The 113,426-nt window shown below is 69.0% G+C and carries 108 protein-coding genes, 7 tRNA genes and 1 riboswitch (2 of these 116 running past the window's edge); of the genes, 51 read left to right on the top strand and 64 right to left on the bottom strand.

All coding sequences use genetic code 11. The annotated features are described in order from the left end of the window. A protein-coding gene (locus EV137_RS03795; protein WP_134126568.1) for a helix-turn-helix transcriptional regulator crosses the window boundary here: on the top strand, positions 1–563 show its 3' portion. Its footprint begins 400 nt before the window's first position; only the last 563 of its 963 coding nucleotides appear in the window; its start codon lies beyond the left edge, outside the window; it ends in the stop codon at positions 561–563. Here the strand turns inward: EV137_RS03795 and EV137_RS03800 are convergent. The 3 genes from EV137_RS03800 to pgsA are packed head-to-tail and all read right to left on the bottom strand — an operon-like array spanning position 539 to position 3,169. Further along, on the bottom strand, positions 539–1,636 hold the full coding sequence (locus EV137_RS03800) for a glycosyltransferase family 4 protein (protein WP_134126570.1): 1,098 nt from the start codon (positions 1,634–1,636) through the stop codon (positions 539–541). The genes EV137_RS03795 and EV137_RS03800 overlap by 25 nt on opposite strands. A gap of 10 nt (positions 1,637–1,646) precedes the next feature. Then, the gene (locus tag EV137_RS03805) at positions 1,647–2,516 is read right to left on the bottom strand and encodes a phosphatidylinositol mannoside acyltransferase (protein WP_134126572.1); all 870 of its coding nucleotides are present in this window, start codon (positions 2,514–2,516) and stop codon (positions 1,647–1,649) included. After that, complete coding sequence (gene pgsA, locus EV137_RS03810; protein ID WP_134126574.1) at positions 2,516–3,169, bottom strand: phosphatidylinositol phosphate synthase; 654 nt, start codon at positions 3,167–3,169, stop codon at positions 2,516–2,518. The genes EV137_RS03805 and pgsA overlap by 1 nt, the downstream gene beginning before the upstream one ends. A gap of 108 nt (positions 3,170–3,277) precedes the next feature. Between pgsA and EV137_RS03815 the strand changes: the two genes are divergently transcribed. From EV137_RS03815 to EV137_RS03825, 3 genes are all read left to right on the top strand, one after another. Continuing rightward, positions 3,278–4,240: a hypothetical protein gene (locus EV137_RS03815; RefSeq protein ID WP_238175073.1), complete on the top strand. Its 963-nt coding sequence runs from the start codon at positions 3,278–3,280 to the stop codon at positions 4,238–4,240. Between the two features lie 87 nt (positions 4,241–4,327). Further along, positions 4,328–5,245 (top strand): hypothetical protein, encoded by a 918-nt coding sequence (locus EV137_RS03820; protein WP_134126576.1) that lies wholly within the window; start codon positions 4,328–4,330, stop codon positions 5,243–5,245. Between the two features lie 15 nt (positions 5,246–5,260). After that, positions 5,261–6,181, top strand: a complete 921-nt coding sequence (locus tag EV137_RS03825; protein WP_134126578.1) for a hypothetical protein — start codon at positions 5,261–5,263, stop codon at positions 6,179–6,181. Positions 6,182–6,229: 48 nt separating this feature from the next. On the opposite strand, the gene EV137_RS03830 is transcribed toward EV137_RS03825, so the two are convergent. Together EV137_RS03830 and thrS are read right to left on the bottom strand one after the other, a co-directional pair. Beyond that, complete coding sequence (locus EV137_RS03830; protein ID WP_134009724.1) at positions 6,230–6,799, bottom strand: HIT family protein; 570 nt, start codon at positions 6,797–6,799, stop codon at positions 6,230–6,232. Next, a complete protein-coding gene (gene thrS, locus EV137_RS03835) occupies positions 6,796–8,817 on the bottom strand; it encodes a threonine--tRNA ligase (protein WP_134126580.1) in 2,022 nt (673 codons plus the stop codon). Before thrS ends, EV137_RS03830 begins: the two co-directional genes overlap by 4 nt. A 161-nt stretch (positions 8,818–8,978) precedes the next feature. Between thrS and EV137_RS03840 the strand changes: the two genes are divergently transcribed. The 3 genes from EV137_RS03840 to EV137_RS03850 are packed head-to-tail and all read left to right on the top strand — an operon-like array spanning position 8,979 to position 11,325. Further along, the gene (locus EV137_RS03840) at positions 8,979–9,896 is read left to right on the top strand and encodes an ATP-binding cassette domain-containing protein (protein WP_134126582.1); all 918 of its coding nucleotides are present in this window, start codon (positions 8,979–8,981) and stop codon (positions 9,894–9,896) included. Next, entirely contained in the window at positions 9,893–10,534 is a 642-nt protein-coding gene (locus tag EV137_RS03845) for a DedA family protein (RefSeq protein WP_134009718.1), read from the top strand. The genes EV137_RS03840 and EV137_RS03845 overlap by 4 nt, the downstream gene beginning before the upstream one ends. Beyond that, positions 10,531–11,325: an ABC transporter permease gene (locus EV137_RS03850; protein ID WP_134126584.1), complete on the top strand. Its 795-nt coding sequence runs from the start codon at positions 10,531–10,533 to the stop codon at positions 11,323–11,325. The genes EV137_RS03845 and EV137_RS03850 overlap by 4 nt, the downstream gene beginning before the upstream one ends. 85 nt (positions 11,326–11,410) lie before the next feature. On the opposite strand, the gene EV137_RS03855 is transcribed toward EV137_RS03850, so the two are convergent. From EV137_RS03855 to EV137_RS03870, 4 genes are all read right to left on the bottom strand, one after another. Beyond that, positions 11,411–12,949 carry a MinD/ParA family ATP-binding protein gene (locus tag EV137_RS03855; RefSeq protein WP_134126586.1) on the bottom strand — a complete coding sequence of 513 codons (1,539 nt, stop codon included), beginning with the start codon at positions 12,947–12,949 and terminating at the stop codon, positions 11,411–11,413. 214 nt (positions 12,950–13,163) lie between these two features. Further along, positions 13,164–13,829, bottom strand: a complete 666-nt coding sequence (locus EV137_RS03860) for a response regulator transcription factor (RefSeq protein WP_134126588.1) — start codon at positions 13,827–13,829, stop codon at positions 13,164–13,166. Next, complete coding sequence (locus tag EV137_RS03865; RefSeq protein WP_134126590.1) at positions 13,826–15,382, bottom strand: sensor histidine kinase; 1,557 nt, start codon at positions 15,380–15,382, stop codon at positions 13,826–13,828. Before EV137_RS03865 ends, EV137_RS03860 begins: the two co-directional genes overlap by 4 nt. 47 nt (positions 15,383–15,429) lie before the next feature. Further along, positions 15,430–16,509 carry a GntR family transcriptional regulator gene (locus EV137_RS03870; RefSeq protein WP_134126592.1) on the bottom strand — a complete coding sequence of 360 codons (1,080 nt, stop codon included), beginning with the start codon at positions 16,507–16,509 and terminating at the stop codon, positions 15,430–15,432. Between the two features lie 76 nt (positions 16,510–16,585). Here EV137_RS03870 and EV137_RS03875 point away from each other — a divergent pair, with 76 nt between their 5' ends. Together EV137_RS03875 and EV137_RS03880 are read left to right on the top strand one after the other, a co-directional pair. Further along, entirely contained in the window at positions 16,586–17,302 is a 717-nt protein-coding gene (locus tag EV137_RS03875) for an SDR family NAD(P)-dependent oxidoreductase (protein WP_134126594.1), read from the top strand. A gap of 32 nt (positions 17,303–17,334) precedes the next feature. After that, positions 17,335–18,792, top strand: coding sequence for an ArnT family glycosyltransferase (locus EV137_RS03880; protein WP_134126596.1), 1,458 nt, complete (start codon positions 17,335–17,337; stop codon positions 18,790–18,792). On the opposite strand, the gene EV137_RS03885 is transcribed toward EV137_RS03880, so the two are convergent. The 4 genes from EV137_RS03885 to EV137_RS03900 all read right to left on the bottom strand — a co-directional run bounded on the left by EV137_RS03885 (position 18,786) and on the right by EV137_RS03900 (position 20,471). Next, positions 18,786–19,733: an NADPH:quinone oxidoreductase family protein gene (locus tag EV137_RS03885; protein WP_134129344.1), complete on the bottom strand. Its 948-nt coding sequence runs from the start codon at positions 19,731–19,733 to the stop codon at positions 18,786–18,788. The two genes, EV137_RS03880 and EV137_RS03885, sit on opposite strands and share 7 nt — an antisense overlap. 467 nt (positions 19,734–20,200) lie before the next feature. After that, positions 20,201–20,272, bottom strand: a tRNA-Val gene (locus tag EV137_RS03890). A gap of 23 nt (positions 20,273–20,295) precedes the next feature. Continuing rightward, a tRNA-Cys gene (locus EV137_RS03895) sits at positions 20,296–20,366 on the bottom strand. Between the two features lie 32 nt (positions 20,367–20,398). After that, positions 20,399–20,471: transfer RNA gene (locus EV137_RS03900), tRNA-Gly, on the bottom strand. Between the two features lie 175 nt (positions 20,472–20,646). Between EV137_RS03900 and EV137_RS03905 the strand changes: the two genes are divergently transcribed. Next, complete coding sequence (locus EV137_RS03905) at positions 20,647–21,465, top strand: aminotransferase class IV (RefSeq protein ID WP_134126598.1); 819 nt, start codon at positions 20,647–20,649, stop codon at positions 21,463–21,465. Positions 21,466–21,716: 251 nt separating this feature from the next. Here EV137_RS03905 and EV137_RS03910 read toward each other — a convergent pair whose 3' ends face one another. Further along, entirely contained in the window at positions 21,717–22,277 is a 561-nt protein-coding gene (locus EV137_RS03910) for a CGNR zinc finger domain-containing protein (RefSeq protein ID WP_130438463.1), read from the bottom strand. Positions 22,278–22,404: 127 nt separating this feature from the next. Between EV137_RS03910 and EV137_RS03915 the strand changes: the two genes are divergently transcribed. After that, a tRNA-Val gene (locus EV137_RS03915) sits at positions 22,405–22,476 on the top strand. 485 nt (positions 22,477–22,961) lie between these two features. Here the strand turns inward: EV137_RS03915 and EV137_RS03920 are convergent. Next, positions 22,962–23,927 (bottom strand): aldo/keto reductase, encoded by a 966-nt coding sequence (locus EV137_RS03920; protein ID WP_134126600.1) that lies wholly within the window; start codon positions 23,925–23,927, stop codon positions 22,962–22,964. Positions 23,928–23,989: 62 nt separating this feature from the next. Here EV137_RS03920 and EV137_RS03925 point away from each other — a divergent pair, with 62 nt between their 5' ends. Then, entirely contained in the window at positions 23,990–24,904 is a 915-nt protein-coding gene (locus tag EV137_RS03925) for a tetratricopeptide repeat protein (protein ID WP_134126602.1), read from the top strand. 1 nt (position 24,905) lies between these two features. Here EV137_RS03925 and EV137_RS03930 read toward each other — a convergent pair whose 3' ends face one another. Continuing rightward, positions 24,906–25,346, bottom strand: a complete 441-nt coding sequence (locus tag EV137_RS03930) for a pyridoxamine 5'-phosphate oxidase family protein (protein WP_134009696.1) — start codon at positions 25,344–25,346, stop codon at positions 24,906–24,908. 90 nt (positions 25,347–25,436) lie between these two features. Between EV137_RS03930 and EV137_RS03935 the strand changes: the two genes are divergently transcribed. From EV137_RS03935 to EV137_RS03950, 4 genes are all read left to right on the top strand, one after another. Next, positions 25,437–26,324: a sigma-70 family RNA polymerase sigma factor gene (locus EV137_RS03935; RefSeq protein WP_305000144.1), complete on the top strand. Its 888-nt coding sequence runs from the start codon at positions 25,437–25,439 to the stop codon at positions 26,322–26,324. A gap of 158 nt (positions 26,325–26,482) precedes the next feature. Further along, positions 26,483–26,555, top strand: a tRNA-Gly gene (locus EV137_RS03940). A gap of 49 nt (positions 26,556–26,604) precedes the next feature. Next, positions 26,605–26,675 (top strand) — tRNA-Cys (locus tag EV137_RS03945). A gap of 3 nt (positions 26,676–26,678) precedes the next feature. Continuing rightward, positions 26,679–26,750 (top strand) — tRNA-Val (locus EV137_RS03950). 339 nt (positions 26,751–27,089) lie between these two features. On the opposite strand, the gene EV137_RS03955 is transcribed toward EV137_RS03950, so the two are convergent. The 4 genes from EV137_RS03955 to EV137_RS03970 all read right to left on the bottom strand — a co-directional run bounded on the left by EV137_RS03955 (position 27,090) and on the right by EV137_RS03970 (position 31,342). Then, complete coding sequence (locus EV137_RS03955) at positions 27,090–27,917, bottom strand: EamA family transporter (protein WP_166679769.1); 828 nt, start codon at positions 27,915–27,917, stop codon at positions 27,090–27,092. Between the two features lie 178 nt (positions 27,918–28,095). Beyond that, complete coding sequence (locus EV137_RS03960) at positions 28,096–28,839, bottom strand: SDR family NAD(P)-dependent oxidoreductase (RefSeq protein ID WP_134126606.1); 744 nt, start codon at positions 28,837–28,839, stop codon at positions 28,096–28,098. A 36-nt stretch (positions 28,840–28,875) separates the two neighbouring features. After that, complete coding sequence (rsgA, locus tag EV137_RS03965) at positions 28,876–29,958, bottom strand: ribosome small subunit-dependent GTPase A (protein ID WP_134009692.1); 1,083 nt, start codon at positions 29,956–29,958, stop codon at positions 28,876–28,878. Between the two features lie 154 nt (positions 29,959–30,112). Then, a complete protein-coding gene (locus EV137_RS03970; RefSeq protein WP_134126608.1) occupies positions 30,113–31,342 on the bottom strand; it encodes a YhjD/YihY/BrkB family envelope integrity protein in 1,230 nt (409 codons plus the stop codon). Between the two features lie 18 nt (positions 31,343–31,360). Here EV137_RS03970 and EV137_RS03975 point away from each other — a divergent pair, with 18 nt between their 5' ends. Together EV137_RS03975 and EV137_RS03980 are read left to right on the top strand one after the other, a co-directional pair. Further along, positions 31,361–32,986 (top strand): acyl-CoA dehydrogenase family protein, encoded by a 1,626-nt coding sequence (locus EV137_RS03975; RefSeq protein WP_134126610.1) that lies wholly within the window; start codon positions 31,361–31,363, stop codon positions 32,984–32,986. Beyond that, positions 32,984–33,066: riboswitch (ZMP/ZTP riboswitch) on the top strand. (Overlaps the previous gene by 3 nt.) Before the next feature lie 28 nt (positions 33,067–33,094). Continuing rightward, on the top strand, positions 33,095–34,543 hold the full coding sequence (locus EV137_RS03980; protein ID WP_134126612.1) for a glycine hydroxymethyltransferase: 1,449 nt from the start codon (positions 33,095–33,097) through the stop codon (positions 34,541–34,543). Positions 34,544–34,597: 54 nt separating this feature from the next. On the opposite strand, the gene EV137_RS03985 is transcribed toward EV137_RS03980, so the two are convergent. Beyond that, a complete protein-coding gene (locus tag EV137_RS03985) occupies positions 34,598–36,151 on the bottom strand; it encodes a DHA2 family efflux MFS transporter permease subunit (RefSeq protein ID WP_134126614.1) in 1,554 nt (517 codons plus the stop codon). A 62-nt stretch (positions 36,152–36,213) separates the two neighbouring features. On the opposite strand from EV137_RS03985, the gene EV137_RS03990 reads away from it, so the two are divergent. Next, a complete protein-coding gene (locus tag EV137_RS03990) occupies positions 36,214–36,684 on the top strand; it encodes a GbsR/MarR family transcriptional regulator (RefSeq protein ID WP_134126616.1) in 471 nt (156 codons plus the stop codon). 1,005 nt (positions 36,685–37,689) lie between these two features. On the opposite strand, the gene EV137_RS03995 is transcribed toward EV137_RS03990, so the two are convergent. From EV137_RS03995 to EV137_RS04010, 4 genes are all read right to left on the bottom strand, one after another. Next, positions 37,690–38,955: an amidase gene (locus tag EV137_RS03995; protein WP_134126618.1), complete on the bottom strand. Its 1,266-nt coding sequence runs from the start codon at positions 38,953–38,955 to the stop codon at positions 37,690–37,692. A 116-nt stretch (positions 38,956–39,071) separates the two neighbouring features. Beyond that, a complete protein-coding gene (locus tag EV137_RS04000) occupies positions 39,072–39,674 on the bottom strand; it encodes a hypothetical protein (RefSeq protein WP_134126620.1) in 603 nt (200 codons plus the stop codon). 547 nt (positions 39,675–40,221) lie between these two features. Beyond that, positions 40,222–41,415 carry an MFS transporter gene (locus EV137_RS04005; protein ID WP_134126622.1) on the bottom strand — a complete coding sequence of 398 codons (1,194 nt, stop codon included), beginning with the start codon at positions 41,413–41,415 and terminating at the stop codon, positions 40,222–40,224. Then, a complete protein-coding gene (locus tag EV137_RS04010; protein ID WP_134126624.1) occupies positions 41,412–41,981 on the bottom strand; it encodes an ArsR/SmtB family transcription factor in 570 nt (189 codons plus the stop codon). The genes EV137_RS04005 and EV137_RS04010 overlap by 4 nt, the downstream gene beginning before the upstream one ends. Positions 41,982–42,392: 411 nt before the next feature. Between EV137_RS04010 and EV137_RS04015 the strand changes: the two genes are divergently transcribed. The 7 genes from EV137_RS04015 to EV137_RS04045 all read left to right on the top strand — a co-directional run bounded on the left by EV137_RS04015 (position 42,393) and on the right by EV137_RS04045 (position 49,346). Further along, a complete protein-coding gene (locus EV137_RS04015) occupies positions 42,393–44,081 on the top strand; it encodes a nitrite/sulfite reductase (protein WP_134126626.1) in 1,689 nt (562 codons plus the stop codon). Positions 44,082–44,223: 142 nt separating this feature from the next. Further along, entirely contained in the window at positions 44,224–44,910 is a 687-nt protein-coding gene (locus EV137_RS04020) for a phosphoadenylyl-sulfate reductase (protein ID WP_134009669.1), read from the top strand. Continuing rightward, complete coding sequence (gene cysD / locus EV137_RS04025; protein WP_134126628.1) at positions 44,907–45,821, top strand: sulfate adenylyltransferase subunit CysD; 915 nt, start codon at positions 44,907–44,909, stop codon at positions 45,819–45,821. The genes EV137_RS04020 and cysD overlap by 4 nt, the downstream gene beginning before the upstream one ends. Next, on the top strand, positions 45,821–47,104 hold the full coding sequence (locus tag EV137_RS04030) for a sulfate adenylyltransferase subunit 1 (RefSeq protein WP_134126630.1): 1,284 nt from the start codon (positions 45,821–45,823) through the stop codon (positions 47,102–47,104). Before cysD ends, EV137_RS04030 begins: the two co-directional genes overlap by 1 nt. Next, a complete protein-coding gene (locus tag EV137_RS04035; RefSeq protein ID WP_133788339.1) occupies positions 47,101–47,895 on the top strand; it encodes a sirohydrochlorin chelatase in 795 nt (264 codons plus the stop codon). The genes EV137_RS04030 and EV137_RS04035 overlap by 4 nt, the downstream gene beginning before the upstream one ends. 138 nt (positions 47,896–48,033) lie before the next feature. Continuing rightward, positions 48,034–48,261 carry a ribbon-helix-helix domain-containing protein gene (locus tag EV137_RS04040; RefSeq protein ID WP_134126632.1) on the top strand — a complete coding sequence of 76 codons (228 nt, stop codon included), beginning with the start codon at positions 48,034–48,036 and terminating at the stop codon, positions 48,259–48,261. Further along, entirely contained in the window at positions 48,261–49,346 is a 1,086-nt protein-coding gene (locus tag EV137_RS04045; RefSeq protein ID WP_134126634.1) for a Clp protease N-terminal domain-containing protein, read from the top strand. The genes EV137_RS04040 and EV137_RS04045 overlap by 1 nt, the downstream gene beginning before the upstream one ends. 2 nt (positions 49,347–49,348) lie before the next feature. Here the strand turns inward: EV137_RS04045 and EV137_RS04050 are convergent, their stop codons facing one another. The 3 genes from EV137_RS04050 to zapE are packed head-to-tail and all read right to left on the bottom strand — an operon-like array spanning position 49,349 to position 51,899. Beyond that, complete coding sequence (locus EV137_RS04050; RefSeq protein ID WP_134126636.1) at positions 49,349–49,954, bottom strand: DUF998 domain-containing protein; 606 nt, start codon at positions 49,952–49,954, stop codon at positions 49,349–49,351. 42 nt (positions 49,955–49,996) lie between these two features. Then, positions 49,997–50,866, bottom strand: coding sequence for a polyphosphate kinase 2 family protein (locus EV137_RS04055; protein ID WP_134009658.1), 870 nt, complete (start codon positions 50,864–50,866; stop codon positions 49,997–49,999). A 4-nt stretch (positions 50,867–50,870) separates the two neighbouring features. Then, positions 50,871–51,899 (bottom strand): cell division protein ZapE, encoded by a 1,029-nt coding sequence (gene zapE / locus EV137_RS04060; RefSeq protein WP_134126638.1) that lies wholly within the window; start codon positions 51,897–51,899, stop codon positions 50,871–50,873. A 115-nt stretch (positions 51,900–52,014) separates the two neighbouring features. Between zapE and EV137_RS04065 the strand changes: the two genes are divergently transcribed. Genes EV137_RS04065 through EV137_RS04090 form a run of 6 tightly spaced genes read left to right on the top strand, consistent with a single transcriptional unit; the run spans position 52,015 to position 58,193 of the window. Next, entirely contained in the window at positions 52,015–53,316 is a 1,302-nt protein-coding gene (locus EV137_RS04065) for an ABC transporter substrate-binding protein (RefSeq protein WP_166679770.1), read from the top strand. 4 nt (positions 53,317–53,320) lie between these two features. After that, positions 53,321–54,283, top strand: coding sequence for a carbohydrate ABC transporter permease (locus EV137_RS04070; RefSeq protein ID WP_134126642.1), 963 nt, complete (start codon positions 53,321–53,323; stop codon positions 54,281–54,283). Beyond that, on the top strand, positions 54,280–55,104 hold the full coding sequence (locus EV137_RS04075) for a carbohydrate ABC transporter permease (protein WP_134126644.1): 825 nt from the start codon (positions 54,280–54,282) through the stop codon (positions 55,102–55,104). The genes EV137_RS04070 and EV137_RS04075 overlap by 4 nt, the downstream gene beginning before the upstream one ends. A 10-nt stretch (positions 55,105–55,114) precedes the next feature. Further along, entirely contained in the window at positions 55,115–55,891 is a 777-nt protein-coding gene (locus EV137_RS04080; RefSeq protein ID WP_134126646.1) for a VOC family protein, read from the top strand. Continuing rightward, positions 55,888–56,829 carry an aldo/keto reductase gene (locus EV137_RS04085; protein ID WP_134126648.1) on the top strand — a complete coding sequence of 314 codons (942 nt, stop codon included), beginning with the start codon at positions 55,888–55,890 and terminating at the stop codon, positions 56,827–56,829. The genes EV137_RS04080 and EV137_RS04085 overlap by 4 nt, the downstream gene beginning before the upstream one ends. Beyond that, entirely contained in the window at positions 56,826–58,193 is a 1,368-nt protein-coding gene (locus EV137_RS04090; protein ID WP_134126650.1) for a GH1 family beta-glucosidase, read from the top strand. Before EV137_RS04085 ends, EV137_RS04090 begins: the two co-directional genes overlap by 4 nt. Here the strand turns inward: EV137_RS04090 and EV137_RS04095 are convergent. Next, a complete protein-coding gene (locus EV137_RS04095) occupies positions 58,165–59,376 on the bottom strand; it encodes an ROK family transcriptional regulator (RefSeq protein ID WP_134129348.1) in 1,212 nt (403 codons plus the stop codon). The two genes, EV137_RS04090 and EV137_RS04095, sit on opposite strands and share 29 nt — an antisense overlap. A gap of 100 nt (positions 59,377–59,476) precedes the next feature. Here EV137_RS04095 and EV137_RS04100 point away from each other — a divergent pair, with 100 nt between their 5' ends. After that, positions 59,477–60,451, top strand: coding sequence for a zinc-binding dehydrogenase (locus EV137_RS04100; protein WP_134126652.1), 975 nt, complete (start codon positions 59,477–59,479; stop codon positions 60,449–60,451). 83 nt (positions 60,452–60,534) lie between these two features. On the opposite strand, the gene EV137_RS04105 is transcribed toward EV137_RS04100, so the two are convergent. From EV137_RS04105 to EV137_RS04120, 4 genes are all read right to left on the bottom strand, one after another. Further along, a complete protein-coding gene (locus EV137_RS04105) occupies positions 60,535–60,870 on the bottom strand; it encodes a YnfA family protein (RefSeq protein WP_134126654.1) in 336 nt (111 codons plus the stop codon). After that, positions 60,867–61,277, bottom strand: a complete 411-nt coding sequence (locus tag EV137_RS04110) for a MerR family transcriptional regulator (RefSeq protein ID WP_134009635.1) — start codon at positions 61,275–61,277, stop codon at positions 60,867–60,869. The genes EV137_RS04105 and EV137_RS04110 overlap by 4 nt, the downstream gene beginning before the upstream one ends. Then, the gene (locus EV137_RS04115; protein WP_134126656.1) at positions 61,274–61,588 is read right to left on the bottom strand and encodes a hypothetical protein; all 315 of its coding nucleotides are present in this window, start codon (positions 61,586–61,588) and stop codon (positions 61,274–61,276) included. The genes EV137_RS04110 and EV137_RS04115 overlap by 4 nt, the downstream gene beginning before the upstream one ends. An 81-nt stretch (positions 61,589–61,669) precedes the next feature. After that, the gene (locus EV137_RS04120; protein ID WP_134126658.1) at positions 61,670–62,308 is read right to left on the bottom strand and encodes an FHA domain-containing protein; all 639 of its coding nucleotides are present in this window, start codon (positions 62,306–62,308) and stop codon (positions 61,670–61,672) included. A gap of 96 nt (positions 62,309–62,404) precedes the next feature. Between EV137_RS04120 and EV137_RS04125 the strand changes: the two genes are divergently transcribed. The 4 genes from EV137_RS04125 to EV137_RS04140 all read left to right on the top strand — a co-directional run bounded on the left by EV137_RS04125 (position 62,405) and on the right by EV137_RS04140 (position 65,401). Continuing rightward, positions 62,405–63,481: an ATP-dependent DNA ligase gene (locus EV137_RS04125; RefSeq protein WP_134009629.1), complete on the top strand. Its 1,077-nt coding sequence runs from the start codon at positions 62,405–62,407 to the stop codon at positions 63,479–63,481. Beyond that, positions 63,481–64,236 carry a polyprenyl diphosphate synthase gene (uppS, locus tag EV137_RS04130; RefSeq protein ID WP_134126660.1) on the top strand — a complete coding sequence of 252 codons (756 nt, stop codon included), beginning with the start codon at positions 63,481–63,483 and terminating at the stop codon, positions 64,234–64,236. The genes EV137_RS04125 and uppS overlap by 1 nt, the downstream gene beginning before the upstream one ends. A 64-nt stretch (positions 64,237–64,300) precedes the next feature. Beyond that, complete coding sequence (locus EV137_RS04135) at positions 64,301–64,804, top strand: hypothetical protein (protein ID WP_134009625.1); 504 nt, start codon at positions 64,301–64,303, stop codon at positions 64,802–64,804. Between the two features lie 195 nt (positions 64,805–64,999). Beyond that, positions 65,000–65,401 (top strand): GNAT family N-acetyltransferase, encoded by a 402-nt coding sequence (locus EV137_RS04140; RefSeq protein ID WP_255517785.1) that lies wholly within the window; start codon positions 65,000–65,002, stop codon positions 65,399–65,401. Here EV137_RS04140 and EV137_RS40385 read toward each other — a convergent pair. After that, positions 65,398–65,574: a hypothetical protein gene (locus EV137_RS40385; RefSeq protein WP_166679771.1), complete on the bottom strand. Its 177-nt coding sequence runs from the start codon at positions 65,572–65,574 to the stop codon at positions 65,398–65,400. The two genes, EV137_RS04140 and EV137_RS40385, sit on opposite strands and share 4 nt — an antisense overlap. After that, positions 65,574–67,460, bottom strand: coding sequence for an ABC transporter ATP-binding protein (locus tag EV137_RS04145; protein ID WP_202870809.1), 1,887 nt, complete (start codon positions 67,458–67,460; stop codon positions 65,574–65,576). Before EV137_RS04145 ends, EV137_RS40385 begins: the two co-directional genes overlap by 1 nt. Positions 67,461–67,591: 131 nt before the next feature. On the opposite strand from EV137_RS04145, the gene EV137_RS04150 reads away from it, so the two are divergent. The 3 genes from EV137_RS04150 to EV137_RS04160 are packed head-to-tail and all read left to right on the top strand — an operon-like array spanning position 67,592 to position 68,804. Then, positions 67,592–68,032: an SRPBCC domain-containing protein gene (locus EV137_RS04150; protein ID WP_134126662.1), complete on the top strand. Its 441-nt coding sequence runs from the start codon at positions 67,592–67,594 to the stop codon at positions 68,030–68,032. After that, complete coding sequence (locus tag EV137_RS04155; RefSeq protein WP_238175074.1) at positions 68,029–68,364, top strand: ArsR/SmtB family transcription factor; 336 nt, start codon at positions 68,029–68,031, stop codon at positions 68,362–68,364. The genes EV137_RS04150 and EV137_RS04155 overlap by 4 nt, the downstream gene beginning before the upstream one ends. Continuing rightward, complete coding sequence (locus EV137_RS04160) at positions 68,361–68,804, top strand: SRPBCC family protein (protein WP_134009620.1); 444 nt, start codon at positions 68,361–68,363, stop codon at positions 68,802–68,804. The genes EV137_RS04155 and EV137_RS04160 overlap by 4 nt, the downstream gene beginning before the upstream one ends. Here the strand turns inward: EV137_RS04160 and EV137_RS04165 are convergent. Both EV137_RS04165 and abc-f read right to left on the bottom strand, forming a co-directional pair. Next, positions 68,801–69,571, bottom strand: coding sequence for an enoyl-CoA hydratase/isomerase family protein (locus tag EV137_RS04165; protein WP_134009619.1), 771 nt, complete (start codon positions 69,569–69,571; stop codon positions 68,801–68,803). The genes EV137_RS04160 and EV137_RS04165 overlap by 4 nt on opposite strands. Before the next feature lie 24 nt (positions 69,572–69,595). After that, on the bottom strand, positions 69,596–71,194 hold the full coding sequence (abc-f, locus tag EV137_RS04170) for a ribosomal protection-like ABC-F family protein (RefSeq protein ID WP_134009618.1): 1,599 nt from the start codon (positions 71,192–71,194) through the stop codon (positions 69,596–69,598). 128 nt (positions 71,195–71,322) lie between these two features. On the opposite strand from abc-f, the gene ypfJ reads away from it, so the two are divergent. Further along, positions 71,323–72,225 (top strand): KPN_02809 family neutral zinc metallopeptidase, encoded by a 903-nt coding sequence (gene ypfJ, locus EV137_RS04175; RefSeq protein WP_134126664.1) that lies wholly within the window; start codon positions 71,323–71,325, stop codon positions 72,223–72,225. Positions 72,226–72,326: 101 nt separating this feature from the next. Here ypfJ and EV137_RS04180 read toward each other — a convergent pair whose 3' ends face one another. The 13 genes from EV137_RS04180 to EV137_RS04240 form a co-directional block, all read right to left on the bottom strand. After that, positions 72,327–75,350 (bottom strand): AfsR/SARP family transcriptional regulator, encoded by a 3,024-nt coding sequence (locus tag EV137_RS04180; protein WP_134126666.1) that lies wholly within the window; start codon positions 75,348–75,350, stop codon positions 72,327–72,329. Positions 75,351–75,371: 21 nt separating this feature from the next. Continuing rightward, the gene (locus EV137_RS04185; RefSeq protein WP_134126668.1) at positions 75,372–76,316 is read right to left on the bottom strand and encodes a hypothetical protein; all 945 of its coding nucleotides are present in this window, start codon (positions 76,314–76,316) and stop codon (positions 75,372–75,374) included. Between the two features lie 108 nt (positions 76,317–76,424). Then, the gene (locus EV137_RS04190; protein WP_238175075.1) at positions 76,425–77,069 is read right to left on the bottom strand and encodes a hypothetical protein; all 645 of its coding nucleotides are present in this window, start codon (positions 77,067–77,069) and stop codon (positions 76,425–76,427) included. Between the two features lie 19 nt (positions 77,070–77,088). Next, entirely contained in the window at positions 77,089–77,856 is a 768-nt protein-coding gene (locus EV137_RS04195; protein WP_202870810.1) for a TadE/TadG family type IV pilus assembly protein, read from the bottom strand. Next, a complete protein-coding gene (locus EV137_RS04200) occupies positions 77,843–78,298 on the bottom strand; it encodes a TadE/TadG family type IV pilus assembly protein (protein WP_133788308.1) in 456 nt (151 codons plus the stop codon). The genes EV137_RS04195 and EV137_RS04200 overlap by 14 nt, the downstream gene beginning before the upstream one ends. 8 nt (positions 78,299–78,306) lie before the next feature. Further along, on the bottom strand, positions 78,307–78,738 hold the full coding sequence (locus tag EV137_RS04205; protein WP_134009609.1) for a TadE family protein: 432 nt from the start codon (positions 78,736–78,738) through the stop codon (positions 78,307–78,309). A 10-nt stretch (positions 78,739–78,748) separates the two neighbouring features. Then, positions 78,749–78,967: a hypothetical protein gene (locus EV137_RS04210; RefSeq protein WP_134009607.1), complete on the bottom strand. Its 219-nt coding sequence runs from the start codon at positions 78,965–78,967 to the stop codon at positions 78,749–78,751. A 100-nt stretch (positions 78,968–79,067) separates the two neighbouring features. After that, the gene (locus tag EV137_RS04215) at positions 79,068–79,988 is read right to left on the bottom strand and encodes a type II secretion system F family protein (RefSeq protein WP_134009605.1); all 921 of its coding nucleotides are present in this window, start codon (positions 79,986–79,988) and stop codon (positions 79,068–79,070) included. Next, on the bottom strand, positions 79,985–80,890 hold the full coding sequence (locus EV137_RS04220) for a type II secretion system F family protein (RefSeq protein WP_134126670.1): 906 nt from the start codon (positions 80,888–80,890) through the stop codon (positions 79,985–79,987). Before EV137_RS04220 ends, EV137_RS04215 begins: the two co-directional genes overlap by 4 nt. 4 nt (positions 80,891–80,894) lie before the next feature. Continuing rightward, positions 80,895–82,205: a TadA family conjugal transfer-associated ATPase gene (locus tag EV137_RS04225; RefSeq protein ID WP_134009600.1), complete on the bottom strand. Its 1,311-nt coding sequence runs from the start codon at positions 82,203–82,205 to the stop codon at positions 80,895–80,897. After that, complete coding sequence (locus EV137_RS04230; RefSeq protein ID WP_134009598.1) at positions 82,202–83,002, bottom strand: CpaE/TadZ family protein; 801 nt, start codon at positions 83,000–83,002, stop codon at positions 82,202–82,204. The genes EV137_RS04225 and EV137_RS04230 overlap by 4 nt, the downstream gene beginning before the upstream one ends. Further along, positions 83,002–83,736, bottom strand: coding sequence for a hypothetical protein (locus EV137_RS04235; protein WP_134009596.1), 735 nt, complete (start codon positions 83,734–83,736; stop codon positions 83,002–83,004). Before EV137_RS04235 ends, EV137_RS04230 begins: the two co-directional genes overlap by 1 nt. Before the next feature lie 52 nt (positions 83,737–83,788). Beyond that, positions 83,789–84,250, bottom strand: coding sequence for a hypothetical protein (locus tag EV137_RS04240; protein WP_134126672.1), 462 nt, complete (start codon positions 84,248–84,250; stop codon positions 83,789–83,791). Positions 84,251–84,396: 146 nt separating this feature from the next. Between EV137_RS04240 and EV137_RS04245 the strand changes: the two genes are divergently transcribed. From EV137_RS04245 to EV137_RS04255, 3 genes are read left to right on the top strand one after another with little or no spacing between them, the layout of a single operon-like run. After that, entirely contained in the window at positions 84,397–91,485 is a 7,089-nt protein-coding gene (locus tag EV137_RS04245) for a hypothetical protein (RefSeq protein WP_134126674.1), read from the top strand. Between the two features lie 23 nt (positions 91,486–91,508). Beyond that, positions 91,509–92,069, top strand: coding sequence for a hypothetical protein (locus EV137_RS04250; RefSeq protein ID WP_238175076.1), 561 nt, complete (start codon positions 91,509–91,511; stop codon positions 92,067–92,069). Positions 92,070–92,072: 3 nt separating this feature from the next. After that, positions 92,073–92,648: a hypothetical protein gene (locus tag EV137_RS04255; protein ID WP_134009587.1), complete on the top strand. Its 576-nt coding sequence runs from the start codon at positions 92,073–92,075 to the stop codon at positions 92,646–92,648. A gap of 8 nt (positions 92,649–92,656) precedes the next feature. Here EV137_RS04255 and EV137_RS04260 read toward each other — a convergent pair whose 3' ends face one another. Both EV137_RS04260 and EV137_RS04265 read right to left on the bottom strand, forming a co-directional pair. Further along, the gene (locus tag EV137_RS04260) at positions 92,657–93,277 is read right to left on the bottom strand and encodes an acVLRF1 family peptidyl-tRNA hydrolase (RefSeq protein WP_134009585.1); all 621 of its coding nucleotides are present in this window, start codon (positions 93,275–93,277) and stop codon (positions 92,657–92,659) included. After that, complete coding sequence (locus EV137_RS04265; protein WP_134126676.1) at positions 93,274–93,882, bottom strand: TetR/AcrR family transcriptional regulator; 609 nt, start codon at positions 93,880–93,882, stop codon at positions 93,274–93,276. Before EV137_RS04265 ends, EV137_RS04260 begins: the two co-directional genes overlap by 4 nt. Before the next feature lie 64 nt (positions 93,883–93,946). Here EV137_RS04265 and EV137_RS04270 point away from each other — a divergent pair, with 64 nt between their 5' ends. Next, positions 93,947–94,423 carry a quercetin 2,3-dioxygenase gene (locus EV137_RS04270; protein ID WP_134009581.1) on the top strand — a complete coding sequence of 159 codons (477 nt, stop codon included), beginning with the start codon at positions 93,947–93,949 and terminating at the stop codon, positions 94,421–94,423. 54 nt (positions 94,424–94,477) lie between these two features. Here the strand turns inward: EV137_RS04270 and EV137_RS04275 are convergent, their stop codons facing one another. From EV137_RS04275 to EV137_RS04310, 8 genes are read right to left on the bottom strand one after another with little or no spacing between them, the layout of a single operon-like run. Next, positions 94,478–94,858, bottom strand: a complete 381-nt coding sequence (locus EV137_RS04275) for a metal-sulfur cluster assembly factor (RefSeq protein WP_130386126.1) — start codon at positions 94,856–94,858, stop codon at positions 94,478–94,480. Then, complete coding sequence (gene sufU, locus EV137_RS04280; RefSeq protein WP_134009579.1) at positions 94,851–95,321, bottom strand: Fe-S cluster assembly sulfur transfer protein SufU; 471 nt, start codon at positions 95,319–95,321, stop codon at positions 94,851–94,853. Before sufU ends, EV137_RS04275 begins: the two co-directional genes overlap by 8 nt. A 1-nt stretch (position 95,322) precedes the next feature. Further along, positions 95,323–96,579 carry a cysteine desulfurase gene (locus EV137_RS04285; RefSeq protein ID WP_134126678.1) on the bottom strand — a complete coding sequence of 419 codons (1,257 nt, stop codon included), beginning with the start codon at positions 96,577–96,579 and terminating at the stop codon, positions 95,323–95,325. Next, positions 96,576–97,340 carry a Fe-S cluster assembly ATPase SufC gene (gene sufC, locus EV137_RS04290; protein WP_133788291.1) on the bottom strand — a complete coding sequence of 255 codons (765 nt, stop codon included), beginning with the start codon at positions 97,338–97,340 and terminating at the stop codon, positions 96,576–96,578. Before sufC ends, EV137_RS04285 begins: the two co-directional genes overlap by 4 nt. 23 nt (positions 97,341–97,363) lie before the next feature. Beyond that, on the bottom strand, positions 97,364–97,702 hold the full coding sequence (locus EV137_RS04295; protein WP_131340840.1) for a non-heme iron oxygenase ferredoxin subunit: 339 nt from the start codon (positions 97,700–97,702) through the stop codon (positions 97,364–97,366). Beyond that, positions 97,699–98,901 (bottom strand): Fe-S cluster assembly protein SufD, encoded by a 1,203-nt coding sequence (gene sufD, locus EV137_RS04300; protein ID WP_134126680.1) that lies wholly within the window; start codon positions 98,899–98,901, stop codon positions 97,699–97,701. The genes EV137_RS04295 and sufD overlap by 4 nt, the downstream gene beginning before the upstream one ends. Continuing rightward, the gene (gene sufB, locus EV137_RS04305) at positions 98,901–100,313 is read right to left on the bottom strand and encodes a Fe-S cluster assembly protein SufB (protein ID WP_133788289.1); all 1,413 of its coding nucleotides are present in this window, start codon (positions 100,311–100,313) and stop codon (positions 98,901–98,903) included. The genes sufD and sufB overlap by 1 nt, the downstream gene beginning before the upstream one ends. Then, positions 100,310–101,035 (bottom strand): helix-turn-helix transcriptional regulator, encoded by a 726-nt coding sequence (locus EV137_RS04310; RefSeq protein ID WP_370344346.1) that lies wholly within the window; start codon positions 101,033–101,035, stop codon positions 100,310–100,312. Before EV137_RS04310 ends, sufB begins: the two co-directional genes overlap by 4 nt. Positions 101,036–101,162: 127 nt before the next feature. Here EV137_RS04310 and EV137_RS04315 point away from each other — a divergent pair, with 127 nt between their 5' ends. Genes EV137_RS04315 through EV137_RS04325 form a run of 3 tightly spaced genes read left to right on the top strand, consistent with a single transcriptional unit; the run spans position 101,163 to position 103,613 of the window. Next, positions 101,163–101,885: an ABC transporter ATP-binding protein gene (locus EV137_RS04315; RefSeq protein WP_238175077.1), complete on the top strand. Its 723-nt coding sequence runs from the start codon at positions 101,163–101,165 to the stop codon at positions 101,883–101,885. Beyond that, complete coding sequence (locus EV137_RS04320) at positions 101,882–102,667, top strand: ABC transporter permease (RefSeq protein ID WP_134126682.1); 786 nt, start codon at positions 101,882–101,884, stop codon at positions 102,665–102,667. The genes EV137_RS04315 and EV137_RS04320 overlap by 4 nt, the downstream gene beginning before the upstream one ends. 19 nt (positions 102,668–102,686) lie before the next feature. Then, complete coding sequence (locus tag EV137_RS04325; protein WP_134010349.1) at positions 102,687–103,613, top strand: COX15/CtaA family protein; 927 nt, start codon at positions 102,687–102,689, stop codon at positions 103,611–103,613. Here the strand turns inward: EV137_RS04325 and EV137_RS04330 are convergent. Next, complete coding sequence (locus EV137_RS04330; protein WP_134126684.1) at positions 103,583–104,359, bottom strand: TetR/AcrR family transcriptional regulator; 777 nt, start codon at positions 104,357–104,359, stop codon at positions 103,583–103,585. The genes EV137_RS04325 and EV137_RS04330 overlap by 31 nt on opposite strands. A 110-nt stretch (positions 104,360–104,469) precedes the next feature. Between EV137_RS04330 and EV137_RS04335 the strand changes: the two genes are divergently transcribed. After that, positions 104,470–106,146: a carboxylesterase/lipase family protein gene (locus tag EV137_RS04335; RefSeq protein WP_134129356.1), complete on the top strand. Its 1,677-nt coding sequence runs from the start codon at positions 104,470–104,472 to the stop codon at positions 106,144–106,146. 99 nt (positions 106,147–106,245) lie between these two features. On the opposite strand, the gene EV137_RS04340 is transcribed toward EV137_RS04335, so the two are convergent. Together EV137_RS04340 and EV137_RS04345 are read right to left on the bottom strand one after the other, a co-directional pair. After that, positions 106,246–107,331, bottom strand: coding sequence for a ScyD/ScyE family protein (locus EV137_RS04340; RefSeq protein ID WP_134009569.1), 1,086 nt, complete (start codon positions 107,329–107,331; stop codon positions 106,246–106,248). A gap of 85 nt (positions 107,332–107,416) precedes the next feature. Then, complete coding sequence (locus tag EV137_RS04345; RefSeq protein ID WP_134126686.1) at positions 107,417–109,480, bottom strand: MMPL family transporter; 2,064 nt, start codon at positions 109,478–109,480, stop codon at positions 107,417–107,419. A gap of 119 nt (positions 109,481–109,599) precedes the next feature. Here EV137_RS04345 and EV137_RS04350 point away from each other — a divergent pair, with 119 nt between their 5' ends. Beyond that, positions 109,600–110,538, top strand: a complete 939-nt coding sequence (locus EV137_RS04350; RefSeq protein ID WP_166679772.1) for a LysR family transcriptional regulator — start codon at positions 109,600–109,602, stop codon at positions 110,536–110,538. Positions 110,539–110,560: 22 nt separating this feature from the next. Here the strand turns inward: EV137_RS04350 and EV137_RS04355 are convergent, their stop codons facing one another. Continuing rightward, entirely contained in the window at positions 110,561–111,487 is a 927-nt protein-coding gene (locus EV137_RS04355; RefSeq protein WP_238175321.1) for a heme o synthase, read from the bottom strand. A 299-nt stretch (positions 111,488–111,786) separates the two neighbouring features. Between EV137_RS04355 and tkt the strand changes: the two genes are divergently transcribed. Continuing rightward, positions 111,787–113,426: the 5' portion of a transketolase gene (tkt, locus tag EV137_RS04360; RefSeq protein WP_134126690.1), read on the top strand. The gene runs 547 nt beyond the window's last position; only the first 1,640 of its 2,187 coding nucleotides appear in the window; it begins with the start codon at positions 111,787–111,789; its stop codon lies beyond the right edge, outside the window.

Genomic DNA, 113,426 nt, shown 5'->3' on the forward strand with positions numbered 1-113,426 from the left:
GTCCGCAGGTCGATCCGGAGCTGCTGACGCAGCTGACCGGGCTCTGCCGGGACCGGGAGCAGCTGCGGTTCGACTACCTTGCACATGACGGTTCGGAGTCGCTCCGGCGGGTCGAACCGCACCGGCTGGTCAACTGGGGCCGGCGCTGGTACCTCGTCGCGTTCGACCTGGAGCGCCGAGACTGGCGGACGTTCCGGGTCGATCGGGTGCGGCCGCGGATCCCGACCGGTCCGCGGTTCGCTCCGCGCGAGCTGCCCGAGGACGGTGACGTGGCGGCGTACGTGTCCCGGCGGGTGTCCGCCGCGGCCTGGCGGTACCGGGCGTCCGTGGAGGTCGCCGTACCTGCGCCGGTGCTTGTGGAACAGCTGACGCCTGCCGTCGGAGTCGTCGAGCCGATCGACGAGGAGCGGTGTCTGCTGCGGACAGGGGCCGACAGCGTCCAGAATCTCGCTCTGCATCTCGGCCTGCTCGACGCGGACTTCGTCGTACTCGACGGTCCTCCGGAGCTGACGGCGTACGTGGCGCGGCTGGCCGAGCGCTACCGGCGCGCTACGAGTTCGTAGACCGAGAGCAGGTCTGGCAGCAGGACGGACCAGTCGTACTTCGGTGCGGCGGCCAGTCCGACGGAGCGGAGACGCTCGCGCTCATCGGGTCGACGTAGTAGCCGGAGTGCACGGGCCGCCAGCTCGCCGGCGTTACCGGGCTCGAACAGCTCGCCCAGCTGACCGCCCTCCAGTACGTGCCGGAACGCGGGCAGGTCACTCGCCAGCACCGGTGCACCCGCCGCCATCGCCTCCAGCAACACGATGCCGAAGCTCTCGCCCCCGAGATGCGGGGCGACGTAGACGTCCGAGCCCGCCAGCATGTCCGCCCGAGCCTCGTCGTCGATCGCGCCCAGGAACAGCACGTTGTCTTGATACCGCGACGGCAGCGTCTGGTCGGCTTGCCCTGATCCGGCGACCAGGACCTTCAACCGTGGACGCTCGGCAATCAGCGCCGGTACGGCGTCCAGCAGCACGCCGAGGCCCTTGCGCGGCTCGTCCAACCGGCCCAGGAAGCTGATCGTGCCGTCCTCGCCCATCCATTCAGGGCGCGGGCTGCCCTTGAACCGGGCGGTGTAGAGACCGTTCGGGATCACGACAGCCTCGCCGCCGATGTGCTGGACCATCATCGAGCGCGCGTTCTCGGAGACCGCGATCCGGGCGTCGATCTTCTCCAGCGCCGGCCGGAGCAGGCTGGACGCCACGCTCATCGCCCGGGACCGGACCTGCCAGGTGTGGAAGGTGGCGACGAACGGGCCGTCGGCGGACCACAGCGCGATGATCGACGCGCTCGGCGTGGTCGGCTCGTGGACGTGGACGACGTCGAAGTCCCCGTCGGCGAGCCAGCTCTTCACGCGCGCCGCCGTCCGCGGACCGAACGTCACGCGGGCGACCGACCCGTTGTACGGCACGCCGATGGCCCGTCCGGACGAGACGACGTACGGCGGGATCGCGCTGTCCGAGGACTCGTCGACCGGGGCCAGGACCGACACCTCGTGGCCGAGCGACAGCAGCGCCTCGGCGAGGTCGCGGACGTGGTTCTGCACTCCGCCGGGCGTGCCCAGCGAGTACGGGCAGACCACGCCGATCCTCACGGCTCAATTCTCACCCGTCGAGGAAGATCCGCTGCAGCATGTGCCAATCCTGCGGGTGCTCGGCGATCCCGAGCGCGAAGGCGTCGGCGCAGCGCTGGGTCATCGCCGCCGCGCCCCCCTCGGGATCGACCACGTCGTGGAAGGTGATGACGAGCTCCGGGCCGTCGTAGTGCAGCGTCGCCGGGATCAGCGGTGCGCCGGTCTTCAGACTCAAGGCGGCCGGTCCGGCCGGCATCCGCGACGGCCGGCCGAAGAACGTAACCGGGACACCGCGCTCGGACAGGTCTCGGTCGGCGACCAGGCACACGAATCCCCCGGCCCGCAAACGGTCCGCGAGTACGCCGGTGACGTCGTCGTCACCGCCCGTCAGCGGAAGCACCTCCATGCCGAGCTTCTTCCGGTACGCGATGAAGCGGTCGAACAGCGACTCCGGCTGCAGGCGTTCCGCGACCGTCGACACCGGCATCCCGGTCAGTCCGGCCCAGGCGCCCGCGTGGTCGTAGTTCGCCAGGTGTGGCAGCGCGCAGATCACGCCCTGCCCTGCGGCGTAGGCGTCCCGCAGCACCTTCTCGTTCACCGTCCGGACCCGGCCGACGATCTCCTCGTCGGACCACTCGGGCAGGCGGAACGCCTCCTGCCAGTAGCGCAGGTACGACCGCATCCCGGCGTGCGTGAGCTCGTCGATCTGGGCCTCGCCTGCTTCCGGACGTACGGCGGCCAGGTTGCCGCGCAATCGCCGTACGCCGCGGCCGTTGCGGCAGAACGTGCGGTCCGCGGCGAGCTGGAACAGCCACGTGACCGTCCGCTCGGGCAGGCGTCGTACCAGGGTCCAGGCGAGCGCGAAGGCCAGGTCTACGACCCGGTGCCGGACCCGTTCCATCAGGCCTTGGGGTCCGGCGGCGTGTCGAGGCCCGCGTTGGACGGGTCGGCCAGGACCTGCTTGCGCACCGAGAGCGACCGCTGGACAACGGTGATCGTGCTCGCCGCGGCGACGTACCAGATCACGATCTCCAGCAGGATCGGCAAGTTGAACACGTCGGAGAAGAACGCGAGGACCAGCGTGAACACCAGGCGGTCAGCGCGTTCGGCGAGGCCACCGCTCGCCTTCAGCCCGAGGCTTTCCGCCTTGGCCCGCGCGTACGACGTGACCGCGCCCATCACCAGCGCCCACAGCGTCACGGCCGCCATCAGCGTCGAGTCGCCGGCGTGCGAGTTCGCGTAGAACATCACCAGGCCGCCGTAGACCGCGCCGTCGGCGATCCGGTCCAGCGTCGAGTCGAGGAACGAGCCCCACTTCGACGACGTACCCGACGTCCGGGCCATGTGGCCGTCGATCAGATCCGAGAACACGAAACAGGTGATGACCACCGTGCCGAGCCACAGCTGGCCGCGCGGGAAGAAGATCAGCGCTCCGGCGGACACACCGATGGTGCCCACCAGCGTGACCACGTCGGCGCTCACACCGAGCTTGAGCAGGAGGGTGGCGATCGGCGTGATCACCTTGGTCCAGAACTGCCGGAATCTGTTAAGCATGGCGACGCGATCGTAGTTCACCAGGGTCACAGCCAGGTGACGCGGCACGGGTTTCGGCCTGCGTCGGGCCCCCGCACGGAGGATGCTGGGGGTGAGGAGGTGACCGGCATGGCTCGCAGGCAGCTCGCGCGCGGGCTCGTCCTCCTGCTCGCGGCGAGTGGTTGCGCCGCCGGTTGCTCCGTCGCGCAGCGCGCCAACGGCACTGCGCCGGCGCCCGTGCCGCCCTCGGTGGTCATCCCGACCGTCATCGCTCCCCCACAGCCCGAGGGACTCGACGGTACGTCGGCGGCGCCCGGGCCACAGGTGTGTACGGCGATCACGCGCCCGCTGACCGCGAAGTTCCGCGGCCCGGTCACGGCCAAGCCGGGCGCCTGGAACGACGGCGGACTTCCGGCGATGGACCTCTGCACCCTGCTGCTCGGAGACCGGCCGGTCACGATCGGCGTGAGCGCGCTGCCGATCCAGCCGGACACGCTCAGCCGGCTCGTGGAGAATCCCGGGGCGGTCGAGTCGCTGCCGGAGCTCGGGCCGGAAGCAACCATCAGCGAGTCACGGATCGTCTTCCGGGTCGCAGACCGTGCGGTGCGGATCAGCCCGGCCGGCGGCATCGACCGCGATCCCGCGGACGGGATCGAGAAGGCGCGCGCGATCGCGATCGCGCTGGCCGCGCGGGACGCCGTACCCCGCACCCTGCGGCCGGCCCGGCAGTCGGACCAGACGTGTCAGCTGTCGACCGCGGCGGCCGAGCGGTTCATCCAGCTGCAGGTGCAACTGCGGCGGGACTACCGGGTGAAAGGAGCGCTCACCTGCATCTGGGGAACGTACGACGCGACCGTCTCGATCGTGGAGGCGTTCGACCAGGCCACGATCCCGGAGGCGCAGCAGGTCCCGCCGCCACGGTTCGCGCCGATCGGGCAGCCCGGGTACTACCTCCCCGAGGCCGGCGAACTCGTCTTCCGCCAGGGCCGCCGGGTCGTCCGCGTCACCGCGCTGACGAACCCACCGCGCGAGGTCACCCTGGCCACGCTCACCAACCTGGTCGACCCGATGCTCCCACTCTTCTTGCGCTGAATCTTCTTGCGCTGAATCTTCTGGCGCTGAACTTTCTGGTCCAGACCGGCGTCCAACCACCATCTAGCAGCAATGGGGGTGGTGGAAATGCGCACACTTCTCAGGTACGGCGGGTTGATGGCCGCCGCGACGCTCACCACAGGACTGCTCACGGCCGGCACGGCGACGGCGGAGCAGAGCGGGACGACGGCGCCGTGCAGGATCTCGGTCGGCTCGGTGACGGCCGGCGGGGATCACCGGATGCAGACCTTCTCGGCGACAGCGCCGGTCACGAAGGTCACCGACAAGATCGTCGCGAAGGACGTCTACCCGGACGGCCAGACGAGGCTGAGCCCCGCCGTCCGGTACGGTCCGGGCGAGGGCTCGGAGTTGCACACCGGCCAGGTGGTGCTGGGATCGGTGCTGTACGACTTCTCGTACCGTACGCCGGTCGGCGGCGGGACGGTGTCGCAGAAGCAGCTCACGCGGGTCGGTCCGGGCTGGCAGAACTACCGGAGCCTTGACCGGTCGACGGTAGGGGCGAAATCAGTCGAATGGTCGCTCACCAATGACGGAGCTGAGTTGGAGCGCCGCACCGTCAAGACCGAGAACGGGCGGGTCTACCGTCACATGGACGGTTGGGCGTCCAACTTCCGCGGCGTGAAGGGGATGGCGTTGATCAGCCAGACCTCGAGGTACGACACGTTCCTGATGACGCACAGCACCGGCCGGCTGTACACCGCCCGCCTCCCGCGCGTCAGCGGGCACATCATCCAGCCGGTCGTGAAGCCGATCCGGATGTCGACCTGGGGTGTGTTCGAGACACTGGTGGCCGCACCGTGCGGTCAAGGGACGATCGTCCTCGGCATCGACCGCGACACCGGCAACGGCTACCTGTACTCCGTTGGCCACGCCAACGGTCTGTCGACAGTCATCAAGGGCCTCGGCAAGGCTCCCGGCACGTTCAAGGACCCGGTGTACTTCAGCTGGACCAAGTACAGCGACCCACTGCTCTTCGGCGAATAACCACCTGGGGGACGAATGAACAAATGGACGAAGTACAGCGCAGTTCTGGCGGCGGGGGTGCTGAGCGCCGGTCTCCTGACCGGAACGGCGTCGGCGCAACCCAGCACGACCGCCCGTAGCTGCGGGCTCAATCTCGGATCGGTGACGGCCGGCGGCGATCACCGGGAGCAGGTCATCACGGAGGAGGGTGCCGTGGTCGACAACTGGATCGTCGCCAAGAACCTCTTCCCCGACGGACAGGTCCGGCTGAGCGCGACGGTCCGGTACGGCGCGGCAGAGGTCGGCGGTATGGCGCACGTGGGCCCGGTCATCATGGGTTCGACGATGTACGACAGCACCTACGTGACGGCGAACGGCCAGGGTCCCGTGACGGAGCGGCAGCTCACCCGAGTCGGGCCCGGTTGGCAGGTCTACCGGAGTCTCGACCGGTCGACGTACGTCACCGCGACCGCGCAACGCGAGACCGAGTACTCGCTGCACAACGACGGCACGCTCTACCGCCGCAACGTCACCTACAAGAACGGTGTGGCGAGTCGGCAGGTCACCGGATGGCAGTCCGGCTACCGGGGCGTGAAGGCGATGACGCTGATCAGCCAGACAGCGACGTACGACACGTTCCTGATGACGCTGACCTCCGGCAAGCTGTACACGGCCCGGCTGCCGTTGGCCGGCGGGCACATCATCCCGGGTGTGGTGAAACAGGTCCGGGGCTCGACGTGGCAGGGGTTCGAGAGGCTTGTCGCGGCTGCGTGCGACGACGGCGTACTGCTGCTCGGCATCGACAAGGACACCGGCTCGGCGTACCTGTACAAGGTTGGCCACGCCAACGGTGCCGCGACCTCGATCAGGATGATCCGCAAGGTGCCGGGCTCGTTCGAGGAGCCGGTCTACTTCCACTGGCAGCTCTTCAGCGGCGAGCGGCTGGCAGGCGACTGAGCCGTGACAACCGCCCCACCCGATCCGCCGGGTGGGGCGATTCGTTCGTTACGGCCAGGACTTCGCGAGGAGTGCGCGGGTGTCCGGGAGGAGTTGGGGCAGGACCTTGGTGTGGGCGATCGCCGGCATGAAGTTGGTGTCGCCGGCCCATCTCGGGACCACGTGCTGGTGCAGATGGGCCGCGATGCCGGCGCCGGCGATCTCGCCCTGGTTCATGCCGATGTTGAAGCCGTGCGCCCCCGACACCGTGCGGATCGCCTGCATCGCCTGCCGGGTCAGGGTCGAGACGTCCGCGACCTCCGCCTCGCTCAGCTCGGTGTAGTCGGCGACGTGCCGGTACGGCACGACCATCAGGTGGCCCGGGTTGTACGGGTACAGGTTCAGGACGGCGTACGCCGCCTCGCCGCGGTGCACGATCAACGCATCCGCGTCCGGCAGCCCCGGCAGCCGGCAGAACGGGCAGCCCGCACCGGCCTCGTCACTGGTGGGCTTGTTCTCGCCCTCGATGTACGCCATCCGGTGCGGCGTCCACAGCCGCATGAACGGATCGGGCACCCCGACCCCGTCCTGCCCCACCAGTTCCTCAGGTGTGTACGGCGAGTCGGGGGTGTCCGTCATACCTGAACGCGCTTCGCTACGGAGTCGACGATCTCGGACACGGCGTCGGCGATCGGTACGCCGTTCTTCTGCGTTCCGTCGCGGTACCGGAAGGAGACCGATCCGGCCGACATGTCGTCGTCGCCGGCGATCAGCATGTACGGCACCTTGGCCTTCTGGGCGTTCCGGATCTTCTTCTGCATCCGGTCGTCGGACGCGTCGACCTCGACCCGGATTCCCTGCGCCTTGAGCTGTTTGGCGATGTCGAACAGGTAGTCCACATGCCCGTCGGTGATCGGGATGCCGATCACCTGCACGGGAGCGAGCCAGGGCGGGAACACGCCGGCGTAGTGCTCGGTCAGCACCGCGACGAACCGCTCGATCGAGCCGAAGAGCGCCCGGTGGATCATCACCGGCCGCTGCCGGGAGCCGTCCGGCGCGGTGTACTCCAGCTCGAACCTCTCCGGCAGGTTGAAGTCCAGCTGGATCGTCGACATCTGCCAGGTCCGGCCGATCGCGTCCCGGGCCTGGACGGAGATCTTCGGGCCGTAGAACGCGGCGCCGCCCGGGTCCGGGACCAGCTCCAGGCCGGAGCCCTCGGCAACTTCCCGCAGCGTCTCGGTGGCCTCCTCCCAGACCTCGTCGGAGCCGACGAACTTGTCCGGGTTCTTGGTGGATAGCTCGAGGTAGAAGTCGTCCAGGCCGTAGTCGGCGAGCAGGCCGAGCACGAACGTCAGCAGGTTGCGCAGCTCGTCGCGCATCTGCTCACGGGTGCAGTAGATGTGCGCGTCGTCCTGGGTGAAGCCGCGGGCGCGGGTCATACCGTGCACGACGCCGGACTTCTCCAGCCGGTAGACCGTGCCGAACTCGAACAGCCGCAGCGGCAGCTCCCGGTACGACCGGCCGCGGGCCGCGAAGATCAGGTTGTGCATCGGGCAGTTCATCGGCTTCAGGTAGTAGTCCTGGCCCTGCTTGCGGATCTGCCCGTCCGCGCCGCGCTCCTCGTCCAGGTGCATGGGCGGGTACATGCCGTCGGCGTACCAGTCCAGGTGACCGGAGGTCTCGAACAGCTGGCCCTTGGTGATGTGCGGTGAGTAGACGAACTCGTAGTCGTCCTCGACGTGCCGCTGGCGGGAGTAGTCCTCCATCACCTTCCGCAGCACGCCGCCCTTGGGGTGGAACACCGCGAGACCGGAGCCGATCTCGTCCGGGAAGCTGAACAGGTCGAGCTCGGTGCCGAGCTTGCGGTGGTCGCGCTTGGCGGCCTCCTCGAGCCTGGTCAGGTACGCCTTGAGCTCGTCGCGCGACTCCCACGCGGTGCCGTAGATCCGCTGCAGCTGCGGGTTCTTCTCGCTACCCCGCCAGTACGCCGCCGCCGTACGCATCAGCTTGAAGTTGCCGAGGTACCCCGTGGCCGGGACGTGCGGGCCGCGGCACAGGTCCTTCCAGGCCACGCTGTCGTCGCGCCGGACGTTGTCGTAGATCGTCAGCTCGCCGCCGCCGACCTCAACACTCGCCCCCTCGGCGGCGTCGGCCGCGGAGCCCTTGATGCCGATCAGCTCGAGCTTGTACGGCTCGGTCGCGAGCTCGTCGCGCGCGTCGTCGTCGGAGACCACCCGGCGGCTGAACCGCTGCCGCTCCTTGATGATCTGCTGCATCTTCTTCTCGAGCTTGGTCAGGTCCTCCGGCGTGAACGGCGTCGGTACGTCGAAGTCGTAGTAGAACCCGTTCTCCACCGGCGGGCCGATGCCGAGCTTGGCCTCCGGGAACAGGTCCTGCACCGCCTGCGCGAGGACGTGCGCCGTCGAGTGCCGGATGATCGCCCGGCCGTCCTCCGACGCCGCCTTGACCGGCTCGATCTCGTCGCCGTCGGCGACCACCCGGGACAGGTCCCGCAGCTCACCGTTGACCCGGGCGGCGATGGCGGAGCGGTCCTGGCCGAAGATCCCGGCGAACAGCTCCCCGATCGTCGTCGTCTCGGTCACACTCCGCTCAGCCTCGCCCTCGACGCCGATCAGGTGGACCTTGACTTCCGACACGTGCACTCCTCAGGTCTCGACCAGCCGAATACCGGTCACGCACAGATGGTATCGACACACCTGACGAAAGTAGGGGCCGGGACCAGCCGCTCGTCCGATGTGCCCGGGGCACCTCCGTTTCTAGGTTCGATGTACCACAAGAACCAGGAAAGGGCCCCGGCGTGATCACGCTCGAAGGACTCACCAAGAGGTACGGCGGAACGACCGCCGTGGACTCGCTCGATCTCACCATCTCCCCCGGCCGGGTGACCGGCTTCCTCGGGCCGAACGGTGCCGGCAAGTCGACGACGATGCGGATGATCCTCGGCCTCGACAGCCCGTCCGCGGGCACCGCGCTCGTCGACGGACGCCCGTACGCCGACTGGCCGCGCCCACTGACCAAGGTCGGGGCCCTGCTCGACGCCAAGGCCCTGCACCCTCGCCGGTCCGCCCGGGACCATCTGGTCGCGATGGCCCGCAGCAACGGCGTCCCGGTCACCCGCGTCGACGAGGTGCTGTCGATCGTCGGCCTCGACACCGTGACCGGGAAACGCGCCGGGCAGTTCTCGCTCGGCATGGGCCAGCGGCTCGGCATCGCCGGCGCCCTGCTCGGCGATCCCGAGGTGCTGATGTTCGACGAGCCCGTGAACGGCCTCGACCCGGACGGTGTCCGCTGGGTCCGTGAGCTGATGCGCTCGCTCGCGGCCGAGGGCCGCACGGTCTTCGTCTCCAGCCATCTGATGAGCGAGATGCAACTGACCGCCGATCAGCTGGTCGTGATCGGTCGCGGCCGCCTGATCGCGGACGCCGCGGTCGGCGACGTGATCGCGGGGTCGTCCAGGACGACCGTCGCCGTGCGGATCCCCGACCGGACCCAGTTCGCCGTACTGCGGGACCGGCTGGCAGCGGAGGCCGAGCGGGTCGACGTCGTTCAGGAGCGACTGGTGGTGACCGGCGTACCGGCCGAACGGGTCGGCGATCTCGCCTACGAACTCGGCGTACGGCTGCACGAACTGGTGACGGAGCGCGCGTCGCTCGAGGAGGCCTACATGGAGCTCACCGCGGACAGCGTCGAGTACGGCGTGGCGGTGGCGTCATGAGCGACGCGATCCTGCAGTTCGCCCACGAACTGATGTCGTCCTGGTGGATCTACCTCGCGTTGTGGGGATTCGCCGCGCTCGACGGCTTCTTCCCGGCCATCCCGTCGGAGACGCTGGTCGTCACGGCAGGAGTGTTCGCCGCCGCCGGTGAGCCCAACCTGTACGCCGTCATCGTCGTCGCGGCGGTCGGAGCCTTCATGGGCGATCACATCTCCTACGCCCTCGGGCGCGGCGCCGGCGGACGGATGCTCGACCGGATGACGCCAGGGACCAGACGGTACGCCGCGGTGCTCTGGGCCAGGCAGGCTCTGGCCGAGCGCGGCGGGCTGGTCCTCGTTGTCGCCAGGTACGTGCCCGGAGGACGTACCGCGGTCACGCTGACGATGGGATCGGTCCGCTATCCGCTCCGGCAGTTCTCCGGGTTCGCCGCACTGGCCGCGGTCAGCTGGGGCATCTACTGCAGCCTGGTCGGATACATCGGCGGGAAGGCGTTCGAGGACAACCCGCTGAAGGGCGTGGTGCTGGGCATCGGCCTGGCGCTCGCGGTCACGCTGGTCGTCGAGGTCGTCCGGCATCGGCTCAAGAAGAGGCGTGAAGGTCAGGTAGAGGCTGAGCTCGTGGAAGTGGGTCGACGATGAGTACTGCGATCCTCACAGTGGGGACCGGGAGCGGTCTGTCGAACGCGGTTCGGTCGGAGTGGACCAAGCTGTGGTCGGTCCGGTCCAGCTGGCTCAACATCGTGGGTGCCGCCGTACTGAGCATTTTGCTCGGGATGCAGTACGGCTGGGGACTCGCCTACGACAACACGCACCTCGAGCCGGGCGCGGTCGCGGAGCAGCAGCCGATCGGGCAGTTCGGCGTCTCGGCGATGCTCATCGTGCAGGTGGTGATTGCCGCGTTCGCCTTGCTGACAGTCACCTCGGAGTACGCGACCGGCAGTATCCGGTCGACCTTGCAGTGGACTCCGGTGCGGCGGGACGTCGTACTCGCCAAGGCTGCCGTGCTCGTACCGGTCCTGTTCGTCTACGGGGTCGCAATGGCCGCGATCGCTTCGGTGGCAGGCGGTCTGACCGCCGGTTCCTGGGCTGACTGGGACGCCACCGACCTCGTGGTCGACCTGCTGTCTGTCGGCTTCTATGCGACCGCTGCCGGCCTCTTCAGCGCCGGAATCGCCTGGGTGGTCCGCAGCACCGCCGGCACGCTGACAGTTGCCTTCCTGCTGCTTCTGGTGGTGCCGCTGATGCTGGGCCAGGCGTCATTGCGCGCACTGGTGTGGACAGCGGCCCTCCTCCCAGGCGGGGCCGGCCAGAACTTCCTGACAGGCGCCACGGACCCGCTCTCCCCCACCCTGAGCGCGGCGATCCTGATCGCCTGGGCAGGCGGCGCACTGGTCTTCGGTGCGAGCATCCTCAAACGACGCGACGCCTGAACAGCAACGAGGCGGTCCGGAAGCATCCGGACCGCCTCGTTGCTTGTGCTCAGTGCTGTGCCCAGTGCTGTGCCCAGGGATGTGCTCAGCGCGGGGTGTTGAGCGCGATGGTGATCTGTTCCGAGACCCGGGCCGCGAGTTCCAGGGCGGCGCGGCGGGTGTTGGGCTGCAGGGCGTTGTGGTCCAGTGGGCCTTCCGCCGCGATATGCATGTCGGTCGGGATGTCGATGACGGCGGCCGCGCGGGAGTCGAAGTACGGCCGGAGCTGCTTCTCGACCTCCTTGTTGACGTCGCCCGGGCCGTTCGAGACCGCGATCACCGCGCGGCGGATCAGCCGCTGTGCCTCCGGACCCTGGTTGTCGAGCTCCTCGAGCATCTGTACGGCGGCCGCGCAGGACAGGCTCTTCCACTTGATCGGGATGACGAGGGCGTCGGCCGCCTTCATCGCCTCGCGCCAGTTGCTGGAGCCCTCGTTGTTCCCGGTGTCGATCACGAGCACCTTGTAGAACCGGCTCAGCAGGCGGTGGATCTGGTCGAAGTCCTTGGCCTCGATCTGCGCGTACGTCGTGGTGGCCGAGGTGAGGACGTCGTACTGACCAGCGACCTGGTGCCGCAGGTACGCCGCGACGTCGCCGAGCCGGGCGTCCGGCTGGGTCAGCATCGGCATCGCCTGCAGCATGTCCGTGACGGTCGACCGGGAGTTCGTGTCGTGGGTCCGCAGGTGCATGTTGCCGCGCAGCTCGTTGTTGTCCCAGGCGACGACACCGCCGCCACGGGCCTGACCGAGCGCACCCGCGAGCATCAGGGTGGTCGGCGTCTTGCCCGAGCCGCCCTTCGGGTTCGCCACGACGATCGTCACAGGACGGCGGAAGGCCGTCGCCGCGGTCGCCCGCGCGATCCGCTCGGAACGCTCGGCGCTCCCTGGACGCAGCTTCAGCATGCTCCGCATGCCGCGCTCGGCCGGAGCCTCCCGGGGCAGCGGCAGCGCCTGGATCAGCTCGTCGGCGCGGTACGACAGGTTCTGCGGGGGCTGCTGCGCCTGCTGCCCCGGGACGCCCTGCGGGAAGAAGTGCTGAGCAGCTGGCGAGAGTGGCTGACCACCCTGTCCCGGCTGGGGCGCCGGAGCGGCCTGCGGAGGCTGAGCAGGTGGGAACTGGGCTCCCTGTGGCGGCGTGCCCTGGTCCTGCCCGGAGACGTGAAACGACGAACCGCCGAACACCGGGCTGTTCTGACCAGCGTCCTGAGCGGTAGCAGCAGCCTCGTCGGTGGCTGCCGGCTCGGCCTCGAGACCGGCCTCGTCGTCCTTCTCTTCCGGCTGGCTCCACGACGCAGCACCCGGCTCAGCGGCCGGCTGCGTCCAGGACGGGGCAGGCGCGCTCGGCTGCGGCTGGGTCCACGGCGCCGGCTGGTCGACGGGCTTGGTGGCCGGTCCGGACCACGAGTCGCCGGGGAACTCCTGCGACAGGGCGTCGGCCTGCTCCTCGGTTTCCTCGACCGGTTCGGCGTCGGGCGTCTGGTTAGGGTCCGGCTGGGTCCAGGAGGGGGTCGGCTGCCACATTCTCCGGACCTCGGCCGCCGCCGCTTCCCGGTCCTTGTGCTGTCCGGAGTTGTGCGAGTCGGTCACGACCTGGATCCCCGATTCTGTGAGAGGGGGCGGGTGGCCCCAGGAGGCTTGCTGGGTGGTCCGGAGAGGTGAGGTCTCCGGGAGGGTCCACTATCCCATGACCCGGTGTCCTTACCACGTCACCACCCGGAGCGTCCGGTGACGGTTCCGCAACCAGTATCCAGGCTCGCGCGGGCCATCCGTCGCGGTGACCCGAAGCGGCCAGATCCGCCCTTCAGCCCGTGACCAGACCGGCTTCGTAGGCGACGATCGCCGCCTGGACCCGGTTCTTCACACCGAGCCGCAGCAGTACGGCACTGACGTACGCCTTCACGGTCCCCTCGACCAGGTACAGCCGCCCCGCGATCTCGGCGTTCGACAGGCCGGCGCCGACCAGTCCAAGCACCTCCAACTCCCGGGGAGTCAGTACGGCGACCTGCTCCTTGGCAGCCGCCGCACGTGCCATCGCACCGCCACCGGCGCCCGCACTCAGCTCAGCAATCACCCGCTGCGCGACCTTCGGAGAGAGATAGGCGGCGCCTTCGGCTACTGCCTTCAGGCCCGAGATGAGCTCCCGCGGGTCGCCGGACTTCAACAGGAAGCCACTCGCGCCGTCGCCGAGCGCCCGGGCGATGTAGGCGTCCTCCGAGAACGTCGTGAGGATGACGACCGCCGTCTCCGGGACCGTCCGCCGGATCTCTGCGCCGGCGGCCAGTCCGTCCATCCGCGGCATCCGGATGTCCAGTACGGCGACGTCCGGCCGGTGCCGCCGTACCGCCTCCACGGCTTCGATGCCGTCGGCTGCCTCGGCAACGACCTCGATCTCGTCGTCGGTGCCGAGGATCGCGCGGACACCGGCCCGCACCATCGCCTCGTCGTCGGCGAGCATCACCCTGATCATCCGTTGCCTTCCGGGGTCGGTGGGACAGAACCGCTCTGTACGACGGCCTTGGCGACCAGAACGCCGTTCGCGAAGCACAGGCGGTACACGTAGTTGCTGGAGAACGGAGCGGCCGGCCGGTAGTACCGGCAGCTCCAGCCGGCCGGTGGCTGGTAGCCCTCCCCCGGCGCATCGATCATCTGCATTCGCGGCAGCACCTTCGCCACCTCCGCTTCGGACTGGCCGATGGTGAGTCCGTCGTACTGCGCTGGTCGCAGGATCGCGCTGTAGCCCGCCACGAGGTAGTAGCCAAGGGCAACCGCACCGACCACGGCACCCAGTAGTACCGGCGCGGCAATGGCAGTGATCAGGCCACGCTGTGCGCTCCGCCGTACCGTGGCTCGCTCAACCGCAGCAGTGGGTGGCTCCGGTCGGCCGCCGGCCCGCGGCATCGTGGCAGTGACCCGGAAACCACCACCTGGTCGTGGACCTGCAGTGAAAGAGCCGCCAGCGAGCCGGACGCGTTCACGCAGTCCGTCGAGGCCACGCCCACCTGACGGCGCAGCCACTGGTTGGCTCGCCCCGGTGTCGACAACCTCCACCTGTACGTCGTCCTCGTGCGTCGTCACGCTGACCGTCACGGACGCACCGGGTGCGTGTTTGCTCGCATTCGTCAACGACTCCTGCACCACGCGGTGCACGGCCCGGTCCACCATCGGCGCCAGTACGCCGTCAACGTCCTCGGTCAGCTGCACCGCCAGACCGGACGCAGCAGCCCGGTCCACCAACGCACGCACGGTTTCGTCATGCGGAACGGTCGGTGCGTCCTGGTCACGCAGTACGCCGACGATCTCGCCGAGCCGCTCCGTCGCAGTGGCGGCCGACTCGCGTAGCTCACCCGCAGCCCGTCGGTGTTCCTCTGGGAGGGACGGGTCGAGTTCGAGCGCTGCTGCGCGCAGTGCGATCAGGCTGAGCTCGTGACCGACCGAATCGTGCATGTCCTCGGCGATCCGGGATCTCTCGCGCAGGCGCTCTTGGTCGATCTCCATCTGCTGCTCGCGCTCGATCCGCTCGGCACGCTCCCAGCCTGCTGTCGCCAGCAACGCCTGCTGCGCCCGGTAGCGCCCCATCAGCCACGGCAGCACGACGACTAGCAGTGCGAGCAGAAGCAACATGAGCCACGTCAGCACCGCCTCTGTCGCCTGCGCTCCCCTGGGCATCGTCAGGGCGAGCAGGAGCATCCCGAGCAGCGACCAACTGCACAGGAGCACGAAGTGCTTGAGCTGTGTCTCCCGTCGGCCGGCCAGGTAGCTCAACAAGCTGATCGCCGGTACCAGGGCGATCTGCACGCCGTTCGTCGTACCGAGTGCTAAGGCGACGATGACGATCTCCGTCCACGCCACCGCGCCCAGAGCCACCAGCGGCCACCTGCGTCGCCCGATGACCGCGAACGCCAGGACCGCTAGGCAGGCAGCGCGGACCCAGTACGGGTCGTGCCGTGCACCGCTCTCTGCGAGCACGAGGAAGCTCAGCGCGGCCCACAGACCCACGTCCCCCAGGCGGCGCCACTTCATGACGTAGACGCTACACAGTCGCAGTGCGCACGCCGTACTGCCGAAAGTCAGGTCTGCGCGTCAATCAGCTCGAACGGTACGAGGGACAGGTTCGGCACGGGCTCACCGCGCAGCTGCGCGAGTAGCAGGTCCACGGCACGCCGGCCCATCTCTGCCTGGTCCTGCCGGACATGCAGGTACGGCGGTCCGCCGATGGAGTCCCCCGGTGAGTCGAAGCAGGCGACCACTCGGTCACCGCCCAGCGCCCTGTCGACCATGCGGGCCAGGTTGTACTCACACGCGAAGTACGCCGTCACCTCGGGTCTCTGGTCGCGGAAGGCGCGAATGGTGTCCATGTCCGCACGGACGCTCTCAGTGGTCGTCGAGCCGGGCAGTGTGCTGCGCAAGTCCGTCAGCTCGTAGGGCTGACCGTGCTTCTGATCCGCGAAGGCGGCGCGGAAGCCCTCGAGCCGGTCCTCGATCGAGGAGGTGTTCACCGGCGGCGGCGAGACGAAGGCAACGTGCTCATGTCCCCGCTCCAGCAGCCGTGTGGTGAGTGCGCGAGCAGCGGCCACGTTGTCCGTGTGCACCGCGGCCACAGGGATGCCGGAGAGATGACGGTCCACCACAACCACCGGGAACCCGTCGAGCACCTGCCGGAGCAGGCTGGCGTTGTAGAAGTCGCCGTGCACCGGGAACACGATCAGACCGTCCACAGTGGCCACCAGCGAGTCGACAGCCTTCTCCTCATCGGTCTGCCGGCCGTGCGTACGCCGTACCACCAGGTGGGCGCCGTACTCCGCGCAGCGCTCCTCGATCGCGTTGAGCAGGTCCAGCCCGTAGGCCTCGGACATATCAGGCACGATCAGCGCGATCGACCGGGCCTCGCGGCGCGGCGTCGGGCGGAGCGGCACGGTCAGATCGGTGAGGTCGGGCAGCCGGCGTACGACGAACGTCCCCTTGCCCCTGACGCGCTCCACCAGACCGGCTTCCCGCAGTACCTCCAGGGCGCGCTTGGACGTGATCCGGCTGACCGCAAACTGCGCCGCCAGCTCCATCTCGGACGGCACCCGGTCCCCCGGCCGCAGCGCACCCCGGCGGAGCTGCTCCAGCACGTGAGCGCAGATCCGCTCGTACAGCAGTGCCACAGCTCCTCCTCTCGCCGGTCCGGTTGACATATCCAATCATCCCGGACTGTCGGTGGCGGCTGGCAGCCTGCGGAGCATGGACAGCGCAGGGAAAGTCGCAGTAGTCACCGGAGCCGCGGTCGGCATCGGCCGCGCGATCGCCCAGCGCCTCGCCGCGGCAGGCGCGTCCGTCGTGGTCGCGGACATCGACGCCGCCGGCGGCCGGCGTACGGCGGAGCTGATCGGGAAGTCGGCGCGCTTCGTGCAGGTCGACCTTCGCGACGACGACGCGGTCGCCGACCTCATGAGCTGTCAACCGCAGATCCTGGTCAACAACGCGGGCGGCGGGGCGGTCCTGACGCCATGCTTCCCGGAAGCGTCCGTCAAGCGCTGGTCCGACTCCCTTGCGGTCAACCTGCGCGCCCCGATGCTCGCCACTCAGTTCGCCCTCCCCGGCATGCAAGCGGCGGGCGGTGGCGCGGTCGTGGTCGTGGGGTCGACGGCCGGGCTGGGTTTCGGCCCGCACGTGTCGCCGGAGTACAGCGCCGCCAAGGCAGCCCTGATCCGCTGGACCACCACCCTGGCGCCGCTCCACGCAAGTCACGGTGTGCGGGTGAACTGCGTCGTACCCGACTGGGTCGCCACTGAACGCGGACTGCGCGAACGCGACGCGTTGCCGCGGGATGAGCGCGGCCCCGCGCTGGTCCCGCTGGAGGCCGTCACCGACGCCGTCGTCCGCTTCGTGGAGGACGAATCACTCGCCGGTCGCGTCCTGCTCCTGGAACGCGAGCAGGAATCCCACCTGCTGAACTAGTCGCGGCCCCCTCCGGCTGGCACCATGCCGCCATGACCCGCCCACCGGTGCCTGCGTTCGCTGTACGGCCTGTCGCGACCGTCGCGTTGATCGTTGGTGCGGTACTAACTGCGCTGTCCGGACGCTACGGCTACCACCGCGACGAGCTGTACTTCATGGTCGCCGGGCGGCATCTCAGCTGGGGGTACGTCGACCAGCCGCCGCTGACCCCGTTCATCGCGCGCGTGTCGACGGCCGTCTTCGGCGACACCGTGATGGGGCTGCGGGTGCTGTCGACGTTGAGTACTGTCGCCACGATCGTCGTCGTCGCGCTGATCGCGCGGGAGTTCGGCAGCGAGCGGCGCGGTCAGATCCTCGCGGCTGTCTGTGCCGCGGTGTCCGGGTTCGTGATCGGTGTCGGGCATCTGGTCTCCACGGCGACGTACGACCTGCTTGCCTGGATGCTGATCGGTCTGTTCGCGGTGAAGCTGCTGCGGACGGGCGACGGCCGCTGGTGGCTCGCGCTCGGGCTGACGGCCGGCATCGCGTTGGAGAACAAGTACCTCGTCGTGCTGCCGATCGGCGCGCTGCTCATCTCGCTGCTGATCCTGGGACCGCGCGGGGTGCTGCGATCGTGGTGGCTGGTCGTGGGCGTGGCGGTCGCGGGGCTGATCGCGTTGCCGAACGTGCTGTGGCAGTTCCAGCACGACTGGCCGCAGCTCAGGGTCGCGAGCGGGATCAGCGAGGACGACGGCACCGAGAACCGGATCATGTTCGTTCCGCTCCAACTCCTGCAACTGTCACCGTTCCTGGTCCCGGTGTGGGTGGCCGGCTTCCTGCGGATCTGGCGGCAGCTCCGCTGGGCTCGCTCCGTCGCGCTGGCGTATCCGGTGTTGTGCCTCGTCGTGCTCGTGACCGGCGGGAAGTCGTACTACGCATTGCCGCTGCTGCTCGTGCTCGTGGCAGCCGGTTGTGAGCCCGCACTGCGCTGGGTGGATCGTCATCGAGCCCAGGCTGTCGTCGGTTTCGTCCTGACTGCGGTGACATCTGCCGTCTTCACACTGCCGGTCCTGCCCGCGTCAGCCGTCGACTTCGTCATCCCGGTGAACAAGGAGCAGGGTGAGCAGATCGGCTGGCCCGCGTTCACCGCGTCCGTCGCCAGTGCGTGGGGCCAGATCCCGTCTACGGAGCGAGCGACTCTCTTCACCGGCAACTACGGCGAGGCCGGAGCGCTTGTGCGCTACGGGCCTGCGCACGGCCTGCCGGCGCCGTACTCCTCGCACATGAGCTTCTGGGACTGGTCGCGGCCGCCGGACACCAACACCGGTCCGGTGCTCCTCGTCGAGATCGAACGGACCCCGATCTTCGAGTCGTACTTCCGCGACTGCAAGCAGGTCGGCACCGTGGACAGCATCGTCTCGAACGACGAGGACGGCACCGCCCTGGTCCTGTGCAGCGCGCCCGCGGAGCCCTGGTCCACCTTGTGGCCGAAGATCCGGCAGTTCTACTGATCTCCTGACGGTCGAACGATGAGGGCGAGCTTGCCGACGGTGGCGCGGGCCTCGAGCTCGGCCAGGGCTTTCGGGCCGTCGGCGAGGTCGAAGACGGTCGGACGGCCGGGTGGGTACACACCGGCCTCGATCAGCTCATCGAGCTCGTGGAGGACCTCAGCGAACAGTTCGGGTGCGTGCTGGATCGTGGTGGTCAGATGCTGGCCGATCACGTGCACCGGGTGCTTGAAGTTGAGCTCCCAGTTGCTGATCGACGACTCACCGGCCGCGGCTCCGATGACAACGACCTTCCCGGTCACCCGGCGCGCAACCTCGATGCTCTGCCGGAACGTGTCGCCGCCGACGGATTCGAGCACGATGTCGACACCGCGCCCGCCCGTCAACCGGCGTACCTCCGCGACCAGGTCCGCTGCCCGGTAGTCGATCACATGATCCGCGCCAAGCCGCCGTACGACGTCATGCTTCGACGCGGACGCGGTGGCGATGACCGTCGCACCGTAGTGCTTCGCGATCCGCACCGCCGCCTGCCCGACACCGCCGGCCGCGGCGTGGATCAGCACGGTGTCACCAGCGGTCAGCTGTCCGAGGGGCCGGAGAGACGCGAGAGCGGTTGCCCAGTTCAGGACCAGACCGAGGGCTTCCTCGTCACTCCAGCCGTTCGGCACGGGTACGACGGCGTTGGCGGGCATCACCATGTACTCCGCGAACGCGCCGGCACCCGTCCCGATCACATGGTCGCCGAGGGCCACATTCGCCACGTTCTCGCCGAGGGCAACGACCTCACCTGCTGCCTCGAAACCCGCCAGGTACGGCGGCTTCGGGCCACCGTCGTACGTGCCTCGCGTCTGCATCACGTCGGCGAAGTTCACCCCCGCGGCACCGACTTTCACGAGGACCTCCCCCGCCCCCGCCACCGGCACCGCGACGTCCACCACCCGCATCACACCCGGACCGTCCAACGAAGGCTGTTCCAGCGCCCGCACGACCTCACCACCCCTCACTCATGTTTGATGATGATCGTACACCTGTTTGCCGACGATCGAACTCTTCCCCGACGGCCGGTCACTCCAACCACAGCCGAGCGAAGCGAGGCTTCACCGGGGGCGGTCGACCGAGTGGTGAGAGACGCGCCGCACTGGTGAGATAACTGCCCACCTAACCATCGCAGCCGAGCGCAGCGAAGGCGTCCACCGAAGGACGGATGAGGATGTGGTGAGCGACCCACAAACGGAACAACCGCCGTGAGGTAACTGCCCAACCCAACCCCCGCAGCCGAGCGAAGCGAAGGCGCAAGGGGGTGCGGGTGGCGGAGCCCCCGCCGCGCGGCAAGCGAAGCGCAGCCGCACAAATGACGAAGGCGAGGCGGTCAGCGCAAGTATTGCGCGACACACCTCGCCCATCGCCTTCGTGGACGATACTGGGATCGAACCAGTGACCTCTTCCGTGTCAGGGAAGCGCGCTACCGCTGCGCCAATCGTCCAAGGGAACCTCGTGGGGTTCTCGAGGTGGAGACGGGATTCGAACCCGTGTACACGGCTTTGCAGGCCGTTGCCTCGCCTCTCGGCCACTCCACCACTGAGAAAGCTGGCCTGCCGAACCCTCTCCGAGCGGACGACCGGGTTCGAACCGGCGACCTCAACCTTGGCAAGGTTGCGCTCTACCAACTGAGCTACGTCCGCACTGCGACCGGTTTTCGGTGTCTCCGGCGCGAGAAGAACATTAGCCCATCTCCGCTCCAGTTCAAAAATCGGGGTCCCCGGTACGTCGACGTACCGTCATCAACTGCTCACCTTCGGACTCCCGCGCGGACCGGGATCGCCTGCGCACTAAGGTGTTCCGCGGAAGGAGCACCACATGCGTATCTGGCTGAACGGCGCCTTGCTGGACGACGAGGCGACGGTCTCGCCGCTGGACCACGGGCTGACCACCGGCGACGGCGTTTTCGAGACGATCAAGATCGAGAGCGGCCGCCCGTTCGCGGTCCGGCTGCACCTCGACCGGCTCGTCCGCTCGGCGGTCGGGCTCGGCCTCCCGGCACCGGACGTCGCGGCGATCGAGGCGGGTATCGACGCGGTGGTGGCGGCCGACCCCGGTATCCCGTTCGGCCGGTTGCGGATCACCTATACGGGCGGTGTCTCTCCGCTGTCGTCGGACCGCGGTACGTCGGGCCCGACCGTCCTGATCGCGACGCAGGCGATCAAGCGCCCGGCGCCGGTGTCCGAGATCGTCACGGTCCCGTGGGTGCGCAACGAACGCAGCGCGGTCGCCGGCCTCAAAACCACGTCGTACGCCGAGAACGTCCGCGCCCTCGCCTACGCGAAGGAACGCGGCGGCAGCGAGGCGATCTTCGCGAACACGATCGGCAACCTCAGCGAAGGCACCGGCTCGAACATCTTCTGCGTGTACGACGGTGAGCTCGTCACGCCGACCCTCGAGTCGGGCGCACTGGCCGGCGTGACGCGCGGGCTCGTCCTCGAATGGTTCGGTGGCGTCGAGCGCGACGTACCGCTGGAGCAACTGTTCGAAGCTGAGGAGATCTTCCTCACATCGACAACGCGCGACGTGCAGGCCATCCGGCGTGTCGACGACCGCGAGCTCCCCGCCCCCGGCACCATCACCGCCCAGGTCGCCAAGATCTTCACCGAACGCTCCACCGAAAACCCGAACCCGTAGCCCGCGCTTTCCGGAACATAATCGCCAACCGGCGCACACAAGGTTCCGGAAAGACCACCGGCCCGGACCGGCCACCACCGGCGCGCACGCGAGGGGACACCCCTCGCGTAGTGGGTTCTCCACTCGTACACCAGCAGAGAACCCCCCAACGGCAGGGGATATCCGTTCGCGTTGTCAGGCGACGCCGACAAGTCCTCGGGTGGGATCGGCCGGTGTGTAGTGCGTGCGCTGGGTGCCCGCCGGCTGGGGGGTTACTCGCCCGAGGCTTTGCGGCGTTCGCGGTAGGCGGCTACGTGCAAGCGGTTGCCGCAGGTGCGGGCGTCGCAGTAGCGCTTGGAACGGTTGCGGGACAGGTCGATCAGGGCGTCGTCACAGTCCGGCGCCTCGCATCTGCGGAGACGTTCACGCTCGCCGGCCGAGATGACCTGCGCCAGTGCGATCCCGCACTCCACCGTGATCCGGCACGCCAACGACGCGCCCGCGCGGGAATAGTGGATGTGCCACGGATGCCCGTCGTGGTTGGTCAGCCGCGGAGTCGACGTACCGCGCGCGATGATCGCGTTGATCATCGTCGCCGCCGACGCGTCGGAATCCGTGGTGAACACCGGCGCGAACAACGGCCGCAGGTCGCGGACCTCGGCCAGGTCCTTGTCCGTCAGCGTATCGACCGCGCTGAACTCCCGTTCCTGGACGAACTTCTCCAGTTCCTCCAGGGTCTCCAGCGAATCGACCTGGCTGTTCGGCCCGGGCATCGTGTTGACGAGCCGGACCAGCGTCCCGAGCGCCTGCTCGGTGTCGTGCGAGAAAGTCACAATCACGTCTCCAACGCGACGGGGTCTCCGTCCTGCAGCAAGAGTAGCCCGGCCCGATTAGATCGTCGCTTCATCATGCGCTATGGTTTCACCCGCAAGACCCCACAAGAAACATCAGCACCACCCCGGGCGATTGGCGCAGTGGTAGCGCGCTTCGTTCACACCGAAGAGGTCACTGGTTCGAACCCAGTATCGCCCACGAAGGCGACAGGCGACGTGTGTCCGCGGAAAGCGCGGACCTCGTCGCCTTCGTCATTTGTGCGGCTGCGCTTCGCTTGCCGCGCGGCGGGGGCTCCGCCACCCGCACCCCCTTTGCGCCTTCGCTTCGCTCGGCTGCGGTGGTTGGGTTGGGCAGTTACCTCACCAGCGGTGGTTTCGTTTGTGGGTTACTCACCACACGCCGACCGCCCCTCGGTGGACGCCTTCGCTTCGCTCGGCTCCGTGGCTGGGGTGGGCAGTTACCTCACCGGCGGTGGTTTCGTTTGTGGGTCACTCACCACATCTCCGATCGGCCCTCGGTGGACGCCTTCGCTTCGCTCGGCTCCGTGGCTGGGGTGGGCAGTTACCTCACCAGCGGTGCTTTCGTTTGTGGGTTACACACCACACGCCGACCGCCCCGTGGTGGTGCCTTCGCTCCGCTCGGCTGCACGTTGCTCGCCGCGTGGTCGGGTCTTGGGGCGAGGGTCAGGCGTTGTCGAGCTGGGTCGTCAGGGCGGCGTCCAGTTGTATGTCGACGGCCGCTAGGGCCTCTTCGAGTTGGGGGATTGAGGACACGCCGATGAGGGGGACTACGCCGTGGTGCATCAGCCACGCGAGGACGATCTGGTTCGGGGACACGCCGAGATCACCGGCAATCTGACGGAGCGCTTCGAAGCGGACGTACGCCGTCGGATGCGCGTACCCGCGCTGTGCCCAGAACGGCCGATCCGCACGTACATAGGATCCTCCGAGCAACGACTGGTACGCGACCATGGTCAGATCCGGGTTCTCCGACAGATAGTCGAAGTGCTCGATACCGGCATGCTGGAAATGCGGTGTCCCGCGACGCAGGACCCCTTGTAGCGCAGGCGGATTCGGCCACAGGTAGCTCGAGTGCTGCTGAATCACGGAGTACGGCGCGACGCCCTGAGCGACCGCTGTCTGGCGTGCACGATCGAGTCGCCACGTGGCGGTGTTGCTGCACCCGACCAGATCCACGACCCCCTCCGCGGCGAGTCGGCCGAAGGCGGCAACGGTCTCGTCCAGCGGCGTACTGCGGTCGTCGATGTGTGCGTAGTACAGGTCGATCCGGTCGACACCCAACCGGCTGAGGCTTCCCTTGACCGCCGACGAAACGGCCGACGCATTCAAGCCCTCCCAGTGCGCGTCCCCCGGATCGCCCGGGACGGTCGTCCGCGCGCCGCACTTGGTCGCGATCACGAGCGAGTCGCGATTGCCGCGGGACCGCAGCCACTGCCCGAGCAGTTCCTCGCTCTCACCGCCGTGGCCGACCCACTGGTTGTAGTTGTTCGACGTATCGATGAACGTCCCGCCCGCCTCCACGAAGCGGTCCAGGATCGCGAAGGCAGTTTCCGCGGGCGTCGACGTACCGAAGTTCATCGCACCGAGACACAACGCACTGACCGGCCTGCGGTTCCCCAGAGACACCATGTCCACCAGCCTGCCTCTTGGACCGCGCTCGAAGTCAACCCCGGCACGGGCAGAATGGCGCGATGACGAGAGAGCCGGGTGAGGTTGCGCGGGAGTGGCAGGTGGCGGATGAGGCCGGGGACGCCGAGCGTGTCGGGCAGCTTGGGCGCGAGCTGACCGAGCTGCTGCCGGACTCCTTCGGGGCCTGGTTCGAGGCTGCTATGCACTCGAAGGCGCGGTGCGAGTGGGCGGAGGCGGCCGAGCGGAACCGGCGGGCCATGGCGCTGTTCTCCGACCAGGAGCGGCAGGAGTTCGAGGGCGCGAACCCGGCCGCCTGGAATCTCGGGATCGCCGCCACTGCTCTCGCGGACTGGGAGACCGCGCGATGGGCGTGGGCTGAGTACGGCATCGGCACGATCGAGCCCGGTCAGGGTCCGATCGACCAGGATTTCGGCCTCACGCCGATCCGGGTCAATCCGGATCGGCCGAGTCTGCGGCACCAGGTGGTTCCGGGGTACGGCGACACCGAGGTCGTGTGGTGCTGGCGCCGGAGTCCTGCGCATGCGGTGATCTCGAGCGTGCCGCTGCCCGAGTCCGGTCATCGTTTCCGGGACGTCGTACTGCACGACGGCGAGCCGAAGGGCGAACGGGAGTTCGGCGGCCGGCAACTGGCGGTCTTCGACGAACTCGCACGGCTCCAGGACTCCGGGATGCCGACGTGGCAGGCGCAAGTGGTCGGCGCCGAGACCGAGGACGTCCACCTGCTCGCCGACCTCGCCGGACCTGCGGGGCTCGGCGTCGACAACTGGTCCGGCATCAGGGTGATGTGCTCGGACTGCTCGCATGGTTCGCCGGACGCACACGACCACGCGCCTGCCCCGACGGATGCGGCCATGCTCGGTCTGGCCGGCTCCGAAGCCGAACTGCGGACATGCCTGGACACCTGGACAGCGCAGCGGCCGCACCTCACTGTGTCGGAGCTGACGTTCCTCTGGTGAGTCAGACGATCCAGGCGCCGTTGTCCATCAGCACGCGGTCCTTGAGTTCGTTGACCTCGCGCCAGGCCTGGATCTTCGTAGGCGTGACGCGGAAGAACGGGTAGTTCGGCAGCGGACGCGGATCGAAGCCCGCCTTCGCCGCGAACGCCGCACCCTCGGCCTCCGACACCTCCGTGATCGAGACCGTGCCGGCCACGTGGATCACGTCGCGCACCTCCCCCAGCGTCAGCTGTACGACGGGATTCGCCAGCAGGTTGCGCGCCGTCGGATTGGAGCGCGACGTCGACAGCAGCAAGGTCCCGTCGCTCCACAGGAACGAGAGCGGCATCAGGTACGGCGTACCGTCCAGGGACGCCGTGGACACCCACGCGTCGACGTCTGCCTCCAGACGGTTCAGGGTGTCCTGCTTGCGGACCTCCAACGGGCGGGCCTCGGCCGTCATCGCTCACTCCTCTGTCACATCTGGTGCTCGTGCTCCGTCAATCGCATGACGGCGCTCGGCCGGTCAGTGTGACAGGTCAACGTACGACAGGTGAAGGATGTGGTCCGGATGGGCGGGGACGACTGGCTCGCGACGCGGTTCGAGCACAACCGGGACCGGCTGCGGGGCGTCGCGTACCGGATCCTGGGGTCCGAGCCCGAGGCGGAGGACGCGGTCCAGGAGACCTGGATCCGGCTCAGTCGCAGCGACACCGCGACGATCGACAACCTGGGCGGCTGGCTGACGACCGTGGTCGGGCGGATCTGCCTGGACATGCTGCGGACTCGGCGCGGGCGGCCCGAACTGCCGGTCGCCGAGCACTCCCCGGTCCTCGCGGACGACGTCGTACCGGATCCCGAACTCGAAGCAGTACAGGCCGATTCGGTTGGGCTAGCACTGCTAGTGGTTCTCGAGACGCTGTCGCCGGCCGAGCGCCTCGCGTTCGTGCTGCACGATCTGTTCGCCGTACCGTTCGACGACATCGGGCCGATCATCGGCAAGTCCCCGGCCGCCGCCCGCCAGATCGCGAGCCGGGCGCGACGGCGGGTCCGCGGTACGCCGGAACCGACCGACGTCGACGTGGTGCGGCAGAAGGAAGTCGTCACCGCCTTCCTCGCCGCGGCCCGTGGTGCGGACTTCTCGGGACTGCTTCACGTGCTGGACCCGGAGGTCGTCGTACGGTCGGACGCGGGCGCGGCAGCCTACGGCAGTACGCCGGGACTTGCGGGAGCCGACCGGGTCGCGCAGGAGTTCTCCGGACGAGCCGCCGCCGCGAAGCTGGTGCTCGTCGACGGAATGCCTGGCCTGGTGTGGATGCAGCGCGGCGAACCGCTGATTGTGTTCTCTTTCACCGTGGTCGACGGGCGTGTCGCCGCGATCGATCTCCGAGGCGATGCGGAGTACCTCGAAAACGTCGATCTTATGTCGCTGAAGGCGTGACCGGACGGCGTGGCGAGTGGACAGAATCGGTGGGACTCGTGTGACGGATGGGGTGCGATTCAGGCTCGTGACGACCCGGTGAAATCGGGTTTTTGTCCGGGCGGAAAGTGCGCTACTGTTCTGCTCTCGCACCGAGCGGAAACGCGGCGGAGCGCAGCGCGGACGTAGCTCAGTTGGTAGAGCGCAACCTTGCCAAGGTTGAGGTCGCCGGTTCGAACCCGGTCGTCCGCTCGGAGAAGGTTCGGCAGGCCGCCGCCGCACGTGGCGGAATGGCCTCTCTGGTGGAGTGGCCGAGAGGCGAGGCAACGGACTGCAAATCCGTCTACACGGGTTCGAATCCCGTCTCCACCTCGAGGACGATTGGCGCAGCGGTAGCGCGCTTCCCTGACACGGAAGAGGTCACTGGTTCGATCCCAGTATCGTCCACGAAGGCGATGGGCGAGGTGTGTCGCGCAATACTTGCGCTGACCGCCTCGCCTTCGTCATTTGTGCGGCTGCGCTTCGCTTGCCGCGCGGCGGGGGCTCCGCCACCCGCACCCCCTTTGCGCCTTCGCTTCGCTCGGCTGCGGGGGCTGGGTTTGGCGGTTATCTCACCAGCGGTGGTTCCGTTTGTGGGTTACTCACCACATCCCCAACTGACCCCTCGGTGGACGCCTTCGCTTCGCTCGGCTGCGGGGGTTGGGTGGAGCGCTCGGGTGCGGGGGGCTGGGTAGCGGGGAAAGAAATTTGCACGTGGCGACAGTTTCTTTCCCCGCTGGGCGGGTGCTACTGGTGGCGAGAATGGGCTGTGGCGGCTGTTAGGACTATTGCGGCTCCTGTCAGGGCTGTGAGGGTCAGGTGTTCGTGGAACATCGTGGCGGCGATGGCGGTGGCTACTACTGGTTCGAGTAGGGCTATGACTGAGGCGGTTGAGGCTTTGAGGGTTCTCAGGCCGAGGTAGAACAGGGTGTAGGCGAAGGCCGTGGGGATCAGGCCGAAGTACACGATCAATAGCCAGCCGACGAGTGATGTCGGCAGCGCGGCGAAAGGTGCCAGGAACAAGGCGCCCGCGGTGAAGCCCAGGAGCGCGGTCGTCAGGGGGTCTGGCGTGTTGCGGTTCAGGAGCGTTGTCAGTGAGTAGCCCGCCGCGGACATCACGGCTGCTGCGATACCGGCGAGGTCGGCTGTGCCGCTGGTGGCGGAGAGCAGCACCAGGCCGGCCAGGGCGGCGAAGAGAGCTGGGGTCAGCCGTTCGCGCGCAACGATCGTAATGAAGATCGGGGCCGCCCCCAAGGCGATCACGGTGGCTATGCCGACGCCTACACGTGGGATCGCGGTGAAGTAGCCGAGTTGGCATGCGGCCAGACCCAAACCGCTCAAGACGGGACGGAGCGGGCTGGCCACGAGCACCGGTCCGAGCGGAGCTCGGCGTACGGCGAGACGTGCGACGGCCAGCCACACAACAGCTGCGGCCAGGCGCCAGAAGGACGTGGACAGCGGCGTGAGGCCGGCGTACTGGGACAGAAGGGCGCCGGTCGGGCCGCCGGTACCCCAGGCCAGGGCGGCGAGAACGACGTAGACGAGGGCACGCCTCGTCGAGAGACGATGATGCATCGGACACTCCGGGAAGGTGTTCGCAATGAGTGGTCGGGGCGTCTGCGAACAGCCCGAAGAAGCCCAGGCCGGAAGACCTGAGGCGCGAGGATGCCGTCCGCTAAGCGGCGGCCGGCGGAGTGATGATGCGATGCACGAACAAGACCCTAACCAGTCCCCCGGCATCGAGCGAACGGATTTACATCCGCAGGTACGAGCCGCCGTTGAAGTCGAGGACGGTCCCGGTCGCGAACTCGGCTTCGCGTGACGCCAGGTACAGAATCGCGGCCGCGACCTCGGACGGGTCGGCCACACGCTCGAGCGGGCTCTCCAGCCGGCGGCGGTCGTAGCCGTCGCCGGCCAGGTTCACCGCGGCCATGTCGGTGACCGTCCAACCCGGCGCGATCGCGGTCACCGCGATTCCCTCCGGCCCCAACGCCCGCGCCAGCGACTGCGTGAACGAAACGATCGCCGCCTTCGAGGCGCCGTACGCCGGCTGGTTCGGCTCGCCCCGGAACGCACCGCGAGACGACACGTTCACGATCCGGCCGCCGCGCGACATGTGCCGCACCGCGCACCACGTGACGTTGGACGGCCCAACGAGATTCACCGCGAGCGTGTCCGCCCATGCCTGCTGCCATTCGGCGTACGTCGTCTCGCGGATCCGGTGCGGGTGGTAGATGCCGGCGTTGTTCACGAGTACGTCGATGCCGCCCAGCGCCGTGGCGGCGTCCGAGACCATCGCCTCGATCGCCGCCGGATCCGCCAGATCTGCCTGCACCGTCAGATGCCCTGAGCCCGGCAACTCCTTCAGCACCTGCGCCGCGGAGTCCGCGGAGGCGCTGTAATGGATCGCCACCCGGTCACCCGCGGCAGCGAACGCCCGCGCCGCCGCCGCACCGATCCCCCGCGAAGCCCCCGTCACCAGCACCGATCGGTTCATACGCCCGATCCTTTCATTGCTGGACAGAACAGCAAACTACGGTCGCGGCTTGTGGTCGCGGCGGTAGGACTTGCTGGCGCGGACCCACTCCTTCTTCGCCTCGGTTCGGAGCCGGACGTCCGCACGACGCGCCATGTACGCCGCCTCGCGCCGCAGCTTCACCCAACTGTCGTAGCGCCGGTACGGCAGCGATCCGTCGTCCAACGCCGCCTGCACCGCGCACCCCGGCTCCATCACGTGCGAGCAGTCCTTGAACTTGCAGTGATCTGCCAACGCCGTGATGTCCGGGAACGCCGCGGCCAGTCCCTCACCGCTCTCCTGCAGACCGATCCCGCGGAGCCCAGGCGTGTCGATCACGACCCCGCCCTGAGGCAGCGCGATCAGCTCGCGCCGTACCGAGGTGTGCCGGCCCTTCCCGTCCTCCCGGATGTCCTGCACATCCAGCAACTCCACGCCGGCCAGCGCATTCACCAGCGACGACTTGCCCGCGCCACTCGAACCTAGCAACGCTAGCGTCGCGTTCCCCAAGTCCTCAGAACCGCGGAGCAGCGCCCGTACGTCGTCCATGCCCGCGCCGGTGGTCGCGCTGCACACCAATACGTCTGCACCCGGCGCGGCGACCGCCACGTCCTCGGCCACGGACTCGGCGTCCCCGACGAGGTCGGATTTCGTCAGTACGACGACCGGCCGCGCACCGCTCTCCCAGGCCAGCGCCAGGAACCGCTCGATCCGCACGATGTTCGGCTCCGGGACCAGGCCGACGACGATCGCGATCACGTCGACGTTCGACGCGAGCACCTGCCCGCGCGACGAGCCGCCGACCTCTGCCCGCACGATCGTCGTACGGCGGGGCAGGACCGACTCGAGCGTGATCCGGTCGTCCGGCCAGAACCGCAGGACGACCCAGTCCCCTGTGCAGGGGCCGGCCTGCGCGTCGGCGGCCATCTCGGCGAGCAGCGCCCCGGACCAGCTGGCGCGAACCGGTCCGTCCTCGGTGAACACCGTCGCCAGACCCTTGTCGACCCGGGCGACGCGTCCCGGGACGAGGTCCTCCGGAACGGACTGCAGAAACTCGGCCGTGGAACTGTCGAGTCCCAGGGCCTGAAGCGTGGCTGACATGCGGCGAACCTTTCAGAGGGTCCGGCCGCGAGATCAGCTCAGCGGACGGACAGTGCGGGAGACAACGGCCCACCGGGCCTGTAGCAAGCTCATGGCAGCTGCCTCCCTTCCGAATCCCAGCGGTCCCGAGCCGGGACCGTGTGTCGCGATGCCGTCAGCCTAGGTCTTCGGTGTCACCCTGCGCACCGGATTTTCCGACCGACGCGGGCTTCCGCGGAGCCTCAGGCTCAACTTGAGCTTCAGGCTCACGCTCAGGTCGAGGCACAGCGGAGGGAGCAGCCTTCCGGGGCCGCTCCGAGAGCTTCTCGATCTTCCGGCCGACCGTCGCCTCCGGCCGCTCCTCCGACTCCACCGGTGTCAGCGTGTGATCGTGCTCGTGGTGCGGATCCGGCTCCGCCTTCATCACCGGCTCGACCTCGTCGTGCTCCACCCGGTCGTCGTCCTCCTCGGCGGACGCAGCCTGCTTGACCTCGGCGACCTGCGCCTTGTGCGGCCACAGCCGGTCCACGACCGCGTTCAGCGCAGCGCCGATCAGGACGGCGATGGCGGTCATGTAGAGCCACATCAGTACGGCGATCGGCGCCGCCAGCGGACCGTAGATCGACGTACCGCCGACCGTGCTCTGCAGGATCCAGCGGAGCACGAAGCTGCCGAGGATCCAGATCGACAACGCCAGGAACGAGCCGGGGAGGTCCGAGACCCACGGCGTACGGATCGGGACCGAGAGGTGGTACAGCGTGTTCAAGAAGCCCGCGGACAGGATCGTGACCACCGGCCAGTACAGCTGGTTCAGGAAGTCCAGCCGGTGCGGCAGGAGTGCGTCGACCGCGTCGGGGCCGGCCAGCACCAGCGGCAGGACGATCACGCCGATCACCAGCGCCGCGCAGTACAGCGAGAACGACAGCGCGCGGGTCCGGACGATGCCGCGCTTGCCGCCCATCCCGTACATGATCGTGATGGTGTCCACGAACACGTTCAGCGCGCGGCTGCCGGACCACAGCGCCAGCACGAAACCGATCGAGATGACGTCCGGGCGGCCGCCGTTCAGCACCTGGTCCAGCGTCGGGGCGATGACGTTCTTGATCGAGTCGTCGGTCAGCGCCCGCGCGGCCAGGTCGACGATCTGCTGCTTGATGTCGTTGATCGTCTCGACCTCGAACCACTTGCTCGCGATGTAACCGAGCGAGCCGGCCAGCCCGAAGATCAGCGGCGGCAGCGAGAGGATCGCGAAGAACGCCCCCTCGGCCGCGAGTCCGGTGACCCGGTAGCGCAGACAGACCCCGATCGTCTGGGTGAGCAGCTTCCAGGTCGTCGCGGGGACCTTGCGGACCCATGCCAATGAGAGGGAGCTCCCACCAGTGGGTCCTGCCCCAGAACGTGCCATACCGCTTACCGTACTGACATGGCGGACCCATTCGCGGTAACGAATCAGGCTCCCCCACTGCGGGGCGTGAACTTCTTCACCCGGGACGCGGCGCTCTGTGACGCTCTGCGTCCGTACGCCGACCTCACCGGGGATCTCACAGCCGATCCCGATCTGCTCCGGATCGGCGAGCTCGCGGGATCCGAGGAGGCGCTGTCTCACGCTCTCCCGGCGAACCAGAACGCGCCGGTGCTGCGCACCCACGACCGCTACGGGAACCGGATCGACGAGGTCGAGTTCCACCCGTCGTGGCACTGGCTGATGGAGCAGGCCGTCGGATTCGGGCTGCAAGCGGCGCCGTGGACGAGCGAGCGCCCTTCACCGCACCTGACCCGCGCGGCCGGGTTCTACCTGTGGTCGCAGGTCGAGCCGGGCCACGGCTGCCCGATCTCGATGACGTACGCCGCCGTGCCCGCCCTCAAGGTGGACGCGCAACTCGCGAAGGAGTGGGTCCCGCAGCTCGCCTCCACGCAGTACGACGTACGCCGGCTGCCAGCAGCGAGTAAGAACGGCGTTCTCGCCGGGATGGGGATGACCGAGAAGCAGGGCGGTTCCGACGTACGGGCGAACCTCACGACGGCGACGCCCGCCGGCGACGTGTACCAACTGAACGGGCACAAGTGGTTCTGCTCGGCCCCGCAGGTGGACGTTTTCCTCGTCCTCGCGCAGGCGCCGGACGGGCTGAGCTGCTTCGTCGTACCGCGGGTCCTTGCCGACGGCAACCGGAACCCGTTCGCCCTGCAGCGGCTGAAGGACAAGCTCGGCAACCGCTCGAACGCCTCCAGCGAGGTCGAGTTCCACGGCACGATCGGGTACCGCCTCGGGGACGAGGGCGCCGGCGTACGGACCATCATCGAGATGGTCGCGGCGACCCGGCTGGACTGCGTGCTCGGCTCGGCCGCGCTCCAGCGGCGCGCACTCGTCGAGGCGAGCTGGCACACGCAGCACCGGTCGGCCTTCGGCGGCCTGCTCGCCGACAAGCCCGCGATGCAGAACGTGCTCGCCGATCTCGCGCTGGAGAGCGAGGCAGCCACCGCGCTCGCCATGCGCCTGGCCGCCGCAGTGGATTCCTCAGACCCGAAGGAAGCAGCATTCCGGCGGATCGGGCTGCCGCTCGCGAAGTTCTGGGTGTGCAAGCGGACGCCGTTCATGGTCGCGGAGGCGCTGGAGTGCCTCGGCGGCAACGGGTACGTCGAGGAGTCCGGGCTGCCGCTGCTCTACCGGGAGTCGCCGCTGAACTCGATCTGGGAAGGATCGGGCAACGTCAACGCGCTCGACGTACTGCGTGCGCTCCGCCGGCCGGAGTCGCTCGAGGCGTGGCTGCTCGAGGTCGGCTCGGTGCAGGGTGCCGATGCGCGGCTCGATGCGGCGGTGAACGACGTACTGCAAGCGCTTGCTGACATCGAGAACGCCGAGGCCGGTGCTCGCAGACTGGCCGCGCGAATGGCCCTGTGTCTCCAGGCTTCGTTGCTGATCCGGCACTCGACGCCGGAGGTCGCTGACGCATTCGTTGCGTCCCGGCTGGCCAACGACTGGGGCGGTGTGTTCGGGACGCTGCCACGGACCACACCGTTCGCTGGCATTGTCGAACGCACGATAGGGTGAGCGAGTCGCGACTGGCGCGCTGAAGGTGGAGAACCACCGGGGAGCGAAACCCGTCGGCACCGTGCGCCTGGGTGCCTTCGACCCACTGCAACCGCAGGAGAGACAACGATGACTCAGTCCTTCGACGCCGCCGCCGCGTCGGCCGCGTACAACAACGCGCTGCAGGTGATCGCCGCGGTGGAACCCACCATCGCCGGCGCGATCAAGGCCGAACTCGCCGACCAGCGGTCCTCGCTGAAGCTGATCGCGAGCGAGAACTACGCCTCCCCCGCCACCCTGCTCACGATGGGCAACTGGCTGTCGGACAAGTACGCCGAGGGCACCATCGGGCACCGCTTCTACGCCGGCTGCCAGAACGTCGACACCGTCGAGCAGGCGGCCGCGGACCACGCCAAGGCCCTGTTCAACGCGCCCCACGCCTACGTCCAGCCGCACTCCGGCATCGACGCGAACCTGGTCGCGTTCTGGGCGATCCTGGCGCAGCGGATCGAGTCCCCGGCACTGGCCGAGGCGGGCGCGAAGCACGTCAACGACCTGACCGACGAGGACTGGACCAAGCTCCGCAAGGCGCTCGGCGACCAGAAGATGCTCGGCATGTCACTGGACGCCGGTGGTCACCTGACGCACGGCTTCCGGCCGAACATCTCCGGCAAGATGTTCAACCAGCACTCCTACGGCACCGACCCGGAGACCGGACTGCTCGACTACGACCTCGTTGCCGAGCAGGCGCGCGAGTTCAAGCCGCTGATCCTGATCGCCGGCTACTCGGCGTACCCGCGCAGGATCAACTTCGCCAAGATGCGCGAGATCGCCGACGAGGTCGGCGCCACCCTGATGGTCGACATGGCGCACTTCGCCGGCCTGGTCGCGGGCAAGGTCTTCACCGGCGACTTCGACCCGGTCCCGCACGCACACGTAACCACGACCACGACCCACAAGTCGCTGCGCGGCCCGCGCGGCGGCATGGTGCTCTGCCAGCCGGAGTACGCCGACGCCGTCGACCGGGGTTGCCCGATGGTGCTGGGCGGTCCGCTCAGCCAGACGATGGCCGCGAAGGCGGTCGCACTCGCCGAGGCGCGGCAGCCGTCGTTCCAGGAGTACGCGCAGGCCGTCGCCGACAACGCGGTCACGCTGGCCGAGGGCCTGATGAAGCGTGGCGTGAAGCTGGTGACGGACGGCACCGAGAACCATCTGGTGCTGCTGGACGTCTCGTCGTACGGCATCACCGGCCGGCAGGCCGAGTCGGCGCTGCTCGACGCGGGCATCGTCACGAACCGGAACGCCGTACCGCGGGACCCGAACGGCGCCTGGTACACCTCCGGTGTCCGGATCGGTACGCCGGCCCTCACCACGCGCGGCTTCGGCAGCGGCGAGTTCGACCGGGTCGCGGAGCTGATCGTCGACGTCCTGTCCTCGACCACGCCGACCACGACCGCGGCGGGCGCCCCGTCCAAGGCGAAGTACGTGCTGGCCGACGGTGTGGCCGACAAGACCAAGGCCGCTTCGGCCGAGATGCTCGACAAGTTCCCGCTGTACCCGGGCCTCGAGCTCAGCTGACGCACGTCGCGGCGCCCGCTCCTCGTGTCGGGGAGCGGGCGCCGCTTCGTCTGGTCAGACGTCCTGCTTGACTCCCATCAGGGCGTCCTGCGAGGGCTTCTCGGCTCTCGCGGGCATCAGGACCGCGGCGAGGATCGCGCCGGCGACGGCGATGCCGGCCGAGACCCACATCGTGGTGTTGAGACTGTCGATGAAGGCGTCCCGGACGTTGTCCAGCAGTTCCGGCGAACCAGCCTTCTCGGCGACCGCGAGCCCGCCGGCCAGGCTCTTCTCCACCGCGTCGGCTGCCTGCGCGGGCAACCCGGCGGTGTCGACGTTGTTCCGGTAGACCGAGTTCAGCACGGTGCCGAGTACGGCGACGCCGACCGTCCCGCCGACCTGTCGAAACGCTTGCAGCAAGCCCGATCCGGTCCCCGCCCGCTCCGGGTCGAGTACGCCGAGTGCCGCGTTCATTGCCTGCGGCATCGAGCATCCGAGGCCGAAGCCGACGACTGCAAACCAGATCGCGGTGTACCCGTACCCGGTCCCGAGATCGGTGAAGGCACCGAGCACGAACCCGGCCGCCATCACCACGAACCCGGACATCACCACCAGCCGCGTGCCGGCCTTCGCCTCCACCGGCTCGGCCAGCTTCGCGCCGACCGTCATACCGCCGATGAACGGCAGCAACTTGAGACCGGTGTGCAGCGCGTCCGATCCGTTGATGCCCTGGAAGTACTGCGGCATCGTGAACAGCAACCCGAAGATCGCGAACACCGATACCGTCAGCAGTACGGCGCCACCGGTGAACACCCGCTCGCTGAACAGCCGCAGCTCGATCAACGGTTCGCTGGTGCGCCGCTGCCACAGCAGGAACCCGGCGATCAGTACGACGGCGAGCCCGAGGAACACGATCGTCACGGTGTCGCCCCAGGACGCCTCGCCTGCTTTGGTCACGCCGTACACGAGGGCCGCGAGACCGGCGCTCGACAGGATCATGCCGAGCCAGTCGATCGCCGGGCGGCTCGCGCTCCGGCTCTCCGGAACGAGCAGCGTGACTGCTAGCGCTGCTAGGAAGGCGATCGGGATGTTGATCACGAAGATCCACTGCCAGCCGGCGTGGTCGAGCAGCAGACCGCCGACGATCGGGCCGAGCGGCATACCGATGCTGTTGGCAACGACGAAGAACCCAATCGCTTTCTTCCGCTCCTCCGCGGTGCGGAACAGCACGGTGATCAGCGAGAGCGCGACCGGGACGATCATGGCCGCGCCGATCCCGAGGAACGCGCGGGCGGCGATCAGTTGGCCGGCCGAGTCCGCCAGCGCGCAGGCGAGCGACGCGAGGCCGAACAGGGAGAGCGCTATCGCGATGATCTTGCGCCGCCCGTACCGGTCGCCGAGCAGACCGGCCGGCAGCAGCAACGCGGCGAGCACCAGGTTGTAGCTGTTCGCCATCCACTGCAGCTGACTGGTGGACGCCTCCAGGTCCTTCGCCAGCGTCGGCAGCGCGACGTTGAGCACGGTGGTGTCCAGACCGAGCACGAGCACAGCGAGACACAGTGCGATGAGTACACCGAAGCGGCGGGCGCCGGTCAGCGTCTGCCCTCCGGTATCGATGGTCGAGGTCATGAATTCAAATTATCAGAAGTCTGTGATAATTGCGATAGATCAGATTACTGTAAGCTTCAACCATGGGTGAGGAACCGAGCCGGGAGGCCGTCAGCCAGTTCGTCGAGCGCTTCGCGGGGGTGCTGGCGAACAGCGGCGTACCGACGATGTCGGCACGGGTGATGGGCGCGATGCTGGTCAGCCCGACCGGGACGATGACGGCGGCCGAGCTCGCCGAGGCGCTGCAGATCAGCCAGCCGGCCGTGTCCGGCGCCGTACGTCAGCTGCTTCAGGTCTCCTTCATCACCCGCGAACGGCTGCCCGGCTCGCGCAAGGACCACTACCGGATCCGCGAGGACGTCTTCGCCGCGATCCTGGAACGTCGCAACCTGGCCCTCAGCGAGTGGGAGTCGACCAGCCGCTCCGGCGCGTCCCTGTTCGGCGAGGACTCCCCCGTCGGCCGCCGCCTCACCGAAGCCGCCGACTTCTTCGCCTTCATCCACGCCGACATGGACCAAATGATCAAGAACTGGCGCGCGGAACACCCGCGATGAACCGTCGCGAAGCGAACCAGCTCGTCGGTACGGCGTGGTTGGACAGCGACTACCGGACGTGGTGGGAGACGCGCGTCATGCGGCGGCGCGTGCCGCTCTACCGCGTCGGAGTCGCCGCCGTGCGTGCACTGAACGCGGTGACGGGTGGTGCGAACCGGCCGTCGCTGAAGGTCACCCGGTGGAACCGGATCGGGCCACACGGCGGCACCTTCGTGATGGACAAGCTCGAGACGATGACCGGACGGACCGATCATCCGGTCACCTCGCGGGCCGAGCTGCGCGCACGGACCTCGTTCGCGTCCCGGCTGGCACGGGCCGTCTCCGCGGACGAGTGGCCGCAGATCATCGCCGAGCACGAGCGGCGCCGGCGTGGCGAGCGTCCGCAGTACCGGTATGTCGGCCATCGGCCGCTGAACGCGACCTCGCACGCGTTGATGGACGAGGCGTGGGTCCGGGGCGAGCTGCCGACGGATCAGTACCGGGCGTGGAACGTGCTGAAGCATGAGGACGAGGGAGCGTTCTACAGCGAGTTCTTCACCGACGGGGATGCTCGCGGTTATCCCGGTGGTGAGACGAATCCCGGCTTCCGGCGGGGGCGGATCATGTTCGACGTCAGTTGGCGGGAGAAAGCGTCGCTGGCGGGTGAGCGCCACGTACTCCGTCGCAGCCGGATCCTCCGCGCTAAGGAACTGGTCAAGTTCTTCCGCACGGAGCTCAAAGAAGCCGTCCGGCCGCCCGTATCCTCCCCGGCGCAACCACTCCCGGCTGAACCGCCCACACACCACGCGGTCTACACCGAGCCAGTTGTCGCCGCGATCGCCGATTTCACCAAGCCCGAGACCCTGCGCTCCCCCACCGCCCGCGGCGAAACCACGCCGGATCGCAAACGCGCCTCGGCCATCGACCTCGCCAACACCGTCGCCAAGGCACTCCCACCAGCCGTACCAGCAAGAGCGGTGGGCGCGGCTGACCAAGAGGCGGCGGCTGACGGACAGGCGGGAGTGGTCAGCAGTGGGGTGGTCGAGGAAGGTCGGTCAGGATTTGGCGAGCCACCGCCAGGGCAAGCTCGTCCGCCCCATGGGGCGCAACAATCTGCGCACCCACCGGTAGCCCGTCCGCCAGTCCCGCCGGGACACTCACCGCGGGATGCCCAGTCACGTTGAAGATCCAGCACGGGTCGCCGGTCACGATGCTCTGCTCGTGCTGGTCGTAGCCGTGGGCAACGGTCAGCGTCGTCGGAGTCACCAGCGCATCGACCTCGGCGAACAGATCGGCCAGCGCCGTGTTGTTGAAGTCGCGAATCTCCCGCGCACGGTTGGCGGCCGCCGCCTCCGCACCACGCCCGTTGTCCAGCCCCGACAACACCGGCCAAGCCTCGTCCGTAGATCCGAGCTCCAGCGGTACGTCGACCACCTCGACACCGCGCTCGGCAAGCCGCTCCCGCACCACCCGATCAACGCCTGGATCCGCAGCCCACCGGCCCAGCGTCGAGAAATAAGCAACCCGCCACTGCCGCGCGCTCGCCAACGCAAACGGCCCGCTCGCGGCTGGACCGACCAGGCCTCCTCCGTACCGACCCAGCTCGAGCGGTCCGGGCTCAGGCGGTACTGGCCAGTGGGGAAGGGATGTGGGGTCGAGGCGGTGGGGGCCGCTGGCGATGCTGGTGGCGAGGATGACGTCGTCGAGGTCTGCGCCGATCACGCCGGCCGTGGTCAGTCCGCCGAGTGCGCGTCCGCCCGCGCGCGGGACGCGACCGTACGTGCCCTTGAACCCGACGATCCCGCAGAACGATGCCGGGATCCGCAGCGACCCGCCGCTGTCACCACCGGTCGCCAGCGGTACGACGCCTGCCGCGACCGCCGCCGCACCACCCGCGGTTGACCCACCAGGCGACCGCTCCAGGTCCCACGGGTTCCGCGTGTACTCGCGCCCGTTCCACCCGAACGTCAGCGACACCGCACCCGACCGCGCCCGCGTCGCCCAACCGATCGGGATTGCGCCGGCGGCGATCAGCCGGGTCAAGATCGGCGACTCAGGCGGCGTACGCGCCTTGATCAGGAACGGTACGCCGGCCAACGGCCCCGTCGGCTCCAACCGCTCAGCCGCCCGGCACGCCCCATCCACATCAAGCTCGTCGAGAAAGTGCAGCACCGGGTCGAGCCGCCGAGCAGCGTCCACCGCCTCCTCAACGACCTCCACCGCGGTGACCGCCCCGGACCGCACCCGCTCCGCAATCCCCCGAGCCGTCCCCCACCCCGACACCGCCGTCATTCCCTCACCCCACCGTCACCGCAGCACCACAGCACCACAGCACCACAGCACCACAGCACCGCCGACCCACAGCACCCCAGCACCGCCGACGCAGCGCACCCCGCCAGCCCCGGTGGTCATTCGGCGATCAGGCTGTAGGCGAAGGCGAGGCGGCGGTCCAGCCAGGCCGCTTTGATCCTGATCGACTTGGTTGCCTCGGACAACATGACGATGTCGTCTCCGGCTCGCCACTCCAGCACGCGCTGCTTGGTCGGCTGATCGCCGCCCTCCGCACCGAAGCTCGTGAGCGCGTCCAGCACCCCGGTGAAGAGCCGTCCCGCAGCCTTCTCGGCGAGTTGTTTCGCGTCGCCGCTCAACCACTCGGTCCGCCCGATCACGTCCACCTGGCCGGGCTGCTCGATGCGCCAGTTGGGGCGGAGCAACGGCCGATTGGACGGGATCCGGGTGATGGTCCCGACAATCGACCCACCGCCGTCGTGAACGCTCCACGAGTTGTCCCCCGACGGGACCACCGAGCAGAGCAGTTGCGTCAGCTCGGCATCGAGGTACAGCGAGCGTTCCGGAGCGACGTACGCACAAGCCGCGAGCACCCGATCGAACTTCCCGCCCTGCGGAACCCGGATCGCCTTCGGCCCCCACCCGATCTTCTTCCGCTTCGGAGTCGCCGGCAGCTCGACCGACCCGACGGTGAATTCCCGAACGCCCTCCCAGCTCAACACCCGCCGGAGTTTACGTGAGCACGTTCCGACGTACACACGGACAGGAGGTGTCCGGCCGCCAGGTAGTGCACCTGAGCGCGATCGCGACCGCGCGTACACCGTCTCACCAGTGCACTACCTGTCCATCTGCACACCTCCCACAACCAGCCGACGCCGCCGACTGTCCCGACCTCGCGCCCAGCCGGATAACCCTTTGCGTACATGGTTCTCCCCTCATGTGTCAGTAGAGAACCCATCACACGAGGGGATAACCGGCTCTTCTGTCCGATGTGGGTGATGATCAGCCCGATCCGGGGTCGTGCGACAGGTCGTGGTGGGTCGGCACCAGGTATTGCCTGTCCCAGGTCACCAGCGCCTGTCCCCACCCCCGACCGCCGCCCCGCCAACCGTCGCCCCGCCCGGTCGCTCGTCCCTGCGGTGAGCAGACGACGGGTTAACCCCTCGCGTCGGGGGTTCTCTACTGATACATGAGTGGAGAACCCTGCACACGAAGGGATAACCCCGGCTCTTCTGACGGCGCTCCACTGACGTGGGGCTCGCCGTTGGGTCAGCGGTTGACGCGGGCGGCTGCCCAGATGACCAGGGTTGCGAACAGGGTGGCTACCAGGGCGCAGGCGATGGGGATGCTCGACAGGCTGATCAGTGCGCCGAAGCCGACCATTGCGAGCGGCATCATTGCCTCGTCGGACAGGTTGACGATGCTGAAGCTTCGGCCCAGGTACGTCGGGTCGACGGTCTGCTGGAACGCCGCGGACAGCTGCGCCGACGCGATCCCCGCCGTGCAGCCGATCATCGCCATCGCGACGAAGACACCGAGCTTCGGCATCAGCCCGATCATCGCGCAACCGGCCGCCTGGACGACCAGCGCCAGCAGACCGGACCGCGCCAGGTCGGCGGGCTTCCACCGCATCGCGACCAGTGCCCCCACCGCGGCCGCGACCCCGGAGCAAGCCTCGAACCAGCCGTACCAGGCCGAGCCCCACCCGGCGGAGTGGGTGCGTTGCACCAGTCCGACGGCAAGGATCGGGCCGACGCACAGGTTCAACCCCGAGAACGCGATCACGAGTGTCCGCGCCCTGGCGTCCTGCTTGAGGTACGCGAACCCGTCCCGCAGGTCGGCGCGGATCGAGTGGCCCGTGGAGACGGGCTGTGGGAGGCGCGGTTTCACCAGGAACGCCAGTGCCGCCGCGATCACCACGTACGACGCCGCGTCGACGATCATCACGGTGATCAGACCGCCGTGCGCGACCAGCAGGCCGCCGAGCGGGGCGCCTGCGAAGACCGCCAGCCGCTGCGCCAACTGGCTCCCGGCCGACAGTTTCACCAGGTCTTCCGAACGGACCATCCGCCGCGGGAGCGTTCCGGAGGCCGGCGTGTAGAGCGCGTCGACCGCGCCGAACACGACCGCGACCGTCGCTAGCAGTGCTAGCGAAAGTCCCCACATCGCCACGGCCGACGCGGCGACCGTGAGTACGACGATCCGCGCGAGGTTGGCGAGGATCATCGTCCGGCGGCCGTCGAAGCGATCCGCGAGCGCACCGCCGTACAGCAGGATGAGCGCCTTCGGCAGCGCGCCGATCCCCATCACCAGACCCGCACCGGCCGGGCTCGTGACCTGTGCGGCGCTCCAGGCGAGTCCGACGTACCAGGCCATGTCGCCCGCCCGTGACACCGCGGACGACGCGATCCATCCCTGTACCCGACGATCCCTCCGGAGCGGCGGAAAGACGTCGGTACTCATGGGCGTGCAGGAACGGCGTGCGCGAAGAAGTAGACCCGGTGCGCGTCCTCACCCTCGGCCGGTCGGTCGGAGTACGAGCGGACCAGCTCCTCGATCCGCTCGCTCAGCTCGGTGAGCTGGTCGGGCGTCAATGTGAGCCATCTCTCGGTGGCGTATGCCGCCCGCAGCCAGGGCTCCTCGAACTGGTGCCGCATGTCGAACCACTCCCGCACCTTGCCGACGTGATGAGCGAGGTTCGCGTCCTCGGCGGAGGCCGCGACCAACTCGGCCGCCGGGTCGCCCTTCGCGTCCGCGATCGACCACGAGTACTCCGAGGTGTCGCCGAGCTTCCACCACCGCTCGCGGCGGTTCCTGGCCAGCTCCGGAGCTTCGACGATCACGCCCGCGGACGCGAGAACCTTCAGGTGATGGCTGACATTGCCGACAAGTTCTCCGGTGGACCCGGCCAGCCGCGACGCGGTCGAGGGCCCGTCGATGTTGATCAGGTCGAGCAGCCGGCGGCGCAGCGGGTGGTGCATGGCGGCGAGTACGGACGGTGTCACGGTCCGGCGGTTCGGAGGCGTCATGACGAGCACCGTAGCTTCCACAAGAACTCTTGCACAAGAGTTCTTGTACGACGTATTTGCCGCTGGAATCAATCTCCATCAGACTGGTAGAGATAGCCACATCGTGAGATCGGATCTCAGGATGTAGGAATGGGAGTTGATTTGTCAGCGGTTCGCGCTGACGCTTGTGGACATGCTCGCTGCGTTCACCACCCACCTCGTAGGTCGGCTTCATGTCGACCTCGGGCGGATGCGCAGTGCCATCTGTTGTCCTTCGATGTTCTGACAGCCACCCTGCCCGGGCCAACGACGGCCCCCTGATCACCCCCGATCACCGCTGGGTGCGCACCGCGCGGAACGCATCGAACCGACGACGCTTCGATCCTGCCGCCCTCGGTGAGCACCTGTCACGAGGACAAGGACACGCCCCGGATGACTGCCGGCGTCACCTCCCCCGCCCGCAAACCCGCCCGGCCCCGTAAAGGCAAGGGCGAAGGCCAGTGGGCGCTCGGATACCGCGAGCCGCTGAACAAGAACGAAGAGAACAAGAAGAACGACGACGGCCTGAACGTCCGGGCGCGGATCGAGAACATCTACGCGCACCGCGGCTTCGACTCGATCGACCCCGCCGACCTGCGCGGCCGCTTCCGCTGGTGGGGTCTGTACACCCAGCGCAAGCCCGGGATCGACGGCGGCAAGACCGCGACGCTGGAGCCGGAGGAGCTGGACGACCGCTACTTCATGCTGCGGGTCCGGATCGAGGGCGGCCAGCTGACCACCGAGCAGCTGCGGGTGATCGCCGAGATCTCCACGACGTACGCCCGCGACACCGCGGACATCACCGACCGGCAGAACATCCAGCTGCACTGGATCCGGATCGAGGACGTGCCGAGCATCTGGGAGCGGCTCGAGTCGGTCGGGCTCTACACGACCGAGGCGTGCGGCGACGTACCGCGGGTCGTCATCGCGAGCCCGGTCGCGGGTATCGCGGCGGACGAGATCATCGACCCGACGCCGGCCATCGACGAGATCGTCACGAAGTACATCGGCTCGGACGAGTTCTCCAACCTGCCGCGGAAGTTCAAGACGGCGCTCACCGGGCACCCGTCGCACGACGTCGTACCGGAGGTCAACGACATCGCGTTCGTCGGTGTCGTGCACCCCGAGCACGGCCCGGGCTTCGACCTGTGGGTCGGCGGCGGCCTGTCGACGAACCCGATGCTCGCGCAGCGGCTCGGCACCTGGATCCCGCGCGAGGAGGTCGCGGAGGCCTGGTGGGGGGTCACCAGCATCTTCCGCGACTACGGCTACCGCCGGCTGCGGAACCGCGCCCGGCTGAAGTTCCTGCTCGCGGACTGGGGTGTCGAGAAGTTCCGTGAGGTACTGGAAGACAAGTACCTCAAGCGGAAGCTGATCGACGGCCCGGCGCCCGCGGTGCCCGCCGTGCAGGGCGACCACGTCGGGGTGCACAAGCAGAACGACGGCAAGTACTTCGTCGGCGTCGCGCCCGTGGTCGGCCGCGTTTCCGGTACGTCGCTTGCGCAGGTCGCCGACGTGGTGGCGCGGCACGGCTCGAACCGGATCCGCACCACCCCGCAGCAGAAGCTGCTCGTGCTGGACGTCGAGGAGTCGCAGGTCGACTTGCTCGTCGCCGAGCTGGACAAGCTCGGGTTCCAGGCGAACCCGAGCGGCTGGCGACGGAACACGATGGCCTGCACCGGCATCGAGTTCTGCAAGCTGGCGATCGTCGAGACCAAGGCGAAGGCCGCGCGGCTGATCGAGGAGCTCGAGGAGCGGATCCCCGAGCTCGACGTGCCGATCACCGTGAACCTGAACGGCTGCCCGAACTCCTGCGCCCGGATCCAGACCGCCGACATCGGCCTCAAGGGCCAGCTGGTGATGGGTGCCGACGGCAAGCAGGTCCCGGGCTACCAGGTGCACCTCGGCGGCGGGCTCGGTCTGGACGCCGGCTTCGGCCGGAAGCTCCGCGGCCACAAGGTCACTGCGGACGACCTCACCGACTACGTGGAACGTGTCACCCAGAACTACCTGAAGGAGCGCAACGAGGGCGAGCGCTTCGCCCAGTGGGTCACCCGAGCGGACGAGGAGGCACTTCAGTGACTGAGCGTGCGGCACCTCTTTACTGCCCCTACTGCGGGGACGAGGACCTTCGTCCTTCCGAAGAAGGCCATGGCGCCTGGGAGTGCCGGCCATGTGCACGGGTGTTCCAGCTGAAGATGATCGGACTGCGGGTGACGGTGGAATGAGTACGGATCTGAAGACGCTCGCCGAGGAGGCGAACGAACGGCTGGCCGACGCGTCACCCGTGGAGGTGCTCACGTGGGCGCGGGAGACCTTCGGTGACGAGCTGGTCGTGACCGCCTCGATGGCCGACGGCGCACTCCCCCATCTCGCGGCGCAGGCGGCGCCCGGGGTCGACGTACTGTTCCTCGACACCGGCTACCACTTCGCCGAGACGATCGGGACCCGGGACGCGGTGGCGGCGACGCTGCCGATCAACCTCATCAACGCTCTGCCGAAGCAGACCGTGGCCGAGCAGGACGCGGAGTACGGCGAGAAGCTGCACGACCGCGATCCGAACAAGTGCTGCGCGCTCCGCAAGGTCGAGCCGCTGAACCGGTACCTGTCCGGCTACAAGGCCTGGGTCACCGGCATTCGCCGCGAGGAGGCGCCGACCCGCGCCAACACGCCGGTCGTCGAGTACGACGAGAAGCGCGACATGGTGAAGCTCAACCCGATCGCGCCGTGGACCCAGGAGGACCTGGACAGCTACATCCAGGACAACGGCGTACTCGTGAACCTGCTGCAGTACGACGGCTACCCGTCGATCGGCTGCGAGCCGTGCACGCAGCGCGTCGCGCCCGGTGAGGACCCGCGCAGCGGCCGCTGGGCGGGCACCGGCAAGGTCGAATGCGGGTTGCACGTATGACCGCGATAGTGGAAACGCCGACGGTCACCGAACTCGACGCGCTCGAGAGCGAGTCCATCTTCATCTTCCGTGAGGTGGCGGCGGAGTTCGAGCGGCCGGTGATCCTGTTCTCCGGCGGCAAGGACTCGATCGTGATGCTGCACCTGGCGCGGAAGGCGTTCGCGCCGGCCGCGGTGCCGTTCACGTTGCTGCACGTCGACACCGGCCACAACTTCCCCGAAGTACTGGCCTATCGCGACGCGGTCGTGGAGCAGCTCGGGCTGCGGCTCGAGGTCGCGAAGGTCGAGGACTACATCGCCGACGGACGGCTGCGCGAGCGCACCGACGGGACCCGGAACCAGCTGCAGACCGTTCCGTTGCTCGATGCAATCAACGCGCACCGGTTCGACGCCGTCTTCGGCGGCGGCCGGCGTGACGAGGAGCGGGCGCGGGCGAAGGAGCGGATCTTCAGCCTGCGCGACGAGTTCGGTCAGTGGGACCCGCGCAACCAGCGCCCGGAGCTGTGGTCGCTGTACAACGGGCGGCACCGGCCGGGTGAGCACGTGCGGGTGTTCCCGCTGTCCAACTGGACCGAGCTGGACGTATGGAACTACATCGAGCGCGAGCAGATCCCGCTGCCGTCGATCTACTACGCCCACGAGCGGGACGTTTTCGAACGCGACGGCATGTTGCTTGCTGTCGGCCCCTACTCGCAGCCTCGCTCGGGTGAAACCGTCGCCAAGCGCGTGGTCCGGTACCGGACCGTCGGCGACATGTCCTGCACCGGCGCCGTCGCCAGCGTCGCGACATCCGCGGCCGAGGTCGTCATCGAGGTCGCGGCCAGCGAGATCACCGAGCGCGGCGCCACCCGCGCCGACGACCGCGCCAGCGAGGCCGCGATGGAAGACCGTAAACGAGAGGGGTACTTCTGATGAGCACCCTGTTGCGGCTGGCAACGGCCGGATCGGTGGACGACGGCAAGTCGACGCTGGTCGGTCGGCTGCTGCACGACTGCAAGGCGATCCTCGCCGACCAGATCGCGCACGTGAAGACGGTCTCCGAGGCCCGCGGCGGCGACTTCGACTTCGCACTGCTCACGGACGGCCTGCGCGCCGAACGTGAGCAGGGCATCACGATCGACGTCGCCTACCGGTACTTCGCCACCGACAAGCGCTCGTTCATCCTGGCCGACTGCCCCGGGCACGTGCAGTACACCCGGAACACCGTCACGGGCGCCTCGACCGCGGACGTGGTCATCATCCTGGTCGACGCCCGCCACGGCGTCCTCGAGCAGACCCGCCGGCACCTGGCCGTGGCCGGTCTGCTCCGGGTGCCGCACGTCGTACTCGCGGTGAACAAGATCGACCTGGTCGGTTACGACGAGGCCGTGTTCACCAAGATCGCCAAGGACGTCGGCGAGGTCGCCGACCAGCTCGGTATCGCCGACCTGAAGGCGATCCCGGTCTCCGCGCTCGTCGGCGACAACGTCGTCGAACACTCCGCCGACACCGCCTGGTACGACGGACCGACGCTGCTCGAGGTCCTGGAGAACGCGACCGGACGCACCGACACCTCGAACCAGCCGCTGCGGTTCCCGGTGCAGTACGTGATCCGCCCGCAGACCGACGAGTACCGCGACTACCGCGGCTACACCGGAACCGTTGCCTCCGGCACGGTCACGGTCGGCGACCCGGTGATCGTGCTGCCCGCGGGACGCCGTACGTCGATCGCCGGCATCGACCGGCCGGTCGTCACCGCCACGTCGACCGCGGTCGTCGAGCGGCCGTCCGCGATCGCCGGCGAAGCCGTCACGGTCCGGCTCGCCGACGACATCGACGTCGCCCGCGGCTCGGTGATCGTCGCCGCCGAGCACTCCCCCGGCACCCGCCGGGAACTGGCGGCCACCGTCAGCTGGCTGGCCGACCGGCCACTGACCGTCGGGGCCCGGGTGCTGATCAAGCACACCACCACCACCGCGCAGGCGATCGTCACCAAGATCACCGGCGCGCTGGACCTCGACACGCTCGGAGTCATCGACGCCGCCGAGCTCGCCCTGAACGACATCGGCAAGGTGCAACTCAAGATCGCCGCACCGCTGGCCGCCGACCCGTACTCCAGCAACGCCATCACCGGTTCCTTCCTGCTCATCGACGCCCACGACGGGTGGACGCTCGCGGCCGGAATGATCGACGACGAAGAAGGGGAACTGCTGTGACTGCTCCAGCGCTCGTGATCCTCGCCCACGGCAGCCGCGATCCGCGTTCGGCCGCCACCGTCCACTCGCTCGTCAAGTGCCTGCGCGAGATGCGTGACGACCTGCGGATCGAAGCCTCCTTCCTCGACCACTGCCCGCCCACGCCGTACCAGGTGATCGGCAAGCTCGCCGCCGAAGGCGTCGAAGAGGTCGTCGTCCTGCCGCTGCTGCTGTCGGCCGCCTACCACGCGCGGATCGACGTACCGGCCGTCCTCGACGAGGCGCGCAGCCGGTTCCCGAGCCTGCGGATCATCGCCTCCGACGTGCTCGGGTACGACGACACGCTGCTCGACGTACTCGACCGCCGGATGCGCGCCGAGCTCAAGGGCGGCCGGGTGCGTGAGCTGGACGCGCTGGTACTCGCGGCGGCCGGCTCGAGCGACTCGCACGCGAACGCGAGCGTCACCCGCCTCGCGCGGCTGTGGGGCCAGCGTCACCGGCTCCCGGTGACCGCCGCCTTCGTCTGCGCCGCCTCGCCGTCACCGGCCGAGGCCGTGCTCCAGTGGCGCCTGGAGGGCCGCCGCCACGTCGCGGTCGGCTCGCTGTTCCTCGCCCCCGGCGTACTCCCCGACCGAGCCGAAACCACGTCCCGCCGCGCCGGCGCGGTCGCGGTCTCCGCTCCCCTCGGCGTCAGCGCGGAGGTAGCCCGCCTGGTCCTCCTCCGCTACGGCGTAGCCGGCCTCGACCTCCTCACCCTGGAGCCAGCGCCGCGTCCAGTGATCGCCCGCCCGATGCTGGTGCACTCGGCCTGAGGGCGGACCTGCACCACTCACAAACCCCACACCCGACCCCGGGCTGAGCGTGCTCAGCCCGGGGTCGTGCTGTCTGCCGGGGCTTGGTGAGTGGCGCAGGTCCGGGCCTGACTCCATATAGCGTGATATCTTGATATCATGGCGAAGGACGGGACCAAGAACATCTTGTTGCGGCTCGACCCGGGGCTGGCTGAGCGGTTGCAGACTGTGGCGTCGGTGGAGGGGCGTTCGGTGTCGGATGTGGCGCGCGAGGCGATCGCGGCGTTGGTGGATCAGCGCCGGCAGGACGCGCAGTTCAGCGAGTTGCTCGAGCAGAACCTCGCGCGGCACGAGGAGTCGTTGCGCCGGCTGCGTGGAGACGACTGATGCGCTATCTCGGTCGGTACGACGTCCTTGCGATCGCCGCGCGCGTGCTGCGGTGCGACTCCGACGACGTCGTACGCCGATCGAACCTCGACGCGATCGATCGCGTGCTGGACGGCGTACGGCTGACGGGTGGCCTCGCCGAATCGGCTGGGGTGCTGCTCGCTGGTCTGGTTCGGGCGCGCCCGTTCGGCGGGGCGAACCGGGTGGTGGCGGTCGCGGTCGTGCTGCAGTTCGTCACGCTCAACCGGGCCGAGCTGCAACTCGAGCCGGTGGCCGACGTGGACGACCTGCTCGATCGGATCGCCTCCGGTGACGCCGGGCACCCAGAGGCCGCCGCCTTCATCCGGAGCCGGCTCGAGCACCACCCGGTGACGGCCGAGGACCTGCAGGAGCACTTGAAGATCGAGTTGCTCGACGGCCTCGGCGACCTGCTGCAGGACTGGTGGAGGGGAGATCCGATGTACGAACAGTTCAGCGAGCCGGCGCGGCACGTCATCGTGCTGGCGCAGGAGGAGGCGCGCGGCCTCGACCACGTGTACGTCGGCACCGAGCATCTACTGCTCGGGCTGATCACCCTCGGGCAAGGCGTCGCGTCCCGCGTGCTCGCCGACCTGGGCATCACTGCTCCGGCGGTGCGGGATCTGGTCGTCGAGATCATCGGCCGCGGCCGGAGCGGTGCGGCCGCCGGGACGATCCCGTTCACGCCGCGCGCGAAGAGCACGTTCGAGTTCGCGTGGGGCGAGGCGCGGGCCCGTGGCGCGGAGCAGGTCGGCCCGGAGCACCTGCTCCTCGGTGTACTCCACGACGGCGACGGGGTCGGCGGCCAGATCATCACGAAGCTCGCCGAGAGCACCGACGAGGTACGCCGGAAGCTCGAGAAGCACATGAACTGGCGCCGGCGCTCGGAGGACCTCGTCGCGGGCATGCTCGCCGAGGATCCCGCCAACACGTGGACGACGTACGGCCGCCGGCATCACCTGCTCGCCGAGCTCAACGCCGTCCTCGAGGAGAACGAGCGCCTGCACGAGCAGGTCGCCGCGCTCCGCGACCTGCTCCGACGGCACAACATCGACCCGGACAGCTGACCTCACGCAGCTTCGACGAGCAGACAGATCCCTACGGTCAGGAACCACAGGTTGGTGCTCAGCAGGAAGCCGCGCTCGAACAGCCCGAAGACCTTGCGTAGTCGCGGGACGAGCGCGATCACCAGCAGAACAAGCGATACGAGCGCGATCATCCGCAGTACCGACAGGAACCCGCCGACGGGCTCCCAGGCGCCGACGGGCTCGAGTTCGGGCGTCAGGCCGGCGATCGCGGAATACGTCAACGCGAAGGCCGCCACCGCGAACGCGTAATGCAGCCGCCCGGAGTTCGTCAGCCGCTGTCCTTCCAGGTCGGTCGGGAACTTCAGCATGCCGACTCGCGTCACCGGGATCAGGAACAGGAACACCAGCTGCAGCACGGTCACCGTCGGCGTTCCGGGCTCGAACCCGAGGCCGGCGGCCAGTGCCAGGATGCCGGCCGACGAGAGCACGAGCGCCCAGCGGAACAGGCGCGCGTAGCGGCCGACGCCGTAGTCGCTGACCGCATGCCGCACCGGGTGGTAGCCGGTCGGCAGCAGGTGCAACGCCACGAAAATGCAGAGGTAACCGCCCATCCCCACGACGGCCAGAAGAGCACAGAGCAACGCCATGGGCGCAACCGTATGTGGCGCCGGCCGCGGCAACGAATCCTGTCAGGTTGCGGCCAGGCGCTTCCTCTCGTTCTCCACGTCGAAGTCGGCCGCCGGCCACTGCGGGTTCAGCTCCTTGAGCGTTTCGAGGAGGATCGTGGTGACGGCCCAGTTGCGGTACCACTTGCGGTCGCTCGGGATCACGTACCAGGGCGCGTCAGGCGTGTTGCAGCGCTCGAGCGCGGCGTGGTACGCCTCCATGTAGTCCGGCCACAGCTGGCGCTCGTCGACGTCGCCCGGGTTGTACTTCCAGTGCTTGGTCGGGTCGTCCAGCCGCGCCTCGAGCCGGGCCCGCTGCTCGTCGGCCGAGATGTGCAGGTAGCACTTCACGATCGTCACGCCGCTCGCGGTCAGCTCGGCCTCGAACTCGTTGATCTGGTCGTACCGCCGGGTCCACACGTTCGGCGTGACCAGGTCACGCACCCGGGCGATCAGCACGTCCTCGTAGTGCGACCGGTCGAAGATCCCGATCATCCCGTGCCCCGGCACCGCCTGCCGGATCCGCCACAGGAACCCGCGGCGCTTCTCGGCCGGTGTCGGCGCCTTGAACGACGTGATCTTCAGGCCCTGCGGGTCCATCAGCCCCGCGCCGTGCCGGATCACCCCGCCCTTGCCGGAGGTGTCCATCCCCTGCAGCACCAGCAGAATGCTCCGCTCGCCACCGGTCCGGCCCTCGGCGAACAGCCGCTCCTGCCAGTCCGAGACCTCGGCGCCGAGATTCTCCAGCGCGAGCTTGCCGTCGTCCTTGGTCCCGCTGAACCCCGTCGTCGCACGCGTGTCGTACTTCGTCAGGTCCACCTCGCCGGCCGGCACCCGCAGCTGCTCCCGCAGTCCCCCACCGACGGCCTTCTGGCCCTTCTTCTGCTTCGCCATTAGGTCATCCTGCCTCATCGATCCCACCGGCGCGGGCCAACGCGATCAAGCGCGACAGGGCCCGGAGGTACTTCTTGCGGTAGCCGCCCTTCAGCATCTCGGCCGAGAACAGCTGGTCGAGGGGTACGCCGCTCGCGAGGAGCGGCAGGTTGCGGTCGTACATCCGGTCCGCGAGCACCACCATCCGCAACGCCACGTTCTCGTCGGTCAGCGGCCGTACGTCGGTGATCGCCACCGTCTCGATCCCGTCGAGCAGGGCGCCGTACTTGCTCGGATGCAGCTCGGCCAGGTGCCGGTACAGGTCGACGAAGTGGTCGCACGACGCATTGGCCCGTACTGCGGCCTCCTGCTCGACCTTCTCGTCGGGCCACGGGTCCGGCGCCACGGGCAGGCCCCGGTGCCGGTAGTCGGGCCCGTCCACCCGCCGTACGTCGAAGCGCGCGGCGAGCCCCTGGATCTCGCGGAGGAAGTCGACCGCCTGGAAGCGGCCCTCGCCGAGCTTGTCGGGCAGCGTGTTCGAGGTCGCGGCGAACTCGACGCCGGCCTCGACCAGCTGGCCGAGCAGCCGCGAGATCAGCATCGTGTCGCCGGGGTCGTCGAGCTCGAACTCGTCGATACAGATCAGCCGGTACGACGAGAGCGCCTCGACCGCCGTCCGCAGCCCGAGGGCACCGACCAGGTTGGTGAGCTCGACGAACGTGCAGTACATCTTCGGGCCCGAGGACTCGTGCCACAACGATGCGAGCAGGTGGGTCTTGCCGACGCCGAATCCGCCGTCGAGGTAGATGCCCGGTTTGTCGAGGGACTCGTTCCGCCCACGTAGCCGCGACCACAGCGACGGGGCCGGGCGCGGCTTGGCCAGTTTCTCGGCCCGCGCGGACAGCACCGCCAGCGCCTGCGCCTGCGACGGCTCGGCCGGGTCCGGGCGGTACGTGCCGAACCGGACATCGGCGAACCGCGGCGGCGGCACGCACTCGGACAACAGCCGATCCGACGTCACCTCCGGCACCCGCTCACTCAACCGCACCACCATGCGCCCAACCCTAGAGCAGGAAAACTCGGGAAACTCAGCTGTGGCCTTGACCACTTTCTTACTTTCAGTTAGGAAGTTGTGGAGAGGTCGTGAGACCAACGACGAGGAGTCTCCGATGGGCGAACAGCACGTGCGGCGGCGGACGGTTCTGAAAGGGGCGGTGGGTGCGCTCGGCCTCGGGCCGGCGCTGGCCGCCTGTGGGGGCAGTGACAGCGGGGGCGGCACCACGAGCGGCGGGAAGGCCGTGGTCCGGATGTGGTCCTGGTACAACGACCAGGAGGACCAGTTCCCGAAGCTGATCAGCGCGTTCGAGGCCGCGCACAGCAACATCAAGATCGAGAACCGGATCTTCGGCACCCCGGACCAGTACCTGCCCGCGTTGCAGGCGGCGGTCGCGGGTGGCGACGTACCGGAGATCTTCGCGCCGCACACGCGGGCGCTGACCTACGGCACCGGCGGGGTGTCGGCCGACCTGAAGCAGGAGCTCGGCGACGACTTCCTGAAGGACTTCTTCGACTCGGCCAACCAGGAGTACACGCTGGACGGCAAGCAGTACGCCGTCGGCTGGATGGCGCAGACGTTCGGGCTGTTCTACAACCCCGATCTGCTCAAGGCGGCCGGCGTCGGCGAGGACGAGATCGAGACCTGGGACGACCTGATCGCGGCGGCCGCGAAGATCCGCCGTACCGGCAAGCACCCGGTGGCGCTGAGCTGCAATCCGACGACCAGCTCGCTGGACTTCTTCCTGCCGCTGATCACGCAGGTCGCCGACGACCCGACGTACTACCTGAAGCTCGATCAGCTCAAGGACGGCGCGACGTACGAGGACCCGAAGGTGGTCCAGGCGATCGAGCTGCAGCAGAAGATCGTCAAGGCGGGTGTGTTCCAGCCCGGGACGACCGGCACCAGCGGCGACCAGGCGCCGCAGATCTTCTACACGGGCAAGTCCGCGATGCTGTTCAACGGCAGCTGGACGCCGCAGGGGCTGACCAAGGACGCATCGCCGGCGTTCAACAAGTTGTACAAGGTGATGAAGACGCCGGCGATCGCGCCCGGCAAGCGGCACTGGACGGCGAACCAGGCCGGCGCCGGGTGGGCGGTGTCGGCGACCAGCAAGAACAAGGACGCCGCGCTGGAGTTCCTGAAGTTCATGTACTCCGCCGAGCAGTACTCCCCCACCATGAACGACTCGAACTCGATGCCGGCCACGAAGAGCGCGGCAGCCCGGATCGAGTTGCCGATCATGAAGCAGATGACGTCCTGGCTGCTCGACGGCGACGGCTGCCCGCACATCCCGTTCGGGCCCGGCTCGGTGGCGGCCGGCGATCCGCTCGCGAAGATCTTCGACGGCAGCGGCGAGCCGGCGGCGGTCGCGAAGGCGATGCAGCAGGCGGTGCAGAACGCCAAGGGCGGCTGATCGGATGGCGACGGCCCTGTCGAGGGAGGACGTCGTACGGCGGTCCGGCGAACGTACGTCGTACCGCTTCGGTTCGCCGCTCCGGAAGTCGCAACGGGTCGCCGGGTACCTGTTCGTGCTGCCGACGTTCGCGCTGTTCCTGGCGTTCGTGCTGTGGCCGATCCTCTACACGGCCTATCTGAGCCTGACCTCGTGGGGCGGGTTCGGGGCGCCGCGGTTCGTGAACTTCGACAACTACAGCCGGATGCTGCACGACCCGGTGGCGCGCCGGGCGTTGATCGTCACGCTGGTGCTGACCGGCGTGACGACGGCGATCCTGACGTTCCTCGGCCTCGTCACGGCGGTGCTGGTGAACGTGATCTGGCCGAAGGTCGGTGTCGTCGTCCGGACGATCCTGTTCATTCCCGGGATCGTGTCGTTCGTCGTGTCGGCGGTGCTGTGGAAGCTGATCTACGACCCGAACATCGGCACGCTCAACCGGTTGCTCGGGGCAATCGGCCTGGACAGCCTGCAGCACCCGTGGCTGGCCGACCACAAGACCGTGCTGCCCGCGATCGTCGTGGTGACGGTCTGGGGCGGACTCGGGTTCAACATGCTGATCTACTCCGCCGGTCTGCAGAGCATCGATCCCAACCTCTACGAGGCCGCGGCCATGGACGGGGCCAACACGGTCCAGCAGTTCCGCCACATCACGGTCCCGAGTCTGCGGATCGTGACCGGTCTGATCGTCAGCCTCGGGTTGCTCAACGGGTTCAAGGCGTTCGACGTGATCTTCGTGATGACGGGCGGCGGGCCGAACCACGGCAGCGAAGTACTCGGGACCTATCTCTACTCGCTGGCGTTCGGTACGACGTCCGGCTCGATCCCGCAACTGGGATACGCCAGCGCGTTCAGCGTGGTGACGATGGTGCTCTGCACGCTCGCGGTGATCGCGCAGCTCTGGCTGACCCGGAGGGCGGACCGATGAGGAAAACGGCTTTCGGAAAGTCGTTCGCGACTTTCGTGCTGTTTCCGTTCTGTGTCCTGATGGCATTTCCGTTCGGGTGGATGCTGCTCACCTCGCTGCGCGAGCAGAACACGATTTTCAACGGCCCGATCATCCCGCGGAAGTTCACCGGTGCGGCGTACCACGAGGCCTGGACGTCGATCGAGTTCCCCTTGCACTTCTGGAACAGCGTGTGGATCACGTCGGTGACCGTGATCGGGGTGCTGGTCTTCGCGACGCTCAGCGGGTACGCGTTCGCGAAACTGGATTTTCCGTTTCGGAACACGTTGTTCGTGCTGCTGCTGACCACGTTGATGATGCCGTCGACGGCGCTCATCATCCCGCTCTACCTGGAGCTCAAGTCGTTCGGGCTGCTCGACAGCCAGGCCGGTCTGCTGGTGCTGTACATCTCCGGATCGGCGCCGTTCGCGATGTTCCTGATGCGGGCGTTCTTCCAGACGTTGCCCGACGAGCTGGTCGAGGCGGCGCGGGTCGACGGCGGCAGCGAGCTGACGATCTTCCGGCGGGTGATCCTGCCGCTCACGAGACCGGGGATCGCGACCGTGGTGATCTTCCAGTTCCTGTCCACCTGGAACGAGTTCCTGATCGCCAACACGGTCCTGCGGAACACCGACTCGCTCCCGCTGCAGCCCGTGCTGTTCACGTTGATGGGTCAGTACTCCACGAACTGGCCGGCCCTCACCGCCGGCCTCACGTTGTCCGTCGTACCGGTCGTGATCGTCTACGTCCGGATGCAGCGCCAGTTCGTCGCCGGGATGATGCTCGGCGCCGTCAAGAACTAGAGGAGGTCGGATGCCGATCAAGAACGTCGTGGTCAACTGCGTCGATGTCGAGCGCTCGGTCGAGTACTACACGAGGTTTCTCGAGCTCGAGGTGGTCGGAGAGGTTTCGCCGGAACGCGCCGTCCTCGACGCGGTGACCGCGACGGTCGAGTTACGGGCCGTAGGCAACGGCCGGGAGCAGAGCACCTGGTCCCCGGACGACCTGCAGAAGGGTTTCCGGCATCTCGGCTTCAAGGTCGATCGTCTGGACGAGCGGGCGGAGGCACTGAAGGCCGGCGGGGTCGAGTTCAAGCTGGACCCGCTCGATGCCGAAGGCGGGGTCCGGATCTGTTTCTTCTACGACCCGGACGGCACGCTCCTCGAGATGATCCAGGGCGACCTGCAGTACGCCGAGATCATGGACGCGGACGGGGTGGCGCGGGAGCGGGCGCTCGGCGTACCGTCACGCCCGCGGTTCGACCACATCGCGGTCACCATCGAGGACCGCGACGCCACCGCGGCCCACTACCACGACCGCCACGGCTTCGACTTCATCGGAACCATCGAGCAGCCGCACGACAGCCGTGGCTTCCACATCGGCTACCTCAAGGGCGGCGACACCGTCCTCGAGGTCTTCACCTACGACGTCCCCAAGACGTCCCGCGACCCGCAACTCGACGTCGCGGGTTTCGCGTACGCCGAACTCGCCGGCGACCCGCCGGACCTGCCGGTCGCGATCTCGCCGGACGGGACGAAGGTCTACGTCGACCCCGACGGATTCGCGTACGCCGTAGGCTCCGGCGCATGACTGAAAACTGGCTCCGCCCGCTCGGCTCGACCGGTCTGACCGTCTCCGCCGTTTGCGCCGGCGGCAGCGGGATCGCCGGCATGCCCGCCGTCTTCGGGTACGACGTCACGCCCCAGGAAGCGGTCGACCTGGTACTGCGCGTGTTCGACAGCCCGCTCACCTGGATCGACACCTCCAACGGGTACGGCGACGGCTCCAGCGAGACCCGGATCGGCCAGGCGATCCGCGAGTACGGCGGACTGCCCGAAGGATTCCTGGTCGCGACGAAGGTCGACGCGAAGGACGGCGACTACTCCGGCGCGCGCGTCCGGGCAAGCGTTGCCGAGAGCAAGGAGCGGCTCGGACTGGACGAGCTGCCACTTGTCCACCTGCATGACCCCGAGGCCCACGACTTCGAGTCGATGCGCGACGCCGTCGATACCCTGATGCAACTGCGCGCCGACGGGGAGATCGGGCATGTCGGCCTGGCGGGCGGCGACACTCGTGAGCTGTCCCGGTACCTGGATCTCGGCGGGTTCGAAGTACTGCTCGTGCACAACCGCTGGAGCTTGGTCGACCACTCGGCCGGCGGCATCTTCCAGCGGGCCCGCGCGGAGGGCATCGCGGTGGTGAACGCGGCGGTCTACGGCGGCGGGATCCTCGCGAACCCGGCCGGCGCGACCAAGTACGCCTACCGCGAGGCGCCGGCCGCGGTCCTGCAGGCCGTGGCGGAGATGGACACGGCGTGCCGCGACTACGGCATCGACCTCGCGACGGCCGCGCTCCGGCACTCGATCGACGACCCGGGCATCGCCGGGACGGTCGTCGGCATCACCAAGCCCGCGCGCGTCGACGCGCTGCTCGCTGCCCGGGATGCGGACCTGCCGAAGGACCTGCTTAACCGGTTAGGTAGCCTGCTTCCCGACAAGCAGTACTGGGTCGAGAAGGAGACGACGTGACCAACGGCTTCCCGAGCGGGTTCACCTGGGGCGCGGCGACCGCGTCGTACCAGGTCGAGGGTGCGGTCTCCGCGGACGGCCGCGGCCCGAGTATCTGGGACACGTTCGCCCACACTCCGGGACGGATCGCGGACGGCACCACCGGCGACGTGGCCGTTGAGCACTACGTCCGGTTCGCCGACGACGTCCGGCTGCTCGCGGACCTCGGTCTGAGCGCGTACCGGTTCTCGATCGCGTGGCCGCGGATCGTGCCGGCCGGCTCGGGTACGACGAACCAGGCCGGGCTCGACTTCTACCGTAGGCTCGCCGAGACGTGCCTGGAGAACGGCGTCACGCCGTACGCGACGCTGTATCACTGGGACCTGCCGCAGCCGCTCGAGGATGCCGGCGGCTGGCTGGTGCGCGACACGGCCGAGCGTTTCCGCGACTACGCCGCCGTCACCCACGACGCGCTGTCGGACGTGATCAAGCACTGGATGACGCTGAACGAGCCGTGGTGCTCGGCGTTCCTCGGATACGGCAACGGTGAGCACGCGCCGGGCCGGACCGAAGGCGCAGATGCCCTGAAGGCGGTGCACCACCTGCTGCTCGGACACGGCCTGGCGCTCGACGCGATCCGGTCCGAGGGCGGGACCTACGGCATCGCGCTCAACCCGGCGCCGATCCACGCCGCCACCGACTCCCCCGCCGACCGCGACGCCGCGCGCCGGATCGACGGCCTGCGGAACCGTCTCTTCCTGGAACCGTTGCTGTCCGGGCAGTACCCGGCGGACGTTCTGGACGACACCGGGATGTCGGAGTGGTTCGAGGCCCAGGAGGCCGACCTGCCGTTGATCGGCGCTCCACTCGACTTCATCGGCGTCAACTACTACTGCCCGACCACGGTGGCGGCGCCGGACGGGCCGATCTCGTCGCCGGTCGCGTCCACCCAACCAGGCAGCGAGAACGTCGTTGCCGTCGACACCGGTCTCCCCAAGACGCAGATGGGCTGGCCGATCCAGGCGACCGGTCTGCGCGACATCCTGGTCACGATCAACAAGCTCGCGCCCGAGCTGCCGTTGTACGTGACGGAGAACGGATCGGCGTACCCGGACTTCGTGACAGCGGACGGGACGGTCGAGGACGACGAGCGACTCGACTATCTGCAGCAGCACGTCGCCGTCTGCCAGGAGCTGGTCACCGAGGGCTTTCCGCTGAAGGGGTACTTCGCCTGGTCGCTGCTCGACAACTTCGAGTGGGCCTGGGGGTACAGCCGCCGCTTCGGCATCGTGTACGTCGACTACACGACGCAGGCGCGCATCGTGAAGAAGAGCGGCCGCTGGCTGCAGAACTTCCTCACGAGCGCGCGTTCTGATGGGGAGTGAGTTGGCTGTGCAGGACGAGTGAGGCGGCACCCAGTGCCGCCGCGCTCGGCCCCAGCTTGGAGAGCTCCACGCGGGTCGGATGCATCGCGCGGACGAACGACAGCCGGTTGAGTTCCTGAGACGCGATGCGCATGTAGATATCGCCGGCCTCGCTGAAGCCGGGGCCGGCGAGGATGATCTGGTCCAGATCCAGCAGGTTCGTGATCGAGAGCAGCGCCTTCGCGAGGTACGTCGCGGACTCCTCGATCAGCTCCACGCAGCGCGTATCACCGCTCGCGGCCAGGCGCGCGATCTTGGCGAAGTCCGCGCGTACGGACGTCTGACGACCGCGGAGACCGAGTTGGTCGACCAGCGTCGCGTCCCGTTCGGCGCGCGCGACCACCGCCGCCGGAGCAGCCAGGCTCTCCAGGCACCCCTGCCCGCCGCACCAGCACATCGGCCCGTTCACATCGAGCACCATGTGGCCGATCTCGCCGACGTTCGACGACGAGCCGCGGTACACATCGCCGTTCGTCACCAGGCCGAGCCCGAAACCGGCCGCCAGATAGACGGTCGCGAAGTCGTTCACCGACGGGATCTTCCCGGCCCAGAACTCGCCGATCGCCGCGCACGTCGAGTCGTTCTCCACCACGATCGGGTGGTCGATGGCCTCCTTCAGCGTGTCCCGCACCGCGAACGGCTCCCAGGCGTACTTCGCCGAGTCCGTCCGCAGCAGGCGCGTCCCGCCGCGGCCCTGCCGGCCGGCCAGTGCGACGCCGACCCCGACCAGCGTGGACGGCTCGATCTCCGCCTTCACGATCAGGTCCTCGAGCTCGGCCGTGATCCGCTTGACGGCGGTCGCCGGCGCGTCCTTCCCGATCCCCCGCGACGACAGCTGCTCGATCACCCGGCCGCTCATGTCGGTGACGACGTACGTCGTACTCGGGGTGTCGACCGCGATACCGACCGCGTGCCGCGCGCGCGGGTTGAACTGCAGCAGCGTGGCGCGCTTGCCGCCGGTCGGGTCGCCGTACCCGGTCTCGATGATCAGGCCGTCGGCGAGCAACCGCTTGACCACCCGGGAGATCGACGCGCCGGTCAGGCCGGAGCGGTCGGCGAGGTCGACGCGGGTCACCGTTCCGCTGGAACGGATCAGGTCGAGGATCGCGCTGTGCGTCTCCTGCGCGGTCGCACCTCTCAGCATCTTCGCCACGTCACCCTCCCTCGGAGGGCACTTTAGTACACAACGTAAGGAAGTGGCAGAGGTTGACCTCAATCATTGTTGAGGTTCTAGCGTGAGCGGCGTGAAAGCAATCAGACTGCACGCATTCGGTCCGGCGGAGAACCTGGTGTACGAGGAGATGCCGGACCCCACCCCCGACCACGGCATGGTGCTGGTCGAGGTCGAGGCCGCCGGCGTCCACCTCGTCGACACGATGATCCGCGCCGGCGCCACCGGCGGCAGCCCGATCCCTGTCCCGGAACTGCCCACGATCCCAGGGCGCGAGGTCGCGGGCCGGGTCAGCGTGGCCGGACCGGACGTCGACCCGACCTGGGTCGGCAAGCGCGTCGTGGTCCATCTGGGCATGGTGCCAGGCGGGTACGCCGAACGCGCCGTGGCGAAGGTCGAGTCGCTGTACGAACTTCCCGATCACGTCGACGCCGCCCAGGCAGTCGCCGCGATCGGCACCGGGCGTACGACGGCCGGCATTCTGCAGCAGGCGCATCTCACCGCGGACGACGTCGTACTGATCACGTCAGCCGCGGGCGGGATCGGCAGCTACCTGATCCAGTCGGCACGCAACGCCGGCGCGATCGCCATCGGGCTGGCGGGCGGTCCCGCCAAGGTCGAGACGGTCCGCGCGCTCGGTGCGCAGTACGCGATCGACTACCGCGACCCGGAGTGGACTGCGCAACTGAAGGCCGAGTTGGGCGACCGGGAAATCACGCTGCTCTTCGACGGGGTCGGCGGCCCGAACGGCCAGCAGGCGTTCGACCTGCTCGGCGTCGGCGGCCGTGCCCTCATGTTCGGCTGGTCGGGCGGCGGCCCCATCGAATTCACCCACGAGGACCTCATGACCCGCGGCCTCACCGCCGGCTGGGCCATCGGCGCCAAACTCACCCGCCAGCTCCGAGCCCTCGAAGCAGCCGCCCTCGAAGAAACCACCTCCGGCCGCTGGAAGGCACTCACCACCACATTCCCCCTCTCCGAGGCAGCCGCCGCCCATCAAGCCCTCGAAACACGAGCCACCACCGGAAAGGTCGTCCTCATCCCCTAAGCCCCGGGTTGGGGAGGGTTTCCTGCCCGATTCGGGACAAAACCCTCCCCAACCTGATCCACCGCGGTGAACTTAGGTGTGGGTCAGGTGTTGCGGGGGGCGTACATGATGATGAGGACGCCGAGGAGGCAGATGGTGGCGCCGAGGAGGTCGTAGCGGTCGGGTTTGAAACGGTCTACGAGGACGCCCCAGGTGAGTGAGCCGGCGACGAAGATTCCGCCGTAGGCGGCGAGGATCCGGCCGAAGTGCGGGTCGGGCTGGAAGGTGGCGACGAAGCCGTAGGCGCCTAGGGCAACTATTCCGCCGGCGATCCACAGGAGGCCGCGGTTCTCGCGCCAGCCTTGCCAGATGAGCCAGGCTCCCCCGATCTCGGCGAGTGCCGCCAGCAGGAACAGTACGACGGACTTCAGCACGGTCACTGAGCGATCTCCGAGAAGGGCAGCGGGCAGTCGGGATTGCCGGCGCACGTTTCCAGGTCGTCGCAGCCGGCGGCGATGCCGGCGCGGAGGCTCCCCGCGATGACGGTCAGGTCGGCGATCTTGGCTTCCACGTCGGCCAGCTTCGCGCGTGCGCGCGCCTGGAGTCCGGCCCCCTCGCCGACCGCGTGCCGATGCCTGGCGGCGTCGAGCAGCTCGGAGATCTCGGCGAGGGTGAATCCGAGCCGCTGCGCCGCCTTGATCACTCGCAACGTGGTGACGGCCTCGGTCGGGTACATCCGGTGCCCGCCGAGGCTTCGGACCGGCTCGTCGAGCAGTCCGCGGCGTTCGTAGTACCGCAGCGTCTGGGGGTTCACGCCGGCTGCGGCGGCGACTTCCGCAGGTCTCACCGCGGCAGCCGTTCGCTCAACCCGTCGAGTACGGCGGCGTACGCGGGCGGCACGCTCACGCGGACCCGAACCTGATTGCCGGGAGCCTCGGTGATCGTGAAGTCGAAGAAGGAGCAGCACTCCGTCTCGCGCGCGGTCAGGTCGGTGACGGTCGCGCGAGACTCACTGGTGAGCACAAGGTCGAGCGTGTGCGGACCGACACGGTCGGCGCTGCGGAGATGGTCGGCGAACAACTGGTCGAACTCGGCGAGCCGCAGCGGCCGATCAGCCGTCGGCAGTGTACAAGCAACCGGAACCCAATGGTCGTCCATGCATCGACGGTAAACCCGTACCCGGGTACCAAATGCAACTACGAGCTGATCAACCTTCACCCGTCGGATGGAGCGCGAGAGCTAGGGCTGGTCGGTCCAGGTGAGTACGTAGGCGACTGCGCCGAAGCGGATGTGGTCGCCGGGGCGGACGCGGACCGGGGTGGTGATTCGGAGGCCGTTGACCTCCGTGCCGTTCAGCGAGCCGAGGTCGCGGATCATCCACCCGTCGTCGACGTACCGGAGCTCGGCGTGGCACCGAGACACCGATTCATCGGCCATGCGGAGGGTCGCGCCCGGACCGCGTCCGATCCGGACTGTCGGTGAGCCCGGCGCCGGCAGCGCAAGACCCGGCGGCGGCGCGGCCGGAATGCTCCGCTTGACCGTGGGCCCCGGCAAGCTGCCCAGACGTTCGAAGAAGGGGTCGAACCGCGCCAGAAAGCCACCCCGAGCGGTCCGGCCGGCGGCTCGGGTCACCCGCAGCCGCGGAAGTCTGGACCGGACATCGCGCATCCAGCGGCTGCGGCGGGATTCCTCCCGCGGGAGGTCACGAATCGCGTCAGCGAGTTCGCCGCGGCTCTGGGCGCGGAGTACGAAGTTCATCCGGCGGATGAAGGTGTCGTGCGACAGCCGGCCCGAGCCGGCGCCGTCGCGGAGGATCGCCAGCGCACGGTCGCGTTCGGCGTCCGACGGACGCGTCCACTCCACCCCGACCGTACTCATGAGGGCATTGTCCGTGGCGGTTCGGTTCACTGTCCACCACGGGACTGTGACAGCAGGTTCCTGGTGACTGTCCGCGCCGTGGGACAGAATGACGGGATGCGACTGCCTGTCATGCCGCCGGTCAAGCCGATGCTCGCCAAACCGGTCAAGGAGATCCCGCGCGGGGACCTGTCCTACGAGCCGAAGTGGGACGGGTTCCGGTCGATCATCTTCCGCGACGGCGACGAGGTGGAGATCGGCAGCCGGAACGAGAAGCCGATGACGCGGTACTTCCCCGAGTTGGTCGAGGCGGTGAAGGCGAATCTGCCGGAGCGCTGTGCGATCGACGGCGAGATCATCGTGATCGGAGAGTCCGGCGACCGGCTCGACTTCGAGGTCCTGCAGCAGCGGATCCACCCGGCCGCGAGCCGCGTGAACATGCTGTCCGAGAAGACCCCGGCCCGGTTCGTCGCGTTCGACCTGCTGGCGCTCGGTGACGACGACTACACGGAGCGCCCGTTCAGCGAACGCCGTACGGCGCTGATCGACGCACTCGCGAACGTGAAGGCGCCGATCCACGTCACCCCCGCAACCGCCGACCACGACACGGCCGCGCAGTGGTTCCAGCAGTTCGAGGGCGCCGGCCTGGACGGGCTGATCGCCAAGCCGCTGGCCGGGACGTACCAGCCGGACAAGCGCGTGATGTTCAAGATCAAGCCGGAGCGTACGGCGGACTGTGTGGTGGCGGGCTACCGCCTGCACAAGAGCGGCCCGGACCGGATCGGCTCGCTGCTCCTCGGGCTGTACAACGACGACGGCACGCTGGCGAGCGTCGGCGTGATCGGCGCCTTCCCGATGGAGCGCCGCAAGGAGCTCTTCGAGGAGATGCAGCCGCTCGTCACCACCTTCGACGAGCACCCGTGGGCCTGGGCGAAGCAGGAGGAAGGCGTCCGTACGCCGCGCAACGCCGAGGGCAGCCGGTGGCAGGCAGGCAAGGACCTGTCCTTCATCCCTCTGCGCCCCGAGCTGGTCGTCGAGGTCCGCTACGACCACATGGAAGGCATCCGCTTCCGGCACACCGCGCAGTTCGTCCGCTGGCGCCCCGACCGCACTCCCGAATCTTGCACGTACGAGCAGCTGGAGGAGCCGATCAAGTTCGACCTGGCCGACGTACTGTCGAGCGCCCAACGCTGATGCTCTACAGCCTCTACACGCGTCGCCTCCGCCGCCTGCTCGCCGGCCTGCCGAAGCCGGAGCACGTCGCGATCGTGATGGACGGCAATCGCCGCTGGGCGCGTGGCGCCGGCTACGACGACGTACGCATCGGTCATCGCTTCGGCGCCAAGCACCTGGAGCAGTTCCTGCAGTGGAGCTCGGACGCCGGCGTCACCTGTGTCACGGCGTGGGTCGCGTCGGCCGACAACCTGCGCAAACGCGACTCGGCCGAGGTCGATTACCTGATGGAGCTCACCGAGAGCGTGCTGGCCGATCATGTACGCCGTGACCACCGCTGGCGGCTGCACGTCGCGGGCCAGCTGGACCTGTTGCCTGATTCAACGGCCCGCGCGCTGAAGGAAGCGGTCGAGTTGAGCCGCGACCGCGACGCCGGTGATCTGACCCTCGCGATCGGGTATTCGGGCCGGCTCGAGGTCGTCGACGCCGTACGGTCCGTGCTCGACGACGCGGCGGCGGAAGGGACCTCGCTGGAGGAGGTCGCGGACAGGCTCACCGAGGAAGAGATCGGCCGGCACCTGTACGTGCCCGGCCTGCCTGACCCCGATCTGGTCATCCGGACCAGCGGCGAGCTGCGGATGTCGGACTTCCTGCTCTGGCAGGCGACCCGCTCGGACATCGAGTTCTGCGACCTCTACTGGCCGGCGTTTCGCGAGGTGGATCTGCTGCGGGCGCTCCGCACGTACGGACGGCGGAGACTGGAACGATCCAGTTGAATACTTCGCGCCGCTGAAGGGGCATCATGGGGGTATACCGACTGGTAAGCGCGGAGGTGGCACGATGTACGACGTCGTACTGCTCGTCGAACAGGAACTGTCCGAGCCCGACGCGAAGCGCGTCGTCGAGCTGCATCAGGACATGCCCGATCCGGTCACGTACCACGTACTGGTGCCCTGCCACAACGCGGAGGCCGGCGTCGAGGCCTCGATCAGCGCCCTCGGGACCGCGGACCTCTACGGGCCGGGCCTGGCCGGTCAGCGTCAGGACCTCGCCGAGGCGCAGAAGGCGATCGACACCGAGGCCAAGGGCTGCAGCGGGCGGAGCGTCCAGCGGCTGCGCGATCTCGGACAGGCCGCCGAGGGCGGCATCACGCACGACCGGCCGATCGACGCGCTGGTCGCCACCGTGCAGCACGTCCACGGCCAGGAGGTCATCATCCTGACGCGGCCGCACATCGTGGCGGAGTTCTTCCACCTCGACTGGACCAACTCGGCCCGCCGGCACCTCGGCGTACCGGTGCTCCACCTGCTGGAGTACGACTCGAAGCCGGCCGCGGCCAAGTAGTACCGCTCTCCAAAACCGGGTGCGAGCCGCCCGGACGCGCTCTACCCTCCCGGGCATGGATCTTCGCGAAGAACGTCGGAGCGACCGGCAGGCCGTGCGGGATGTTCACCTGCAGGCGTTCGGTGACCACGGGCCTGTGGTGGCTGACCTGGCCGACACCCTGCGGGACACGATCACCTCTGAGGCGGCCTCTCACTGGTCGCCGAGCACGACGGGCAGGTGGTCGGCAACGTTATGTTCACCCGCAGTCTTCTCGATGCGGAGCGCCGGCTGGTCGATGTCCAGGTCCTCAGTCCCTTGGGCGTGCTGCCCGAGTTCCATCGGCGCGGCATCGGCTCGGCCCTGGTCCGGCGTGGTTTGGAGGTCCTCGCCGAGCGGAATGTTCCGCTGGTCTTTCTGGAGGGCGATCCGGGCTTCTACTCGCGGCTAGGCTTCGAGCCCGCCGGCGGCCTAGGTTTCCGAAAGCCGTCCCTGCGTATCCCGGACGGCGCCTTCCAGGTCATCAGGTTCCCGGCGCATGAACCATGGATGACCGGCACCCTGGTTTATGCGGAGGCCTTCTGGCGGCACGACTCGGTCGGCCTCCGCACGGCTTAGTGCTGGAGGAGAGCCGCGTATGTGACGCCGCCGGCCAGGCTGGCGATGAGTAGCGACAGCGTGGTGCGGATTGCGCGCTCACCGGTTCGGCCGTAGTGGCGGCCGTCCTCGGAGTGGTACGCGACCTTGAAGCCGGCGTACCCGGCTGCGAGGACGAGACCCAGTTTGATCATCAGACACCTGCCGCGGTACCGGACTCGTTGAACTGCGTGTGGTACAGATCAGCGTACTCGCCGCCGGCCGCGAGCAGCTGCTCGTGCGTGCCGCGCTCGACGATGTTGCCGTGGTCAACCACCAGGATCAGGTCCGCGTTCCGCACCGTCGACAGCCGGTGCGCGATCACCAGCGACGTACGGCCTTCCAGGGCGGTGTCCAGCGCCCGCTGAACGGCGACCTCGGACTCCGAGTCGAGGTGCGCGGTCGCCTCGTCCAGTACGACGATCTTCGGGGCCTTCAGCAACAACCGGGCGATTGCGAGTCGTTGCCGCTCACCACCGGACAGCCGGTGACCGCGATCGCCGACCACGGTGTCCAGCCCGTCCGGCAGCGCGGACACCAGCTCCCAGATCTGCGCAGCCCGCAGCGCGGCGACCATCTCGTCCTCGGTCGCGTCGGGCTTCGCGTACCCGAGGTTGGCGCGGATCGTGTCGTGGAACATGTGCGCGTCCTGCGTGACGTAGCCGATCGTGTCGTGCAGGGACTGCAGGGTCACGTCGCGCACGTCCTGACCGCCGACGCGCACCGCTCCCCCGCTCACGTCGTACAGCCGGGCGACCAGGTTGGTGATGGTCGTCTTGCCGGCTCCGGACGGGCCGACCAGCGCGACCATCTGCCCGGGCTGTACGACGAAACTCACGTCCTCCAGCACCTGCGCCGAGACGCGCTTGTCCAGGACCGCGACGGACTCGAGGCTGGCCAGCGAGACCTGCTCGGCCGTCGGGTACGCGAACGCCACATGGTCGAACTCGACACTCGCCGCGCCGGCCGGCAGATCCTTCGCGTCCGGGGCGTCCTGGATCATCGGTTCGAGGTCGAGCACCTCGAAGACCCGCTCGAACGACACCAGCGCGGTCATCACGTCGACGCGGACGTTGGATAGTGCGGTCAGCGGACCGTACAGCCGGCCGAGCAGGGCGACGAGTGCGAGCAGCGTGCCAATGGTCAACGTCTCGCGGACGGCCAGGTTGCCGCCCACGCCGTACACCAAGGCTGTCGCCAGCGCGGCGACCAAGGTCAGCGCGGTGAAGAACACGCGGCCGAGCATCGCGATCCGGATGCCCAGGTCGCGGACCCGCCCGGCCCGCTCGCCGAAGTCGGCGTTCTCGAGGTGCGGCTGGCCGAACAGCGTGACCAGGAGCGCGCCGCCGACGCTGAAGCGCTCGGTCATCGAGGTGGACATCTCGGCGTTCAGGTTCATCTGCTCCCGCGTCATCGCGGCCAGGCGGCGGCCGAGGACCCGCGCGGGGATCAGGAAGATCGGCAGCATCAGGATCGCCACCACGGTCAGCTGCCAGCTCAGCGCGAGCATCGCGCCGACGACCAGGATCAGGCTGATGACGTTCGAGACGACGCCGGACAGCGTCGAGGTGAAGGCCTGCTGGGCGCCGATCACGTCGTTGTTGAGCCGCGAGACCAGCGCACCCGTCTGCGTCCGGGTGAAGAACGCGACCGGCATCCGCTGCACATGCGCGAACACCTTCGTGCGCAGGTCGAAGATCAGCCCTTCACCGATCCGCGCCGAGAACCAGCGCTGCACCAGGCCGAGCGCCGCCTCCACGACAGCGAGCAACGCGACCACCAGGGCCAGCGCGGTCACCAGGCCGGCGTTCCCCTTCGAGATCCCGTCGTCGACGATCTTCTTGAACAGCAGCGGCGACGCGATCACCAGCACCGCCGAGACGATCACCAGCAGCAGGAACGCCGTGATGTGCCAGCGGAACGGCCTCGCGAACCGGACGATCCGCCGCAGCGTGCCCTTGGCGAGCTTCTGCTCGAGGACCGACGAGTCCTGGCGCCGCCAGCCCATCGCGCCCATCCCTGGGCGCATCATTCCCGACATCCGGCTCCCTTTCTGTGGTGAACCTTCATAACACCCGGAGTGACTCCGCGCTTCCCGCAACTTTTGGTTGCGCATCGGCGCGACCTGGTCTAGAGTCACATGCAACCAAAGGTTGCGAAAGGACGGAAGCGATGACCAGGAGCATCGAGCGGGAGATCCGGGTGGAGGCCAGCCCAGAGGTGGTCTACGAGGTGATCAGCTCGCCGGAGCACCTGCGCGAGTGGTGGCCGGACGACGCCGACCTCGACGCGGCCCCCGGCGCGACCGGCACCGTCACGTTCCGGCGTACGGACGAGACCAAGGTCGTGCCGCTGACCGTGGTGGAGGCCGACCCGCCGCGGCGCTTCTCCTTCCGCTGGGCGTACGACGACGAGCCTGTCACGCCGGAGAACTCGCTCCTGGTCACCTTCGACCTGATCCCGGCCGGCGGCGCCACGCTGCTCCGGTTCGCCGAGACCGGGTACGACGAGGCTTCCAAGCCGGACGAGATGCTCGAGGACCACACCACCGGGTGGGACTACTTCCTCCCCCGGCTCGCGCCGTACGCCGAGCGGCAGGCGCAGCGGCCGTGATCGACGACGAGCTCTGGTCGGCGATCGGTGACCCGACCCGGCGGCGGATGCTCGACCTGCTGCTCGCGAGCGGCGGCGGTACGGCGACCAGTCTCAGCGACCAACTGCCCGTCACCCGGCAGGCGGTCGCGAAGCACCTCGGCGTACTCGACCGGGCCGGGCTGGTGCACTCCACGCCGTCCGGACGGGAACGCCGCTACACCGTGGACGAGGACCGCCTCGCCCACGCGATCAACCAGCTGACCGACGTCACCAGCGCCTGGGACCGGCGGCTGCAACGCATCGCCCGCATCGCCGAGGCGATCGAAAAACACGAAAGGAAACTTCCATGAGCGACATCCTGCACCGCGTTGGCATCCTTGCATCCCCGACGGACGTCTACGCCGCACTCACCACGATCGACGGTCTGGCCGGCTGGTGGACAGAGGACACGACCGGCGACCCCGACGGTGTGATCCACTTCCGCTTCGCGGCCGCGGGCGGCGAGGGCTTCGACATGAAGGTCCTGGAGACGAAGCCCGGCGAGCTCGTCCGCTGGGAGGTCGTCGACGGTCCCCCGGAGTGGATCGGCACCCACATCCGCTTCGACCTCTCGCAGACCGACGAGTGGGCGATCGTGCTCTTCAAGCACGAGGGCTGGAAGGAGCCGGTCGAGTTCATGCACCACTGCAGCACCAAGTGGGCCAGCTTCCTGCTCAGCCTCAAGAAGTACGTCGAGACCGGCAAGGGCGACCCGTCCCCGAACGACGTGGTGATCAGCAACTGGCCCTAGGAAAGTGCGGCCAGGAGCTCCTTCAACCGGCGTTCCTGGGCCTCACGCTCGGCCCTGAGCTGGTCGTCGTACGTGCGGTCCGCGGCACCGAGGAGCAACGCCTTGGTCTCGCGGATCGCGCCGGGCAGCGGGCCGAGCAACGCGTCGGCCAGGTCCTTGACCGTCGCCTCCAGTTCGTCCGCCGGTACGACGATGTTCGCGAGGCCGAGCTCCTTCGCCTCCGCGGCCTCGACCCAGCGGCTCGTCGCACAGATCTCCAGCGCCCGCGAGTACCCGACCAGCTCGACGAGCGGTTTCGTACCGCCGAGGTCCGGCACCAGCCCGAGTGACGGCTCGCGCATGCTGAAGCGGGCGTCGGGCGTGACGACCCGCAGATCACAGGCCAAGGCGAGCTGGAAACCGGCGCCGACCGCATGGCCCTGCACCGCGGCGATGCTGACGATCTCGGGCCGCCGCAGCCAGGAGAACCCGGTCTGGAACTTCGCGATCAGCTCCAGGACCTCGTCGGTCGGCTTGGCGCCGAGGCTCAGCAGCGGCTCTTCGCCCAGATCGTTCTCGCCCATGATCAGCCGGCGGTCCAGACCGGCCGAGAACGACGGCCCCTCCCCCGACACGACCACCACACGGACGTCGGACGGCAGCGCCGTACCGAAATCGGCCAGTGCACTCCACATCGCGGGCGTCTGGGCGTTGCGCACCTCCGGACGGTCGAGCACCACACGCGCGACCGGTCCGTCCACCGTCAACCGCAGTCCGAGATCCGTCATGGCCCGGATATTACTCGGAAGTAATCAGGCGAGCGAGATCAGGTCGGCGTACTCGTTGGTCCAGAGGTCCTCGACGCCGTCGGGCAGCAGGACGACACGCTCGGGTTCGAGGGCCTCGACGGCGCCCTCGTCGTGGGTGACCAGGACGATCGCGCCTGTGTACGAGCGGATCGCGTTCAGCACCTCGGCGCGGGACGCCGGGTCCAGGTTGTTGGTCGGCTCGTCGAGGAGCAGGACGTTCGCCGCCGACACGACCAGCGTGGCGAGGGCGAGACGGGTCTTCTCGCCGCCGGACAGCACCTTGGCGGGCTTGTCCGCGTCGTCGCCGGTGAACAGGAACGAGCCGAGCACGCTGCGCGCCTGCGTCTCGTTCAGGTCCGGGGCGGCGGTCTTCATGTTCTCAAGGACCGTCCGGTTCACGTCCAGGGTCTCGTGCTCCTGTGCGTAGTACCCGAGCTTGAGGCCGTGGCCGTCGATCACCTCGCCGGTGTCCGCCTTCTCGATCCCGCCGAGGATCCGCAGCAGCGTGGTCTTGCCGGCGCCGTTCAGGCCGAGGACGACGACCCGCGAGCCCTTGTCGATCGCCAGGTCGACGTCGGTGAAGATCTCCAGCGAGCCGTACGACTTCGACAGCTCCCGCGCCATCAGCGGCGTCTTGCCGCACGGCGCCGGCGTCGGGAAGGCGATCTTCGCGACGCGATCCTGCTTGCGCTCGTCCTCGAGCGAGGACATCAGCCGCTCGGCCCGGCGCAGCATCTGCTGGGCCGCGGCCGCCTTGGTCGCCTTGGCGCGCATCTTGTTCGCCTGGTCGACCAGCTGCGTCGCCTTCTTCTCCGCGTTCGCCCGCTCGCGCTTGCGGCGCCGCTCGTCGGTCTCCCGCTGGAGCAGGTACGCCTTCCAGCCGACGTTGTACACGTCGATCTCGGCCCGGTTCGCGTCCAGGTGGAAGACCCGGGTGACGGTGTCCTGCAACAGGTTCACGTCGTGGCTGATCATGATCACGCCACCGGCGTACGACTTGAGGAAGTCGCGCAGCCAGATGATCGAGTCGGCGTCCAGGTGGTTGGTCGGCTCGTCGAGCAGCAGCGTCTCGGCCTGCGCGAACAGGATCCGGGCCAGCTCGACCCGGCGGCGCTGACCACCGGACAGGGTCGACAGCGGCTGGCCGAGGACGCGGTCCGGGAGACCGAGGTTGGCCGCGATCCGGGCCGCCTCGGCCTCGGCGGCGTACCCACCGGCGGCGTGCAGGTCCGCCTCGGCCCGCTCGTACCGCCGCATGCCCTTGGCGCGGGTCTTCTCGTCCGCACTCGCCATCGACTTCTCGGCGGAGCGCAACCGCCGTACGACGTCGTCCAGGCCGCGCGCGGACAGGATCCGGTCCCGGGCCAGTACGTCGAGATCGCCGGTGCGCGGGTCCTGCGGCAGGTAGCCGATCTCGCCCGAGGACGTCACGGAACCGCTCGCGGGCAGCCCTTCACCGGCGAGAATCTTGGTCAACGTCGTCTTGCCGGCGCCGTTGCGGCCGACCAGCCCGACCTTGTCGCCGGGGCCGACCCGGAACGAGGCGGGCGCGAGCAGCTGACGGGCACCGACGCGAACCTCGAGATTGGAGACAGTGATCATCGGGGGTCGCAGGCGTCCTTACGCTGGGATACGGGCTGAGCTCTGGGCGGCATGCCAGTGTCGTGGCTGTGTGATCGCGGTGTCGCGGCACGCCGAAATCCCCCGCTCTCAGGACTAGTGTAGGTGCCGTGAAATTCAATCCGGATGCGGATCTCGACACCAGCGGCGTCGAGGACACCCGCGGTAGTGGTGGCGGACGCAGCGGTGGCCTCCCCGGCGGGATGATCCCGGTCGGCGGCGGCATCGGCGGCATCATCCTGCTCGTCGTGATCCTGCTCCTGACCGGCGGCCTGCCAGGCGGAGGTGGCAGCGACGAACCGGTGACAAAGAACACGGCAGCCGGCAACCTGGGCTCCTGCAAGAAGGGCACCGACCTGCAGTCGAACTCGGACTGCAGGTTCGTGTTCTACCAGAACTCGATCGAGAGCTTCTGGGCCGCGGAGCTCCCCCGGCGCGGCAAGAAGTACACCCGCGCGCCGCTGCGGGTCTTCGAAGGCTCGGTGAACACCGGCTGCGGCCCGGCGACCAGTGCGGTCGGCCCGTTCTACTGCCCGCCGGACAAGCGGGTGTACCTGGACATCGGGTTCTTCGAGACGCTGCAGAACGACCTGGGCGCCCGCGGCGGCGAGTTCGCCGAGGCGTACGTCGTGGCGCACGAGTACGGCCACCACATCCAGAACCTGTACGGCATCCTCGACCGGATCAAGACCCGCAACGGCCCGGCGTCCGACTCGGTCCGCTCCGAGCTCCAGGCCGACTGTCTCGCCGGGATCTGGACCAACCACGCGACCACGGTCCCGAACTCGAGCGGCCAACCGCTCATCACCGAGCTCACCGAGGACGACATCGCCCGCGGCCTCGACGCCGCCGCCTCGGTCGGCGACGACCGCATCCAGTCGAAGACCCAGGGCCAGGTCACCCCCGAAAGCTTCAGCCACGGCACTGCCGAACAACGTATGCGCTGGTTCCAGAAGGGCATGGCCTCAGGCGACATGACGGCCTGCGACACCTGGTCCGCCAACTCCCTCTGAGCCCTGTCCCGCTCACCTGGAGGGTTGCCCCCTGAGATTTTCAATGGGCAACCCTCCAACTCGGGGGATGACCCCTGAGTTGGAGGGTTGTGGAGTTGCGGTCAGGCGACCTGGGCGGGGCGGTGGTAGCCGGGGAGGAGTTCGTCGACGAGGGCGTCGGTTTCCGCCTCGGGGCCGCGGGGGCCGCCGTGCTTGGTGAGGGCGGCGTACATCTGGCCGGCCACGTTGGTGACGTCCGCGGTGGTGCCGAAGTGGGCAGCCAGGCGGAGGGTGGCGCGCCACAGTTCCTCCGAGGCCGGAGAGAAGCTCAGGCCGGTCTGGAGCGCCGTACGCGCCGTATTGCCGTCGTTGTGGCTGAGGGCCGCCTCGGCGAGCCGCAGCGCGGCGTCGACGACGGCCTCCGCCATCCGGCGCTCGATCCCGGACGCGGCGAGCCACGAGTAGCGGCCCCCGGGCAGGTTCGACCAGGCCGGTCCGTGCACCAGGCTGAGCGCCGTCGACAGCGGACCCCGCGGGTCGTCGACCATCGTCGCCTGCTTCGCGAGGGTGCGGAACACGTCCCAGTCGACCCGGACGACGCTGCGGTTCAGCATCCAGCGACCCGACTCGTCGGCGTACATGGCGTCCACACCGACCCAGCGCCGGGTGTGCTCCAGCGCCGCGTCGCGCAGCTCCTCGCTGATGCCGCGCGGCCAGATCGCCCCGGCGAGGACGTTCGGGTGTACGCCGTAGTCCTGGCTGGCCAGGAACGCGATGATCTCCGTCGACAGCGTGATCCGGCCGTCGTCGATGACCCCGCGGGCGTCCACCTCGACCGGGCCGAGCAGGTCGACCTCGACCGGCGCCGGCTGGCTCAGGTCCATGGCGGAGAACTCGTACGCCGGTATGTCCTGCTCGGAGCGGCGCTTGTCGCGGGCGTCCGACTCGGCCGCGTCGAACAGCGCGACCAGGTCGGCGAACTGCTCCGGGTTGACGCTGTGCGCGTCCACCTCGAGACCGAGCAGCCGGCAGACGGCCTGGTTCTTCTCGTCCACGACGAACCGCCACGGCGAGTTCAACACGTCGCCGACCACGACCACCGAGATGCTGCGCTTGGTGTCGGCGGCCAGCCGGTTCAGCTGGTCCTGCTCCTCCGGCGACGGCGGAGAGGACACGAAGATGATCTCCGAGCCCCACAGCGCCGCGTCCGGATGCGTCATCCGGGCCTCGGCGACCGAACCGGCGTTCCGGCGCTGGCAGGCCTGCAGCTGCGCCTCGCTACGGCGGGCGACCTCGGCCATCGCGTCGTCGAGGCGGATCCAGTAGCTCAGCCGCGTCGGCGCGAGCGACGACAGGTCGTCGCCGAATCCGACCATGCTGATGTGCGCGCCCTCGGACCACAGGTTCGTCGCCAGCTCGACCGCAAGCGAACCGACCACGTCGCGGGAGGCGTTGTTCACGCCGCCGAACGCGACGATCCCGTTCGCGGTGTCGAGGTCGATCAGCACCGTCGCACCGTCGGCGTTCTGGCCGACCGTGACCAGCGTCGGGTACGGCGCCGGCGCGTTGACCTCACCGCTCGGGCCGTACCCGCGGCGCAGTGTCCACCGGGCGCCCTCGGCAATCGCCTGCCACGGACCGGGCGGCTCGGGGTGCACGCCGTACGGGTCGAGCACGAGCGTCAGCGACCGGTCGGTCACCAGCGCGGCGACCACCTTCGGCATCGGCCGCTGCAGTTGCGTCATGTCGGCGCCCAGCTTGCGCAGCGAGTTGTCCACGAACTGCGCGGTCGGAACGTCCGACGCCAGCCGCAGCCCGATCTCGGTCTGCCGGTGACCGGCGGCCTTCGGGCCGGGACCCTGCGCCCAGCCGCGGCGCCGCTTCAGCGCCAGCGCCAGACCGGCCGCGAGCAGCGTCGCCCCGAAGCCGAAGATCCCGGCGTCCTTCAGGCTGATGCCGCCGTCGTCGACCGCGACCGGAGTCGCCTCCGGCACCTGGGTGCCGCCGCCGGCCGGCTCGCCGTGCTCGTGACCCGTGCCTGGAGCGTGCGGCTCGACGGTGACGTTCGGCTGCCCCGGCTTGACGTTCTTCGCGCCCGGGTCGTTCTTCGCGCTGCCGATGACGACCGACGAAGGCTCCTCGATGCCCCGCTCCGAGTAACGGCCCGGACCGACCGGCTTCGACTCGGGCGTGGTCCGCGTCTCGGTCTTGTTCTCGACCGTGGTCTTCGGCTTGGCCGGGGTCCTGGTCTCGGTGGTCGTCTTCGTGCTGACCGTGGTCTTGGTGGTGGGCTTCGTGGTCGTGTGATCGCCGATGCTCACCCGGACCGTGTGCACGCCCGGGCCCTTGGCGTCGGCCGGTAGCCGCACCTGCCAGCCCGGCAGGATGAGGTCCGGGTTGGTCAGCCGGCGGCCGTCGGGCTGCAGCTTGTTCTTGTTGAGGTCGTAGATCTCCTTGTACCGGCGACCCTCACCGAGATACCGCTCCGCGATGTCCCACAGGCAGTCGTAGTTCCGGCCCTGCGGCGGACGAACCTCTGTGTACTTCACGACCTGACCCTTGTGGTCGTGGTTCGTCCGTACGCCGACGCTCGTCTTCCCGTGGCTGCCGCTGAGCACCGTGCTGGCTGCCTCGGTCTGGCGGAACTGCGACGTGGAGGACTGCTCGTTGCCGTGCCGCACGCTCACGGACGTCGGGGCTGCCGGGCCGCTCGTGGTGACCGCGCTCGCGACCGGCAGGCTGACACCGGCGCCCGCGGCGATCAGCACGACCGTGCCGATCAGCCGGCGGGCCAGGACCTGGGAACCGCCGCCGAGCGGAACGCGTGGCGAGAGACCGTGACCGCGGATCTCCGCGACCGCCTCCGCGATCAGGCAGACGACGAAGTGCAGCCAGGCGACCCAGATGAAGAACGCGATGATGCCGAGCACCGTCTCGACGCTCAGCTCGCTGAACAGCATGCTCTTGGTGGGCATCTTGTCCGGCCACGGCGTACCGAAGAACCGCAGCAGCACGTACGGCACACCGCCGACGATCGCCAGGATCGCGAGCAGCGCGACGAAGCCCTTCAGCCGGTCCGCGCCCGGACTCCCCTGACCCCGCTGCGGCAACCGAGCCGCCCGCGCAGGCTCATTCGTCCTTACCATCGCTCCTCCATACCCCCACCATCAGCCACCGATTGCCTGAGCTTCCTGCACAGGCAGGCGCTGCACGGCCGTCACATTCGCCTGGCCGATCGGCTTCCAGCCACCGGCGTCCTTGCCGATCCAGTACGACACTTCCCAGGTGATGGTCAGTTTCACCGTGTACATCTTGTCCGGCTGACTCGCACTGGACTTCTTGTAGACGTGCTTGCACGGGTTCATCTGGTGGTACGGGTCCTGCGTCTGGTCGTACCCGTCCGGGTCGTCCAACGGCGTCACACCGACCCGGCACTTGAACGTCCCGGTGTTGTCACCTGGGTCGACGACCATCTCGACGACCATGCCGCGCATGCTCAGGTTGTGCCTGTCGTCGTACAGCCCGCTCAGACTCCCGGTGTTGTCCGTTTGCACCTCCGAACTCTCCGGGGTCAGGGTGAAATAGGCCGGCACGTTGACTCGCGGTGTGTAGGTCGGCATGACCTGCAGCGCGGGTGGCGGGTAGACGCCCTCGAACCGCCTCCAGAACTGTTCCATGTAGTCCGGGAACGGGCACTGGGCCCGGTCCTGCGCATCCACGGGAACGTAGGCGCGCTCGAGGTGGGCGTCCGGGCCACCGTTGTAGGTGTCCAGCTTGTAGTCGGTGATCGTGATCCGCATCACCCATTCTTTGCCGTCCGGTGCCTTCGGCAGCCGGATCCCCTTCGGGATCCCGAAGTCGCGACACGGGACGAACGGCCGGCCGTTCAGCTTGTCCCGCCAGGTCGGTGGCGGTGGCGCAGGCTGAATCGTCGGGATGTAAGCGTTTCCGGAACTGCAGTACGCGCCGAAGCCGACCGAGTTCACGTACATGCTGCACACGGAGTTGCCGGTCTGGATCGTATCTGCGGCGGCAGTTGTGGCGGGGGCGACCGTCACAAGCGCGAGAACGGCGCTCAGGACGAGCAGCGTACGGCCCACTCGGTTGTGCATCCTCACTCCCCAGACTCGTCTTCCCGCAGATTAACTTCGACCAGGGGCATCATGCCCGTTGCTCAGTGCCCCGTCACCTCTTCGCAACCTGAAATCCGGCATTCCGGTCTAGGCCGGGTAGCGGACGTTTGAGCAGTTCACGCCCTTGCTGGTCGCCATGCGGTACGGCAACCAGCCGACCCCGGTCTGGATCATCTCGATCACCTCGGGCGACCCCTTGGGCGCGACGACAGTCCAGTTCCGGGTCCTCGGGTCCCAGTACTGCGTCCTCTGCGAGCGGCAGATCTGCACAGCGACGGTGTCGTCCGGCGTGGCCTTCGCACCGACTACGACCACACTCCCCGGCGGCTTCATCACCCAGCCGTTGCGCTTGGCATCCACGATCTCCTCCGACACGTCGGCGTAGAAGAAGGACGGGAACCGCTTCTTCAGGATTGTGTCGTCCTTCGACACCAGGGCCTGGAAGTAGAGCGGGTAGCTGGTCATGAGGCCTTGGACGGCGGGGTTGGACGCGAAGTTCCCTGGCTTGACGATGACCTGTTGTGCGGCTGGTGCGGTGGGTTTCGCGGTGGTGGCCGGCGCGGTGGTCGTGGTCGGCTCCGACGACGGTGCGGTGGACGGTGTGCTGGACGTCGTCGTACCGGAGTCGCCGCCGACAGGGACCGGGCGGCCGCCGTCGTTGGAGTCCTTGCTGCAGGCACTCAACAGCAGGACACCAACCACTGCAACGGCCGGGAGGGCAAACCTACGCACGGACAGAATCCTCCGGGTTCTAGCGCCCGCTCGACGGCGCGCTGCTCGTGGGGCCTGACGGTTCGCCGGTCGGCGGGGTCTCGGACGGGGTCTCGGACGGGGTCGGCGTCGGCGTCACGTTCGGGGAGCAGGTGGCCGGGAACGGGAACGGCGACAGGGTCCAGATCGGGGTCGGCGAGCCGACGGTCCAGGTCGGACACGGCAGATCGATGGTCGGCGGGCGCGGGGTGTCGATCGTCGCACCGGGGCCGTCGGTCGTCGGGTTGACGACGATCGGCGGGATGGTCGGGCTGTCGTCCGCCTTCTCGACGCCCTGCTCGGCGTGCGCCTGGCCGGTGCCGCTGGCCTTCAGCGACTGCTTGCCGATCAGGCCGAGGAACGTCGTCTTGTTGGCGATGTCGACCTTGATGTCGACCTCTTTGTCGGTCAGCGTGGTCGGCCCGCACGCCGTGACCGCCGGGTCGTTCGACCGCACCTGACCGCAGAACTCCGTGATGGCGGCCGCCGCCTTGGCGGTGTCGATCTTCGCCTCGGCGACGTTCAGCTGGATGGCAGCGGCGCCGACGCGCGCGGCCTCCTGCGCGTAGCCGATCGCACGCGACCGGGCGCCCAGCTGCCGGCCGCCGTCGATCACCAGGCCTGCCAGGGTGAAGATCATCACCGCGAGGATCGCGACCGCTGGGCTGAGCGCGCCCCGGCCGAACCGCCGATGGTTGCGTCGCGCATCGATCCGGAAGAACTCGGCAAGCCGCGAGCCAGACCGATCAGGCCGATCAGGAGCCGTCACCGCGCACCCCCCGGTACGGATCGAGCGAGGACGTGAACCGCTTGGTGATCTTGGTGTCGCCGCCCAGACCGAGCAGGCCGAGATCGCGGTAGTTGATCGTGCAGCTGACCTCGACCGACAACGGCGAACCGGCCACGAACCCGGTGGTGATCGAGCCCGCCGCCGACTCCTTGCAGGAAGCCACCGCCTGGCTCATCGTCGTGTTCACTGCCTCGTCGACGCGAGCCTGCGCAGCCTGCAGCGACCGCGCCTGACTGGCGCCGCGGGCGCCGTCACGGGCGGCGCTCTCCAGCAACGACGACGTCTGGAAGTACCGCCCGCAGGCCAGCAGGAACATGAACAGCGCCAGCAGCACGGGCGCGAGGATCACCATCTCCAGCGCCATCGTGCCGCGCTCGCGGGTACGGCGGTGCCGCCCGCGAGACCACGGTCTGCGTGTCATCTGCTCGCTCACTTGTCGGCTTCGAACTGTTCGATGCGGCCGGTGGCGGTCCGGGTCACCTTCAGCTCCAGGCCGGGCACCAGCGAAACGGTTTTGCCGGTGACCGTGAACGAGACCACGCCTTCCGGGTCGTTGTACGCCGGGAACGGGACCTTGGCGTTCTGCAGCGTCGTACCGCCGAGCTGCTGGGCGTAGGACTCGACGTCCGCCCGCACCTTCTCCCCCACCGCCGGGGTGTAGACCAGCGGCTGCACCAGCCGCAACTTGGACACGCCCTCCTGCGCCGCGTTCAGCGCGACGGAACGCCCGTACAGCCACAAGGCGGTCTGGATGGACACGAAGATCAGCGCGATGATCGCCGGTGCCAGGATGGACAGCTCGAGTGTGCTGACACCCCGCTCCGACCGTCTCCGCCGAGCTCGTTTCCTCCCCAGCCGCATGGCTCTGCCGTCATTCCTTCTCGATGTCCGCGGTGTGCTTGGCGATCACGCGCTTCACCACCACGCCGATCGCGAGCGCGGCGACGACCAGGATCCCCGAGATGATCGCCCACTCGAGTGCGGAGGCGCCCAGCTCGGTGTTCCCCTGCCGTGCGCGGGCCCGCTGGGCCTGCGCACGCGCGACCGCGTAGCCGGCCATGGCCCGCCAGAACATCAACTCCGAGGTCATCCACATGCCTTCCAGATCGTGAGGCCGAAGCAGGCCTCAGTATGCCGTGTTCGACGGGCGACTCGGCCCGACGGATCCCTTGCCCTCATCTCTGTTCGGCCTAACTTCCGAGGATCGCCACACCGGCCGGGAAGGCCAGGAACAGGAAGAACGCCGAGATCATCACGAGCTGCGCGACCAGCATCGACTGGGACCGCTCACCCGCCTTGCCTTCCACGTCGGCCAGTTCCTTGCGCCGCAGCGACGCGGCCCGGGCGAGCAGCGACGAACGGATCTTCGCGCCTTCGTCACCGGCCAGTGCGAGCGCCGACGCCAGGTCCCGCAGTTCCTCGACGCCGAGGTCCTCGCCGAGCCGGGCCATCGCGTCCCACGGCGTGATGCCGATCAGCCGGGCGTTGGCCAGCGCCTGCCGGATCCGGGCCATCGCCCAGTGCTCGCCGATCGTCGAGGCCGTCATCAGCGCCTCGGGCAGACCGCGCCCGCCCGCGAGGTTCATCGCGACCAGGTCCAGGAAGCTGCCGACCACGTGCCGGAAGTCGCGCCGCCGCTTCTCCGCCTCCTGGCGCAACGCCAGGTCGGGCAGGAAGAACGCCAGCGCCATGAACGCCAGCGTGACGATCGCCGGGGCCGCGCCGGGCGCCGTGATGCCGATCGCGGAGAACAGGAACAGCACGATCGGGATGAAGACCATCGCGCCGAGCGCGAAGAACGCCTTGGTGGCGAGCATCGCGGCGAACGGCCGGTTCATCACCGCGAGGTCGCGGCGGAGCTTGCCGAACGCCCAGCCACGCGCGTTCGCCTCCGCCTCGAGCCGGCGCCCCAGGGTCTCCCGGGCGCGGTCGACACCGCCCAGCACCCGTTCGCCGGCGGCGCTCGCGGTGGCGCCGCCGACGTAGCCGCCGCGGCCCGCGTCGATCCGCGCGATCGTGGACAGCACGTTGGCCCGCGGCTTGATGAACATCCGAACCAGGAAGTACACACCGAGTCCGGCGATGCCGCCGGTAATGAAGGCCCAGGTCATCCGCTCACCGTCTCCATCCGCTCGTCGCCCGACCGCGGCAGCCGGTGCTCGTCGGCGAGGCCGATCAGGAACCGGTCCGGCACCTCGATCTTCGCCAGCCGCCGCAGCCACAGCAGCCCGAGCGCGTAGAGCCCGATCACCACGGCCAGCACGACCTGTCCGATGAAGCTCGTGTACGGCGCCATGTACGCCGAGTTGAACAACACCAGACCGGCCGCCATGATCAGCGTGATCGCGACCACCACCTGGACACTGCGCCGCGTCGAACGACGTTCCGCCGCGACCTTCCGGCGTACGTCGAGTTCCTCGCGGGCCGAGTCGGCCAGCGCACTGAGCACCTCGCGCAGACCGGGACCCCGCAGGCGGGCGTTCAGCACCAGGGCCGCGACGATCAGATCCGCCGACGGGTCGTCCAGGTCGTCGGCGAACCGCATCAGGGCCGACGGCAACGGTTCGCGGATCCGCAACCGGTCGACCAGCAGGTTCAGGCTGGGCTTGATCGCGGGCGCCGCGTTCACCGCGGTGGCCGGGATCGCCTGCTCCAGGCCGACCGCGCCGGCGATCGTGTCGCGCAACGCCTCGGTCCAGGTGGCCAGTGCGTCCAGGCGGTCGATCGCCCGGCGTTCCTCACCGGTGCCGCCGAAGAAGCGGTCCGCCATCGCGGCGAGCAGGCCAAGGGCGACGGCGAGCACCAGCCAGCGCGTCACCACCAGCACGAGCAGGCCGACCGCGAAGGCGGCGCCCAGCCGGACCATGTTCTTGCGGGCCTCGACGCTGCGGTGGCGGAACAGCGACGGCGTCTCGTCCTTCGGCTCGGTACCGCGGATCGCGACGATCAGCAGCATCACCGCGCCGCCGACCAACGCCCCGCACAGCAGCGCTCCAAGGGTTCGGTCGTTCATCGCCTCACGCCCACGTTCCGTGCACGAGCGGCTGGTACCCGAAGTGCTCGAGTTCGTCCATGCACGCGATCGGTGCGTGCGCCGCGGCGTGGCCGTCCGGTCCCGGTGCGAACACCTCGCCGGACAGCACCCGGCCGTCCCATCCGGTGACCTCCCGGATGCTCTCGACGTACCGGGTGAGGCCGCCGCCGCGGGAGTAGTCGTTGTGCTTGCGGACGAACACGACGAAGTCCAGCGCGCCGGCGATCAGCATCTGGGTGGCGTCCATCGGCAACCGCTCGCGGGCCTGGATCGCATACGTGCTGATCCGGTTGAACACCTCCATCGAGCTGTTCGAGTGGATCGTGGACAGCGAGCCGTCGTTCCCCTGGCTCATCGCGTTCAGCATCGTGACGATCTCGTCGCCGAGCACCTCACCGACGATGACCCGGCTCGGGTTCATCCGCAGCGAACGCCGGACCAGGTCGGCCATGCTGACCTCGCCGACGCCTTCGGAGTTCGGCAGCCGTTCCTCGAACGCGACCACGTTCGGGTGCAGGTCCTTGAACTCGCCGAGGCCGAGCTCGAGCGAGCGCTCGACGGTGATCAGCCGCTCGTGCGGCTGGATCTCGTTGGCCAGTGCCCGCAGCAGGGTCGTCTTCCCGGAGTTCGTGGCGCCGGCGATCATGATGTTCTTGCGGGCCGCGACGGCCGCCCGCAGGAACGAGCCGACGTCGTCGGAGATGGTTCCGTTGGCGACCAGGTCCTTGAGGAACACCTTGCCGAGGCGGGCCCGCCGGATCGACACCGCGGGACGCGACGTCACGCCCATCACCGCGGACAGCCGGGAGCCGTCGGGCAGTCGCAGGTCGAGCTGCGGGTTCGCCGAGTCGAACGGGCGGCTGGTCAGGCCGGCGTGCGCCGCCAGCACCTGGATCAGCTCGACCAGTTCCTCGTCGCTCTCGGCGACCGGCCCCGGGGTCTCCTCGCGGCCGTCGCCGTACTGCACGAAGACCTGGTCGCAGCCGTTGATGTCGATGTTCTCGACCTCGGGGTCGTCGATCAGCGGCTGCAGCCGGCCGACCCCGAACAGCGCGGAGTGGATCGCGCCGGCGATCTGCGCGTCGTCGTCCGGCGTCGGCGGCGTCCGGCCCTCGGCCAGCTCGTACCGCGCGTGGTCCTCGAGCACCTGCACGATCAGCGACCGCGCGTACTCCCGCTCGTCCTCCGCGCTCATCGGAGGTACGCCGTTCACCTGGTCGCGACGCCGCTGCTCGTTGAGCCGCTCGGCGACCTGCACCCGCAGCTTCCGGACGAGTTCCTGGTCTGCGCTCATCGATAATCACCAGGCGGGAAGGCCGCGTTGGCCATGTCGAAGTCCTGCGGCGGCGGAGCGGCGACCAGTGCCGCCATCTCCGCGGTGATGGCGCTCGCGGACCGGATCAGCTGGGTCTTGTCGAGCCGGCCGTGGCCACGCCCGTCGAAGAACGCCGCACCGGCCGGGTCGTACGCGAGGTGCCAACGGTGCCGCACCGGCAGCGACATGGCGTCCAGCACGGACCAGACCTGCTTCACGCCGTCCCGCTGCTTCGGGTCGGCCACGACGACCACGCCGAGCTGTGCGTCGACGTGGTGCACCAGCGTCGACAACCGCTCCCGCAGGTGCGCCACCGAGGAGCCTGTCGCCGTACACACCAGTACGACGAGACGCGCCGACTGGATGACCGGCAGCTGCGGCGACGACGCACCGATCCGCCCGCAGTCGGCCAGTACGTCGCCGTGCTGCATCTGGTTGAACGAGATGCCGAGCGGGTGCCACAGACCGCCCATGCCACCGACCTGCTCCGGCGAGCGCACACCGAGCAGTACGTCGAGACCACCGTCGAGCTGCTGGCTGTGCGCGAGGATGACCTCGTCGCCCAGCCCCTTCCGGCTCGCGGCCGCGAGACTGACCAGGCCGCGATCGGAGTTGAGGCCGGCTCCACCCGGTCCGGTCATCCGGATCGCCACGTCACTGCCGGCGGGGTCGCACTCGGCCAGCAGCACCTGCCGCGGCCAGAGCGCACCGATGACCAGACTTGCCGTGGTCACCCCGGGCGAGCCCTTCGCGCTCGCCAGCGCCACCAGTGCCATCAGTTGGCCCCGTTGCGTGCGACGTCCGGCTTGGTGCCCGGCGCGAGCTTCACCAGCACCAGGGTCTTGGACGCGGCCGCTGCCGCAACCGTGGTGATGTCGTCGGCCGGGATCAGGATCGTGACGTTGAGTGTGCTGTTCGAGCTCGTCTTGCTGTCGGTGATCGCACCGGCGGTCGACGTCACCTCAGCAGCGCTGACCAACGGCACCGCGGCGCCCTCGGCGTTGGCGGACGGCACGCGGATGACCTTGACGATGTCGCCGACCTCGAGCCCGTCCGACGGCGCGCGCCCGGCCTCCAAGCTGACACCGACCAGGGCGCCGCCGGCCGGGATCGGCTGCTCGTCCTTCTTGGTGAGGTTCTCCGGCGTGACGAACTGGTCCTTGTACAGCCAGGTCTTCGTGTAGCGGCCGATGTACTTCTCCGCTTCCGACCACGGAATCAGGCCACCGGTGGCACCGGCCAGGTCACCCCGGGAGAGGTCCTTGGCTTCGAGCTTGCTGCCCGGTGGCAGCGCGTCGACCGAGATCGCCACGAAGTCGGAGCGGTTGCCGCTGTTCAGCGCGATCAGCGCCGAGCCGGCGGCGCCGAGCAGGATCAGGATGACCGCGAGCGCGGCCAGGGCAGGACGGCGTTCCCGGCCGCTCGGGAGGCGGGTCGAACCGCCACCCGTCGATCGGCCCGCTGCCCGGGCGCCTTGGGACGAGTTACGCGTGGAGGACGAGAGACTCACCCGCATACCGTAATGGCAGCGAGGTGCCATCCACGCCAGGAGGCCACTCCCGTTACCGCGCCGCGACCCGCTCCAGCTCAGCAGGCTTGAGGAGTTGGTTGAACGTGCCCGGCCCGCCGTACAACTGGTCTAGATAGGCATACGTCGCACGCAGGCACAGGCCGATCTGCCGCTGCCAGTCGGGCTGACCCTCCAGCCAGGTCACGAGGTCCCGCCCTTCGACCAGCGTGACGGCGGCGTTGACCGGCTGCACGAGCCGCTCCGACCGCGGGTCCGGCTCGATCTGCGGGCCGCGCGCCTCCTGGACCGCGGCGGCCAGCGCTGCCTGCTCGGCGCCGGTGAAGAAGTAGTCGAACCCGTGCTTGCCGTGCAGCAGGTCGAGGTACTCGCAGAGCGCGAGGAACAGTTCGATGCCGTCGTACTCGCGGCCGTCCCCGGCGTGGTGCCGCAACTGGGCGACCGTGCCCCGCGCCTGGGGGATGTTCCACTCGGAGTCACCGAACTTCTCCCACATGGGCTTGATCCTAGGTGGGCTGCCGGGCGTAAATCGTTAACGGTTCGGGTGAATCGAGTTGCTGGCAAGTAACCGATTGTTTGCTAAATTCCGGACCAGAGGGTCCGGGTGACAACTGGTGATCACCCGGGCACTTAACGGGAGGGGTGATTCGGCTGACTACACCGACGTTGTCCGCCACGGATCCGACGGCTCGCGCGCGCTGGGCGGCCGGAAACGCACTCGGGATCCTGCACCCCTCGGCGGTGCCGCTGCGTGACGGCCGGGTCCGGCTGACCACGGGCGACGACATGCTCGCGGCGCGCGTGATGCGCGCGATCGAGGAGTTCCTCGCCCGCCGGGCCGCGGACCGGGTCGGCGACGACCGTCTGCTGGCGGAGGCCGTCAGCGTGATCGGGACCGAAGTGGGCCGGGCCCGCGGTGAGTTGCCCGCGCGCGGCGCGGTCGACGCCCTCGACCGGTACCTCCGGGTGCCGGGGCTGGATCAGTCCCGTCGTACCGAGGCCGATGCGATGCTCCGGGTCGCCCTCAGCGGCGCGGCGCCGGACGACCCCGACGCGGCCGCCCGCCTCAGCCGACTGACAACGCCGCCGAACGCCCTCGCGACTTCGGCGCTCGTGTCCGCCTCGGCCGCGATCAACCGCGACGCCGAACTTCTGGGTGTGAGCACGCCGCCCGCACCGCGGCGCGGCCGCCACCGCGCACAGGTCGGCAGCAGGCACCGCAGAGCGGAAGGTCGTCGCGTCTGGACCTCACAGATCCGCGGGACCGGACTGACGGTCGGCACGCGTCCGGCCTCGCAGGGCACGCTGACTGATCTGCACGCGCTGAATCTGCTCGCCGCGATGGATCGCCAGGCCCTGACGGCCGCGGTGACCGACCGGCCGGACGTCGACCCCGACGCGCGCCAGGCCCACCTGCGGATGACGGGCTCCGCCGTACCGCAGCAGCTCCGCGTCGAAATCGGCGACACCACCCTGGGCGCGCTGGGGCAGGGCATCATCCGGTCCGGTACGGCGAACGACCCGCACGTACTGCGGATTCCGCCCGGACTCAGCGACGAGCAGGTCCGCTATGTCTGGACGCACCAGCTGACGCTGATGTCGCAGGAGATCGCCGCCGCGGAAGCCGGTCGGCCCCGCGGTGTCCTCGGCAAGTTGAGGTCCGTGTTCAGCCACGACCGCCGCGACCGGCGGCTGCACGCGGACCACGCCGCCTTCCAGAGCCTGCTCGTGGACTGGCACGAGGCGCGCGCCGAGACGCTCGCGAACGGGCACCCGAGCGGGCCGCGCAGTCTCGCCGAGCTCGAGCGCGACCTGGAAGGCCTGGCCCGGACCATTCGCCGGCACGGCGGTTCCGAGCCCGCACTCCCGTGGACCGCCGGAGCAGTCGCAACCCCCGAGGCGACCGCCACCGGCCGGGCCGCCGTGCGCGCCGAGGCCGCGGCGCAGCCCGCCCGGCACACGCCTGCTCACCTGCGCGGTCAGGTCCTCACCCAGATCGAGACCCTCCAGGCCGCGGTCACGGACCTCGACCAGAAGGCGTCGAACAAGCGGAACAGCTCCCAGGACGCAATCGACGAGGCCGAGCAGGCCGAGGGTGACGCCGGCGCCGAGGACCGGCAACGCGACCGCGGCGCCCCCGAGCGCGCGCGCAAGCTGCGCGTCGTGGCGAAGACCGCGCGGAACAAGGCCGGTCGGCACAGCGAGATCGCCGGTGCCTACGAGCAGGCCGCCGCCGACGCTCGGCAGGCCCTGGCCGGGTACCAGACGCTCCTCGCCGAGATCGACGCGGACGGCTCGCCGAGCCGGATCGCCGATCTGGCCGCTGCCGCGAAGCAACAGGTAGCGGTCTACGAACGCAGCCTCGGCCAGGCGATGCCGGTCAAGGATCTGCTGATGACCGGTGTGCCGGAAGGCGACCAGCTCAACCTGCCGGTCGCCGACATCAACCGGGTCCTGGCCGCGAAGTTCAACGAACAGCTGTCGACCCGCGGTCCGCTCCCGGACCCCGCAGCCGAGTACCGGCGGCTGCTGTCCAGCGACGGCATGGTGTTCAACGTCGACACCGACGCCACGACGGACGTGTCGTCGGTGCGTCAGGTGCGGCTGCGACTGATCCCGGACGACATCACCGAGCGCGACGACATCGACTTCAGGATGGCCGAGCAGATGTCGGGCTCGCTCGGCGAGGGCGGCACGAGCGTCGGCACGACCGGCACCCACTCGACGAACGTCAACCTCGGCGTGAACATCGGGGCGCTGATGGCGCTCGCCGCACCCGGTACGCCGGTCCACGCCGCCGCGCAGCTCGTCTCGCCGAAGGTCGAGGTGGCGCGCGGCCGCTCACTCGCCGAGAGCAGTGGGGCGACGGCCCACTACCAGTCCGGCTGGGTCGACGCCAACCGTGGTGAGTCGATCCTCTACGAGTGGTCCGGCAAGTGGCAGATCGAGGTGCGGGCCTCCCCCACCGAGCCCTGGTCGGCGGTCGAGACGGTCGACGCCGGCCGCCGGCAGACCTGGGTCTCCAGCGCGTACACGGTGAAGCCGCCGGCCGAGACCGTCTCGCTGGCAGAGATCGGCCACGGGCAAGAGGTCACCGGCGAGTTCCCGCGGCACACGGTCACCAGCATCACCGGACTGCACGACGTCACCGATCGCCTGGTCCGCAGGGCACAGCAGCAGTACGGCGACCTGGACCGGGTCTCGTACAACCACATCGCCGGCCTGATGGTCAACGACTCGTACCGCCTGCTGCGCGAGTTCAGTCAGCCCGGCGGCGTCACCCGGCGGATCCCCACCGGCGGCGAGACGGAGTACGACCTCACCTGGGAGGTCGAGCCGATCTGGGCCGACGCCCGGCTCGTCGGTGAGTCCAGCTCGGAGATGTGGCAGGAAGAGGTCCTGGTCGACTTCGCGGGCGTCAACGCGAGCCAGACCTACACGGCCTCGGTCACCGGCACGGGGTCGGTCTCGTTCCCGGGCAAGCCCTCCCACGTGAGCCCGGTGGCCGCGGCGACCGCGCTCGACAACGTCGGCGGTTCCGGCGTGAACCTGTCACCGAACGCGTCAGCAGGACGCAACGTGTCCCGGTCGGGCGGCCAGAGCGTCAGCATGACCACGATCACCCCGGCCATCCATCGCAACCAGGGGCCGACGCAGGGCGTGCTGGTCGGTCTCAGGGTGCGCGCCACACTCCGCAAGGTCGGCGATCCCAAGGCCGCACCGATCGTCGAGACCGGCAAGTGCAATGCGCTCCTGCGGGTCGCGGAGAACGACCTGCTGCGCGCGGGCGGCCGGGCGGACAAGGACGCCGTACTGCGGGAAGACGACGGCACCGTCAAGGTGGACAAGCAGGGACACGTGCTGCTGCGGGGCGACGCCGAGCCGCCGACCGGTCCGCAGACAGCGCCACCGTGGATGGGCCGTGGCGAGAACCAGTTGCGTGGCGTGGGCAAGGGCCTGGCGCAAAATCTCAAGGGTGCCGAGCGGGCCCGGAACCAAGCGCTGACGCAGCTGAGCACGATGGGCCTGGTCCCCCGGGCCGGCGAGCCGGCGACGGCGATGCAGCTGGCCAACTACGAGCGCGTCGTCCAGCATCTCAGCGCGCCGCGGATCGAGGCCGGGATCAACCAGGCCTGCCAGGGCGGTCTGATCGTGATGCTCGAGGACCAGGGCGCCCTCGGTACGCCGCGCTGGCGGCCGTTCCGGTTGACGGTCACGCAGGAGTACGACGAGGCGACCAAGCAGTTCAAGGTCAAAGGCCTCGGGACGCGCACGAACGAGAACGCCGTCATGCTCGCCATCTCCTCGCAGGCGACCGGCCGGACGTCCGGCCGGTCCCGCTCGGTGCCGCTGTCCGCCGGGGCCGGCGGCTCCCACGGCCCGGCCGAAGGCATCCGCGGCTGGATGGCCAAGGTCGGCGTGAAGTTCAGCCGGAACGCGCTCGGCCGGGCGTTCAGCTGGACGGCCGGGCGACGTGTCCAGCCGGTCACGATCAACGAGAGCACCGAACCCACCGACCTGGTCGAGGAGCAGGTCGACATCAGGTTCGCCGAGATCACCGACGACGGCGACGCCGAACCGATCGCCGACGTCAAGGGCAGCATCGAGATCGCGTACGACAGCTCGATGACCCGTGCCGACACTCCGGTGTACGAGAAGAACCCGAAGCCGCCGCACCACCAGGCCGTCGAGCAGGCGTTCCCGGTCGCGATCGATGCCGGTAACCCGGCCGACGTGCTGTGCCAGGAGATCCCCGCCATCCGGTCCGACTCCACCGCGCTGCCCGCGCTGCACGAGGCGCTGTCGCCGACCAGCCTGATCGCGAACCGCGACTGGATGAACGGCAGCTACCGGCTGCCGTTCATGGTGGTCCAGGCCCCGGGCAGCCCGGCGCACGCGCTCGCGGACGGGACGATCCTGCCGCAGGAGTACGAGATCGTGATCCGCGGCGAGGCGGTCAGCCTCACGCATGTCGCGATGAGCCAGGAGAACTCCGTCGACATCAACTTCACGATGACCGACGTCGGCTCCACGTCCGGTACGTCGGCGTCCGGCGGCGTCACCGGGGAGGCCGGGGGCGGACTGGTCGAGGCCGACGGCTCCGCCCGCTCCGGGAACCTGTCGGTCGGCCGCGTCGGCGGGCGGTCGCAGTCCACCACGACCAGCGAGACCTCCGGCGACGAGCGGCTGCTGGTCAACCCGGGCACGCACCACGAGTTCATCGAGCGCCACAAGATGACCGCGGACATCATCCACAACGGTCAGGTGATCAAGTCCGTCGCGCTGCCGGACGCACTGGCCCAGAAGGCGATGGCCGAGCGGCGGGCGCTGGATCTGTATGCCTCCGAGAAGCTCGATCTGCCGCTCTGGGCGGTGTCCGACGCCGCCGAGCGGTACCTGAACGACAGGCTGCCGATCAGTCACCGCGTCGCGGCCGGATTCCTGCGCCGCTACCAGCGGGAGAAGGCCGGCGTCACCACCGGTCTGGCCGCCGAGCACACGGCCGAGAGTCTGGCGGCGAAGCTGCAGGCGAACACCCGGTTCCGCCCCGCTGCGGCGACGACCGCCGAGGCGGAGCTCGACGGGACCGCCAAGGGCGTCGAGGCGATGGCCGCCCGGCGCCGCGTCATGAGCACGTCCGCGGCGTACGACGAGAGCCAGGGTGCGGCCAAGATCGAGTCGCTCACCGTCGAAGGCACCACGAACCAGGTCGACCTGCGGACCCTCGTCGAGCCGCAGGTGGACGAGCTCGCACCAGGTCTGCGGGACGCCAGCCGCGTGCTCCAGGGCGCCTTGGACGTCGACCTGAAGCCCGGGAACTTCCACGGCCATCTCGAGGACATGCTCGGCGCGGACGGCTTCGAGGTTCCGATCGAGGTGCCGATCCAGGGACAGGCACGCCCCGACGTCCTGTTCGTCCAGGTGTTCGCCCGGTACGAGGGTGAGCGCACCATCGAAGACGTCCCGACCACTCCCGAAGGCGAGCCCGAGATCCCGAAGGAGGAAGCCGGCAGCATCGACCAGAACTACGACTTCAAGGTGCTCGATCGGTCGGCCGGCCACAACGTGACCGTCTCCGCGGGTGTCGACGGCAAAGGCCCCACCGCCCTCGGAGACGGTTCCGGCGGGGTGGCCACGGACCTGACCAACTCCCAGACGGGCGGGAGCGGCGAGCACAACATCACGATCGACCGGCTGGGCCATTTCGACCCGGTCAAGACGCACCAGAAGATGGTGTTCACGACCCGGGTCGTCCGGGTCCGGAACGCCGGTGCGGCCGCGATGGCCAGTGCCCGCTGGAAGCTCGGCCGGATCGACCCGGCCGACGTCACCAGCGTGTCCGAACCTCGCGAGCTCCGCGCGGACATCGTCCAATGGATCCCCCGCGGTGACCTGATGGACGGCCCGCGGATCGAGACACAGCCGGAGCTGGAGGAACGTGCCGAGCACCGCCCGATCCGGCTCCCGGAGGGCGCTGTCCCGATCCGTGCGGCGCTGCACGCGAAGGGCGCCGGCCGGCGCAACGAACTGGCCGAGAACCTGACCGCCCATCTCGAGCAGCCCGGCGTCCTCGGCCGGCGGGGTACGGCGGAGTACCGGCATCTGATCAGGTCGAACCTCAAGCCGAGCGCGCTGAAGGCCAAGGCCGGCCGGTTGCTCGGCGACGGCATCGCGCTCCAGCCGATGGCGCGGCCGGGCAACGGGCGGACGACGGTGAGCGTCGCGATCAACGCGACCGCGCTGGGCTGGGAACTTCACGGACCGTCGCTCGAGGGCCAGGCCGGCCGGGTCTGGCGCCGGGAGGAGGTGTACCGCTCCTCCCGCAGCAGCAACCACCTGAACCCGGTCACCGCGTCCGGCGGCGTCGACGGCGGGCTGGTCTCCGTCAGCGGCTCGATCGGCGAACAGGTCAAGGAGCAGTCGTCCGACGCCAACGGCACCCGGCTGGAGACCAGCCGGTTCGTCGAGGGTCAGATGGTCACGGTCCGGATCCCGGTGGTGTACGACGCCACGGTCCGGACGACCACCGACAACGGCCGCGGCGAGCCGGTCGTGAAGAAGTCCGTCAACCTGCCGGACCTGGCCCGCGGCGAGATGTACGTCCGGATGCTCCGGCACCAGTACCTCGAAGGACTCCGGCAGATGGAGACCGGCGCGTCGCTGGACGCCGTACTGGCGAACGCGCGGCTCGACGCGCAGCCGGCGGACTTCGGACCGCCGGACCTGACCGAGACCGAGTACGGGCAAGGCAAGGACGGCGCGGTGTACCAGCCGTACCGCCCGCTCCTCAAGGCGATCGAGCGTGCGAGATCCTTGAAGAAGGCGGTGGTGCTACTGGTCCGGGGGGCCGACGGCACCGAGCGCAAGTACAAGGCCGTCCCCGCCGACCCGCAACGGAACACCCCGGCACTTTTCCTCGGCGACCGTGACGGCGGTTTCGCGTCGGCGTTCGCCACCCTGCACCCGAACCTGGCATTGATGGCCGAGGGCCGGGTCGACCTGCGGGAGCTGTACAACACGTCGTCCCCGGACGGCAGCTTCAGCGCGAAGGTGGCCGGCGAGCTGGAGAAGGCGAACGTGCCGCGGGACGTGCTCAAGGCACTCGACTACACGACGGCCGCGCGGACCCTGCCGACCGCCTCCGACCAAGGAGCGCGCACCTCGCCGGGCGGCGCTGCCGGACGGACGATTGCACCAACCGGCCACGGGCCGTCGCTGTCCGGGTCGTGAGCCGATCATGGAAACTCGAGAACGTGGTGGACGAGAGGGGCTTGATGGCATTCGCCGTGGCGCGGACCTGGGACGAGGCGCAGCTGTACCTGGAGCTGCATCCGTGTCCGGACTGCGGGTCGGTCGACGCGCCCTGGGAACAGGCCCTGGTCCAGGTCGACGGTGACCTGGCGTCCAGCTACGCCGCGATCTGCCCGGGCTGTTCCGCCGAACGCGAGTACCTGTTCGGGCTGCCGGCGCACGAGACACCGGTGCGCGGCTGGCCGACGTTCGGCGGTCCGGAGCCGTCCGAGATCCTCGACGCCGGCCAGTGGATGGACGTCGCCGACACCGCCGCGGCGGCCGTCCCCACGGATCCCGTCGAGGCCGGTAGGGTGCTGGCCATCGCGCAGGCCGCCGTCCTCGAGGTGATCAAGTTCGTCCCGGCCGGCGCGGACGCCGTACCGGACGACGAGTTCTGGACACCGCAAGGACAGGCGGTACACGCCGCCGAGCCCGGGCGCTTCCGGCTGGACCGGTTACTCGTGACTCGTGACGTGTACGCCGAACTGGCCGGTGAAATCAGCGAGACAGGAGCGAGCTAACCGATGCCGATCGCAAGGACCCTGGCGGAGGCCGAGATCTACGTCGCGCTGGAAACCGCGCAGGCCGGGCCGGAACCGGGCCTGACCTCGGTCCCGGCTCCGGACTTCGAGCTGGGCGAGAACATCATCGAGGGCCCGGACGCCTGGACCTACCTGTCGCCGATCGGCGAGATCACCATCCCGTACTCGTCCCAGCGCTCGTCCACCCGGCTCGGCGCCCACTGGGGACTGGGCAAGTCGCAGCTCGTCGACGCGGCGGAGTGGGCGGTCGTCGCGCACCTGTACGCCGACCGGACGATCGCGGCCGACCTGGCGTACGACGGCCAACCGGGCCAGGAGCGGTACTACGTCGAGCTCGGCTGGGAACTTGCCGCCGAGGCGATCCGGGAGGCGATGAAGTCCCTGCCGGAAGGTGACAACGGCGGCGACACGGTCCCCGATTCGGAGATCTGGACCAGCTTCGGCGCCGACGCCAAGGCACGCGACCCGTACCTGGTCAGCCGCGCCCGGCTGGAGGACGACCTGGAGTACTACACCGGCACACTGGCCGACTTCCGCGCGCTGCACGGGCCGGCCTAGGACAGGCCTTAAGGCACGCGCTGGTCCACGTCGATCCGGATCGCCCGGGCGTCGGCACCGGCCTGCTCGAGAACCTTCTGCTTCGGATCCGGTACGCCGAGGAACGGCGGCCGCACCAACGCGGCCAGCTCCTTCAGCCGCGGATCGTCGAGGACCGTGTCGACGGCCCGCCGGTCTCCCCCGCACACCAGTACGTCGAGCTTCGCCGGCGCCAGGATCCGCACCGCGACCTCGGTGGCCGCCGCGAACGCCTCGCGCGCCTGGTTGTCCCGCCGGCGCGCGTACCGCTGCTGCGACCAGCCACCCGCCTTGGTCGTCCCCTGCACGTGCCGCGACCCGACCTTCGAGTCGACAAGCTTGCCGCCGGCAAACACGCCCGCGCCGTAACCACCGCGCCGGACGAGCAGTACGCCGAGCCGTCGCTCGGTGAGCACATGCGCGACGAGCCCTGCGCGGGACAACTCCGCGAGGGGCTCGAAAGGCACTGTGACGACAGCGGACTCGCCGTCCTCGGCCGACAACGTGACGCTCGTCGGCGTCACGTCGTACACGACCTCACCGTGCCGTTCGCCGAAGCCGGTCAGCCACCTGTCCAACCGCTCCGGCGCGACATGAACGGTGCGCGTCATGCTTCAGCTCCCTCGGACAACGCGGCACGCACGATCGCGCGCGCGGACGACAGCATCACGTCCGCAGCCTCGTCGCGGCTCAGTCCGGCGACGTCGACGAGCCAGACCAGCGCCTCGATGCCGACAGCGCTGCGCACGGCGATGGCGAGCCGGTGGACGGCGGCCTCCGACAACCTGTCCCGGGCGGGCGAGAGCGCATCCTCGAACCAGCCGATCCCGCGCCCCTGCCGTAGCGGCAGCTGATCCGGCTGCGTCGACGGCTCGAGCGACAGACGGAGCATCGTGCGCTGCTGCGGCTCGAACTTCAGCAGACTCTCGATGAACGCTGCCACCACCGTGAGCAGCCGCGTCTCGGGATCGTCGCCGCTGTCGGCCGGCAGCAAGGTGGTGAGCTCGACCTCTGGGTGGGCGGCGGCGAGCAGCTCCGCCTGACTGCGGAAGTACCGGTACGCCGTCGTCCGCGAGATCGACGCAGCCGCAGCGGCCTCCTCGACCGTCGGGGCCGACCCGCCCTCGGTGATCAGCTCACGAGCGGCGGCGATCAGGTCGTTGCGCGTGCGCTGCTTCTGCCGGGTCCGTCCGGACTGCTCGTACGCCGTTGACATGGCATACACGGTACCTTACTTTCGTAATGGGACTCGAGTCCCACGAATGGGAGGGGTATTCGACATGACCACACTGGCTGCGACGGTCCGCGATCACGGCGAGGGCGAACGGCGGTGGTTCAGCGGCGGCGGTCTGCAGACCTGGCTGGCGACCTCGGCGGAAACCGGAGGTGCGTTCCTGCTGATCGAGTTCGTCGGCGAGCAGGGCAAAGTGACGCCGCTGCACATCCACCCCGCGTCGGACGAGACGTTCTACCTGCTCGACGGAGAGATCCTGCTGGACCTCGACGGAAAGAAGCGCGGCCTCTCGGCCGGTGGGGTCGCGGTGGTTCCCCGCGGCATACCGCACGCCTTCAAGGTCGTCTCCCCGACGACCAGGATCCTGACGATCCAGACACCCGGCACAGACGAGGCGTTCTACCGGCTCGCCAGCGAACCCGCTCCGGAGGGGAGCCGGCCGATCCCGGTCGACTTCGACCGGATCCGGGAAGCTGCCGAGCAGACCGGCGCCATCCAGATCGTCGGACCGCCACCGTTCTGAGCACATGCGAAGAGCCCGGGCCACCTGACCCGGGCTCTCCCACTGCGGAAACACTCAGACGTTGAAACCCAGCGCGCGCAGCTGGTCGCGGCCGTCGTCGGTGATCTTCTCCGGGCCCCACGGCGGCATCCAGACCCAGTTGATCCGGAAGTCGTTCACGAGGCCGTCGAGCGCCATCCGGGTCTGATCCTCGATCACGTCGGTCAACGGGCAGGCCGCGGACGTCAGCGTCATGTCGATGATCGCCGTACTGGTGTCGTCGACGGTGATCCCGTAGATCAGGCCCAGGTCGACAACGTTGATGCCGAGCTCGGGGTCGACGACGTCCTTGAGAGCCTCGTTGACGTCCTCGACCTTGGGCGGCGTCGTGCCCGCCTGAGCAGCCTCGAGGTCGACCTCGGGCAGCTCGATCTTCTCGTCGGTCTGGTCAGGCATTCTTCACTCCTTCGTTGGCTGCGCCCTGAGTTGCCAGCGCCTGCGCCGTGGCATCCCGCCACGCCGACCAGCCCAGCAGTGCGCACTTCACCCGCGCGGGGAACTGCGCGACGCCCGCGAACGCGACGCCGTCCTCCAGAACCTCTTCGTCCGGTTCGACATTCCCCCGGCCCTGCATCAGCTCGAGGAACTTCTCGTACGTCGCCATGCCCTCGGACACCGGCTTGCCGATCACCAGGTCCGACATCACCGAGGTGGCCGCCTGGCTGATCGAGCAGCCGACGCTGTCGTGCGTGACGCCCTTCACGGTGTCGCCGTCGAGCTCGACCCGGAGCGTCACCTCGTCCCCGCAGGACGGGTTCACGTGGTGCACCTCCACGTCGTACGGGTCCGCGAGACCCGCGTGATGCGGGGTCCGGTAGTGATCCAGGATGATCTCCTGGTAGAGGCTGTCGAGCTGCATATCAGTCCACCTTGAAGAACGATCGGACGAACCCGAGGCCGTCGACGAGCGCGTCGATCTCCTCGGGAGTCGTGTACAGGTAGAAAGACGCTCTGGTCGACGATTGCATTCCGAACCGCTCGTGCACCGGCCGCGCGCAGTGGTGCCCGGCCCGCACCGCGATCCCCCGGGTGTCCAGCACGGTCGACACGTCGTGCGGGTGTACGCCGTCCAGCGCGAAGCTGATCGCGCCGCCGTGGTCCTTCGCGTCGGTCGGTCCGAGCAACGTCAGCCCGGGAACCGTCTTCAGGCCCTCGAGCGCGTACTCGACGATCGCGTGCTCGTGCGCCGCGACCTTGTCCATCCCGATCCCGGACAGGTAGTCGACGGCCGCACCGAGGCCGACGGCCTGCGCGATCGGCGGCGTACCGGCCTCGAACCGGGCCGGCGGCGGCGCGTACGTCGAGCCGGTCATCCGGACGACCTCGATCATCTCGCCGCCGCCGAGGAACGGCGGCAGCTCGGCGAGCAGCTCGTACCGGCCCCAGAGCACGCCGATACCCGTCGGGCCGACGACCTTGTGACCGGTGAAGACCAGGATGTCCGCGCCGAGCGTGGACACGTCGACCGGGAACTGCGGGACCGCCTGCGACGCGTCCACCACCACGGTCGCGCCGACCGCGTGCGCCTTGGTCGCGATCTCGGTGATCGGGTTGATCGTGCCGAGCGCGTTCGACACCCAGGTGAGGGCGACGACCTTGGTGTTCTCGGTCAGCAGCTCCTCGATGTTGCTGAGGTCCAGCCGCCCGTCCTCGGTCACGCCGAACCACTTCAGCGTCGCACCGGTCCGCTCGCACGCGAGCTGCCACGGGACGATGTTGCTGTGGTGCTCCATCTCGGAGACCACCACGACATCGCCCGGCTTGAGCGCGGCGCCGAGCGTGTGCGCGGCCAGGTTGAGCGCCTCGGAGGCGTTCTTGGTGAAGACGATCTCGTCCCGGTTCGGGGCGCCGATGAACGCGGCCACCTTGTCCCGGCCGCCCTCGTACGCCGCCGTGGCCTCGGCACCGAGCTGATGCATGGCCCGCGCGACGTTCGCGTTGTGCTGGAGGTAGTGGTCCTCGATCGCCTGCACGACCTGGCGCGGCTTCTGCGAGGAGTTCGCCGAGTCCAGGTAGACCAGCGGGAACCCGCCCGCGAGTTCACGCGACAGGATCGGGAAGTCCGCCCGGACCGACTGCAGGTCCAGCGGGCTGCTGAAGGTCCGGGTGGTGGTCATGCCTTCGTGCTCGCCTTCAGGAAGCGCTCGTAGCCGTTGGCTTCCAGCTCCTCGGCCAGCTCCGGGCCGCCCTCCTCGGCGACGCGGCCGTCGACGAAGACGTGCACGAAGTCCGGCTTGATGTAGCGCAGGATCCGCGTGTAGTGGGTGATCAGCAGGACGCCCTTGTCACCCTGGGACGCGAACCGGTTGACGCCCTCGGAGACGATCTTCAGCGCGTCGATGTCGAGGCCGGAGTCGGTCTCGTCGAGGATCGCGATCTTCGGGTTCAGCAGCTCCAGCTGGACGATCTCGTGGCGCTTCTTCTCACCGCCGGAGAAGCCCTCGTTGACGTTGCGCTGACCGAAGGTGGGGTCCATGTCCAGGTCGGACAGCGCCTTGTTCACGTCCTTGACCCAGGTGCGCAGCTTCGGCGCCTCGCCGTCGATCGCGGTCTTCGCCGTACGCAGGAAGTTCGCCACCGACACCCCCGGCACCTCGACCGGGTACTGCATCGCCAGGAACAGGCCGGCCCGGGCGCGCTCGTCGACGGCCATGTCCAGCACGTCCTCGCCGTCCAGGGTCACCGTGCCGCTGGTGATGTTGTACTTCGGGTGCCCGGCGATCGAGTACGCCAGCGTCGACTTGCCGGAGCCGTTCGGGCCCATGATCGCGTGCGTCTGACCGCCGGCGATGGTCAGGTCGACGCCGCGCAGGATCTCCTTCGGGCCGTTCTCGGTGTCGACCGACACGTGCAGGTCGCGGATCTCGAGTGTCGCCATGAGGTTTCTTCTATCTCCGTCGTTTACAGGGATGCTTGGTTCAAGGGGTTCTTCACGTCGACGAGTACGTCGTCGCCGTCGAGGCGGACCGGGTAGATCGGCACCGGGTCGTAGGCCGGCAGGCTGGTCGGCTCGCCGGTGCGCAGGTCGAAGCGGGACCCGTGCAGCCAGCACTCGATCTCGCACTCGCCGACGTCGCCCTCGGACAGCTGGATCTGCGCGTGCGAGCACTCGTCCCGCACCGCGAAGTACTGTCCTTCGCTCTTCACGACCGCGACCTCGACACCGCCGACCTCGACCGGGATCACACCCTCGTCGGGGACGTCGGCGGCGGCGCAGGCGCGCTCGAACGTGTCGCTCACTGCCCGACGACCGCCTTGGCCGATGCGCTCAACTCCGCGGCCCGCGCCAGCTTCTGCTCGATCACGTCGTGCAGGTGCTCGGTGACCTCGGGTACGCCGATCTTGCCGATGATGTCGTTGAAGAAGCCGGACACCACCAGCCGCCGGGCCGCGTCCTCGGGGATACCGCGGGCCTGCAGGTAGAACAGCTGCTCGTCGTCGAAGCGGCCGGTCGCGGACGCGTGACCGGCGCCCTCGATCTCGCCGGTCTCGATCTCCAGGTTCGGCACCGAGTCGGCGCGGGCGCCGTCGGTGAGCACCAGGTTCCGGTTCAGCTCGAAGGTGTCGGTGCCCTCGGCCGCGGCCCGGATCAGCACGTCGCCGATCCACACCGAGCGGGCGTGGTCACCGGCCAGCGCGCCCTTGTACAGCACGTTGCTCTTGCAGTTGGTGGCCTCGTGGTCGACGAAGAGCCGGTTCTCGTGGTGCTGACCACCTTCGGCGAAGTACACCCCGAGGAGTTCCGCGTCGCCGCCGGGCCCGGCGTACCGGACGTTGGTGGCGACCCGGACGATCTTGCCGCCCAGGGTCACGACCACGTGGTGGAGTTTCGCGTCCCGCCCGACCAGCGCGTCGTGCTGGGCGAGGTGGATGGACTCGTGGTCACCCTGCTGGATGCTGACCACGCGGAGCTCGGAGCCGTCGCCGGTGACGATCTCGACGTTGGTGCCCAACTCGCCCGCGCCGGTGTGATCGATGATCACGATCGCGCGGCTGTGCCGGCCGGCCTCGACGATCAGGTGGCTGAAGCCGCGGGCACCGAGGCTCGCGACGTTCACGTGCACCGGCTCGGTCAGCTCGGCCTCGACCGGGATCCGGACCGCGAACGCCTCGCCCGCGTGGTTCCAGGCGACGGCCGCGGACCGGTCCTGCGGCTTGCCGACCTTCAGCGAGTCCGCCGCGACGGTCTCGAAGACGACACCCTCCGGACCGGAAGCGTCGATCTTCGGGGTCTCGGTGCCGGCCGCGTCGTCGAACAGGGCCTTGAGCTGCTTGACCGGGGTGAAGCGCCACTCCTCCTCGCGTCCGTTCGGCACCGCGAAGTCGGCCACGTCGTACGACCTCGGCCGCTCACTGCGCGCCTGGAGCGGGACCGGGGACCCCGGCCCGTGGGAGTGTGCCCGGTTGCCAGTGGCAACCAGCGTTTCAGCGGCGGACATCAGCCGACGGCCCCTTCCATCTGCAGCTCGATGAGCCGGTTGAGTTCCAGCGCGTACTCCATCGGGAGCTCGCGGGCGATCGGCTCGATGAAGCCGCGGACGATCATCGCCATCGCCTCGTCCTCGGCCATGCCCCGGCTCATCAGGTAGAAGAGCTGGTCGTCGCTGACCTTGGACACGGTCGCCTCGTGCCCCATCGCCACGTCGTCCTCGCGGACGTCGACGTACGGGTAGGTGTCCGAACGGCTGATGGTGTCGACCAGCAGCGCGTCACAGCGCACCGTGGACTTGCTGTGGTGCGAGCCCGGCGCCACCTCGACCAGACCGCGGTACGACGTCCGGCCGCCGCCGCGGGCCACCGACTTCGACACGATCGAGCTGGAGGTGTACGGCGCGTTGTGCACCATCTTGGAGCCGGCGTCCTGGTGCTGGCCCTCGCCCGCGAACGCGACCGACAGGGTCTCGCCCTTGGCGTGCTCGCCCATCAGGTACACAGCCGGGTACTTCATCGTCACCTTGGAGCCGATGTTGCCGTCGATCCACTCCATGGTCGCGCCCTCTTCGCAGGTGGCGCGCTTGGTGACCAGGTTGTAGACGTTGTTCGACCAGTTCTGGATCGTCGTGTAGCGGCAGCGGGCGCCCTTCTTCACGATGATCTCGACGACCGCGGAGTGCAGCGAGTCGGACTTGTAGATCGGCGCCGTGCAGCCCTCGACGTAGTGCACGTAGGCGTCCTCGTCGACGATGATCAGGGTCCGCTCGAACTGGCCCATGTTCTCGGTGTTGATCCGGAAGTACGCCTGCAGCGGGATGTCCACCTTGACGCCCTTGGGGACGTAGATGAACGAGCCGCCGGACCAGACCGCGGTGTTCAGCGAGGCGAACTTGTTGTCGCCGACCGGGATGACGGAGCCGAAGTACTCCTTGAAGAGCTCCGGGTGCTCCTTCAGGCCGGTGTCGGTGTCCAGGAAGATGACGCCCTGCGCCTCCAGGTCCTCACGGATCTGGTGGTAGACGACCTCGGACTCGTACTGCGCGGCGACGCCGGCGACCAGGCGCTGCTTCTCCGCCTCCGGGATACCGAGCTTGTCGTAGGTGTTCTTGATGTCCGGCGGCAGGTCCTCCCAGGAGGTGGCCTGCTTCTCGGTCGACCGGACGAAGTACTTGATGTTGTCGAAGTCGATTCCCGACAGGTCGGCGCCCCACGACGGCATCGGCTTGCGGTCGAAGAGCTTCAGGCCCTTCAGGCGCAGGTCGAGCATCCACTCCGGCTCGTTCTTCAGCGCGGAGATGCCCCGCACCACGTCGGTGCTGAGGCCGCGCTGGGCGACCGCACCGGCGGCGTCGGAGTCGGCCCAGCCGTACTGGTAGTTGCCGAGGCCTTCCAGTTCGGGGTGAGCGGTTTGCGTCATCGTGTAGTCCTCGCAGCTTCGCCGTCGGATACAGGGGGAACCGGGCTGGCGCCCGGGATATGCGTCGTACAGACACCGTCGCCGTGGGCGATGGTGGCCAGTCGCTGCACGTGCTTGCCGAGGAGTCTCGAGAACACCTCGGTCTCGGCCTCGCACAGCTGGGGGAACTGCGCGGCCACGTGCGCGACCGGGCAGTGGTGCTGGCAGAGCTGGGCGCCGTGGCCCGCCTCCGCCGTGGAGGCGGCGTAGCCGTCGGCCGTCAGGGCCTGGGCGAGCACCTCCGCCTTCTTGCTCTCGGGAGCCTGCGCGAGCAGTTCCCGGTAGCGCTCCTCCACCTCGGAGACCCGGCGCCGAGCGAACTCCGCCACGGCGTCGTCACCGCCGGCCTCGGCGATGAACCGCATCGCGGTCGCCGCGAGGTCGTCGTACGCCTGGTGGAAGGCGTGCCGGCCGGAGTCGGTCAGCACGAACACCTTCGCCGGGCGGCCGCGGCCGCGGGGGCCGTAGACGCGCTCCTCGCGCGATTCCACCAGGCCCTCGTCGAGCAGGTGGTCCAGGTGCCGGCGAACCGCCGCCGGGGTGAGCTCCAGCCGTTCCGCCAGCACCGCGGCGCTGGACGGGCCGTTGGTCAGGATCGAGCGTGCGACCCTGTCCCTGGTGGACTCGTCCCGCGCGCCGGCAGCGCCGTGAGGCACGGCTCGGTCGGTCGCAGGAGTTTTCACAACATCAGTGTCGCGTAATTCCGCGGGCCCTTCAAATAAGGGTCGCCTTACCGGTTCGGGCGCTCACGCGGAACCCGGGACCCGACCGTGAGCGAGGTCACTCCGGGCCGTTCTCTATGCTGCGTTTGTGCCAGTCGCGGTGGAGATCGACAACCTCGTCGTGCGGTACGGCGAGAAGACCGCGGTCGACGGTCTCGGTCTCACCGTATCCGCCGGCACGGTGACGGCCGTGCTCGGCCCGAACGGCGCCGGCAAGACCACGACCGTGGAGACCTGTGAGGGCTTCCGGCGCCCGGACTCGGGCACTGTCCGGGTCCTCGGCCTGGACCCGCTCGCCGACCACGACGAGCTGATGCCGAGGATCGGCGTGATGCTCCAGGAGGGCGGCGCCTGGTCGGGTGTGCGCGCGGTCGAGATGCTGAAGTACGTCGCCACGCTGCACACCCACCCGCTCGACGTGCCCGCCCTGGTGGAGCGCCTCGACCTGGGCAGCTGCGGGCGGACGCCGTACCGCCGGCTCTCGGGCGGACAGAAGCAGCGGTTGTCGTTCGCGCTGGCGATCGTGGGACGGCCGGAGATCGCGTTCCTGGACGAGCCGACCACCGGCCTGGACCCGCACGGGCGCCGCGAGATCTGGCAGCTGATCCGCGACCTGCGCGACGACGGCGTGACGGTCGTGCTGACGACGCACGCGATGGACGAGGCCGAGCAGCTGTCCGACCAGGTGCACGTGGTGTCGGCCGGCAAGGTGATCGCCTCCGGCACCCCAGACTCCCTCACCGACCACCACACCAAGTCCCTCGAGGACGTGTTCCTCGAACTGACCGCGCCGAAGCGGGAGACACCATGAGCAGCGCCGCGACGTACGCCCCGCGGCCGGGCAGCGCGCCCTGGCCGCGGAAGGTGCTCGCGCACACCCGGATGGAGTTCAAGCTGCTCGTCCGCAACGGCGAGCAACTGCTGCTCGCCCTGGTGATCCCGCTCGGCCTGCTGCTCCTCCTCGGCGGGACCGGCCTCGGCGAGCGGCTGCCGCTCGGCAGCGGCCGGCCGATCGACGAGGCGGTCCCCCGGGTGCTCGCACTCGCGATCCTGTCCTCGTCGTTCACCTCGCTGGCGATCGCGACCGGCTTCGAGCGCCGATACGGCGTCATCAAGCGCCTGGGCGCCTCACCGCTGTCCCGCACCGGCCTGCTCGCGGGCAAGATCGGTGCGGTCCTGATCGTCGAGGTCATCCAGCTGATCGTTCTGACCGGCACCGGGTTCGCGCTCGGGTGGAAGCCGATCGGCGGGTTCGAGGCGGTCTTCGGCGTCGTCCTCACGGTTCTGTGCGGTACGGCGGCCTTCGCGTCACTGGGTCTGCTGATGGCCGGCGTACTGCGGGCCGAGGCAACGCTGGCCGCGGCGAACCTGCTGTACCTGCTGCTGCTCGTGGGCGGCGCGATCATGACGCCCGTCGACGAGTACCCGGCCGGTATGCAAGGCGTCGTACGGCTGCTGCCGAGCGCCGCGCTCGCCAACGGGATCGCGAATTCCACGGTCGAAGGGGTGATTCCGTGGGCGGCGGCGCTCTCACTGGCACTCTGGGCGGGGGTGCTGGGGTACCTGGTGTCCCGCACCTTCCGCTGGGACTGACCTTTAGAGTGTGCCGGTGATGACGACCGAGACCCCGCCCCAAGAGACTGAGCCAGTCAGCGGATTCTGGCGACTGGTTCCCGAGCCGAGCCTGGACGCCGTCCGGCGCTGGGGCTGGGCATCGGTGGTCGTGAACATCGGCATCGTGGTCACCGGCGGACTGGTCCGGCTGACCGGCTCGGGGCTCGGCTGCCCGACGTGGCCGTCCTGCACCGACGACTCGTACGTCCCACACGCCGCCCTCGGCATCCACGGCGCGATCGAGTTCACCAACCGGATGCTCGGGTTCGTCGTCGCGATCGTCGCGATCCTCACCTGGCTGGTCGTCATGCGCTACCGCCCGATCCGGCGGGACCTGCGCCGGCTGGCGACCGCGGCCGCGCTCGGGGTCCCGTTGCAAGGGGTGATCGGCGGCATCAGCGTCCTCACCGGCCTGAACCCCTGGATCGTCTCGGCGCACTTCCTGGTCTCGCCGATCATCATCACGCTGACGGTCTCGATGATGCGCCGCTCGCGCACCAGCCCGTACCCGCACACTCCCCCGGTGGTCCGCGCGCTCGCCACCGCCTCGGTGGTGGCGGTCTGGCTGACCGTTGCCCTCGGCACCATTGTGACCGGCGCCGGGCCGCACTCGGGTGATCCGGAGACCGGCCGCAACGGGTTCGACCCTGAGCTGGTCAGTCAGCTGCACTCGGATGTGGTGTTCGGCCTGCTCGGAATCTCGATCGCGCTGGTGATCGCGACCCGCGTGACAGCGACCTCACGCACGCTCCGCAAGCTCGCCGCCTGGCTGCTCGCCGTCGAACTCCTGCAGGGCGCCGTCGGCTTCACGCAGTACTTCACCGGCCTGCCGTGGGGTGTCGTCCTGGTCCACATGTTCCTTGCCGGGCTACTGATCGCCCTCGTCACAGCCGTCTACGGCGAACGCGGCACCCCCGCCACCTGACGAACGCCCGACGGCCGCTGTGTGATCAGTACGTCGATGCCGTCCAGGATTCGGTCGAGCCCGAAGGTCACGTCGGCGTCGCGGATCTCGTCGGTGTACTGGTCGCCGGCCATCAGGGCGGCCAGGACCGAGTATCCGAGCTCGTGCAGCCGAGGTTCCAGGAACTGCGCCACCGCTGCCGGCTCGACGGTGCTCGCGCTGCTGTCCCGCACATCGCGCCGCGCACTGGCGATCCGCCTGGCATAACCGTCCAGCAGCAACGCGCACGACAGGCTTTCGGCGGGACTGAGCCCGGCACCGGTCAGCACCTTCAGGATCGCCTCTGCCCAGCCGAGGAGGTTCGGCGTCATCGGCGCTCCGCGGATCGGCAGATCGCAGAGCCATGGGTGGATGTCGCACCGATCGACCATCGCCTGGGTCCAGGCGGTCGCCCCGGCTCGCCAGTCCCGTGCGCCGACGACCCCGTCCGGCGCCGGACCCCAGGCTGCGTCACCGAGCAGAACCAGGAGCTCGTCGCGCGAGCTGACGTACCTGTAGATCGCGTTGGCGGTCAGCCCCAGCCGCTGGGCGATCTTGGGCATCGACAACGCGGCGAACCCCTCGGCATCGGCCAGCTCGAGGGCTGCGTCGACGATCTGCTCGACGCTCTGCGTCGGCTTCCGGCCGAGCTTGTTCTTCGACTTGGCGGGCAGACCCCACGCCAGCACCAGCCCCGGCGGCAGGTGCGCATCGTCGGTCAACGGCATCAGGTCGGCTCCTCACGCCTGGCAAAACGCGGTGTTTGACTTCGTGTGTACCTTACACTTTATATTAGTGTGACCCACACACAAATACACCTGAGGATGCGAGCGTGCCCATGGGACAGCAGGATCACCACGACGGACCGGCTCGGCGACGACCGCGGTCCGGCCTTTCTCGCCGGCTCGGAGCATTGCTGACCGCGGCGCTTCTCGCGAGCTCGGCCGCGGCCTGTGGAGGTGCGGCCCAAGCCGCGACGAACAGCCGTGGTACGCCGGAAACTCCCGCAGACGCCGTGGTTTCGACGGACGCCGGGGCAGTACGCGGCACGCTCACCCCGCAGGCCCGGCGTTTCCAAGGAATTCCGTACGCCGCACCGCCGACCGGCCGACTCCGCTGGGCATCGCCGCAACGGGCCGCGTCATGGCGTGGCATCCGGGACGCGACCAAGCCCGGGAATCGCTGCGCCCAGGCCGGAGGGCTGATCGACGAGGCCAGCACGACCGAGGACTGCCTCTACCTCAACGTCACCACGCCCCGCGACAGCGGCGCACACAAGCTGCCGGTGATGGTGTGGATCCACGGCAACGGCTTCATCAACGGAGCCGGCAGCCTGTACGACGCACAGCAGTTGGCGAACAGCGGCCAGGTCGTCGTGGTCAGCCCCAACTACCGGCTGGGCATCTTCGGCTTCCTTGCCCATCCGGCGCTCGACCACGGCGGAGCTCGGCAACTCTCGGGGAACTTCGGCCTCGAGGACCAGCAGGCCGCATTGCGGTGGGTCCGGCGCAACGCGGCGGCATTCGGCGGCGATCCGGGCAATGTCACGATCTTCGGTGAATCCGCCGGCGGCACCAGCGTCTGTTCCCACCTGGTCGCGCCAGGATCCGCAGGACTGTTCCAGAAGGCGATCCTGCAGAGCGCCCAGTGCACCGGGCGGAAGTGGTCGCCCGGACCGCCGACCTGGTTTCCGCTACCCCGCTCCGAGCGCGAGCAGCACGGCCTCGAGGTCGCGGCCGAGATCGGCTGCGCCGACCCGGCGGCCGCTGCGGCCTGTTTGCGAGACAAGCTGCCGGAGGAGCTCACCAAGTGGTCCGACGACGGAGTGGGATCAGGCCCGACCGTTGGTGGTGGAGTGCTGCCTCTCAGCCCGGACCGCGCCTTCGCAACCGGTCGCTTCAACCACGTGCCGATCATCCAGGGCACCACGCGGGACGAACACCGCCTGTTCACCGCCGCGATCGAAACAGCAACCGATCAGGTGACCACCCCGGCCAGTTACAGAGAAGAAGTCCACACGCTGTTCGGGCAGTCGGACGCCGAACGGGTCCTGGCCCGCTATCCCATCGAACAGTTCCATTCGGCCGGCGAGGCTTTGTCGGCCGTGGTCACGGACTGGGCGTGGGGCTGCCCGGTCCTCGACCGAGACCGCGCAATCGCCGCGCAGACACCGCTGTTCGCGTACGAGTTCGCCGACGAGACCGCTCCGTGGTTCACCACGCTTCCGAAGCCCAACTTCCCGACCGGCGCGTACCACGGCGCCGAACTGCAGTACCTCTTCGCCGACGAGCAACTCCCGGGCCCGAGAACTCCCGGGCAGAAAGAACTCTCCGCGACGATGATGAGCTACTGGACCCAGTTCGCACGCACCGGGAACCCGAACGGTCCGGGTCAGCCACGCTGGCAGCCGTTCCAGAACAAGGACCACGTCCAGTCGCTCGCCCCTGCGAGAATCACCTCGGCCGACCTGGCCCAGGAACACCAATGCGCCTTCTGGGCCTCGATCGGCTCCTGACCTGATCGACAAGGCCGCCGTTCGGGCCAACGCGGGGCACCCGCCACCTGACGGGCGCCCCGCGCGTCGCTCAGCAGATCACTTCACTCAGTACTTCACTCAGTACTTCACTCGGTAGACCGCGCCGGGGCCGAAGACCGGCCCGGCGACGAACAACTGGCCCCACCGGTTGAAAGCTGTGCCTCCCGGCAGGTTCAGCTGACCGCGGACCAGTTCTCGTTTGTACCCAGCCCGATGTCCCTTGCCCGGGTACTGCAGGTACAGCGAGCCGATGGTCGAGCCGCCCATCTCGAACTTGAGCCAGCTCTCCCGGGCCAGCTGGACCACGGCCAGCTTGCCGTGCGGGCCGCCGGCCAGGTCGACGATCGACGTGTAGCCGTCGGCGTACCGCTTGCAATTGCCCTTGTTCGGCTTGACCGGATCACATACCGCTCCCACGGAGCCTGGCTTGATCCGCCAGATCTCCGACGTTCCCGGTGTCGCCGGGAAGCCGCGGAGTTCACCGACGTACCAGTAGCCGTCCGAACCGACCGTCACCGAGGTGGCGACGGCTTCGGCGGGGATCATCGTCCCGGCCGGCGGGGCCTCCGGTCCGAGGCCGGCCGGCGTCTTCACCACGCGCGGCTTCAACCGGGCAACGGTCTGGATCTTGCCGTTCGGCCAGACCCGGAGCAGGTCGTTGCCGGCGGCATCCGCCACCAGCACGGTGCCGTCCCGTAGCGCCGCGACACCGAACGGGTTCGACTCGGTCGGCGGGTCGGCCAGGTTGTACGGATCCGGGTCGTGCGACTGGTACTTGCCGATGTCCGCGACCGGGACCGGCGACTTGCCCGGACGCAGCCGGAACAGGGTGGCGCCGCCTGGCGGGGTGTCGCCTTCCGGACCGCCACCGCCGGTCAGGGCGTACGTCGTACCCCATTTGTTCGTGTCGATCGCCGGTGCGAATCCTCCCGGGACCTGGCCGAGCTTCCAGGTCTTGTGGCCGTCGGTCGCGTACACCGAGCCGTCGGTGACGCTGTAGATGACCTTGTCCTTGTACGTCGAGACGCCGCGCGGCCCGTCCAGACCCGTTGCCACCGGCTTCAAACTCGAGTGGTTGCCCCCGGCCTCGGCCTGGCCCGCGACCAGGACCGTGGCGGTCAGAGCGAGTGCCGCGACCGCGGCGATGCGTGTTCGTACCCCCATGCGAATCCCCCTGCTGTAACGCCTCCCCAGGCGTGGATCCCCGTCCACAGGCAGATGCCCATCGCAACATCAGATCACGTTCAGGTCAACGGGGTAACGCACCGCGTCCGCCCCGGGACCGTGCGGCACCCGGCAGATACCACGTCCGGTCGCCCAGCAGCGCGAGCACGGCGGGCACGACGAGCATCCGGACCAGCGTCACATCCAGGAAGATCGCCACCGCCAGGCCGACGCCGACGATCTTCACCATGACTGCCGGGTCGGCCGCGAACCCGGCCGCCACCGCGATCATGATCGCGGCCGCGCAGGTGATCACCTTCGCACTCGACGCGAGCCCCTCGACCAGGGCCTCCCGGTGCGGCAGGCCCGCGTCGTACGCCTCCCGGACCCGGCTCAGCATGAACACCTCGTAGTCGGTCGACAGCCCGAACAGGATCGCGAACAGCACCACCGGCGCCCAGGCGACGATCGGCACCGGCTCGGCGAGACCGAGCAGTTCCGAGCCCGGCGAGGTCTGGAACGCCACCGTCAACGCACCGAACGACGCGGCCACCGAGAGCAGGTTGGCCAGCACCGCCTTGACCGCCAGCACCAGCGAGCGGAACACCGCCACCAGCAGCACGCACGTCGCCGCCAGCACGACGAGGATCACCAGCCACAGCCGTTGCTGCAGGACCGTCGTCATGTCCACCGTCGTTGCCGTCGGCCCCGCCAGCTCGGCACCGCCGGGCAACTCCCGGTGCAGCGCACCGACCAGCTCGTACGTCGCCGCGTCCTGCGGACCAGTCCTCGGTACGACGGTCAGCACCGCCGTCGTACCGTCGGCCGATCGCAGCGGCGGCATCACGTCCGCGACGTCCGGTCGGGACGCCATCCGGCTCGCGAGGCTCGTGTCATCGACCCTTGCGCGGTCGACGACCACGGCGAGCGGCCCGTTCCACCCAGGACCGAAGTGCTGGGCGACCAGGTCGTACGCCTGCCGCGTCGGGTTCGACAGCGGTTCGCTGCCGGCGTCGTTCTGACCGAGACGCAGCCCGGCCACCGGCGCCGCGATCACGCCCAGCGCGGTCAGGCCGGCCGCGAGAGCGAGCACCGGCCGCCGCACCACGGCCCCCGTGGACCGCTCCGCCCAGGCGGAGCGGAAGGCCGGCGGCGCCTGACCGCGAGGTGCTCGCCGGGGCAACACCCGGCGTCCTGCGGGCACGAGGATCGCCGGCAGCAGGGTGATCGCGGCGAGCATCGTCGCCAGCACCACCAGCCCGGCGGCCAACCCCATCGTCGTGAAGCTGGGGATGCCGCTGAACGCCAGCCCGAGGATGCCGATCAGCACGCACAGCCCGGCGAACACCACCGCATGCCCGGCCGTCGCCACCGCCTCGGCGACCGCGTCGAGCGGAGCCGACCCGCGTCCGAGTTCGTCGCGATACCGGGCGATGATCAGCAGGCTGTAGTCGATCCCGACGCCGAGTCCGAGCATCGATCCGAGGGTCGGGCTCACCGTGCTCACGTCGGCGACCGCCGCGAGCAACCCGATCAGCCCCATGCCCACGCCGATCCCGACCAGCGCCATCAGCAACGGCAGCCCGGCCGCGAGCAACGAGCCGAACACCAGAATCAGCACGACGATCGCGACCGCGACCCCGATCGCCTCGGCGACTCCGTTCGGGCCCTGCACCCCTTCCGGGACCTGGCCGCCGACGGCGACCTGGGCGCTCGCCTCCCGCAGCGGAGCCGCAGCCCCGGTCAGCGCGGCCGTGGTCTCCTTCAGATCGAGTCCCTCCGGCCCGACTGCGAACTGTACGGCGATCAACGCCGACCGCCCGTCCGGCGTGACGGACGGCGTCACCGTCTGGACGTGTTCCACCGACCGTAGGGAGTGCACGGTCCGGTCGATTGCACCGGCAGGCAGTCCAGCGGTGGCGCGAGCCACCACGTGGGCCACGGCACCGCTGCGATCCGGGAAGTGGTCCCGAAGCATCGCGGTCGCCCGCGCGCTCGACGTACCCGGAACGTCGGCCGTGTCGCGCAGGCTGCCGCCGGCAGCCACCGAGGCACCGGTCACCGCCCCGAGCAGGAGCAGCCAGAGCACGGCCACGCGCCAGGGATGCGTCCCGCACAGCCGTCCGAGCCGGTGCAGCATGCGCGTCATGTCGATCTCCTCGGTCGTCCGATGAACACCTCCACCAGACCCCGGCACGAGGACCCCGGTCCAACAGCCATCGCTCGCCCGTTGACAACCAGCGGTTGTCGGACAGGATGAGGGCGGGTGTGGACCTCGACTCGGGCACCCTGCGGGCCTTCGTGACGGTCGCCGACGAAGGTCACTTCGGCCGGGCCGCCGAGCGGCTCGTCATCTCCCAGCAGGCGATCTCGAAGCGGATCAACCGGCTGGAGAGCCAGCTCGGGGTGTCACTGTTCGACCGGTCGCTCCGGAACGTCCGGATCACCGAGACCGGTCGCCGGCTGCTGCCGCTGGCCCGGCAGGCGGTCGACACCGCCGACGCCCTCGCCGTCGAGGCGGCGAAGAACGCGGGCCCACTGCGGATCGACGTTCTCGACGACCACCTGTCGTCGATGCTGATCGCGCGCGGCGTGGCGCAGCGCGGCGACGTCGTCGTCGAGGCCCGGACCCGGACCGATCACCACGACGCCCTCGAGGCGCTGCGGACGACAGACGTCGACATCGCCTTGGGACGGGCCGGCGCGGTCACCGGACCGTGGCCTGCCGACCTCCGGCGCCGGGTCGTGCTGCTCGAGCCGATCCGGCTCCTGGTCGGCGCACGCCATCCGCTGGCGGGACGCGACGCCGTACCGATGGCGGACCTGCGGGACGCTCGGCTCTGGTTCCCGATGACCGGGGCGCCGCGGGAGTGGATCGACCTCGTCGACGAGCTGTGCGCGGACTTCGGGCTGACGGTGGACCGCACCGGGTCGACGCTGGGTCTCGAGTACTTCCTCGGCAGGCTCGCAGACGATCCGGGGCTCGGCACGCTGTTCGGCGGGGCGATGGCGGCACCCGGTCCGGGGCTCGCCGTCGTACCGATCGTCGATCCGGTGCCGGTGTTCGCGTGGTGGGCGATGTGGCGGCGCCGGGTTCCGGACAGCCGGGTCCAGGCCGTCCAGGATGCTGCTTCCAGGCTGTACGGCGTACCGCTGGAAGCGGCGGGCGACACGTGGATGCCCGCGGCCGACCGCGCCCGGCTGTAGGGCACGGCTGTAGGACCTGGCCTCAGTGCAGCAGCGGATCGATCGCGGCGGCGATGAACAGCAGCGCGAGGTAGATGTTCGAGAAGTGGAAGAGCCGCATCGGGCGCAGCGCGGCGCCGTCCGCGCCGGTGTGGGCCCGGACCAACAACCGGCGCGCCTCGCGGAGGAACACGAAACCGAGCACGACCGCGGCCAGCGGGTACACCCAGCCGGTGTCGCCGATCGGCCAGAGCGCCAGCGACGTGATCACCATGACCACGGAGTACGCCATGATCTGCCGCGCGGTGGCGACCGGGGTGGCGACCACGGGAAGCATCGGCACGTCGACCGACGCGTAGTCCTCGCGGTACCGCATCGCGAGCGACCAGGTGTGCGGCGGCGTCCAGAAGAAGACGACCAGGAACAGCACGACCGGCGTCCAGGCCAGCTTGCCGGTGACCGCGGTCCAGCCGATCAGGGTCGGGAAGCAGCCTGCGATCCCGCCCCAGACGATGTTCTGCACGGTCCGGCGCTTGAGCACCATCGTGTAGCCGAAGACGTAGAACAGGTTCGCGGCCAGCGCGAGGCCGGAGGACAGCCAGTTCACGAAGAAGCCGAGCTCGAGGGTCGCCAGCACACCGAGCACGACGCCGAAGATCGTCGCCGAGCGCGGGCTGACCGCGTGCCGCGGCAGCGGGCGGCGCCGGGTCCGGCGCATCTGCTCGTCGATGTCGCGGTCGAGGACGCAGTTGATCGTGTTGGCGCTGCCGGAGGCGAGCACGCCGCCGATCAGCGTGGCCACGACCACCTCGAGACCGGGCACGCCACCGGCTGCCAGGAACATCACCGGCACGGTGGTGATCAGGAGCAGCTCGATGATGCGCGGCTTGGTCAGACCGACGTACGCCTTCACCACGTCGCGCACCGACGGACTCACCGTTGCAGCTGATACAGCGGTAGCGTCCGGCAGCGGCGTCGGGTACGACGTCGTCGCGGCAGAACGCGGGTCGACGGCCGTCACGAACACCTCGAACAGAGTGGGTTGACGCCGGATGAGCGGCGCTGACGATTCAGCAGTCTACGACGCCCCGTAGGAGGGTTCTCGCACCCCCCTCCGATCGGCCGGGTGTGATGTCGGAGACGTCCGGGAACAGCACCAGTTACCAGCTGGTTGACAAGCCTTGGAGCAATGTGCAGCCGACAGGCCGCGTCACAGTAGGCTCTGCGTGAGACACCTAGAAGGTCACCATCGAGAGGAGCGCCGCCGGCGTGACGGAGAAGACCAGCCCAAAGCTTGAATGGACCGAACTGGACCAGCGCGCGGTCGACACCGTACGGGTGCTCGCGATGGATGCGGTCGAGAAGGTCGGCAACGGACATCCCGGTACGGCGATGAGCCTCGCACCGGCGGCGTACCTGCTGTTCCAGAAGGTGATGCGGCACAACCCGGCGGCCACCCACTGGGCCGGCCGCGACCGGTTCGTGCTGTCCGCGGGACACTCCAGCCTGACCTTGTACATCCAGCTCTACCTGGCCGGCTTCGGCCTCGAGCTGGACGACCTGAAGTCGCTGCGGACCTGGGGCAGCAAGACCCCGGGCCACCCCGAGTACCGGCACACCGCCGGCGTCGAGACCACCACCGGCCCGCTCGGCCAGGGCATCGGCAACGCGGTCGGCATGGCGATGGCGGCCCGCCGGGAGCGCGGCCTGCTCGACCCGGACGCGCCGAAGGGCGAGAGCCTGTTCGACCACCAGATCTACGTGATCGCGTCCGACGGTGACATCGAGGAAGGCGTCGCCTCCGAGGCGTCGTCGCTGGCCGGGCACCAGAAGCTCGGCAACCTGACGATCATCTACGACGCGAACAAGATCTCGATCGAGGACAACACCGACGTCGCACTGTCCGAGGACGTGGCGGCCCGCTACGCGGCGTACGGCTGGCACGTCCAGGACGTTGACTGGACGCTCGGCGGCACCGGTTACGAGGAGGACGTCCAGGCGCTGTACGACGCGCTCGAGGCGGCCCGGGCCGTGACCGACAAGCCGAGCTTCATCCGGCTGCACACCATCATCGGCTGGCCGGCCCCGAACAAGCAGAACACCGGCAAGATCCACGGCTCGGCGCTCGGCGCCGACGAGGTCGCCGCGACCAAGAAGGTGCTCGGCTGGGATCCGGAGCAGTCGTTCCAGGTCGCCGACGACGTGATCGCGCACACCCGCCAGGCGCTGGACCGGGGCAAGGTCCTGGAGGCCGAGTGGACCGCGAAGTTCGACGAGTGGAAGGCCGCGAACCCGGAGCGGGCCGCGCTGCTCGACCGGCTCTCCAAGCGGGAACTGCCGGCCGGCTGGAAGGACGCCCTGCCGAGCTGGGACGCCGACGCCAAGGGGGTCGCGACCCGCGCCGCCTCCGGTGAGGTGCTGACCAAACTCGCACCGGAGCTCCCCGAGCTCTGGGGCGGCTCGGCCGACCTGGCCGGTTCGAACAACACCACCCCGAAGGGCCAGCCGTCCTTCATCCCGGCGGAGTTCTCGACCAAGGAGTTCTCCGGCGACGAGTACGGCCGGGTCCTGCACTTCGGGATCCGCGAGCACGCCATGGGCTCGGTGCTGAACGGCATCGCGCTGCACGGCCTGACCCGCCCGTACGGCGGTACGTTCCTGGTCTTCTCCGACTACATGCGTCCCTCCGTCCGGCTGGCCGCGCTGATGCAGCTGCCGGTGACGTACGTGTGGACGCACGACTCGATCGGTCTCGGCGAGGACGGTCCGACGCACCAGCCGATCGAGCACCTCTCGGCGCTGCGGGCGATCCCGGGCCTGGACGTCGTACGGCCCGGTGACGCGAACGAGACGGCGGCCGCGTGGGCGACCATCCTCGAGCACACCGACCGCCCGGCCGGCCTGGCACT

Origin of the sequence: Kribbella pratensis, assembly GCF_004366075.1 — a bacterium.
Taxonomy (GTDB): domain Bacteria; phylum Actinomycetota; class Actinomycetes; order Propionibacteriales; family Kribbellaceae; genus Kribbella; species Kribbella pratensis.

Coding starts and splice junctions, on each gene's coding strand:
- EV137_RS03805 (WP_134126572.1), bottom strand. CDS start 2,516: ATGGAACGGGTCCGGCACCGGGTCGTAGACCTGGCCTTCGCGCTCGCC.
- pgsA (WP_134126574.1), bottom strand. CDS start 3,169: ATGCTTAACAGATTCCGGCAGTTCTGGACCAAGGTGATCACGCCGATC.
- EV137_RS03815 (WP_238175073.1), top strand. CDS start 3,278: ATGGCTCGCAGGCAGCTCGCGCGCGGGCTCGTCCTCCTGCTCGCGGCG.
- EV137_RS03820 (WP_134126576.1), top strand. CDS start 4,328: ATGCGCACACTTCTCAGGTACGGCGGGTTGATGGCCGCCGCGACGCTC.
- EV137_RS03825 (WP_134126578.1), top strand. CDS start 5,261: ATGAACAAATGGACGAAGTACAGCGCAGTTCTGGCGGCGGGGGTGCTG.
- EV137_RS03830 (WP_134009724.1), bottom strand. CDS start 6,799: ATGACGGACACCCCCGACTCGCCGTACACACCTGAGGAACTGGTGGGG.
- EV137_RS03845 (WP_134009718.1), top strand. CDS start 9,893: ATGAGCGACGCGATCCTGCAGTTCGCCCACGAACTGATGTCGTCCTGG.
- EV137_RS03850 (WP_134126584.1), top strand. CDS start 10,531: ATGAGTACTGCGATCCTCACAGTGGGGACCGGGAGCGGTCTGTCGAAC.
- EV137_RS03860 (WP_134126588.1), bottom strand. CDS start 13,829: ATGATCAGGGTGATGCTCGCCGACGACGAGGCGATGGTGCGGGCCGGT.
- EV137_RS03865 (WP_134126590.1), bottom strand. CDS start 15,382: ATGAAGTGGCGCCGCCTGGGGGACGTGGGTCTGTGGGCCGCGCTGAGC.
- EV137_RS03875 (WP_134126594.1), top strand. CDS start 16,586: ATGGACAGCGCAGGGAAAGTCGCAGTAGTCACCGGAGCCGCGGTCGGC.
- EV137_RS03880 (WP_134126596.1), top strand. CDS start 17,335: ATGACCCGCCCACCGGTGCCTGCGTTCGCTGTACGGCCTGTCGCGACC.
- EV137_RS03885 (WP_134129344.1), bottom strand. CDS start 19,733: ATGCGGGTGGTGGACGTCGCGGTGCCGGTGGCGGGGGCGGGGGAGGTC.
- EV137_RS03905 (WP_134126598.1), top strand. CDS start 20,647: ATGCGTATCTGGCTGAACGGCGCCTTGCTGGACGACGAGGCGACGGTC.
- EV137_RS03920 (WP_134126600.1), bottom strand. CDS start 23,927: ATGGTGTCTCTGGGGAACCGCAGGCCGGTCAGTGCGTTGTGTCTCGGT.
- EV137_RS03925 (WP_134126602.1), top strand. CDS start 23,990: ATGACGAGAGAGCCGGGTGAGGTTGCGCGGGAGTGGCAGGTGGCGGAT.
- EV137_RS03930 (WP_134009696.1), bottom strand. CDS start 25,346: ATGACGGCCGAGGCCCGCCCGTTGGAGGTCCGCAAGCAGGACACCCTG.
- EV137_RS03955 (WP_166679769.1), bottom strand. CDS start 27,917: ATGCATCATCGTCTCTCGACGAGGCGTGCCCTCGTCTACGTCGTTCTC.
- EV137_RS03960 (WP_134126606.1), bottom strand. CDS start 28,839: ATGAACCGATCGGTGCTGGTGACGGGGGCTTCGCGGGGGATCGGTGCG.
- rsgA (WP_134009692.1), bottom strand. CDS start 29,958: ATGTCAGCCACGCTTCAGGCCCTGGGACTCGACAGTTCCACGGCCGAG.
- EV137_RS03970 (WP_134126608.1), bottom strand. CDS start 31,342: ATGGCACGTTCTGGGGCAGGACCCACTGGTGGGAGCTCCCTCTCATTG.
- EV137_RS03975 (WP_134126610.1), top strand. CDS start 31,361: ATGGCGGACCCATTCGCGGTAACGAATCAGGCTCCCCCACTGCGGGGC.
- EV137_RS03980 (WP_134126612.1), top strand. CDS start 33,095: ATGACTCAGTCCTTCGACGCCGCCGCCGCGTCGGCCGCGTACAACAAC.
- EV137_RS03985 (WP_134126614.1), bottom strand. CDS start 36,151: ATGACCTCGACCATCGATACCGGAGGGCAGACGCTGACCGGCGCCCGC.
- EV137_RS03990 (WP_134126616.1), top strand. CDS start 36,214: ATGGGTGAGGAACCGAGCCGGGAGGCCGTCAGCCAGTTCGTCGAGCGC.
- EV137_RS03995 (WP_134126618.1), bottom strand. CDS start 38,955: ATGACGGCGGTGTCGGGGTGGGGGACGGCTCGGGGGATTGCGGAGCGG.
- EV137_RS04005 (WP_134126622.1), bottom strand. CDS start 41,415: ATGAGTACCGACGTCTTTCCGCCGCTCCGGAGGGATCGTCGGGTACAG.
- EV137_RS04010 (WP_134126624.1), bottom strand. CDS start 41,981: ATGACGCCTCCGAACCGCCGGACCGTGACACCGTCCGTACTCGCCGCC.
- EV137_RS04015 (WP_134126626.1), top strand. CDS start 42,393: ATGACTGCCGGCGTCACCTCCCCCGCCCGCAAACCCGCCCGGCCCCGT.
- EV137_RS04020 (WP_134009669.1), top strand. CDS start 44,224: ATGAGTACGGATCTGAAGACGCTCGCCGAGGAGGCGAACGAACGGCTG.
- cysD (WP_134126628.1), top strand. CDS start 44,907: ATGACCGCGATAGTGGAAACGCCGACGGTCACCGAACTCGACGCGCTC.
- EV137_RS04030 (WP_134126630.1), top strand. CDS start 45,821: ATGAGCACCCTGTTGCGGCTGGCAACGGCCGGATCGGTGGACGACGGC.
- EV137_RS04040 (WP_134126632.1), top strand. CDS start 48,034: ATGGCGAAGGACGGGACCAAGAACATCTTGTTGCGGCTCGACCCGGGG.
- EV137_RS04045 (WP_134126634.1), top strand. CDS start 48,261: ATGCGCTATCTCGGTCGGTACGACGTCCTTGCGATCGCCGCGCGCGTG.
- EV137_RS04050 (WP_134126636.1), bottom strand. CDS start 49,954: ATGGCGTTGCTCTGTGCTCTTCTGGCCGTCGTGGGGATGGGCGGTTAC.
- EV137_RS04055 (WP_134009658.1), bottom strand. CDS start 50,866: ATGGCGAAGCAGAAGAAGGGCCAGAAGGCCGTCGGTGGGGGACTGCGG.
- zapE (WP_134126638.1), bottom strand. CDS start 51,899: ATGGTGGTGCGGTTGAGTGAGCGGGTGCCGGAGGTGACGTCGGATCGG.
- EV137_RS04065 (WP_166679770.1), top strand. CDS start 52,015: ATGGGCGAACAGCACGTGCGGCGGCGGACGGTTCTGAAAGGGGCGGTG.
- EV137_RS04070 (WP_134126642.1), top strand. CDS start 53,321: ATGGCGACGGCCCTGTCGAGGGAGGACGTCGTACGGCGGTCCGGCGAA.
- EV137_RS04075 (WP_134126644.1), top strand. CDS start 54,280: ATGAGGAAAACGGCTTTCGGAAAGTCGTTCGCGACTTTCGTGCTGTTT.
- EV137_RS04080 (WP_134126646.1), top strand. CDS start 55,115: ATGCCGATCAAGAACGTCGTGGTCAACTGCGTCGATGTCGAGCGCTCG.
- EV137_RS04085 (WP_134126648.1), top strand. CDS start 55,888: ATGACTGAAAACTGGCTCCGCCCGCTCGGCTCGACCGGTCTGACCGTC.
- EV137_RS04095 (WP_134129348.1), bottom strand. CDS start 59,376: ATGCTGAGAGGTGCGACCGCGCAGGAGACGCACAGCGCGATCCTCGAC.
- EV137_RS04115 (WP_134126656.1), bottom strand. CDS start 61,588: ATGGACGACCATTGGGTTCCGGTTGCTTGTACACTGCCGACGGCTGAT.
- EV137_RS04120 (WP_134126658.1), bottom strand. CDS start 62,308: ATGAGTACGGTCGGGGTGGAGTGGACGCGTCCGTCGGACGCCGAACGC.
- EV137_RS04125 (WP_134009629.1), top strand. CDS start 62,405: ATGCGACTGCCTGTCATGCCGCCGGTCAAGCCGATGCTCGCCAAACCG.
- uppS (WP_134126660.1), top strand. CDS start 63,481: ATGCTCTACAGCCTCTACACGCGTCGCCTCCGCCGCCTGCTCGCCGGC.
- EV137_RS04135 (WP_134009625.1), top strand. CDS start 64,301: ATGTACGACGTCGTACTGCTCGTCGAACAGGAACTGTCCGAGCCCGAC.
- EV137_RS40385 (WP_166679771.1), bottom strand. CDS start 65,574: ATGATCAAACTGGGTCTCGTCCTCGCAGCCGGGTACGCCGGCTTCAAG.
- EV137_RS04145 (WP_202870809.1), bottom strand. CDS start 67,460: ATGTCGGGAATGATGCGCCCAGGGATGGGCGCGATGGGCTGGCGGCGC.
- EV137_RS04150 (WP_134126662.1), top strand. CDS start 67,592: ATGACCAGGAGCATCGAGCGGGAGATCCGGGTGGAGGCCAGCCCAGAG.
- EV137_RS04160 (WP_134009620.1), top strand. CDS start 68,361: ATGAGCGACATCCTGCACCGCGTTGGCATCCTTGCATCCCCGACGGAC.
- EV137_RS04165 (WP_134009619.1), bottom strand. CDS start 69,571: ATGACGGATCTCGGACTGCGGTTGACGGTGGACGGACCGGTCGCGCGT.
- abc-f (WP_134009618.1), bottom strand. CDS start 71,194: ATGATCACTGTCTCCAATCTCGAGGTTCGCGTCGGTGCCCGTCAGCTG.
- EV137_RS04180 (WP_134126666.1), bottom strand. CDS start 75,350: ATGGTAAGGACGAATGAGCCTGCGCGGGCGGCTCGGTTGCCGCAGCGG.
- EV137_RS04185 (WP_134126668.1), bottom strand. CDS start 76,316: ATGCACAACCGAGTGGGCCGTACGCTGCTCGTCCTGAGCGCCGTTCTC.
- EV137_RS04200 (WP_133788308.1), bottom strand. CDS start 78,298: ATGACACGCAGACCGTGGTCTCGCGGGCGGCACCGCCGTACCCGCGAG.
- EV137_RS04205 (WP_134009609.1), bottom strand. CDS start 78,738: ATGCGGCTGGGGAGGAAACGAGCTCGGCGGAGACGGTCGGAGCGGGGT.
- EV137_RS04210 (WP_134009607.1), bottom strand. CDS start 78,967: ATGACCTCGGAGTTGATGTTCTGGCGGGCCATGGCCGGCTACGCGGTC.
- EV137_RS04215 (WP_134009605.1), bottom strand. CDS start 79,988: ATGACCTGGGCCTTCATTACCGGCGGCATCGCCGGACTCGGTGTGTAC.
- EV137_RS04220 (WP_134126670.1), bottom strand. CDS start 80,890: ATGAACGACCGAACCCTTGGAGCGCTGCTGTGCGGGGCGTTGGTCGGC.
- EV137_RS04225 (WP_134009600.1), bottom strand. CDS start 82,205: ATGAGCGCAGACCAGGAACTCGTCCGGAAGCTGCGGGTGCAGGTCGCC.
- EV137_RS04230 (WP_134009598.1), bottom strand. CDS start 83,002: ATGGCACTGGTGGCGCTGGCGAGCGCGAAGGGCTCGCCCGGGGTGACC.
- EV137_RS04240 (WP_134126672.1), bottom strand. CDS start 84,250: ATGTGGGAGAAGTTCGGTGACTCCGAGTGGAACATCCCCCAGGCGCGG.
- EV137_RS04255 (WP_134009587.1), top strand. CDS start 92,073: ATGCCGATCGCAAGGACCCTGGCGGAGGCCGAGATCTACGTCGCGCTG.
- EV137_RS04260 (WP_134009585.1), bottom strand. CDS start 93,277: ATGACGCGCACCGTTCATGTCGCGCCGGAGCGGTTGGACAGGTGGCTG.
- EV137_RS04265 (WP_134126676.1), bottom strand. CDS start 93,882: ATGTCAACGGCGTACGAGCAGTCCGGACGGACCCGGCAGAAGCAGCGC.
- EV137_RS04270 (WP_134009581.1), top strand. CDS start 93,947: ATGACCACACTGGCTGCGACGGTCCGCGATCACGGCGAGGGCGAACGG.
- EV137_RS04275 (WP_130386126.1), bottom strand. CDS start 94,858: ATGCCTGACCAGACCGACGAGAAGATCGAGCTGCCCGAGGTCGACCTC.
- sufU (WP_134009579.1), bottom strand. CDS start 95,321: ATGCAGCTCGACAGCCTCTACCAGGAGATCATCCTGGATCACTACCGG.
- EV137_RS04285 (WP_134126678.1), bottom strand. CDS start 96,579: ATGACCACCACCCGGACCTTCAGCAGCCCGCTGGACCTGCAGTCGGTC.
- sufC (WP_133788291.1), bottom strand. CDS start 97,340: ATGGCGACACTCGAGATCCGCGACCTGCACGTGTCGGTCGACACCGAG.
- sufD (WP_134126680.1), bottom strand. CDS start 98,901: ATGTCCGCCGCTGAAACGCTGGTTGCCACTGGCAACCGGGCACACTCC.
- sufB (WP_133788289.1), bottom strand. CDS start 100,313: ATGACGCAAACCGCTCACCCCGAACTGGAAGGCCTCGGCAACTACCAG.
- EV137_RS04320 (WP_134126682.1), top strand. CDS start 101,882: ATGAGCAGCGCCGCGACGTACGCCCCGCGGCCGGGCAGCGCGCCCTGG.
- EV137_RS04325 (WP_134010349.1), top strand. CDS start 102,687: ATGACGACCGAGACCCCGCCCCAAGAGACTGAGCCAGTCAGCGGATTC.
- EV137_RS04330 (WP_134126684.1), bottom strand. CDS start 104,359: ATGCCGTTGACCGACGATGCGCACCTGCCGCCGGGGCTGGTGCTGGCG.
- EV137_RS04335 (WP_134129356.1), top strand. CDS start 104,470: ATGGGACAGCAGGATCACCACGACGGACCGGCTCGGCGACGACCGCGG.
- EV137_RS04340 (WP_134009569.1), bottom strand. CDS start 107,331: ATGGGGGTACGAACACGCATCGCCGCGGTCGCGGCACTCGCTCTGACC.
- EV137_RS04345 (WP_134126686.1), bottom strand. CDS start 109,480: ATGACGCGCATGCTGCACCGGCTCGGACGGCTGTGCGGGACGCATCCC.